The sequence below is a fragment of the Enterobacter sp. KBR-315C3_2022 genome, from assembly GCF_041399425.1.
In the GTDB taxonomy this organism is placed as follows: Bacteria; Pseudomonadota; Gammaproteobacteria; order Enterobacterales; family Enterobacteriaceae; genus Enterobacter.
Genome location: NZ_JBGKEB010000012.1, coordinates 56,484 through 155,446, shown reverse-complemented (window position 1 = coordinate 155,446; position 98,963 = coordinate 56,484). Strand labels below are relative to the sequence as shown.

Annotated in this window: 90 protein-coding genes and 6 pseudogenes; 50 read left to right on the top strand and 46 right to left on the bottom strand. The window is 56.1% G+C overall.

Annotated elements, in window-relative coordinates; genetic code table 11:
- Nucleotides 1-94: 94 nt before the first annotated feature.
- Nucleotides 95-412 (top strand): annotated as a pseudogene (locus AB8804_RS14590) (Hcp family type VI secretion system effector); the annotation flags it as partial.
- A gap of 19 nt (nucleotides 413-431) precedes the next feature.
- Here AB8804_RS14590 and murP read toward each other — a convergent pair.
- Together murP and AB8804_RS14580 are read right to left on the bottom strand one after the other, a co-directional pair.
- A pseudogene (murP, locus tag AB8804_RS14585) lies at nucleotides 432-640 on the bottom strand (PTS N-acetylmuramic acid transporter subunit IIBC); the annotation flags it as partial.
- 31 nt (nucleotides 641-671) lie between these two features.
- Nucleotides 672-2,171 (bottom strand): aldehyde dehydrogenase family protein, encoded by a 1,500-nt coding sequence (locus tag AB8804_RS14580; RefSeq protein ID WP_371187319.1) that lies wholly within the window; start codon nucleotides 2,169-2,171, stop codon nucleotides 672-674.
- 240 nt (nucleotides 2,172-2,411) lie between these two features.
- Between AB8804_RS14580 and feaR the strand changes: the two genes are divergently transcribed.
- A complete protein-coding gene (gene feaR, locus AB8804_RS14575; protein WP_371187317.1) occupies nucleotides 2,412-3,320 on the top strand; it encodes a transcriptional regulator FeaR in 909 nt (302 codons plus the stop codon).
- Here the strand turns inward: feaR and AB8804_RS14570 are convergent, their stop codons facing one another.
- From AB8804_RS14570 to AB8804_RS14560, 3 genes are read right to left on the bottom strand one after another with little or no spacing between them, the layout of a single operon-like run.
- Nucleotides 3,321-3,638, bottom strand: a complete 318-nt coding sequence (locus tag AB8804_RS14570) for a YdbL family protein (RefSeq protein WP_371187315.1) — start codon at nucleotides 3,636-3,638, stop codon at nucleotides 3,321-3,323. It abuts the gene before it with no gap.
- A 7-nt stretch (nucleotides 3,639-3,645) separates the two neighbouring features.
- Nucleotides 3,646-3,837: a YnbE family lipoprotein gene (locus AB8804_RS14565; protein WP_112009913.1), complete on the bottom strand. Its 192-nt coding sequence runs from the start codon at nucleotides 3,835-3,837 to the stop codon at nucleotides 3,646-3,648.
- A complete protein-coding gene (locus AB8804_RS14560) occupies nucleotides 3,837-6,473 on the bottom strand; it encodes a YdbH family protein (RefSeq protein ID WP_371187313.1) in 2,637 nt (878 codons plus the stop codon). Before AB8804_RS14560 ends, AB8804_RS14565 begins: the two co-directional genes overlap by 1 nt.
- 210 nt (nucleotides 6,474-6,683) lie before the next feature.
- Here AB8804_RS14560 and AB8804_RS14555 point away from each other — a divergent pair, with 210 nt between their 5' ends.
- From AB8804_RS14555 to AB8804_RS14515, 9 genes are all read left to right on the top strand, one after another.
- Complete coding sequence (locus tag AB8804_RS14555) at nucleotides 6,684-7,673, top strand: 2-hydroxyacid dehydrogenase (RefSeq protein ID WP_371187311.1); 990 nt, start codon at nucleotides 6,684-6,686, stop codon at nucleotides 7,671-7,673.
- Between the two features lie 836 nt (nucleotides 7,674-8,509).
- Nucleotides 8,510-9,058, top strand: coding sequence for a hypothetical protein (locus AB8804_RS14550; RefSeq protein ID WP_371187309.1), 549 nt, complete (start codon nucleotides 8,510-8,512; stop codon nucleotides 9,056-9,058).
- 185 nt (nucleotides 9,059-9,243) lie between these two features.
- Complete coding sequence (locus AB8804_RS14545; protein ID WP_371187307.1) at nucleotides 9,244-9,801, top strand: fimbrial protein; 558 nt, start codon at nucleotides 9,244-9,246, stop codon at nucleotides 9,799-9,801.
- 81 nt (nucleotides 9,802-9,882) lie between these two features.
- On the top strand, nucleotides 9,883-10,587 hold the full coding sequence (locus tag AB8804_RS14540) for a molecular chaperone (protein WP_371187305.1): 705 nt from the start codon (nucleotides 9,883-9,885) through the stop codon (nucleotides 10,585-10,587).
- 53 nt (nucleotides 10,588-10,640) lie between these two features.
- Nucleotides 10,641-13,178, top strand: a complete 2,538-nt coding sequence (locus AB8804_RS14535; protein WP_371187303.1) for a fimbria/pilus outer membrane usher protein — start codon at nucleotides 10,641-10,643, stop codon at nucleotides 13,176-13,178.
- 28 nt (nucleotides 13,179-13,206) lie between these two features.
- Nucleotides 13,207-14,382: a fimbrial protein gene (locus AB8804_RS14530; RefSeq protein WP_371187301.1), complete on the top strand. Its 1,176-nt coding sequence runs from the start codon at nucleotides 13,207-13,209 to the stop codon at nucleotides 14,380-14,382.
- Between the two features lie 160 nt (nucleotides 14,383-14,542).
- Nucleotides 14,543-14,998 (top strand): DUF3290 domain-containing protein, encoded by a 456-nt coding sequence (locus AB8804_RS14525; RefSeq protein ID WP_371187299.1) that lies wholly within the window; start codon nucleotides 14,543-14,545, stop codon nucleotides 14,996-14,998.
- Complete coding sequence (locus AB8804_RS14520; protein ID WP_112009909.1) at nucleotides 14,998-15,633, top strand: DUF421 domain-containing protein; 636 nt, start codon at nucleotides 14,998-15,000, stop codon at nucleotides 15,631-15,633. Before AB8804_RS14525 ends, AB8804_RS14520 begins: the two co-directional genes overlap by 1 nt.
- Nucleotides 15,634-15,714: 81 nt before the next feature.
- Nucleotides 15,715-15,957, top strand: coding sequence for a DinI family protein (locus AB8804_RS14515; protein WP_371187296.1), 243 nt, complete (start codon nucleotides 15,715-15,717; stop codon nucleotides 15,955-15,957).
- Nucleotides 15,958-16,048: 91 nt separating this feature from the next.
- Here the strand turns inward: AB8804_RS14515 and AB8804_RS14510 are convergent, their stop codons facing one another.
- Entirely contained in the window at nucleotides 16,049-16,495 is a 447-nt protein-coding gene (locus AB8804_RS14510; RefSeq protein WP_371187294.1) for a VOC family protein, read from the bottom strand.
- A gap of 333 nt (nucleotides 16,496-16,828) precedes the next feature.
- A complete protein-coding gene (locus AB8804_RS14505) occupies nucleotides 16,829-17,272 on the bottom strand; it encodes a hypothetical protein (protein WP_371187292.1) in 444 nt (147 codons plus the stop codon).
- Between the two features lie 278 nt (nucleotides 17,273-17,550).
- Here AB8804_RS14505 and AB8804_RS14500 point away from each other — a divergent pair, with 278 nt between their 5' ends.
- Nucleotides 17,551-18,375 carry a hypothetical protein gene (locus tag AB8804_RS14500; protein WP_371187290.1) on the top strand — a complete coding sequence of 275 codons (825 nt, stop codon included), beginning with the start codon at nucleotides 17,551-17,553 and terminating at the stop codon, nucleotides 18,373-18,375.
- On the opposite strand, the gene AB8804_RS14495 is transcribed toward AB8804_RS14500, so the two are convergent.
- The 6 genes and pseudogenes from AB8804_RS14495 to AB8804_RS14470 all read right to left on the bottom strand — a co-directional run bounded on the left by AB8804_RS14495 (nucleotide 18,362) and on the right by AB8804_RS14470 (nucleotide 29,605).
- Complete coding sequence (locus AB8804_RS14495) at nucleotides 18,362-19,630, bottom strand: Y-family DNA polymerase (protein ID WP_371187288.1); 1,269 nt, start codon at nucleotides 19,628-19,630, stop codon at nucleotides 18,362-18,364. The genes AB8804_RS14500 and AB8804_RS14495 overlap by 14 nt on opposite strands.
- 2 nt (nucleotides 19,631-19,632) lie before the next feature.
- Nucleotides 19,633-20,052 (bottom strand): translesion error-prone DNA polymerase V autoproteolytic subunit, encoded by a 420-nt coding sequence (locus AB8804_RS14490; RefSeq protein WP_371187286.1) that lies wholly within the window; start codon nucleotides 20,050-20,052, stop codon nucleotides 19,633-19,635.
- Nucleotides 20,053-20,204: 152 nt separating this feature from the next.
- Nucleotides 20,205-20,774 (bottom strand): annotated as a pseudogene (locus tag AB8804_RS14485) (recombinase family protein).
- A gap of 528 nt (nucleotides 20,775-21,302) precedes the next feature.
- A complete protein-coding gene (locus AB8804_RS14480) occupies nucleotides 21,303-21,875 on the bottom strand; it encodes a helix-turn-helix transcriptional regulator (protein WP_371187284.1) in 573 nt (190 codons plus the stop codon).
- A 55-nt stretch (nucleotides 21,876-21,930) separates the two neighbouring features.
- Nucleotides 21,931-29,016 (bottom strand): autotransporter outer membrane beta-barrel domain-containing protein, encoded by a 7,086-nt coding sequence (locus AB8804_RS14475; RefSeq protein ID WP_371187282.1) that lies wholly within the window; start codon nucleotides 29,014-29,016, stop codon nucleotides 21,931-21,933.
- A 199-nt stretch (nucleotides 29,017-29,215) separates the two neighbouring features.
- Nucleotides 29,216-29,605 carry a hypothetical protein gene (locus tag AB8804_RS14470; protein WP_371187280.1) on the bottom strand — a complete coding sequence of 130 codons (390 nt, stop codon included), beginning with the start codon at nucleotides 29,603-29,605 and terminating at the stop codon, nucleotides 29,216-29,218.
- Nucleotides 29,606-30,158: 553 nt separating this feature from the next.
- Between AB8804_RS14470 and AB8804_RS14465 the strand changes: the two genes are divergently transcribed.
- Nucleotides 30,159-31,061 carry a LysR family transcriptional regulator gene (locus tag AB8804_RS14465; RefSeq protein ID WP_371187278.1) on the top strand — a complete coding sequence of 301 codons (903 nt, stop codon included), beginning with the start codon at nucleotides 30,159-30,161 and terminating at the stop codon, nucleotides 31,059-31,061.
- Between the two features lie 229 nt (nucleotides 31,062-31,290).
- On the opposite strand, the pseudogene AB8804_RS14460 reads toward AB8804_RS14465, so the two are convergent.
- Nucleotides 31,291-31,626, bottom strand: a pseudogene (locus AB8804_RS14460) (replication protein P); the annotation flags it as partial.
- Here AB8804_RS14460 and AB8804_RS14455 point away from each other — a divergent pair.
- The 4 genes and pseudogenes from AB8804_RS14455 to AB8804_RS14440 form a co-directional block, all read left to right on the top strand.
- A pseudogene (locus AB8804_RS14455) lies at nucleotides 31,620-31,766 on the top strand (enterohemolysin); the annotation flags it as partial. The pseudogenes AB8804_RS14460 and AB8804_RS14455 sit on opposite strands and share 7 nt — an antisense overlap.
- A gap of 39 nt (nucleotides 31,767-31,805) precedes the next feature.
- A complete protein-coding gene (locus AB8804_RS14450; RefSeq protein ID WP_371187276.1) occupies nucleotides 31,806-32,048 on the top strand; it encodes a DUF4060 family protein in 243 nt (80 codons plus the stop codon).
- Between the two features lie 59 nt (nucleotides 32,049-32,107).
- Complete coding sequence (locus tag AB8804_RS14445) at nucleotides 32,108-32,365, top strand: excisionase (protein WP_371187274.1); 258 nt, start codon at nucleotides 32,108-32,110, stop codon at nucleotides 32,363-32,365.
- Nucleotides 32,346-33,485 carry a phage integrase Arm DNA-binding domain-containing protein gene (locus AB8804_RS14440; protein ID WP_371187272.1) on the top strand — a complete coding sequence of 380 codons (1,140 nt, stop codon included), beginning with the start codon at nucleotides 32,346-32,348 and terminating at the stop codon, nucleotides 33,483-33,485. The genes AB8804_RS14445 and AB8804_RS14440 overlap by 20 nt, the downstream gene beginning before the upstream one ends.
- Before the next feature lie 150 nt (nucleotides 33,486-33,635).
- Here AB8804_RS14440 and dcp read toward each other — a convergent pair whose 3' ends face one another.
- Nucleotides 33,636-35,669 (bottom strand): peptidyl-dipeptidase Dcp, encoded by a 2,034-nt coding sequence (dcp, locus tag AB8804_RS14435; RefSeq protein ID WP_371187270.1) that lies wholly within the window; start codon nucleotides 35,667-35,669, stop codon nucleotides 33,636-33,638.
- Between the two features lie 143 nt (nucleotides 35,670-35,812).
- On the opposite strand from dcp, the gene ydfG reads away from it, so the two are divergent.
- Complete coding sequence (ydfG, locus tag AB8804_RS14430; protein WP_371187268.1) at nucleotides 35,813-36,559, top strand: bifunctional NADP-dependent 3-hydroxy acid dehydrogenase/3-hydroxypropionate dehydrogenase YdfG; 747 nt, start codon at nucleotides 35,813-35,815, stop codon at nucleotides 36,557-36,559.
- A gap of 100 nt (nucleotides 36,560-36,659) precedes the next feature.
- On the top strand, nucleotides 36,660-37,346 hold the full coding sequence (locus AB8804_RS14425; protein WP_371187266.1) for a GntR family transcriptional regulator: 687 nt from the start codon (nucleotides 36,660-36,662) through the stop codon (nucleotides 37,344-37,346).
- Between the two features lie 33 nt (nucleotides 37,347-37,379).
- Here AB8804_RS14425 and AB8804_RS14420 read toward each other — a convergent pair whose 3' ends face one another.
- Nucleotides 37,380-37,811 carry a universal stress protein gene (locus tag AB8804_RS14420; protein WP_371187264.1) on the bottom strand — a complete coding sequence of 144 codons (432 nt, stop codon included), beginning with the start codon at nucleotides 37,809-37,811 and terminating at the stop codon, nucleotides 37,380-37,382.
- A 286-nt stretch (nucleotides 37,812-38,097) separates the two neighbouring features.
- Here AB8804_RS14420 and ydfZ point away from each other — a divergent pair, with 286 nt between their 5' ends.
- The gene (gene ydfZ, locus AB8804_RS14415; protein WP_371187262.1) at nucleotides 38,098-38,301 is read left to right on the top strand and encodes a putative selenium delivery protein YdfZ; all 204 of its coding nucleotides are present in this window, start codon (nucleotides 38,098-38,100) and stop codon (nucleotides 38,299-38,301) included.
- Nucleotides 38,302-38,344: 43 nt separating this feature from the next.
- Here the strand turns inward: ydfZ and AB8804_RS14410 are convergent, their stop codons facing one another.
- The 5 genes from AB8804_RS14410 to AB8804_RS14390 form a co-directional block, all read right to left on the bottom strand.
- Nucleotides 38,345-39,808: a mannitol dehydrogenase family protein gene (locus AB8804_RS14410; RefSeq protein ID WP_371187260.1), complete on the bottom strand. Its 1,464-nt coding sequence runs from the start codon at nucleotides 39,806-39,808 to the stop codon at nucleotides 38,345-38,347.
- Nucleotides 39,809-40,029: 221 nt separating this feature from the next.
- On the bottom strand, nucleotides 40,030-41,409 hold the full coding sequence (locus AB8804_RS14405; protein WP_371187257.1) for an MFS transporter: 1,380 nt from the start codon (nucleotides 41,407-41,409) through the stop codon (nucleotides 40,030-40,032).
- Between the two features lie 72 nt (nucleotides 41,410-41,481).
- Nucleotides 41,482-42,501 carry a Zn-dependent oxidoreductase gene (locus AB8804_RS14400; protein ID WP_371187255.1) on the bottom strand — a complete coding sequence of 340 codons (1,020 nt, stop codon included), beginning with the start codon at nucleotides 42,499-42,501 and terminating at the stop codon, nucleotides 41,482-41,484.
- A gap of 14 nt (nucleotides 42,502-42,515) precedes the next feature.
- Nucleotides 42,516-43,730 carry a starvation-sensing protein RspA gene (rspA, locus tag AB8804_RS14395; RefSeq protein WP_371187253.1) on the bottom strand — a complete coding sequence of 405 codons (1,215 nt, stop codon included), beginning with the start codon at nucleotides 43,728-43,730 and terminating at the stop codon, nucleotides 42,516-42,518.
- Nucleotides 43,731-43,841: 111 nt separating this feature from the next.
- Nucleotides 43,842-44,168 (bottom strand): YnfA family protein, encoded by a 327-nt coding sequence (locus tag AB8804_RS14390; protein ID WP_371187251.1) that lies wholly within the window; start codon nucleotides 44,166-44,168, stop codon nucleotides 43,842-43,844.
- 152 nt (nucleotides 44,169-44,320) lie between these two features.
- On the opposite strand from AB8804_RS14390, the gene AB8804_RS14385 reads away from it, so the two are divergent.
- Both AB8804_RS14385 and speG read left to right on the top strand, forming a co-directional pair.
- Nucleotides 44,321-44,659, top strand: a complete 339-nt coding sequence (locus tag AB8804_RS14385) for a DUF1283 family protein (protein WP_371187249.1) — start codon at nucleotides 44,321-44,323, stop codon at nucleotides 44,657-44,659.
- 15 nt (nucleotides 44,660-44,674) lie between these two features.
- A complete protein-coding gene (gene speG, locus AB8804_RS14380; RefSeq protein WP_371187246.1) occupies nucleotides 44,675-45,235 on the top strand; it encodes a spermidine N1-acetyltransferase in 561 nt (186 codons plus the stop codon).
- 72 nt (nucleotides 45,236-45,307) lie between these two features.
- Here the strand turns inward: speG and etk are convergent, their stop codons facing one another.
- The 8 genes from etk to AB8804_RS14340 form a co-directional block, all read right to left on the bottom strand.
- Nucleotides 45,308-47,491: a tyrosine-protein kinase gene (etk, locus tag AB8804_RS14375; protein ID WP_371187244.1), complete on the bottom strand. Its 2,184-nt coding sequence runs from the start codon at nucleotides 47,489-47,491 to the stop codon at nucleotides 45,308-45,310.
- Nucleotides 47,492-47,508: 17 nt separating this feature from the next.
- Nucleotides 47,509-47,952: a protein tyrosine phosphatase gene (locus AB8804_RS14370; RefSeq protein ID WP_371187241.1), complete on the bottom strand. Its 444-nt coding sequence runs from the start codon at nucleotides 47,950-47,952 to the stop codon at nucleotides 47,509-47,511.
- A complete protein-coding gene (locus AB8804_RS14365) occupies nucleotides 47,940-49,079 on the bottom strand; it encodes a polysaccharide export protein (protein ID WP_371187239.1) in 1,140 nt (379 codons plus the stop codon). The genes AB8804_RS14370 and AB8804_RS14365 overlap by 13 nt, the downstream gene beginning before the upstream one ends.
- Nucleotides 49,080-49,109: 30 nt before the next feature.
- Nucleotides 49,110-51,203 (bottom strand): YjbH domain-containing protein, encoded by a 2,094-nt coding sequence (locus AB8804_RS14360; RefSeq protein WP_371187237.1) that lies wholly within the window; start codon nucleotides 51,201-51,203, stop codon nucleotides 49,110-49,112.
- Entirely contained in the window at nucleotides 51,203-51,934 is a 732-nt protein-coding gene (locus tag AB8804_RS14355) for a capsule biosynthesis GfcC D2 domain-containing protein (protein ID WP_371187235.1), read from the bottom strand. The genes AB8804_RS14360 and AB8804_RS14355 overlap by 1 nt, the downstream gene beginning before the upstream one ends.
- A complete protein-coding gene (locus tag AB8804_RS14350) occupies nucleotides 51,931-52,575 on the bottom strand; it encodes a YjbF family lipoprotein (protein ID WP_371187233.1) in 645 nt (214 codons plus the stop codon). The genes AB8804_RS14355 and AB8804_RS14350 overlap by 4 nt, the downstream gene beginning before the upstream one ends.
- A gap of 103 nt (nucleotides 52,576-52,678) precedes the next feature.
- Complete coding sequence (locus tag AB8804_RS14345; RefSeq protein WP_371187231.1) at nucleotides 52,679-52,939, bottom strand: hypothetical protein; 261 nt, start codon at nucleotides 52,937-52,939, stop codon at nucleotides 52,679-52,681.
- A 633-nt stretch (nucleotides 52,940-53,572) separates the two neighbouring features.
- Entirely contained in the window at nucleotides 53,573-54,283 is a 711-nt protein-coding gene (locus tag AB8804_RS14340; protein WP_371187229.1) for a YnfC family lipoprotein, read from the bottom strand.
- Between the two features lie 182 nt (nucleotides 54,284-54,465).
- On the opposite strand from AB8804_RS14340, the gene AB8804_RS14335 reads away from it, so the two are divergent.
- The 13 genes from AB8804_RS14335 (at nucleotide 54,466) to clcB (ending at nucleotide 66,660) form a co-directional block, all read left to right on the top strand.
- Complete coding sequence (locus AB8804_RS14335) at nucleotides 54,466-55,092, top strand: YebB family permuted papain-like enzyme (protein WP_371187227.1); 627 nt, start codon at nucleotides 54,466-54,468, stop codon at nucleotides 55,090-55,092.
- A gap of 93 nt (nucleotides 55,093-55,185) precedes the next feature.
- Entirely contained in the window at nucleotides 55,186-55,491 is a 306-nt protein-coding gene (locus AB8804_RS14330) for a DUF1161 domain-containing protein (RefSeq protein WP_371187225.1), read from the top strand.
- Nucleotides 55,492-55,624: 133 nt separating this feature from the next.
- Entirely contained in the window at nucleotides 55,625-58,063 is a 2,439-nt protein-coding gene (gene ynfE / locus AB8804_RS14325; RefSeq protein ID WP_371187223.1) for a selenate/tellurate reductase subunit YnfE, read from the top strand.
- 10 nt (nucleotides 58,064-58,073) lie between these two features.
- Nucleotides 58,074-58,691 carry a DMSO/selenate family reductase complex B subunit gene (locus AB8804_RS14320; protein ID WP_371183737.1) on the top strand — a complete coding sequence of 206 codons (618 nt, stop codon included), beginning with the start codon at nucleotides 58,074-58,076 and terminating at the stop codon, nucleotides 58,689-58,691.
- 1 nt (nucleotide 58,692) lies between these two features.
- Nucleotides 58,693-59,547 carry a dimethyl sulfoxide reductase anchor subunit family protein gene (locus tag AB8804_RS14315; RefSeq protein ID WP_371187221.1) on the top strand — a complete coding sequence of 285 codons (855 nt, stop codon included), beginning with the start codon at nucleotides 58,693-58,695 and terminating at the stop codon, nucleotides 59,545-59,547.
- A 43-nt stretch (nucleotides 59,548-59,590) separates the two neighbouring features.
- Nucleotides 59,591-60,205 (top strand): Tat proofreading chaperone DmsD, encoded by a 615-nt coding sequence (dmsD, locus tag AB8804_RS14310; protein WP_371187219.1) that lies wholly within the window; start codon nucleotides 59,591-59,593, stop codon nucleotides 60,203-60,205.
- Between the two features lie 128 nt (nucleotides 60,206-60,333).
- Complete coding sequence (locus AB8804_RS14305; RefSeq protein WP_371187217.1) at nucleotides 60,334-60,606, top strand: YebG family protein; 273 nt, start codon at nucleotides 60,334-60,336, stop codon at nucleotides 60,604-60,606.
- Between the two features lie 206 nt (nucleotides 60,607-60,812).
- Nucleotides 60,813-61,556, top strand: a complete 744-nt coding sequence (locus AB8804_RS14300; protein WP_371187215.1) for a YoaK family protein — start codon at nucleotides 60,813-60,815, stop codon at nucleotides 61,554-61,556.
- A 256-nt stretch (nucleotides 61,557-61,812) separates the two neighbouring features.
- A complete protein-coding gene (gene osmY / locus AB8804_RS14295; RefSeq protein ID WP_371187213.1) occupies nucleotides 61,813-62,523 on the top strand; it encodes an osmoprotectant ABC transporter permease OsmY in 711 nt (236 codons plus the stop codon).
- A gap of 19 nt (nucleotides 62,524-62,542) precedes the next feature.
- Nucleotides 62,543-63,442, top strand: a complete 900-nt coding sequence (gene osmX / locus AB8804_RS14290) for an osmoprotectant ABC transporter substrate-binding protein OsmX (RefSeq protein WP_371187211.1) — start codon at nucleotides 62,543-62,545, stop codon at nucleotides 63,440-63,442.
- A gap of 8 nt (nucleotides 63,443-63,450) precedes the next feature.
- The gene (osmW, locus tag AB8804_RS14285) at nucleotides 63,451-64,098 is read left to right on the top strand and encodes an osmoprotectant ABC transporter permease OsmW (protein ID WP_371187209.1); all 648 of its coding nucleotides are present in this window, start codon (nucleotides 63,451-63,453) and stop codon (nucleotides 64,096-64,098) included.
- Nucleotides 64,098-65,246, top strand: a complete 1,149-nt coding sequence (gene osmV / locus AB8804_RS14280; RefSeq protein ID WP_371187207.1) for an osmoprotectant ABC transporter ATP-binding protein OsmV — start codon at nucleotides 64,098-64,100, stop codon at nucleotides 65,244-65,246. Before osmW ends, osmV begins: the two co-directional genes overlap by 1 nt.
- Nucleotides 65,247-65,349: 103 nt before the next feature.
- On the top strand, nucleotides 65,350-66,660 hold the full coding sequence (gene clcB, locus AB8804_RS14275; RefSeq protein ID WP_371187205.1) for a voltage-gated ClC-type chloride channel ClcB: 1,311 nt from the start codon (nucleotides 65,350-65,352) through the stop codon (nucleotides 66,658-66,660).
- On the opposite strand, the gene bioD is transcribed toward clcB, so the two are convergent.
- The 3 genes from bioD to AB8804_RS14260 form a co-directional block, all read right to left on the bottom strand.
- Nucleotides 66,595-67,290, bottom strand: coding sequence for a dethiobiotin synthase (bioD, locus tag AB8804_RS14270; RefSeq protein WP_371187203.1), 696 nt, complete (start codon nucleotides 67,288-67,290; stop codon nucleotides 66,595-66,597). The genes clcB and bioD overlap by 66 nt on opposite strands.
- Nucleotides 67,291-67,421: 131 nt before the next feature.
- A complete protein-coding gene (gene mlc / locus AB8804_RS14265; RefSeq protein WP_371187201.1) occupies nucleotides 67,422-68,642 on the bottom strand; it encodes a sugar metabolism global transcriptional regulator Mlc in 1,221 nt (406 codons plus the stop codon).
- Between the two features lie 126 nt (nucleotides 68,643-68,768).
- Nucleotides 68,769-69,668: a LysR family transcriptional regulator gene (locus AB8804_RS14260; protein WP_371187199.1), complete on the bottom strand. Its 900-nt coding sequence runs from the start codon at nucleotides 69,666-69,668 to the stop codon at nucleotides 68,769-68,771.
- Between the two features lie 119 nt (nucleotides 69,669-69,787).
- On the opposite strand from AB8804_RS14260, the gene AB8804_RS14255 reads away from it, so the two are divergent.
- From AB8804_RS14255 to AB8804_RS14240, 4 genes are all read left to right on the top strand, one after another.
- The gene (locus AB8804_RS14255; protein WP_371187197.1) at nucleotides 69,788-71,041 is read left to right on the top strand and encodes an MFS transporter; all 1,254 of its coding nucleotides are present in this window, start codon (nucleotides 69,788-69,790) and stop codon (nucleotides 71,039-71,041) included.
- A 74-nt stretch (nucleotides 71,042-71,115) separates the two neighbouring features.
- Nucleotides 71,116-72,600: a carboxypeptidase M32 gene (locus tag AB8804_RS14250; RefSeq protein WP_371187195.1), complete on the top strand. Its 1,485-nt coding sequence runs from the start codon at nucleotides 71,116-71,118 to the stop codon at nucleotides 72,598-72,600.
- Nucleotides 72,601-72,747: 147 nt separating this feature from the next.
- Nucleotides 72,748-73,110, top strand: coding sequence for an acid resistance repetitive basic protein Asr (gene asr / locus AB8804_RS14245; RefSeq protein ID WP_371187193.1), 363 nt, complete (start codon nucleotides 72,748-72,750; stop codon nucleotides 73,108-73,110).
- A gap of 278 nt (nucleotides 73,111-73,388) precedes the next feature.
- Nucleotides 73,389-74,210 (top strand): serine protease, encoded by an 822-nt coding sequence (locus AB8804_RS14240; protein WP_371187191.1) that lies wholly within the window; start codon nucleotides 73,389-73,391, stop codon nucleotides 74,208-74,210.
- 1 nt (nucleotide 74,211) lies between these two features.
- Here AB8804_RS14240 and AB8804_RS14235 read toward each other — a convergent pair.
- The 3 genes and pseudogenes from AB8804_RS14235 to mdtJ form a co-directional block, all read right to left on the bottom strand.
- Nucleotides 74,212-76,373 (bottom strand): annotated as a pseudogene (locus AB8804_RS14235) (EAL domain-containing protein).
- Nucleotides 76,374-76,457: 84 nt separating this feature from the next.
- A complete protein-coding gene (mdtI, locus tag AB8804_RS14230; protein WP_371187189.1) occupies nucleotides 76,458-76,787 on the bottom strand; it encodes a multidrug/spermidine efflux SMR transporter subunit MdtI in 330 nt (109 codons plus the stop codon).
- Complete coding sequence (gene mdtJ / locus AB8804_RS14225) at nucleotides 76,774-77,136, bottom strand: multidrug/spermidine efflux SMR transporter subunit MdtJ (RefSeq protein ID WP_371187187.1); 363 nt, start codon at nucleotides 77,134-77,136, stop codon at nucleotides 76,774-76,776. The genes mdtI and mdtJ overlap by 14 nt, the downstream gene beginning before the upstream one ends.
- 421 nt (nucleotides 77,137-77,557) lie before the next feature.
- Here mdtJ and AB8804_RS14220 point away from each other — a divergent pair, with 421 nt between their 5' ends.
- Nucleotides 77,558-78,592 carry an AI-2E family transporter gene (locus AB8804_RS14220; protein ID WP_371187185.1) on the top strand — a complete coding sequence of 345 codons (1,035 nt, stop codon included), beginning with the start codon at nucleotides 77,558-77,560 and terminating at the stop codon, nucleotides 78,590-78,592.
- A 9-nt stretch (nucleotides 78,593-78,601) separates the two neighbouring features.
- On the opposite strand, the gene AB8804_RS14215 is transcribed toward AB8804_RS14220, so the two are convergent.
- Nucleotides 78,602-79,549 carry a zinc-dependent alcohol dehydrogenase family protein gene (locus AB8804_RS14215; RefSeq protein WP_371187183.1) on the bottom strand — a complete coding sequence of 316 codons (948 nt, stop codon included), beginning with the start codon at nucleotides 79,547-79,549 and terminating at the stop codon, nucleotides 78,602-78,604.
- Between the two features lie 176 nt (nucleotides 79,550-79,725).
- Between AB8804_RS14215 and yajD the strand changes: the two genes are divergently transcribed.
- Complete coding sequence (yajD, locus tag AB8804_RS14210; protein WP_371187181.1) at nucleotides 79,726-80,070, top strand: HNH nuclease YajD; 345 nt, start codon at nucleotides 79,726-79,728, stop codon at nucleotides 80,068-80,070.
- Between the two features lie 52 nt (nucleotides 80,071-80,122).
- Here the strand turns inward: yajD and umuC are convergent, their stop codons facing one another.
- The 6 genes from umuC to AB8804_RS14180 all read right to left on the bottom strand — a co-directional run bounded on the left by umuC (nucleotide 80,123) and on the right by AB8804_RS14180 (nucleotide 84,861).
- Nucleotides 80,123-81,385 carry a translesion error-prone DNA polymerase V subunit UmuC gene (umuC, locus tag AB8804_RS14205; RefSeq protein ID WP_371187179.1) on the bottom strand — a complete coding sequence of 421 codons (1,263 nt, stop codon included), beginning with the start codon at nucleotides 81,383-81,385 and terminating at the stop codon, nucleotides 80,123-80,125.
- Complete coding sequence (gene umuD, locus AB8804_RS14200; protein WP_371187177.1) at nucleotides 81,369-81,803, bottom strand: translesion error-prone DNA polymerase V autoproteolytic subunit; 435 nt, start codon at nucleotides 81,801-81,803, stop codon at nucleotides 81,369-81,371. Before umuD ends, umuC begins: the two co-directional genes overlap by 17 nt.
- A 140-nt stretch (nucleotides 81,804-81,943) precedes the next feature.
- Nucleotides 81,944-82,087, bottom strand: a complete 144-nt coding sequence (locus tag AB8804_RS14195) for a cyclic diguanylate phosphodiesterase (EAL) domain protein (RefSeq protein WP_371187175.1) — start codon at nucleotides 82,085-82,087, stop codon at nucleotides 81,944-81,946.
- The gene (locus tag AB8804_RS14190) at nucleotides 82,065-82,436 is read right to left on the bottom strand and encodes a hypothetical protein (RefSeq protein ID WP_371187173.1); all 372 of its coding nucleotides are present in this window, start codon (nucleotides 82,434-82,436) and stop codon (nucleotides 82,065-82,067) included. The genes AB8804_RS14195 and AB8804_RS14190 overlap by 23 nt, the downstream gene beginning before the upstream one ends.
- 167 nt (nucleotides 82,437-82,603) lie before the next feature.
- Nucleotides 82,604-83,992, bottom strand: a complete 1,389-nt coding sequence (locus AB8804_RS14185; RefSeq protein WP_371187171.1) for a M24 family metallopeptidase — start codon at nucleotides 83,990-83,992, stop codon at nucleotides 82,604-82,606.
- Between the two features lie 2 nt (nucleotides 83,993-83,994).
- Entirely contained in the window at nucleotides 83,995-84,861 is an 867-nt protein-coding gene (locus AB8804_RS14180) for an aldo/keto reductase family oxidoreductase (RefSeq protein ID WP_371187169.1), read from the bottom strand.
- 142 nt (nucleotides 84,862-85,003) lie between these two features.
- Here AB8804_RS14180 and AB8804_RS14175 point away from each other — a divergent pair, with 142 nt between their 5' ends.
- Nucleotides 85,004-86,668, top strand: coding sequence for a methyl-accepting chemotaxis protein (locus AB8804_RS14175; protein WP_371187167.1), 1,665 nt, complete (start codon nucleotides 85,004-85,006; stop codon nucleotides 86,666-86,668).
- A gap of 43 nt (nucleotides 86,669-86,711) precedes the next feature.
- On the opposite strand, the gene smrA is transcribed toward AB8804_RS14175, so the two are convergent.
- Nucleotides 86,712-87,275 carry a DNA endonuclease SmrA gene (smrA, locus tag AB8804_RS14170; RefSeq protein WP_371187165.1) on the bottom strand — a complete coding sequence of 188 codons (564 nt, stop codon included), beginning with the start codon at nucleotides 87,273-87,275 and terminating at the stop codon, nucleotides 86,712-86,714.
- Between the two features lie 541 nt (nucleotides 87,276-87,816).
- Between smrA and ogt the strand changes: the two genes are divergently transcribed.
- From ogt to uspE, 3 genes are all read left to right on the top strand, one after another.
- Nucleotides 87,817-88,332 (top strand): methylated-DNA--[protein]-cysteine S-methyltransferase, encoded by a 516-nt coding sequence (gene ogt, locus AB8804_RS14165; protein ID WP_371187163.1) that lies wholly within the window; start codon nucleotides 87,817-87,819, stop codon nucleotides 88,330-88,332.
- A 183-nt stretch (nucleotides 88,333-88,515) separates the two neighbouring features.
- Nucleotides 88,516-89,268 carry a fumarate/nitrate reduction transcriptional regulator Fnr gene (gene fnr, locus AB8804_RS14160; protein ID WP_181623341.1) on the top strand — a complete coding sequence of 251 codons (753 nt, stop codon included), beginning with the start codon at nucleotides 88,516-88,518 and terminating at the stop codon, nucleotides 89,266-89,268.
- Between the two features lie 138 nt (nucleotides 89,269-89,406).
- Complete coding sequence (uspE, locus tag AB8804_RS14155) at nucleotides 89,407-90,357, top strand: universal stress protein UspE (protein WP_371187160.1); 951 nt, start codon at nucleotides 89,407-89,409, stop codon at nucleotides 90,355-90,357.
- 123 nt (nucleotides 90,358-90,480) lie between these two features.
- On the opposite strand, the gene pntB is transcribed toward uspE, so the two are convergent.
- Complete coding sequence (pntB, locus tag AB8804_RS14150; RefSeq protein ID WP_371187158.1) at nucleotides 90,481-91,869, bottom strand: Re/Si-specific NAD(P)(+) transhydrogenase subunit beta; 1,389 nt, start codon at nucleotides 91,867-91,869, stop codon at nucleotides 90,481-90,483.
- Nucleotides 91,870-91,879: 10 nt separating this feature from the next.
- A complete protein-coding gene (gene pntA / locus AB8804_RS14145; RefSeq protein WP_371187156.1) occupies nucleotides 91,880-93,409 on the bottom strand; it encodes a Re/Si-specific NAD(P)(+) transhydrogenase subunit alpha in 1,530 nt (509 codons plus the stop codon).
- A gap of 536 nt (nucleotides 93,410-93,945) precedes the next feature.
- On the opposite strand from pntA, the gene ydgH reads away from it, so the two are divergent.
- The 3 genes from ydgH (at nucleotide 93,946) to folM (ending at nucleotide 97,224) form a co-directional block, all read left to right on the top strand.
- Entirely contained in the window at nucleotides 93,946-94,890 is a 945-nt protein-coding gene (gene ydgH, locus AB8804_RS14140; RefSeq protein ID WP_371187154.1) for a DUF1471 family protein YdgH, read from the top strand.
- Between the two features lie 189 nt (nucleotides 94,891-95,079).
- A complete protein-coding gene (locus tag AB8804_RS14135) occupies nucleotides 95,080-96,462 on the top strand; it encodes an amino acid permease (RefSeq protein WP_371187151.1) in 1,383 nt (460 codons plus the stop codon).
- A gap of 39 nt (nucleotides 96,463-96,501) precedes the next feature.
- Nucleotides 96,502-97,224, top strand: coding sequence for a dihydromonapterin reductase (gene folM, locus AB8804_RS14130; RefSeq protein ID WP_371187325.1), 723 nt, complete (start codon nucleotides 96,502-96,504; stop codon nucleotides 97,222-97,224).
- Here folM and AB8804_RS14125 read toward each other — a convergent pair.
- The gene (locus AB8804_RS14125) at nucleotides 97,221-97,556 is read right to left on the bottom strand and encodes a GlpM family protein (RefSeq protein WP_371187323.1); all 336 of its coding nucleotides are present in this window, start codon (nucleotides 97,554-97,556) and stop codon (nucleotides 97,221-97,223) included. The genes folM and AB8804_RS14125 overlap by 4 nt on opposite strands.
- Before the next feature lie 128 nt (nucleotides 97,557-97,684).
- On the opposite strand from AB8804_RS14125, the gene rstA reads away from it, so the two are divergent.
- Nucleotides 97,685-98,401, top strand: coding sequence for a two-component system response regulator RstA (gene rstA, locus AB8804_RS14120; RefSeq protein WP_371187149.1), 717 nt, complete (start codon nucleotides 97,685-97,687; stop codon nucleotides 98,399-98,401).
- Nucleotides 98,402-98,650: 249 nt separating this feature from the next.
- A complete protein-coding gene (locus tag AB8804_RS14115; protein WP_371187147.1) occupies nucleotides 98,651-98,911 on the top strand; it encodes a hypothetical protein in 261 nt (86 codons plus the stop codon).
- Nucleotides 98,912-98,963 lie beyond the last annotated feature (52 nt).

The following is a 98,963-nucleotide window of genomic DNA, read 5'->3' as shown; positions in this document are numbered from 1 at the left end:
GTTCATTGATAGTGCTGTAATTAAAATGATGGTAGTTGGAGTTATTATTGTAATTGTTGTATATTTTTCATTTTTCTATGAGAGAAAAAAATAGATGTCTATACCAGCACATATATGGTTTACAGATGAAAATGGCTCGCAGATGATTGGTGAATGCTTAATGCCATTACGATTAGCCTCTACTGAGCTTAAATCATTTACTCATACTGTATGGTTACCTACAGACTACAATACAGGAAAACTAACTGGTACGCGTTTACATGTACCCATTAAGTTTGAAAAGGAAATAGATCGTCTTACACCGATTTTATTTAGAGCATTGTGCCAGGGGAGAGTATTGAAAGAAGCCTTGATTAAAATGTACAGAATCAATGAGGCTGGAGTAGAAGAAGAATATTTTAATATAAAATTACTTAAGCCCCCATTTTTATTTAACTCAAATTAACGTTTTCCGTTCCAAAAGATATGTCAGTATATAACCCGCGAAATAAGCAATAACCATTCCTCAAGCATATATCCCCATCGCAGCGAATATACCTGAGTTAGAAGTCATCAGTGGCAGCGCTACCAGCCCCGAAGGACCGAAGGCGCTATTGAGTCCGATCGGCAAGCCTGACCAAGCCTTAGTACCAACGCTAAAAAGGCAACCTTAAGGTTGCCTTTTGCATTTATTAATACCTCACGCACACCGACTTCGTTTCGCACCAGCCGTCCAGCCAGTCCGGACCGAAATCGCGCCCGGTGCCGGACTGCTTCATGCCGCCGAACGGCAGGTTGGCGTCTATCAGCGTATGGCTGTTGACCCACACGGTGCCCGCCTGCAGCCGGTCGGTGTACGCCAGCGCGCGGCTGACGTCCTGCGTCCAGACGCTCGCCGTCAGGCCGTATTCGGAGTCATTGGCTAATTTCAGCGCCTCTTCGCCGTCCGCCACGCGGATCAGGTTTACCACCGGGCCGAACACCTCTTCGCGGGTCAGCTTCAGGCTGGCCGACGGATTGACCACCAGCGTAGGCGACACGTAGTAGCCGTCGCCGCCGGGGGCCGCGTTGCCGGTAATCAGCTCTGCGTTCTGTGATTTTGCCTCATCAAGGAACGTCTGAACCTTGTCGCAGTGGGCGCGCGATACCAGCGGGTTGATGAAGGCGTCCGGCGACATGCCCGGCCCGACGCTCAGGGACTTCACCGCCTGCTCGAAGCCGCTCACCAGCGTGTCAAACAGCGGCGCTTCGATGTAGATGCGCGAGCTTGCCGCGCAGACCTGGCCCTGATTGAGGAAGCTGCCCATCATCAGCCCTTCGATAACCCATTCCGGGTTAGCGTCCTTCAGCACGATGGCCGGGTTTTTGCCGCCCAGCTCCAGCGTGACGCCCGTCAGCGTGTCCGCCGCCGCGCGCGCAATCTGCTTGCCCGTCGCCGTCGAGCCGGTGAAGCTGATTTTGGCGATGTGCGGATGCGACGTCAGCGCCGCGCCGCAGACCGCGCCGCTGCCGGTCACCACGTTGAATACACCCTCCGGCACGCCCGCCTCGCAGGCCAGCTCGGCCACGCGCAGCAGGGTCAGCGGCGTGGTTTCGGACGGCTTAATCACGATAGAGCACCCGGCCGCCAGCGCGGGCATCACTTTCCACATGCCGATCAGCAGCGGGAAGTTCCACGGCACGATCCCGGCCACCACGCCAATCGGCTCTTTGCGCGTCCACGCCTGATAGCGCGCGCCCTGCGGCAGCGGGATCGACAGTTCAAGCGTCTTGCCCGCAATTTTGGTGGTTAAGCCCGCGGTGTAGCGCATCCAGTTCAGGGTGCATTCCACCTCAAACATGCGGGAGATATTGATCGATTTCCCCTGCTCCAGGGTCTCAAGCTGCGCCAGCTCTTCGCGATGCTGCTCGACCAGGTCGGCGAAGCGCAGCAAAATGCGCTCGCGCTCGGCGGGCAGCTTTCCGCACCAGCTGCGGGCCACGAAGGCGCGCCAGCCGGACATCACCGCGCGATCGACATCCTCGACGCTGGCGTCGGCGGTGGAGGCAATCACCTCGCCCGTCGCCGGGTTGAACACGCTCAGCCGCTTTTCACCGTTAGACGCGGTCTGCTGGCCTTCAATCCACAGGCCGTGCTGGCGGTCTAAAAACTGCTGCACGACGGGAAGTACGGCAACCTGTGACTCAGACATAAGAAACTCCTTTGTGATTCTTCGCAGGGTATTGATGCAGTCTACGAGGCGTTTCCGATTCCTGCTTTTGTCTGTGTGACATTCGCTTTTCCGCCTGTGACAGGCCCCGCAAAACGTGATAATTCCCGCTTATCACGCTGTTACCGGTAAGCGTTCTTTCCTATAGTCAGCCTCAGGAACCTGACGAAATGCAACATTAATGCAACAATGCAAAAACATTGACGGTGCGGCGAGATAACCATGGCGTGTGCAAGCGAACGGGAAAAGTTGGAGCAGTGGCTGGCGCAGATTAATCAGGCGTGCGGACGCTTTGGCGCGCGCCCGCTAGACGGGGAATTTATCGGCGAGCTGGAGACCAGCTACGCCCGCAGCCTCAAGCTCAGCGCCGTGACCGCGGCGGGCGTAAACCTGTTCCGCACCCGGCAGGAGATTAATCAGGGCAACGATGCCTGGTTCTATACGGTGTTTCAGCTCGCCGGGAGCGCGGACGTTGAGCAGGACGATCGCCGCTCGCGGCTCAACGCGGGCGACATTACGCTTCTCGACGCCTCGCGCCCCTGCTCTATTGCCTGGCAGCAAAAGTCCCGGCAGATCTCTCTTCTCGTTCCCCGCCAGATCGTCGAGCAGCAGTGCCGTTTTCAGGAAATTCGCTGCGCGCTGCCCCTGTCGCGCACCCTGCCTACCGTGCAGCTGAGCCATCGCCTGCTGCAGGAGAGCATGGGCAATACGGACCTCAGCGACAGTGAAAGCGAAGCGGCGCTGGAGGCCATGATCTGCCTGCTGCGCCCGGCGTTTCAACAGCGCGAGCCATCACAGCCGCGCAAGGAGCGCCTGTTTCAGCGCGTGCTGGCGCTGATTGACGACCACATTCAGTCTGAGGCGCTGCGGCCAGAGTGGATTGCCTCGGAAATTGGCGTGTCGGTGCGCAGCCTGTACCGCATGTTTGCGGATAAAGGGCTGGTGGTGGCGCAGTACATTAAGAATCGCCGTCTGGACAGGTGCGCGCAGGTTTTGCGCGCCGCCAGCGATGACGAAAAGCTGGCGGGCATTGGCTACAGCTGGGGGTTCGCCGACCATAGCCATTTTTCTACCGCCTTCAAGCAGCGCTTTGGCGTCTCTCCCGGCGAGTACCGCAGGCGCTTTCGCTGATCACTTTTTCAGCCACCTGCCGTTAATCCCCTTCACGTACTCGCCCGGCTGAGCGCGGTTGACCAGCTTTTGCCCGGCCATTTTCGCCACGTCATCGACCGGTAAATTGTTGCTGTCGGCGAGCTGCTGATAGCTTTCCGTACGCGCGGCGTTGATGCGGTTAACCAGCTCCAGCGTCTGCGCATCCTGGGTTACTGGCGCGATATAGCCGCTCAGGGTTTCCCCCACGCGCCCCTGCGCGCGGGCCTCGTTCAGGGTCAGGGTCGCGGCCTGCGCGTTCATCCCCAGCGCCAGTAAAATCAGAGCGAATCGTTTCATGGCGTCCTCAGAACAGATCGCTACGCGACTTAAGCAGGGATTCCACGTCCTTATCGACCTTGATGTGGATTTCATGCTCAATCTTCACGTTCATGTTGATGGTAATCGGCTCCTTGGGCGCCGCAACCTCAATGCGCGGCGTGCAGCCCGCCAGCAGCGCGACGGCGGCGACGGTGAGACTAGCGGCCATCTTGTTCATTATTGTTCCTCACTTTCCTTGCCGGTCGAACCGCGGGTACCGGGTAACGCCGCGTGTTGCTCAAACCACGTTTGCACATTGTCCCCAAAGCGCAGGCTGCGCCAGAGGGTAAAGACATTCTCTTCATGGGTATAGTTCAAATTCACCGTGCTGCTTTTGCCGTCCACGCGGCTGATGCCGGTAATGGTCGCCGCCAGGGTCAATGCCCCCAGGTTATCGAGATTGATTTTCGTCCACGAGCGGGAGATTTCCATGTAGCGAAGCCAGTTGATCGCCGCCCCTGCCACCATATTATCGTTCACGATGGCGTCGGCGGTGTCTTTATCAAGACGCAGCGTCATCGGGCCGGGGTTGCTGAGCCAGCCGTCTTTAATGATCCACTTTTCATTGTTCAGCCAGAACGGCAGCCCGCCGCTCACCGGGCCGGACATCGTAAACTGCTTGGGATTGACCGCGCTTATCAGCTCGCTGGTGGAGATGTTGTCCACGCGCAGCAGCGCCGCGTCGTGCTGCGGCAGGCGCAATTGCTGCATGGTGATTTTCCCGCCCAGCGTCTCGACCTTCACGTTGGTCAGCAGCAGCGGACGGTCGTCGCTCCATGGATAATCGCCCTGCAAATCGGCCGTAATGTCGTGCGCGGTGACGAGGTTAACCACCTCACCGATGCGCAGCGTGACCGGGCCGCGCGTTCCCAGCGACCAGGTGCCTTCGCCAAAGCGGAACGGCAGCACAAAGTCGACGCCGTTAATCTGGTTATCCGGCATCCAGACGCTGCCGGCTTTCACCACCCCGTGGCCCCCGGCTTCAAAGCCCTGGCCGGGCGCGGCGGAGAACGCCACCTGCGCATAGAGATCGCCGTCGCGCAGGGTCATTTTCCACTCCGGCGGGATCAGCGGCTGGAACACGGTGAGCGACTGTTTTGGCCACCAGGCCTGACCGCGCAGGCGTTCGCCATCCCAGCGGCCGTTGACCTGTACCGGCCCAATCCTGTCGGCATGCAGATCGCCTTTGAACTGGAAGATCGTCGGGTCGGTGCCGTCAACGCTGAAGTTGAGCACCGACGGCGGCAGCACGCTGCCGCCGGAAAAGTGCGTTTCTCCGGCGTTGAGCGACAACGCGCCGCTAAATTTAGGATCCGCCGTATCGCGCAGCCAGCGCACCGGTTGGGTTAAGGCCAGGCGCGGCTTGTCGACGCGCATGGTGCCGTACTGGAGCTTGTCGAAGCCCGTCGAAAGTTCGGTTAGCTCAATGACGTTGTCGCGCCACTCGCCTCTCCCCGCGACGTCCCATCCGGCGTGCATTGGCATGAAGCTGCCTTTGCCCCAGTAGCGCCACTGCCACAGGCCTTTATCCGGCAAAAAGTCGTTGGCCTGTCCGTCCAGATGAAGCACAAAATCGCCCATTTCGTTTTCATGGGCGCGCAGGATCGCCTGCAGGCGACCGTCCACGCCCTTCTGCGTCAGCTTAACGCCCGCCAGCGGCCAGCGGATTTCGTCGATATCCAGCGAATCAATAATCCGCCCGCGCGAGCGCAGCAGCGCGCCCGGCTCAAAGGTCAGCTGCGGATCGGTGAGCGCGCCGGTTAAGGTCGCCGGCAGCCTGGCGTAGAGGATCAGATCGTTTTGCTTGGCCTCGCCGCTCAGGTGGAGCGGCATGCTGCTGTTGTCCATGCTCAGCGTGCCGGGGCCGATATTCAGCACGGCGTTGCCTTTACCGGCGTCGCCCTGGGTCAGCACGTTCAGCCGCCCGGAGATTACCGCCTTCTCCAGCCCCCGCTGCCAGTTGTCAATTTTCAGCCCCATGCGCCCGCTCAGCGGCATGCCCGGCAGCGCCCAGTTCCAGCGGCCGTCGCTTATGTTCAGCTGCTGGGACGTTATCGTCCACGGCAGGTCCAGCAGCGGATCGGGGTTATCGCGCGCCATCACCACCAGCTGCCCCTGATTTTCCCGCCAGTCGAGATCGGCATCGACCAGCGACGCAAGCTGCGGCACGTTAAACGTGGCGGACGCGTGGCCTTGTACCGGCACGCCGTCGGGGATCAGCGGCAGCGTAAAGTCGCCCACCAGCCTGACGGGATCGGGATAATCAGGAAGCCGCACGTCAAATTGGCTCACCGTCAGCTTTTGGCCGTGCAGTTTCGCCTTCAGGCTAACCTGCTCGCCCTGGTAGGTGATGGACTGCGCGTCCGGCGTTAGCGAGGCGCGGAACTCCCCTTCCCACTGCTGCCACGGCGAGAGCGACAGGCGGTGGATGGTTATCCAGGTGTTGGGCAGCACGGCCTGCCACTGCGCCAGCGTTTTCGGCGCGACCTCGGAGGGCGCAGATTGCGGCAGCTTGCTCAGGCAGGCGGAGTTGAGATCGAGCGAGCCAACGTCTAGGCGCCAGCGGCTGGGATGGGATAAGGTGATGTTTTTGACCTTCGCGATCTCGCAGTCTTCAACGAGATAGCGCAGATCGGGTATCACAACGGCATGGCGCGTCAGCCTGGGGCTTTCGTCGAAGGCGATCCGCGTTCCGACGGGCAGCCAGATGCCCGCGAGCGTCGGCACCCACTGCGCGAGCGTCATCAGCAGCGTCAGCGGCACCAGTATCACCAGCAGTAGTAGCGCAATCGCGGCTTTGTATTTACCCTTCATGGGCAGTTAATATCCTGATTTAGCAAAAGAAATAAGCCGACATCGCCGATCATTGTCGCATGTTTAGCCAGTCAGATGAAGAGAATGCCTTTTTTAAGGATAGATGCTCTAAAATAATTCATAGAACTTATTGATTTCAATGATATTTTAAAAATTGTAAGATAATTTTAATCATGCTAACGTGGTTGTAAAATCACTGGAGAAAGCCTTATGAAACTCGCGGTTTATAGCACAAAGCAGTACGACAAAAAGTATCTGCAGCATGTTAACGAGGCTTACGGCTTCGAACTTGAATTTTTTGACTTTCTGCTGACTGAAAAAACGGCCAAAACGGCGCACGGCTGCGAAGGCGTCTGCATCTTCGTCAACGACGACGGCAGCCGACCGGTGCTGGAAGAGCTGAAAAAGCACGGCGTGAAGTACATCGCCCTGCGCTGCGCGGGCTTTAACAACGTCGATCTGGACGCGGCCAAAGAGCTGGGCCTGAAGGTGGTCCGCGTCCCGGCCTATTCGCCGGAAGCGGTAGCGGAACACGCTATCGGCATGATGATGTCGCTTAACCGTCGTATTCACCGTGCCTATCAGCGCACCCGCGATGCCAACTTCTCGCTCGAAGGCCTGACCGGCTTCACCATGTACGGTAAAACCGCGGGCGTGATCGGGACCGGTAAAATCGGCGTCGCCACCCTGCGCATTCTGAAAGGGTTTGGCATGCGCCTGCTGGCGTTCGATCCCTACCCAAGCGCGGCCGCGCTGGAGCTGGGCGTGGAGTATGTCGACCTGACGACGCTGTTCTCCCAGTCTGACGTCATCTCCCTGCACTGCCCGCTGACGCCGGAAAACTACCACCTGCTTAACCAGACGGCGTTCGACCAGATGAAGGACGGCGTGATGATCATCAACACCAGCCGCGGCGGGCTGATTGATTCCCAGGCGGCGATTGAGGCGCTGAAAACCCAGAAAATTGGCGCGCTGGGCATGGACGTGTATGAGAACGAGCGCGATCTGTTCTTCGAAGACAAGTCTAACGACGTGATTCAGGACGACGTGTTCCGCCGCCTGTCCGCCTGCCACAACGTGCTGTTTACCGGCCACCAGGCGTTCCTGACCGCCGAGGCGCTGATCAGCATCTCAGAAACGACGCTGGGCAACCTGCAGCAGCTGGAAAAAGGCGAAGCGTGTCCTAACGCGTTAGTGTAATCCGAACTCCCTCAGCCCTCTCACGCTTTTCAGAGAGGGCTTTTCAAATACCGGCCTCGCGTTTCCCTCTTCTTTATTGCCTGTTCACGCTGAAAACTGTCTCGACGGTCGCGCGCTGCGGAGTTTTTTTCCGTAACGATAGTTTTAATAAGATATAGCTATTACAGTAATCGTTTGAATTTATCAAATACGCCTTTTAGACATTCCTCTTCAATAATAAAGCGCTCATCCGCCTCTTACTCTATGTGATTCAGATCACATATACAGTAAATATTCGCTTTTTTTCTTTGTACCTTTATGTGAATAAAATGTAATGTCTGCACGAAATAATCCTAGCTGATTTTAAATACCTCCTAAATAAAGACAATTCTTAAGATATATTTTCCTAATTATAAAAATCATTGATTGACCGTTTATTTTCATTTCATCAATTTCCCTTTAAGATCTTTACGCCCGCGGCGATGTGTTTAGCAAAATAAAAATCTAACGCCCGGGGTGTTAACAAATATTTCATGCTGGCAGCATGGTATATTTTTCATTAATTTTATCGGTTTTTGCCCATTTTCCTTATAGTTTCTTAGGGTTAGACTTTTCGCGAAAATTCCTGGTGAATAAAAAATCACTATAACCTGCTGAAAATTGACTCATTATCTACGCGCTCACCCCAGCCTCACCGTCAACAATTGATCGATAAAAACTATTAATAAGTAAATTCTCAATCACTTAAAACGATTGCCAAAATCGCATGGCCGATGTTTTAATCTCCCCAACAAATGGAATGGTAGATGAGTATTCCTCTCAATTAATTTGACAGGAATAAGGGAGACTTACACCTTATGAATTATCATCTAATTTCAGATGACAGCTTTTTCATCCTTGGGCTTTGCGAAGAAATTAAAACTAACGATAACCCGTATTTTATTCACAACGTCAATCTGGAGAGCCGCCTTTTTTATCCGCAGCCCGGAGACGTGGTTATTATCGCGGTTAATGATATTAAGCTACGCAGCTCCCTGCTGCGGAACCCAAGACTAAAGCGCTGTCGACTGCTGGTGATGATGGATATTCCCGTTATCCCGGCGAGGCTGACTAACTTTCCCTGGCTACTGCCTAAAAATGTCAGCATGGAAGCCCTAAGCGCCACCCTTAACCGGGCCGTACGGTCGATGATTTATCATGAGAAGGTCGATCGGAAAACCATAACCATATTTGATGAACTTTGTGCGGGCAAATCCACATCGAGCCTTGCAACCTCATCGGAGGAGAATTTAAAGCATATATATAAAATCAAGCGCGGGATTTTCCGCGAATATGGACTGATGAAGTGTAATTCAGCTGGATTGTTATTATGCCGCGATATTCTGGGCATGAAACCCGTTCAGTGAAATCAATAACAGGCCTGCCTGTTAACCAACAGCTCATTCAACAGCATCGGTAAGAATACGACCGATATTTATTCTGACGACCTGGAAACAGGGTGTTAAGGCAGCGCATTCGCCGTTTGCTGAAGGATGATCCGTATCTGCGGGAAAGCCCGCGGGTTATTTATCAAGTGAAAATGGAGTTTACCATGAAAGTCAGTATGCATTCCTTAGCCATTGCTATCGCGGCCACCCTCTGCGCTGCCAGCGTGCAGGCAGCGTCTAACGGCACCGTTAACTTTACGGGAGAAGTGTTGGACAAGACCTGTGACGTCACGATTGACGGGAATGCGAGCCCGGCAACCGTCGTTTTACAAGCCGTTGATAAGAGCCAGCTGGGCGCGGCGGGCGACACCGCCAAGCGCACGGGCTTCAATATTGAGCTGAGCAACTGCGCAGGCTCCGCGTCCGTGACCAGCGCGGCGGCGTTCTTTGAGAACGGTTCAACCGTTGATCCGATCGGCTATCGCCTGAACAACACCATCACCGACGGCACCGGTGCAACGAACGTCCAGCTGCAGCTGGTCGATGCGCCAACCGGTAACGCCATCAAGGTCGGTAGCCCGGATCAGCATACCTCTTCATCCACGTATGACCTCTCTTCCGGCTCCGCCACGCTGCCGTACGCCGTTGAGTACTACGCAACCGGCGCGGCAACCCCGGGCCTCGTTGCCAGCTCGGTCAACTTCACCATCAACTACTTCTAATCGCTTTTGAATTAGACAGTTAGCTGACTTGCGTCACGCGGGGAGCCGAACGAGGCTCCCCGCATTCAAGGAGAACGTTGTATGAATCTTCGTGCCGTTAACCGTGCCACCGCAGCATGCCTGCTTTCTCTCGCCCTGGTCGCCCCTGCCGTCGCAGGGATCGTCATTACCGGTACGCGCGTGGTTTACCCGGCGCAGGAGCGTGAGGTCACGGTCAAAATTGACAACCGCGGTGATAAGCCCGTCCTGGCGCAAAGCTGGGTCGATGACGGTGATGCGGACGCGACGCCGGAAACCGCGCGTGCGCCTTTTACGATTACGCCGCCTGTTAACCGCATCAATCCAGGAAAAGGCCAGACGCTGCGCCTGATGTATACCGGCGAACCGCTGCCGACCGACAGGGAGTCCGTGTTCTGGCTGAACGTGCTTGAAGTCCCGCCGATGAATAAAGAGAAGCAAAACCAGCTACAGATGGCGTTTCGTTCGCGCATCAAGATTTTCTTCCGCCCTTCCGCGCTGGCGGGAGACGCAAACCTGGCCGGGCAATCCGTCACCTGGAAAAAGGTAAGCGGCGGCGTAGAGGGCACGAACCCGACGCCCTACTACGTTTCGCTGGCCAACATTGCTGAAGATAAGGACGGAAAAAAGCCGATCGGCAACGGCGGCATGATTGCCCCCGGCGGGAAAACGTTTTTTGCCCTGAGCAAAAACCTCGCAACCGTTTACCCGTCCTATATCAACGACTTTGGCGGGATTAACCCTCTACCGCAGCCCGTCGCGCCGTAACCACGATCAACCACAGCGTTTGAAATCACTTCGCTGAAGTGAAAGGAACTCACATGTCCTCTTTTCACCCTTTACTGTCTCCGCTGGCCGTCGCCGTCATGCTGGCTATCGCCGCAGAAAGCGCGGCCAACGATGACGTTGAGTTTAACCCCCACTTTATGAGCCCGGGCAGCCAAAGCCGGATAGATTTAACCCGCTACAACCAGGATCTCGCCCCCGCGGGCCGTCACAGCGTAGAGCTTGTCGTGAACGACCGCCGCATCGGGCGCGACGACATTACCGTTCAGGACAGGATCGTCGCCGGGAAAAGCCATCCCGGCGTGGATATCTGCGTGAAGCCCGCGACGCTGGACGCGCTGGACATTGACGTCGAGCGGCTCTCCGCCGAGGCTCAGCGCGCCATTGCCGCGCAAAAAAAGGCCGGGCGCGACGGCTGCCTGGCCCTTAACCGCCTGCTGCCGGACAACAGCGTCGCGTTCGATGCTAACGAACAGACGCTGAACCTGACCCTGCCGGAGGTGTACCTCATCAACCGCCCTCGCGGCTACGTGAACCCCGAACAGTGGGACACCGGCATCACTGCGGCGACGCTGGGCTATAACCTTAACGCCGGTACCACGCGCTATCACGGCAAAGACAACGACACGCTGTACGGTAACTTCACGGGCGGCTTTAACCTCGGCGGCTGGTATTTTCGCCATAACGGCGTGTACACCAAGACGACGGATACCGTCAGCGATTACAACAACATCAATACCTACCTGCAGCGCGATATTCCGCAGATCCAGGGGCGCCTGCTGCTGGGAGACGCCAATACCAAGGGTGAGATCTTTGACACGCTGTCGTTTCGCGGGGCGCAGCTGGCCAACGAAGAGCAGATGCTACCCAACTCCGTGCGGGGATACGCGCCGGTGGTGCGCGGAACGGCCAGGACGGCCGCGCGGGTCGTCATTCGCCAGAACGGCAACGTGATCTACGAGCGTCAGGTGGTGCCGGGTCCCTTCGAAATTACTGATCTCTACCCGACCGGCTACGGCGGCAACCTGGACGTGTCGATTGAGGAAGCGGACGGCGCGCAGCAGAAGTTTCAAATTCCCTACACGGCCACCAGCAACCTGCTGCGCCCCGGCACGCACCACTACAGCCTGACCCTGGGGAAAATTCGCTCAAGCCAGCTGCGCGAGGAGCCAACGCTCGCCGAGGCGACCTACCGCCGCGGCATCAATAACGCGGTAACGCTGTACGGCGGCATGCAGGGTAACGGGTCCTACCAGGCGGTTCAGGGCGGCGCGGCGCTGGGCACGACGTTCGGCACCTTTTCGCTGGACGTAACCCACGCGCGCCCTCGCCTGGGCGCGGGCTGGGACAAAATGTCCGGCGAAAGCTATCAGCTGAAGTACAGCAACGTGATACAGAGCACCGGTAGCAACCTGTCCATTGCCGCCTATCGCTACTCCACCGACGGCTACATGGACTTTATGACCGCCATGTCCACCGCCGAGCTGTATCCGGGCAACCGCAGCGGTAAAACCGCCCGTCGCGCCAAGGACAGGCTGCTCGTCAGCGCCTCGCAGCCGCTGCCCCCGGGCTGGGGACAGTTTTACGTGAGCGCGTGGCAGCAGGCCTACTGGAACGACGCCGCCACCGAACGCCAGTATCAGTTCGGCTACAACAACCGGTTCAAAAGCCTGAGCTACAGCCTGAGCGTTAACCGAACCCAGGACCTGTATGGACGCTTTCAGAACACCTACATGCTGAACCTGACGCTGCCGCTGGACGGCCTGCTGGGCTTTAGCCAGATGGGCTCCACGCTCACGCGCGGGCCGGGCAATACCCTTAACGAGCAGCTGTTTGCCTCCGGCACGTCGGGGGCCGAAAGCGAATACAGCTACAGCGTCACGGCGGGCCATAACCGGCAGAGCGGCGGCAGCGCCAGCAGCAGCCTGGTGATGAACGGCTCCGCGCGCACGCCGTACACCACCGTGAGCGCCCTGGCGGGCGGCGGGCAACATTATGAAACCTGGTCCGCCGGGCTTAGCGGCGCGATGGTGGCCCACTCGGGCGGCCTGACGCTCTCCCCTTACAGCGGGGATACCTATGCGCTGGTCGAGGCGAAGGGGGCAAAAGGCGCAAGCATGGTGAGCTATCCGGGGATCAAGGTGGACCGCTTCGGCTACGCGGTTATTCCGTACCTGACGGCGTACCAGCTTAACGACGTGGAGATCAGTCCTAAGGGGCTGTCGAACAACGTCGAGCTGAACCTGACCAGCCAAAAAGTTGCGCCCTACAGCGGCGCGGTCGTGAAGGTGAAATACGCGACCACCGTCGGCTACCCCGCCCTGATCAGCGCCCCAACCGCCAGCGGGAAGCCGCTGCCGTTCGGTGCCGAGGCCTACGACAGCGAAGGCCGCCACATCGGCGTCGTCGGCCAGGGCGGCAGGCTGTTTGCCCGCGTGCCGTCGACGGAAGGCAAAATCAGGGTGGTCTGGGGCCAGGCGCCTGGCCAGCAGTGCCATGTGCGCTACATGCTGCCCGCCAGCGCCGATCTGGAAAAAAGCAATGCCATTAAATTTAACTCGCGCTGCGAATAGCCAGGATGCGGGCATTAAGGAAAACACGATGAAAATAACGCTGCGTTTATTCAGCCTCAGTACGCACTGGCGTCGAACGTTATGCCGCCTGGCGTGCGGAGCCTTAGCCCTGACGGCACTGCAGGCACAGGCATATACCTGCGGATTCAACACCCTCTTTTACGATAATATCTCCATACCGGTTATCGGACCGGGCATGTCTACCGTGGGTGAAGACGTGCCCGTGGGTCAGGTTCTCTATACCGGGCGGTTTTTAGCCAACTCACGAACGACGTCGTATTCCTGCACCGTTACCGTCGAAGATCTGGAGGCAGGTACGTATCCGATTCCGTTTAACGTCTACAGCAGAATTGAGGCCATCACTACACCTTCGGGTGCGCCAACCCTCTCGGGTGAAAAAGAGATTTACCCAACCAATGTACCGGGCATCGGCGCGATATTTACTATTATAGGTTCAGTCATAACGTCTAAATTTCCAGCAGTCTGGGAGAACGAAATGGAAGTGGGCTATGGCACGCTGACGCAGGGGGTGGGCCAATTCTCAAGGATGGACGTGCAGCTGATCAAAACCGGCCCGATTGCGCCAGGCACCCAGCAGGTGCTGGGATCGTCCTTCCCCACCTTCCAGGTTACCTCTGGTTCGAATAAGCCGGACGTCATCAAGCACGTCTTCGTGACGCTCAGCTTCAGCGGGGCGATCTCGATGTACACCAAAACCTGCCAGCTGGCGACGTCGGTGGTGGATGTCGATCTCGGCGCCCACCAGCGCAGCGACTTCACGGGCGTTGGTAGCGCCACGCCGTGGACCGAGTTTGATATCGTCCTGCGCGATTGCCCGGCGTTTGTCGGCTATGGCAACCACGTATATAGGGAGGCCACCGACACGACCACCGGCACAAGCACGCCAAACCAGGTTGCTATCACCTTCAACAGCGTCCACGGCGCGGTGGATAACAATACGCTGCTGGCGAAGCTGGAGGACGGCCCCACGGCTGCTGCGGGCATCGGCATTGAGCTGTCGGAGAGAAACAGCGCCACGTCGTTAAGTCTTGATGGTTCTGGTGCGTTCAGCCTGCAAAACCTGCCCACGGTGGATGGCTCCAGCTACACCATTCCGCTCAAGGCGCGCTACGTGCAGTATGAATCAGACGTTAAGGCCGGAAAGGCGAACGGCGCAGCGGTATTCACCATCACCTACAACTGACGGACATGCGTTCAGGCTGGCTTCGCGGCCTGAACGCTCCCCTGTCGGCCCCTCAATTAAATCGCCTCGTGTTTTCCTCCGTAAACGTATATATTTAATGCGAATTATCTTATGCAGCCATAAGGATTTTATAAACGGATGATGAATTAAGGTGGACGCAATGAATTTTTATGGGATCAATTATCTTCAGGCGCAGTCCAGCCTGAATGATTATTTGAAATATATCGTCATCTTCAGCACGCTACTGGTGACGATTGTTGTTTTCAGCCTGTATATGCGGCACAGGCTACAAACCAAATACCGGGACCTGACGATCATCGCCTTCTTGTTTTTGCTCTTCATGCTGGGTGTACAGTACTCTGAATACACTAACAGCGAAAGCGCGCACTCCCAGTCATCTCAGATGGTTAACTTCGTTAACGTGCTCTCTAAGCAAAAAAACGTCAGCGTCAATGACATTTACGCCAACTCATTTCAGCTTGTCGACGGCGTGATAATTAAGATTAAAGATAGCTATTATAAGGTCAACCTTAGCGCCGACCAAAACACCTATATCCTGCAAGAAACCTGGCTAACCAACCCCAACATTACCTTACTTAAAAACAAGGATAAGTGATGCTGATTTATACCCCGATAATAATAAAGTTAGGCCTTGGGATATTGTGTCTAATCATACAAATTAACCTGATGGGGAAAGGCAACCTGGCCCCGACTTCGGCAATGGATCAGGTTCAGAACTACGTTTTAGGTGGCATTATTGGCGGGGTCATCTACAACGAATCGATTACCGTTTTGCAGTTCGTTTTGGTGCTCATTATCTGGACCCTGCTGGTGTTTATCCTCAAGTTTTCAAAAGAGCATAATCACCTCGTTAAACGCATTGTCGACGGAAAGCCGATCACCCTGGTTCACAATGGAAGCGTTGACGTGCAGGAATGCTTGCGGAACGGGATTTCAGCGAACGATCTGATGTTCAAGCTCAGAGCAAACGGTGTTTACGAGATTGAAAAACTCAAGCGCGTCATACTTGAGCAAAATGGTCAGTTAACCATCATCGAGGTGGGCGATGAGAACATTCGCTATCCCATTATTGTCGATGGAATGGCAAACTTCGACGTGCTCGAAATCATTGATAAAGACATTGACTGGCTGGAGTCAAAAGTCGTGGAGCAAGGCTACGTAAAAATCAGCGAGGTTTATCTCGGAGAATACCTGTCGGGCAAGCTTAACTTATACGGATACCCGCGCTAAGTCGAACAGCTCCCCTTTCGGGTTGGCACTGTTTAAATACACAGTATATACTAAGCTCCCCCAGCAAAGAGGAGTTAAGACATGTTCGTGGAACTCGTTTATGACAAAAGGAATTTTGACGGTCTGCCCGGCGCCAGAGAGCTCATTCTCGCCGAACTGAGCAAAAGAGTTCACCGTATCTTTCCAGATGCAGAAGTTCGGGTTAAACCGATGATGACATTGCCGGCGATCAATACGGACGCGAGCAAGCATGAGAAGGAGCACATTAGCCGGGCCGTTCAGGAGATGTTTGAAGAAGCCGATATGTGGCTGGTGTCGGAATAACCTCAATCAGCTCAGGCAACACGCCGCTTGTTCGAACGTGAACAACCGGCATTGGCTAACGATTTATAAGGTTTATCGACAGAAACACGCCTTAAGCGGCCGGTACGTTCTCACCGTGCCCCAGGGCCTCAAGCCCGACTTTCTGGCCATAGGAAAGCTCAAGCGTGTTGCCATCGGGATCGGCGATAAAGGCGTAGTAGCCCACGGGTTCCCCGGCCTGCACCGGCTCTTTACGCAGAATGCCTTCCTCGCGCGCCATGGCTATTTTGGCGTCGATCTCTTCGATGCCTGAACACGCGACCCCCAGGTGACCAAAATTGCCAAGGGGGGTGTCAGTCACCACGTCAGCCTGAACGAGTACAAGCGCAAATGGGCGCGTGCGATCGCTTAGCCACGCAACCTTACGCGCGTCCGGAAGATTGGGCTCTCGCTTATGAACCACGTGAATGCCCGCGTAGCGGCTATAGAAATCGATACTCTTTTTCAAATCTCGAACCACGAACGCTACGTGGGTAAATCCAATGTCTATCTCTTTCATAAGGCTATCCCTTCTTGACTGTTCCTGAGACGGACACTGTAAAAGCTCAAGTTAACTTTAGGTCAAGCCCCAAAAACGCTATTTATACCCTGTCGCACGCGGCTAATGCCTCTCTGGATCGCAGCCAATGCTGACTAATTCCAGCAGGATGTAGATAAGGCTGGTCACGGAAAGGAGTAAAGATAAGAGGATCGCGGCTAGAAAAATCATTCGTCATTCCATGTAGTCAGTTTTATCCTAAAGCAATGGTAGACGCTTATCTGGCTTTGTCATTTTTTGGCAGCAAAAGAATGTTGAATGGCGGGAAAAAAGCCATTACATCAGCCACGAGGTTTATAACCTGGTTAAGGTGATGACAAGATTTCTGCCTCTGGCGTCGCAGAACTGATTCAGATTACTGGAGACGCTCCGGGTTGTTTGCAGCGCGCTCCTGCTAATTTCATTCAAAATGATTTCATTTACTGAATAGATATTCAAAAATGCCGACACGAAATACAATCCCTGAATGATTTTCGCCTGTTCTGAACCGATAGCAAACAGCACTAACGCATTCGCAATGCCGCGGGCTTCCTCAAGCGAATTAATTACAATCCCTTCCTCGTCCACTGACCCATCTCCGTTATGTTGTTTTCCTCTAACACTATAGTTCGCTTTTGTGGAAACTCTAGCGTGCTCTGCGTTTTCTCCCTGCCCTATACCTTCAGTCTGAGCGTTTCGCGGATGGTTATTTGAAACGAAGAGGCAAGACATAGGAAAGAGATCGACTTCATTTCGCATGTGATTACGCCATTACACGCTGGAATTGTAGGGTTTTAGTGGTGCGTATGAAATTGCTGAAACTTTACAAAACAAAACGTCAGCACGCTTTTTTAAATTACTTAAGCTGTTCATAGAGGGCATTATGGTTTCGAATGAATACTTCGCTAAGGTTTTATTAAACCCTGGCAATTGACCATCAATAATTTGTGGACTTTAATCATAACATTAATTATTGAAATATAATTGACATTCTACAATTCTAAATTACACTTCATTTCAACACTTATTCCTGGTTAATGATGATGACATACTTAGGGGACATCTCCTTAAAAAAAGAAATTATTAAAAGTGACACAAATTTCAAGTCAAGGGTTAAAAAATTCAGCATTGCAAATGAATTAATCTATTATTCTAATCCGTCTTTTTATAACTATGCGACAAAGCAAAAAAGGCTTGATGTGATTACCTTGTTGTGCCGACGCTTTTTTGTTGACGAACATGAGACATTATCCATCACAAAACAAATTTGCAACAACAACTTTGGAATTAGTGAGAATAGCGTCACCTCGATAATCAACACCTTAGATGCTAAAAAAAGCATTAGCATCTCAAGAAACAATCGTGACAGAAGAGAGTTGATTATTGAACCCACGGATAAAGGCCTTGCAGAAATGTTTCTGTTTTTTATAAGAGCATCTCACTCAGAATCCAACGTCTGCGTGAGCAGAGAGGACATCAGTCACCATAATGAACTTTATAAGTTTATCATTAATTTTTCATCTCACCTGATTCTTGGCTACTCGATAACCGCCTTTGTACCATTATCAAAAACTTTCCTGGATAACGCGGGCGGCCGAATAATAATGTTCCATCTATACAATGAGATCCGGGATTATAATTTTGGGATGTATAAAACACATTGTACTCATGCATCTTTGTGGTCCACGCTTAAAATATCAAGGACGCAAATCAACCGGATTTTAGTTTCTGCTAAGAAAAACAAACTTCTATCAATTGATCACGTTGGTCACATCTCACTGAGCAATACTTTCATTCATCTTATTGAAGATTATTATGCGGTTCTCATAACGCTCTACAAGGATAAAATCATCGAATCCTAAGGAGATCTGAATACCTTGTGGTATACCGCGGAGATAGCATTTCACGCTTCATCTGCCATTGCTGCTGTATGCCCTGCCCGGCAAAGTATAGCGTCCCCTTTCCATCCTTCGCGTTCAAGCGATCGAGGACCTCCATTAATCGATCGCTTCCGGCGCGCGGCGCGTTCTCGTCGAACAGGTTGAGCTGTGCAACGCCAAGGCTGAAAAAGTCACCCAGCATGATCCCTGCCTTCTGGTACCGGTGCCCCTCCTTCCAGATTTTATCCAGGCACTTTACCGCGGCGTTGATGATGTCGCGGCTATCCTGCGTTGGCGTGAATAACTTCATTGACGCGCTATTGCCGTAATACGGCTCGTTAAGCGAAAAGGGAGAGGTCTTTACGAACGTTGAGATAAAGCGACAATACTGGTGCTCACCCCGCAGCTTTTCAGCGCCGCGTGCGGCATAGGAGCAAATAGCCTGGCGCATTTGCTCATAGTCGGTAACGCGTTCGCCGAACGATCGGCTGCAGACGATTTCCTGTTTTGCTGGCGCGAACTCCTCCAGATCGAGACAGGGTTCGCCGCGTAACTCCCGGACCGTTCGCTCGAGTACCACGTTAAAGTGTTTACGGATAATCCAGGTGCTTTGTTCTGAGAGGTCCAGAGCGGTTTTAATGCCCATGGCGTTCAGCCTCTTACTAATGCGCCTGCCAACGCCCCAAATATCCTCTACGGGCACGATAGCCAACAATCGACGCTGACGGTCGATGTTAGACAAATCAACCACGCCGCCAGTCTGGCGCTGCCACTTCTTGGCGGCGTGGTTTGCCAGCTTAGCGAGTGTTTTTGTCTGCGCGATGCCAACCCCGACAGTCAGATGCGTGCGCTTTAGAACGGTAGCGCGGATCTCTTTGCCAAACTCCGTCAGATCCCGGCAGTTTCTAACCCCCGTCAGGTCACAAAAAGCTTCATCGATGCTGTAAATTTCGACGCGAGGGCTCATTTCCTCAAGCGTTGTCATCACCCGGTTGGACATGTCAGCATAGAGTTCGTAGTTGCTGCTGAAGCAAACCACTCCAGCGCGCCGGAATAAGTCCTTTTGCTTGAAGAAAGGCTCCCCCATGGTAATTCCAGCCGCCTTGGCCTCTGCGCTGCGAGCGATTACACAGCCATCGTTATTGGAGAGAACGACCACCGGCCGCCCCCTCAAATCAGGACGAAATACCGTCTCGCATGATGCGTAGAACGAATTCACATCACAGAGCGCAAACATATTCAGCTCGCTGACTTCACGATGTAAGTCACGACGCCGAACACATCCAGCGTGTCCTCGCTGCCAACGATGATCGGCGAATAGGCGCTGTTCATCGGATTAAGCTGAACGGTCGGGCGGAGCTGCAGACGTTTGACTGTGAATTCCCCTTCTACCGCGGCAATAACGATATCCCCATGCTCCGCAGTCCGGGAGCTATCTACCACCAGCAGATCGCCAGCGCTAATCCCGCCCTCAATCATCGAGTCACCCGCGGCTTTAACGAAATACGTCGAGCTGGGATGTGAAACTAAAAGCTCATTGAGATCGATGCGCTGTTCGACGTAGTCCGCCGCCGGGCTGGGAAAGCCGCATTGCACTACGTCGCTGAAAAGCGGGATAGCAATGACTTCACGTAACTCTGCTGGTCTGTACAACTTCATAATGCACGCCTCGATACTGTTTTTATATACAGTAGTTGAATGAAAAATTCTGATCAAGGTGCGCTATGAAGCTGGCTGATTAAGGCTTAAGCGGTTTGCCCGTAACCTTCTCTTGCATCGACAGATATGTTTTTGTAAATTTTCCCGCCCGCCTACAGTTCGGCGCCATCCGGCTTTCCTACTGGGAATTTTTTATACAATGTGCAGACCGCTACATCGTAAATTAAAGCGACTTGCTTACGGTCGATGCCGTTCGCAACGAGTCGTCCGGCTTGTGCCCATTGCTAGAAAGTCAATTTTGGGCGCCGACCACCAATCCTTCCCTTTTCTCTCGCAGCGGCAAGCCCAGCACGCGTTCTCTCGACGATCAGTTCCCTTTCCATCTCGGCAAGAGCGGACATGATATGGAAGATGAATCGCCCCATCGGGCTGGAAGTGTCTATGCTGTCCGTGAGGCTACGAAAATGAATACCGCGCTGCCGTAATTCGTTTACCAGAAGGACAAGATTCCGCATACTTCGGCCCAGTCTATCCAGCTTCCAGACCACCAGCGTATCGCCTTCGTTTAATGTCCGAAGCAGCCTTTTTAGTGCCGGACGATTAGCCACGGTTCCGCTCATTTTTTCTTCAAAAATCTGCTCACATCCTGCGCGCTCGAGTGCCTGCCGCTGGAGATCAGTATTTTGGTCATTTGTTGACACCCGGACATAGCGAATCTGCATATTTTTTACCCAATATTTTTTGCCAAAAAATCAGGTGAAGTTATCGGCCACGCACTTGAGAGGCAATCTATAAAACGTCGGTTTGGGAGACAGCGCCACCCGGGACGTTGGAACAGTTGCCGGATCGGTGGCCGCCGGAGACGACTCACGGCTGCAGACAGTGAATGGAAAGACTGGCGGCTCTCTTTCCATCGGCCTCTCTGTTCCCGGTGCGGGAGGTTTTACAGTCAAAGCGGGCGTTTACAACGGCGACACAATCAATAATGCAATCGTTGTCATCAACGTAAGGATTTCCTCGTCCTTATGTATTGGACGCAATCAAGCCCATCCATTTACTTGATAAAACAAGTATCTCCGAAAAATTTTCGTCCCGTGTAACATATACCTGTGTTGTAGCCACAAACCCGAAATCGATGCAAGTGGCCTACAAGCTACAGTCTGATGTTATAAAAGAATTGCTGTGCTTATCAATATCGTTAGTCAATTCACTACCAACGGGAATGATACGAAACACAAAACTCCAAACTTTTAAGATGCCAGCATGAACTCTTGATTCATCATTAAAAACACGCGCCCTTTTTGCATTAATTCTACATTACTTGAGATACCCATTTTTTTCATCGCGCTTCGCTTGTGATGACTTATTGTTTTATAGCTTTTATTCATTGACTCAGCAATATTTTCAACCGATATCCCTTGAACGTATAACAACGTAATTTCTAGTTCAGCTGGGCTTAGTTTGTTTCTCGGGGGATTGATGCCTCGACGAGTAGCTAACAAATCATTTATGGGTTGGTGTATTAATCGCGACAACACGCTTCGCAATTTATGCAAGGGAATATCAAACCGTCCAAAATATATGTTATAAGGCAGAATCAGTGTAGAGAGAAAGCCAATCAGGGATGGCCTAGCCAGAATAACAACCCTTTCAGATTTGTTATTAAGTATCAAGGAGAGTTCAGCTTCACTCAACCATGTTTTTTCGAATAAAAAAACAGACAGTCCGCCACCGATTATAGAATCCCTATTAATGTCTTTAAGAATTAAAGGGATTACTTCTCTGATATAACTATTATCAGAAAAAGAATAGATATTATCCATATTATCACTCTGTTAAAAACAAAGGGGATGACATCCCCTTTGTTATATTTCATCGTTACTTGAAATTAATTTTTACACCAATCATTGCTGAGGCATCACTGTACCCTTTGTCACCAACTTGGTTTGCGACATTACCCCAAAGGTTCAGATTCTTGTTAATTTGCCCTTCAACACCAACTTTCACTTCCGCAATGTTTTTCGCTCCATCCATAGAAGATGAAACACCGTTCATCGTGGCACCAAAGTTTCTAGTGTTATGAATCCAGTTAGTCTCAATGAATGGCTGGAACTCACGATCTTTACCATCATCAATTTTGTTGTGGCTGTTTATGTAGGTTCTGATGCCCAGACGAGTCATCAGGTTACCGTCACCCTGCGAGGCCACGTGTGTACCATTGTTTTCGATATGATCGTCGGCCTTAACGCCCATCCAGATAGCCTGTGCCTGTGGCTGAACATACACATCATTTCGGGTGCCTTTGCTGCCTTTAAACTCACCGGTTTTGAAGGAATATCCTGTCTCAACCGACGCAGTTAAGCCTTTCGACTTGTAAGACTCAGCAGCGAGCTCTTCCCCATGAACGCTGTTGTTGAACCAGCCGTATTGTGCCCAGGTATCTACGTAAGCCCCCGTATGGTCAACTTCATCTTGCAGCCAGGTTCCGTAAATACCCACGCTGTAACCATTAACGGAGCCGTCTGCGCTGTATTTGGTGACAGAAGATCGCGTGTTGCTGTGGTTGTTACCATAGCCCGCCATCACACCAAGATGCGTTCTCTGAGCGTTTTCATCCCCCCACTGAGCAATGTCTCCACCCATTTGCAGCACATAGCGATTGCTTTGGGTTTTCAGCTGCCCGCTGTTGTCGCGGAATGCCGAATGCCCACCTATATTACGCATCCACATGCTAGTAACTTTTTCTTCACCCGTGAGCATGTCTACATAGTTTGTCTCACCCAGACGATCGTGCAAGGTGGTATTAAACATGGTGTTAGCCGCCGCAATGTTAGCGGTATAAGCCCCGGCTTCTGGACGCACAATCGGATCTGTCGGTTTCACCGGATCGACTGGGTTGACCGGATCAACCGGGTTTATAGGGTTAACCGGGTCGACAGGTGTTGGCAGTTGCGACTGCAGATACCAGTTACCATCTTGTGCGGCTCCTTTGTTAAGGAAGTATTCATTCGCACCGGCAACAGCACGGCCTTTAAGTGCAAATTTACCGTCTGACTTAGCGCCAACCTGAACGACTTCGATGCCTTTACGGGTGATATCACCCTTTCCGCCAAGGTTTTTCACCTGTACCTGCGTGGAACCCGAGGTATTACCTTCTACGATGAGCTTATCCGTGAGCGAGTTGTCATTACCAAGCGCAGTATTCAGGGTTAGCAGGCCATTGTTGCCCACATAATCTCCCTTTACTGTCAGGGCGTTACCGACGGAAGAACCGCCCAATTTAATCTCGCCGCTATTGTTAAGACTGCCCACGGTTAAATTATTAACAGGCTGTTTTTCATAACCACTGAGGGCATTCAGGGCTGAAATTATCCCGAGGTTATTCACCGCACCGCTGATTACACCATTACCACCCAGAATTGCGCCTGATGCGATATTGACCGGGCCGTTACCCGAAAGCTTGCCGCTTGCCACAGCGCTATCACCCACAATCAGACGTCCTGAACGCAGATCGGTCTCACCGGTGTACGCAAGGTCACGATTGACAACCAACGTCGCATTGCCGAGTTTTTCCAGCGCACCGCTGCCAGTAATCTCGTTTGTTAGCTCCCAGTCTTTATCTGCCGTTAAATGCACGGCGCCATTGTTCACGATACTCGCCTCGCCCAGATTCTGAGCCGCAGAGGCGCGTAAATCACTGCCCGTTTCTACCTGCACTTCACCACGATAATTGCTGTTGTCGGCAATCAGGTTGATATCGGAAGCATCATTCACGTCGACAGCACCGGCTCCGGCAAGGCGTTTACCGAAATCACCCGTTGCTGCCGCATCGGTAGCCAGATGCTTCGCGAAGCTTAAGCGACTCTCTTTATCTGCAAGGGTCACCAGCCCCCTGTCACCCAGACCAGAAACGCTATTCAGCCGCGCCTGTGATTCGCCATTAAGCGTGACATCACCGGTGTAATCATGGTTTGCGCCTTTAACTTTCAGCTGGCCCGGCTCAAGAACCAACTTACCGCTGCCTGCCAGCGTATTGGCATTGATCGTGCCCGCATCCGCGTTCCCCGCTTCGCGCTGCGTATCAGTGAGCGTCAGTTCGCTACCTTTAGCAAGATTAATCCGGCTGCCATCTGCCGTATTCAGAGCGCCAACGTGCTGGCTGTGGCCCTGCATATTCACGGTAGCCAGTTTGTCCACCGCCAGATTACGGGTTTTACCCAGCACGTTGTCGTTTGCCATCGCCAGAGTGCCGCTTTTCACTGCCGTTTCGCCGGTGTAGTCGTTATCCAGATTCGACAAGGAAACCGTGCTGCTGCCGGTATCGATATGCAAATCGCCGCTTCCCTTCACTTTCGCGCTCAGGTCGCTGGCAGCGCCAGTCGCGCCATTGCTGTTTAGCACCAGAGCATTTGCCCCGCTGGCGATGAGGTCGACCTCTTTCAGACCGTAGTTAATGTACAAGCCATCAGAATTATCCCCGCTCGTCAGACGATAATCCCAGGTCCCTTTAGCGACAGTTTCACCGGATTGGGTAATGTCCAGCGTGGCGGCGTCAGTGATCAGCTTGCCGCTTTTATCTTCGAGCGTCAGATTGCCGCCGCTACCGATAACCGCATTCTCGCTGTCGGCCATTTTCACCAGCACCTGCGCATCATCCTGCTCCATCAGAGATAGGTGATTCGCAGGCAGCGGGTTATCATTAATGACTCCGTTAAGCTGGACCTGAACCGTGCCCTTTCCGCTGATATCCAGCGTGTTACGCGCATGAACCTGATTGCTGGCCTCTTTAACTCCCGGATTGAGTTCACCAAAATCAGCAGTACCGCCATTGAAGGTCAGGCTGCCGATGTTTTGCACCCCGGCACCTATTGTGGTTTCACTTCCGTTGCTCAACTTCAGGTTTGCAGCGCTGAGCGCCTGCGTGTTGATACCTTCCAGTTCAAACGTGCTATTCGACAGATCTACCGTTCCGGCGAACGCATCGGCCTTATTGTTATCGGTAAAGCTAAACGCTTTCCCTGACAGATCAGTTTTGACAGTTCCTGAGCCTTTCAGGTGAGTCTTTAACAACACATCTTCGGTATTGTTTAACGCAAGCGTACTTGTCGCATCGATGTTGAAGGCTGAGCCTGCTGCATCGTTAGCCAACTCACCCAATACGAGGAGCGTTTTATCCTCTGTAAATGTCGAACCATTGGTAAGGTTAACCGTGTCAAAACCCGTCAACGCATTCACATTTTTCAAAATGTATGCGGAGTTATCTAGGTTAAGGGTGTTTTCACCTTCACCACTATTTAAGGAGGCGAAGATAGCGGTTTCATCAGCTTTAATATCTTTCAGATTGAAAACATCATTACCGGTACCGGTATAAAAATCGGTCCCTGTGCTGCCGCTTTGCAGATTTACGGTGTTATCACCAGTTAAGAGATTGACCTTACCGACAATGCTTGCGCCTTCGCGATTGGTAAATGTCATTCCCTTACCAGAATGGCTTTCAACCGCAACCTGCTCTGCGCTATTTGCAGTAATCGCGCCGTTATTCGAGAAGATAGAGATCTTACCGTTGTTCGCGTTGACCACTGCGTCAGTCAACGAAGTGGACGTCAACGTTCCTGACTGAATAACGTTAGCCGTTGAGCCACCGACAGCCAACGCCGATCCGCCATCCGCCGCCGTAACGTTGATTCTGGTGCCGTTTTTCACATCTCCGCTGGTGTTTGTGATAATACCCGAGCCTTTCGCCCCGGTTACATTGATCGTCAGGCCATCAGAATCGAGTAAATTCAGTGCGGCTGACGTTTCAGAACCATCGGCGTGCTGCAGGAGAATACCTTCACCTGAACCACTTACTGTCATCACACCGCTGTTTGACGTCCCAAGTTCCGCTCCGGTACGAATACCTGCACCCTGCTCAACATTGAGTTTGGCGTTAACCAGACGAATACCAGCAATTTCCGCGCCGTTTTCAATCGCGTTACCCGTACCGGTTACGCTGATCGTGGCATCGGTTACGGTCAATTCAGATGCAGCCGTTGCCTTAAGCAGTGGCGAAGCGGTTGGCGCTTCAATCAGCACACCGTGCGCACCGTTCTGGGCGATAGTGGTCCCTTGCCCACTCAGAGCCAGTGAAGCACCATCTTTCAGGCGATATGCCGCCGTTCCACCTGTCGCTTTGACGGTGCCGGTGTTGGTGACTTTTGAGTCGCCGCCCACGATATCGACCGCGATTCCATTCACGCTAATGTTGCTGCTGTTCTCCAGGTTACCGCCGTCAACTAGTACGCCGGTGCTGTTATTGGCAGTAAAGTTAATGGTGCCTTTATGAATAAGCGTGCCTTTGTTGCGTGCTATATAGCCCATTGCATCGCTCGCCGCGTTGGTGTTATCCAGAGTGGCGAAGGTGGTAAGCTGTGACGCCCCTGCTGTACCGGTACTGCCTGTAATCGTTGTCGAGTTCCCATCAACAATACCAGCAGTAGCGTTTTTCGCGCTTAATGCAAGGAGTACACCCTGGTCGAGGACACCTTGTGCGCCACCCTCTACTTTGACAGCGGTTGCGCCAGCGGCATCGACGTTAAGGACCATTTTTCCGGTATTCAGTTTACTGATGGTTTTGCCATCATCGCTTTTCCCGGTCACCAGAAGAATCGTGCTGTTCTCACCAGTGGCTCTCATCACCGATGTGCTGTCAGCATCGCCAGCAAAGGCGGCGCCACCGTCAATTCGATACAAGGTCGAGTCTTTCGTGGCAACGTTTTGTAAACCGGAACTTTTATCTTCGATGGAGGACCCTGCGCCGTAAACGTAATAACCGATCTGGTTCTCTCCATTTTCAAAGGCGACTTTCCCACTGCCCTGCAGAGTCACAATCCCTTGATTACGGGCATGAATTCCGATCGCACGATCACCTTTTAACTCGACGGTGCCTGACTGAATGGCTTTGGCGCCAGCGCCTTCAGACCAGATACCGTAATTAGCCGTCTTAGTCGCGGGATCAACACCCTCATTCACAACAATATTGCCGCTATTGGTTGCTGAACTTCCTTTCAGCACCTGCAGGGCAACGGAGTTAATCCCGTTCAGATTGATGGTGCCGCTGTTAGTAATATTTTTTGCACCTGACGCCGCATTAATACCAATGTTCTTGCTACTGGCATTAGATGCAGTACCGTTGCGTCCGTTAATATTCACAGTACCTTTTTGATTAACGGTTGATGCCGACCCAACGGCAGAAATAGCCGTGGCACCCTGTGTCAAAGAACCAATGGTAATAACGCCGTCAGCGTTGTTGTTTAAAGCTCCACCATTTAATAGACTGACTCCAATAGTCCCCAGCGAGCTAACAGCAACATCGGTGGTTGCGTCATTCACCGAGCGTTGCGCCAGGCGACCAATATACAGTTGACCATTATTATCAAAGCTTGACGATTTCTGAACAACAACTCCCGTCGCGTTGTAGGTACCGTTGACGGATGTTGGCTGCGCTAATGCCGCAAGGTTAATAGAACCATTGTTTATTAAAGCAGTAATATCATTAGTAATTACGCCGGAAGAGCCTGCGTTATCCTGACGTGGGGCAACGTTTATCACACCATTGTTTAAAATCGTACTTGAACCAGATGCGTTAATGGCAACTTGCTCACCATTGCCCGTGTTAAATCCTGTTTTGATATATTTATCGAAGGCCGACATATCGGTAAATGTACCGGCATCAATAACCCCTTGGTTAATAACCTGACTGTCTTTTGCAAAAACGACGTAGGCCCCACGAAGCGTATTATAAACAGTCCCGATTGTACCGAGATTGGTCAATGTCGCGCCGTTGAGCAAACGAACCAATGATGCATCGGATCTAAACTGCTGAATATTAGCATCCTTACTAATATTAACGTTTGCACTATTGCCATCGGCCTTAATAAATGCAACGCGTCCGCGATCTGCATTCATATTCGTGGCATCATTTTCTGGAATCGAAGTATTGACATACACTTGTTTTAACGTTTTATCATAGGCCAACTCAAGTTGAGCATCATAATCGGTGCTCGCCATCGCTCCGCTACTAATGGCCACCTGCAGGGCAGTATTATATTTCTGAAAACTTGCCAAATCATTTACAACGAAGTTACCGATTTTACTGGCGACTGCGCCCTTAAAACCACCAATAAAGGATGCGGCATATTTAGAGTTTGAGTTGTTATTGCTCTCGTATCCTAGTTCAGCGACGGTTTTGGCGTTGTAATTGAGCGTACCGGTGTCAGCAACGTTAAAGACCGCGGATGTGGTGACATCAGCTTGGCTGCCTTTCATAATGACAGACAGGCGGTTAGCCGCGTTGTTCATCCAGCTTCCGCTCGTGCTACCCACGTTGACATCTACAACTGCGTTCGGTTGAACAGAATACAAACTGGTATCAACATACTGACCATGCTCACCAACACCATATGACAGAGGAAATACAAAATCTGCCGCGCGGGTAACGGACATTTGCGCATTATCATAAACGGATAAAGAAGTTTGATTATGCGTAATAGGATCTTCAAAAGTTATAGTAGAGCCTTTGTTTCCTAATTTAAAAATATCACCAGAGATAAAATCTGCGCCCGAAACCACGTAGCCATTATCTAGCGCCTGTTTCAGCGTAGAGTTAGTAAAGCCAGCCGTGCCTGTTGATATATTGGCAAAACCATTACTCCCACCTGTGATAAGATTTATGTCACCAGAAAGAAATGCATAGGAAGAATCCTGTGGCGTAAAAAAATCTATCTCCCGGTCAACCGCGAATGTTTTTTCTGTAGCTAGCGCGGATAAAATACAAGTTAATAACACTTTCCTCGAAAATAAAGCATCACAGAACCTAGCACCATTCGATGAAGATTTACTTTTATTTCGGCCTTGCGAAAGCTCAGAGGTGACTACATATCTACCAAGTGTAGCATTCCAAATCACTTTATAAAACTTATTCATATAACACCCACTCATGATTAAATATAATTTATTTTGCTAGGCAAATATATTATTTGCTCGTTAATTTGAGAAATCAGTAAATTAAATGTATAGTTAAGCCTCCACTATTTTCATGGATATACATAAATACACACACCTAATTTTTCAATTCGAAACCAAATAGTTTGCTCTTACTTAAACAATATTGGACACTTTAATTTTATACGGCCATGTAAAGTGCTTGTACCTTTAAAGCATTTATACTGTACTTGGAGCCTTTATCACTTACGATGAAATCTTCCCCTAGTCCTATCCGTGAAAGATTGGATTTAAGATCTTTTAAAGTAGCCCACAATATCTGGCTGGAGGATTTTAGTGCTCTGTTATCCCACACATCTTTTAAGATATCATCTCGTTTAACCGGATGGCCTATTCCATTAGCAAGTAAATAGGCCAACAGAATCATTTGCAGATCTTTGATCGAAATTACACTGACGTTAAGAACGTAAGGCTTACGATCCTCTTCAATATCGAGTTTTATAATCCTTCGGTTATGTATATCAATTTGAATGTTGTCATTGATCAAGAATCCGTAAGTAGTCCTGAACATAGTTTTGCCCTGCTTGTGTAAACGTCTTTATGAAGTGTCCGTACAATTTCAGGCATTTTATATAAACGCCATGTAACAGTAATCCACTAAGCTTGCGAGATGAAAAATGTAACCATAATGTAAAAAACAATCATTAGTGCCACAAAACCGATTTTTTTAGAATTAAATCCTATAAAAATAAATTTTGCAGCATTGTAGATTATCACTGTTAAATGTAATGACTTAACGGATAATATTGTTTTTTACCTGCATGTCAGTGTAAAAAACCACCAATGTATAAACATCATGATTTATCAGCAAAAAGCCTCGCTACTGTAAATCGTCATTTGTCCTTGAACTCTGATATGTCATTGACGAATGGTTTATGTTATCGAAGATACAACAACATTGTTAATGCAGCGTTAACAGCAAGACTTCGTCATTTCGGAATAGCGCCATTCAATCACAAATGCACTCATCATAAAAATGAATGAACAGAATTCCACTCTTGCAAAAATCAAATGAACTATAATCTGATTAATCTACCCCTGTAACGATGAGAATATAAATAGAAATGGACAAGAAAAAATTTGATTACAACTTGATACGTTACCTAGTGGTTATCGTTGAGACAGGGAGCATGGTGAGCGCGGCCGAGGTGCTGAACGTTGCTCCCTCAGCAATAAGCTACGCGGTAAAAAAATTGAGAGCACATTATCATGACCCATTATTTACGCGAAGGCTCAATGGCATTATACCTACGGCGCTTGCGATGAATCTTTACGGCAAATTCAAAGCAATCGATTCAGATATCATAGGTGCTCTTAATGTGGAGAATGTGTTGCACAAATTTACAAGAAAAATTTACATACGTTGCGACCCATTTATCGAACTCTGGCTAACTGAACAACTTCTTCAAAGACAGCTGATTCCTAATGATTTTGGTATCGAATTTCGCTATTTTAATCTCGATAACGAGCTACGCGCTAGTAAGCTTCGTAATAAAGAGGTCGATATTGATATTGGTTTGCCGCTTCCAGGAGACCGGAATTTAGTTGCTCGCCCACTTTTCGATCTGGATTTCACGCTAATTTGCCGAGATAGTCATAAAAGTATCGGTGAATTCATTTCCAGAGAACAACTTGCCAATGAGAAATACGTCGCCTATGGACTATCCACATATTCTACCCTTTTACGAACTGATACATTTGATGCTATTGAATCGCGCAATGTCGACCCGGTCATTGTAAGTGATTCATTTTTAAACCTAATCTTAGCTGTTACGTTTGAAGACATGCTCATTTTTTGTCCCGCGCGTTATGTGCAGTTTTTGAAAAAAATTATTCCAGTAAGAGAAGTTAAGTGCGAATATATTAAAAAAGGCAATGTGAAATTCGTAGCTCACGTGCACAAACAAAACATTGGAAATTCCGCCATAGAAAAAATAATTGATATACTTAAAGAGAAGATTCAATAATCATTTAGTCGTCGAAGCGATGTCCTGTGATTAGCGCTTTATTTTTCGGTGAATCACTCATCATAATATTCCTTGGTGCCTATAATCCTTCATACAAAAATTAGCGCGCTGGCTGCAGAAAATATTACTACGACATTTTTTATCGTCGCATAATTCTATTTGATACCAGCGCGATGATATAATAGATGATCAACTTACTTTCTCGCCGCGTTTAAGGTCTCGACATCAGCTATAAACTCCCACCAGCCTTAATGCTCTCATATTTGGCTTTCAAAAGCTCTGCAGGGGTCGGCCCCTTAGAAGCAACTGGAGCCGCTAGCGCCCGTCGAACAGACGGAATCGGCTCCCCGGCCAGCAGGCGCTTCTCCCAAGTATCCAAAATATCTGCCCCCTCACACTCAAGCTCTTTGCGGCTCAGCTGACCATCCGTTCCGCGGCGACGCAGCTCGAGGCAGATGTGGTAATAAACCGGCTTAGGCCAAGGATATTGCTCGCTGCTCGGATACCGAAACACAAGTTTGCGCCATTTCCAATATTCGGCCATGACGTCAGCTGTGGTTACCCCAGCCTGACGAGCCGGATGCCGCCGAGCGGTTCGCGGAAGCTGAGCGTGTGCTGGCATCGTCAAAGCGGCACTTGGGGGATGAGCTGCACGATCAGTTCAGCATCACACTGGCGGATATGAAACCGGAATACGTGGCCTAAGGATATTGGGAGGGGCAACCCTCCCCTTAAGGAGACTAAATGCGACTGATCAATCGAGGCAGTAAGCAATCCCCTTTAGCTCGGCAGGCATGTGACATCGCGCTCACCGCCCACCAGCAACGTTACGGCGACTACGGGCGAAGCAAAATAAAAGAGACCTACACCGTAAGAGATGAGGGTGTGAAAGTTTGGGTTGAAGTAGTGAATCGTAAGGCGAGCTATGTGGCTACAGCAATGACGGGCATGCGACGACTGCGGTCCTTACCTGGGCATATGACCTGATATTGAAATATCACACTACATGACTTTGATAGCTCATATTTATCAAACTGGAGGTTTTCATGGGGCAACTCGTTAGCTTGGAGGATTGGGCTTCCGGTCCAAACGGCTTCAAGCAACCACCATCCAGAGCGGCGCTGCACAAAATTGCAAAAACAGGACAAACAATCCCAAGGGCGCTGAAACAAGGTCGGCGGTGGGTTATCGATGAAGAGGCCAAATTTATTGGTATGCTCGCATCGCTGGCTGTACCACCTCGCATGCCGAAAGCGGTTAAGACGCTTATGGAGAGAGTAATTAATGGCAGCCAGACCACGTAATCACAGGGTTGATATACCAAATCTCTACTGCAAGCTTGATAAGCGTAACAGCAAAACCTACTGGCAATATAGGCACCCCTTAACCGGTCAGTTTATCGGTTTTGGTACCGATCAAGAGGCGGCCAAACTGGCCGCCTCTGAATTGAATCGTCTGCTGGCGCAGCAGGAAGCTGCCCAGTCGTTTGCCCTGATAGATATGGTCACCCATAAGAAGATCAATTCCAAGAAATCGATACGGATGCGCGTATGGATTGAACGGTATCTGAAAATTCAGGAGGAGCGACTCAGCAATAAAGAGATAAAAATTAATACGCTTAAATCAAGAAGGACATGCACAAACGTACTGGTTGAAAGGATGCCTGATGTTGGCATTCAGGAAGTCACCACCAAAATGCTGGCAGCCATCACTGACGAATATAAAGCCAGATGTAAGGCGCGGATGGCACAAACACTTCGAAGCGTCTGGATTGATCTGTTCAGGGAAGCGCAACACGCTGGAGAAGTTGAGCCCGGATATAACCCGGCTTTGGCCACACGCAAAGTCGTTGTTCGGGTGAGTCGTTCTCGACTGAACTTTGAGATGTGGAAGGCGATATTTGAAGCGGCGGGCAATATGGCGCCCTACGTCCAAAACTCAATGCTTCTGGCTGTGGTCACCGGGCAACGGCGCGGCGATATCGCCAAAATGAAGTTCTCTGATATCTGGGACGGCCATCTCCATGTTGAGCAGCAAAAGACCGGGGCGAAACTGGCTATACCGCTCTCGCTACGCTGCGAGATGTTGGATATTACACTGGCGCAGGTGATCAAGAGATGCAGAGACCGGGTCGTAAGCCCCTGGCTTCTCCATCACGTGACCTCAAGCGGTAATGTGAAAGCAGGCGATCAGGTTGGCGAGAACAGCCTTAGCGTCTCCTTCAAACTCGCGGTCGATAGTGCTGGCATTTCCGTAGAGGATGGAAAAACAATGCCGACTTTTCACGAGCAGCGTTCTCTATCTGAGCGTCTGTATGAGGGGCAAGGCATCAACACCCAGCAGCTACTAGGTCACTCATCAAACAGGATGACAGCGCAGTATCATAACGATCGCGGACTCGATTGGGTGAAAGTGAAGGTGTAGCTACGTGAATAACTGTTCAATATCCTCCTGCAAATTTCTCAGAATTTAAGGATTCATTTTGGGGAGGAATTTTGGAGGAGTTTTGGGGAAGAAAAAATCGTACAAAAAACCGGGCATCGCGCCCGGTTCTGCTTCCAAACTAAAAAGCCCTTAAACGCTCAACCCGCGATTCTCCAGCATCGGTTCAATCCTCGGATCGTGCCCGCGCCACTGGCGATAAAGTTCAGCTAAATCAGCGCTGTTCCCGCGCGATAAAATCGCCTCGCGGAATTTCTGTCCGTTTTCACGCGTTAACCCGCCCTGCTCGACAAACCACTGATAGCCATCGTCCGCCAGCATTTGCGTCCACAGGTAGGCGTAATACCCCGCCGCGTAGCCGCCGCCGAAGATGTGGGCGAAATAGCTGCTGCGGTAGCGCGGCGGCACGGCAGGGATATCCAGCCCCTCTTTTTTCAGCGCGGCCGCTTCAAACGTTTCCACGTCATCCACCGCCCCGGCAATGCCGTGCCAGTTCATGTCCAGCAGCGCGGCGCTCAGCAGCTCCGTCATGTCGTAGCCCTTGTTGAACTGCGTGGCGTTGAGCATATTGTCGCGCAGCGCCTCCGACATCGGCTCGTTGGTCTGGTAATGGCGCGCATAGTGGGCAAATACCTGCGGATGGCTGGCCCAGTGCTCGTTGATTTGCGACGGGAACTCGACGAAATCGCGCGGCGTGTTGGTGCCCGACAGCGTGGCGTAGCGCTGGCTGGCGAACAGCCCGTGAAGCGTATGGCCGAACTCGTGGAACAGCGTGATCACGTCGTCCCAGGAGAGTAAGGCGACCTGGCCGCTGGCGGGCTTTTGATAGTTACAGACGTTGTAAATCACCGGACGCGCGGCAAGCTCGCTGGACTGCTCAACGAAGTTCCCCATCCACGCCCCGCCGCCCTTCGAGTCGCGGGCAAAGTAGTCGCCGTAGAACAGCGCCATGCCTTCACCGTTCTGGTCGAAAATTTCCCACACGCGCACGTCGGGATGGTAAACGGGAATGTCGAACCGCTCGACGAAGCGGATGCCAAACAGCTGCGTGGCGGCCCAGAATACGCCGTCGTCCAGCACGGTGTTCAGCGCAAAGTAGGGCCTGATCTGCGACTCGTCCAGGGCATATTTCGCCAGCCGCACCTGCTCGGCATAAAAGGACCAGTCCCAGGCCTGCGCCGTAAAACCGCCCTGCTTGCCGTCAATCATCTTCTGAATGTCGGCCTGCTCGCGCGCGGCGCGATTGCGCGCGGCGGGGACGATCCCGCGCATAAAGCTCAGCGCCGCGTCGGGCGTTTTCGCCATCTGATCGGCCATGCTCCAGCTGGCGTAGTTATCGAACCCCAGAAGCTGAGCCTGACGCGCGCGCAGCGCGGTAAGGCGCAGGATCAGCTGGCGCGTGTCGTTAGTGTCGCCCTTTTGCGTGCGCAGCCACGCCGCGCTAAACAGCGCTTCGCGGGTCTGGCGGTTGCGCAAGGAGGCGAGCGCAGGCTGCTGCGTGGTGTTCAGCAGCGGGATCAGCCAGCGGCCCTGAAGACCTTTTTCCTCCGCGGCCCGCGCGGCGGCGTCGATCTCATCGTCGCTCAGCCCGTCAAGCTGGCGCACGTCATCAACCACCAGCCCGCCCGCCTTGTCCGCCGCCAGCAGGCGCTGGTTGAACTGGCTGGTCAGCGCGGCGGCCTCGGTGTTCAGCGCCTTCAGCTCGGCCTTTTCCTCGTCGCTCAGGCGCGCGCCCGCCAGCACGAAATGCTGCCAGGTCTCTTCCACCAGCCGCCGGGATTCGGCATCCAGCGCGTCGCGATCCTGCCAGACGGCCTCCACGCGGGAAAACAGCGCGTCGTTCAGCCAGATATCGTTAGCCAGCCCGGCCAGCTCTGTTGAAATGGCCTCGTCCAGCGCCTGAAGATAATCATTGGTGTGCGCCGAGGTCATGGCGAAGAAAACGCTGCTCACGCGCGACAGCATCGCGCCGCTTTTCTCCAGAGCCAGCACGGTATTGTCAAAATTTGGCGCCGCGGTTTGGGCGACGATCGCGTCAACGTCGGCGCGCTTCTGGCGCAGGGCTTCATCAAAGGCCGGGCGATAGTGGCTATCGTTGATTTCATTAAAGCGCGGGGCCTGATACGGCAGCAGGCTAATTTCAAAGAAAGGATTATTGACCGACATCTTTCACTCCTGGGAACGGTATATTCCCCCAGAGTAGGCCACGCCGCCCGCGCCTGCAATGCCGGCATACAAATGCGACCTTAACGCCGCGCCCGCGGGCGTGCTATGGTAGTACAACACAAAAAGCGTTGAGGAACAGTGAGATGATTATATTAGTAACCGGGGCTACGGCGGGTTTTGGCGAATGCATCACGCGTCGCTTCGTCGCTAACGGACATAAGGTGATTGCGACGGGCCGTCGTCAGGAACGTCTGCAGGAGCTGAAGGATGAGCTCGGCGACAGCATCCTGACCGCGCAGCTGGACGTGCGCAACCGTGCCGCCATTGAAGAGATGATTGCCAACCTGCCCGCAGAATGGCGCGCGATTGACGTGCTGGTCAATAACGCCGGTCTGGCGCTGGGCATGGAGCCCGCCCACAAGGCCAGCGTCGAAGACTGGGAAAACATGATCGACACCAACAACAAAGGCCTGGTGTACATGACCCGCGCCGTGCTGCCCGGGATGGTAGAGCGTAACAGCGGCCACATCATCAACATTGGCTCCACCGCGGGAAGCTGGCCTTACGCGGGCGGCAACGTCTACGGCGCAACCAAAGCCTTCGTTCGCCAGTTCAGCCTGAACCTGCGCACCGACCTGCACGGCACCGCGATCCGCGTGACCGACGTTGAGCCGGGCCTGGTGGGCGGCACCGAGTTTTCAAACGTGCGCTTCAAGGGCGACGACGCGAAGGTGGGCAAGACGTACGAAAACGCCAACGCCCTGACGCCGGAAGACGTCACCGAAACGGTATGGTGGGTGGCGACGCTGCCAAAACACGTCAACATCAACACCGTCGAAATGATGCCTGTCAGCCAGAGCTTTGCCGGATTAAGCGTTCATCGCGGTTAACCGCGGCGCCTGTCTTCCCTTCCCGGCCCCGCGCCGGGTATGGGATGCCCGCTAAAAGAATGGTAGTATGTTCAGGTTAACTCTCTGAGAAATCATATCCATGGCCGCCGAATCGCAACTCAATCCTACCCAGCCCGTCAACCAGCAGATCTACCGCATTTTGCGCCGTGACATCGTTCACTGCCTGATCGCGCCGGGCACGCCGCTTTCGGAAAAAGAGGTGTCGGTTCGGTTTGACGTTTCCCGCCAGCCCGTGCGCGAGGCGTTTATCAAGCTTGCGGAAAATGGCCTGATTCAGATCCGCCCGCAGCGCGGCAGCTACGTGAATAAAATTTCGCTTTCTCAGGTGCGAAACGGCTGCTTCGTCCGCCAGGCCATCGAGTGCGCGGTGGTTCGTCGCGCCGCCGCGATGATCGACGACAACCAGTGCTATCTGCTGGAGCAAAACCTGCACCAGCAGCGCGTGGCGATCGAGCGCAAGCAATTGAACGACTTTTTCCTGCTCGACGACGAGTTTCACCAGAAGCTGGCGCAGATCGCGGACTGCCAGCTCGCGTGGGATACCGTTGAGAACATCAAGGCCACCATTGACCGGGTGCGCTATATGAGCCTCGATCACGTCTCGCCGCCGGAAATGCTGCTCCGCCAGCACCATGATATTTTCAGCGCGCTGGAAAAGCGCGATACCGATGCGGTAGAAAACGCGATGACGCTGCACCTGCAGGAAATAAGCGAATCCGTGCAGCTTATTCGTCAGGAAAATAGCGAGTGGTTTAGCGAGGATTAATAACACCGCATCCCTTCGGATGCGGTGTTATAATTAGCGAACAACCAGCACCGGAATACTTGCGTAGCGCAGAATAGATTCGGCATTCGAGCCCAGCAGGTGCGTCGTGATGCTCGGGTTTTTCGAACCAATGACGATGACGTCATATTCCCCTTCTTTGCTCAGGGCGATAATTTCATCCCGCACGCTGCCAAAGCGCACCAGGCAGTGAATATCCTCCGGCGCGATATCAAATAGCCTTTTTAGCGCCGTCATCTTTTTCTCTGACTCGGCAATCATATACGCTTCAAACTTCTTAATATCGGCGTTAAAGCCGCGCAGCAAAGAGCGACTGCTGGCCGGCAGAATGTTTACCAGCGTGATTGACGCGCCCTCCACTTTGGCCAGGTTGGCCGCGTGGCGCACCGCTTTATCGCTCAAGTCCATTTCAAACACATCAACAGGCATCAAAATCTTTTTGTACATAAGCCTGGCTCCTTATTAAGTTTAAAGGGGTTTCCTGTATCCAGAGTGCCATTCACTCTATAAACAAACCCTCAACGCTAACGCGGGTAAACTATCAGTTCATGAAAACATTTGTCCGTTTTGTAAATAGCCGTCCCGAAGCGTCAACGCCGACCGAAATAAAGAAAAAAGTGTGAGTTTGATCAAAAACAAAAACATTCACCGAAGAGAGGCGTATTTATAGTGGCCGTGAACGGCGTAGCCCAAAATAGCGCCGCAGCGAATACGTTAGAGAGGAGAAATGACCATGATGACATACGACCGTAACCGAAATGCAATTACCACCGGAAGCCGCGTAATGATCAACGGCACGGGCCGCACGGGCATTATTAAGGCGATCCACAGCACCGGGCTGGACGCCGCACAAGTGCGTCGCGGTAAAACGGTGGAAGTCGAAGGTTGTGAAGGGAAATTTGAGCCGATTGAGCTAATTCGCCTGGGAATGCACTAACCGGCGAGAAGACATGCCGCCGCGAACGGCGGCATGTGAAGCATTAAACCTGCGCGGCGTAGTGCGCCACCGTGGCTTTCGCACCCTTCTCAAGCAGCATCCGATACGCTTTCAATACCGCATCGACAAACGTCGCCTCCTGCGGCAGCTCCGTTCCGAAGATCGCCTCAATGCCCAGCAGCGCTTTCACACGGCTTTCACCTTCTGCGCTACCGTTTACCGCCGCCTGAATTACCGCCAGCTGCGGGTCGCTCACCTCAATGGCGTTGCCCTGCTCGTCCACGCCGCCGACGTAGCGCATCCAACCCGCCACGCCCAGCGCCAGCAGCGGGAAGCTTTTCTGATTCACGAGATGCCAGCGCACGGAGTCCAGCATGCGCTGCGGAAGCTTCTGGCTGCCGTCCATCGCAATTTGCCAGGTGCGGTGGCGCAGCGCCGGGTTGCTGTAGCGGGCAATCAGCAGGTCCGCATAGTGCGCCAGATCAACGCCCTTCACCTTCAGCGTCGGCGCCTGCTCTTTCAGCATCAGCGCGCGCGCGGCAGCGCGGTAATGTTCATCTTCCATGCAGTCGTTAATGTGCGCATATCCCGCCAGGTAGCCCAGATACGCGAGGAACGAGTGGCTGCCGTTCAGCATGCGCAGCTTCATCTCTTCAAACGGGATCACGTCGGCAACCAGCTCGGCGCCGGCTTTTTCCCACTGCGGACGGCCCGCGACAAAATTATCCTCAACCACCCACTGGCGGAACGGCTCGCACGCCACGCCTGCCGGATCCCGCACGCCCGTGAGCTGCGTGATTTTATCCAGCGTCTCCGGGGTTACCGCCGGAACGATGCGATCAACCATGGTTGACGGGAAGGTAACGTTCGCCTCAATCCAGTCCGCCAGCTCGCCGTCCAGCGCGCGGGCGTAGGCGCAGGTGACGTTGCGCATGACGTGGCCGTTTTCCGGCATGTTGTCACAGGACATCACGCTAAACGCAGGCAGCCCCGCGGCCCTGCGCCGCGCCAGCGCCTCCACCACCACGCCCGGCGCGGATTTAGGCTGGTGCGGATTCTGCAGGTCGGCTGCAATCAAGGGGTGATCGAGCATCAGCTTCCCGGTCGCCGGAGAGTGGCAGTAGCCCTTTTCGGTGATCGTCAGGGAGACGATCGCCACCTGCGGCTCGCACATCGCCGCCAGCACGCTTTCCAGCCCGTCGACCTGGGCGTGAAGCGCCTTTTTCACTACGCCCACCACGCGGGACGTCCACGCGTCGGCGGACATCTCCGCCACGGTGTAGAGATTATCCTGCGCCTTGAGATCGGCAATCTGCTGCTCGCCGCCAATCAGGTTAACTTCGCAATATCCCCAGTCGCTGGCGTGCTCGGCCGCGAGGATGTCGGCATACACCGCCTGGTGCGCGCGGTGGAACGCGCCGAAACCCAAATGCACAATGCGTGTTTTAAGGCCGTTGCGATCGTACTGAGGCAGCGTCGCCTTCGCCTGTAATAAACGATTTTCCATGATGGTGACTCATAAATAGTGAAGCGGAGATCCGCTGCCGCTCCAGTGATGAAGCGGCAGCGACTGCTGACTACATCAACTAGAATGGCAGTTGAGGTACACAAGAACTGCCATTAACCATACCGATGCGTCGTTTTCAGATATTGATTTATATTAACTTTTGTCCATGTGGTGTGACATCAGACATAAGTTGTGTGACATGTTTAGCAAGATATAAACCATCAGCGCCGCGTTGAAAGCGCGCCGTAGGCAACGGAGCCTTTATGCTGAACCTCGGCGGCATCTTCCGCCTCGCTCAGGTCGCGGTCGCGCACTTCTGGCATCAAAATGGCGGAAATCAGGCCAATAACGGAGTAGGCGACCAGCATGGCGACGATCGGCCACCAGGAACCGGTCATGTTGCAGAAAATCCCCGCCAGCACCGGACCAAACCCGACCGCCACCAGCCCACCGGCCTCTTTTGAGATCGCCATGCGGGTAAAGCGGTTACGCGAGCCAAACATTTCCGCCATCGTGATGTTTTCCAGCGCGAACAGCCCCAGCACCGCGACGTTATGGATAACGATGATCGAGAGCATAATCACGCCCGGCGCATAGCTTTTATCAACGATGATCGACAGCATCGGGTACGCCAGAATGATGGCCGAAACGTTGACGATAATGTACGGCACCCGACGCCCTACCTTGTCGGACAGCCAGCCCAGCAGCGGAATGGTGATAAACCCGAGAATGGAGCTGATCATCAGCGCATCGGTAGGAATGGCCTTATCGAACAGCAGCGTTTGTACCAGATAACCCGCGAGGAACGTCTGGATCAGGCCGGAGTTGCCCGCCTGGCCGAAGCGCAGGCCGGTTGCCAGCCAGAACGATTTGCTCTTAAACATTGCGCCCAGGGAAGCCTCCTGCGCCGCAGCGGGTGCGGCGGTTTCGCCTTCGCTCACCTTCTCAAATACCGGGCTTTCCTTAAGGTTCATTCGCAGCCAGATGGCGAAAATCATCACCACCACGCTTGCGAGGAACGGCACGCGCCAGCCCCAGGCGACCAGCTCTTCGCGCTCGAGCGCAAAGAACATCACCGCCCAGATAGCCGTGGCGCTCAGCGTGCCGCAGTTGGTGCCCATAGCCACCAGCGAGGAGATAATGCCGCGCTTCCCTTTCGGCGCGTACTCGGCAAGCATGGTCCCCGCGCCGGAAATTTCCGCCCCGGCCCCCAGCCCCTGAATGATGCGCAGCGTCACCAGCAGCACCGGCGCAAAAATGCCGATCTGCGCGTAGGTCGGCAGCACGCCGATAAGCGTGGTACAGATCCCCATCATGGTGATGGTGATAAACAGCACTTTTTTACGCCCGATGCTGTCGCCCATTCGGCCGAAAATAAACGCGCCCACAATGCGCGCGATATAGCCCGCGCCGTAGGTGCCCATTGCCAGGATCAGCGCCATCGCCGCCGACTGCTCCGGGAAGAAGATTTCGTGGAACACCAGCGCCGCGCCCAGCGAATAGAGCTGGAAGTCCATAAACTCCAGCGCCGTGCCGAGCCAGCCGGACACGGCGGCTTTCACCAGATCTGAAGTCGTTCTTTGAGGTTGTGCTTGAGTCATAATGGCTATCTCTAAAAAGGTAAGATGCGTACCACTCGAAGCCCGCGCGCGGGCCCCTAACCGCGTGAATTATTATTGGTCGAACGTGAGCAAGACTTTGCAGCACTGCCGCTGGTCTTTTTCAAACAGTTCGATTGCGTCCGTTACGTGGTGATAGTCAAAAGTATGGGTAACCAGTTTTTCCGGGTCGATAAGCCCCTTTTCCAGCCAGTCGATCACGACCGGGAATTTGTTGGCGTTCAGGCGCGAGGAGAAAATTGACAGCTCTTTGCCGGTGATCCCCTGCTGGACAATCTGGCTCGGATCGCTAGAGAAGCCCATCAGCACGATGCGCGCCGCCGGAGAGGCCAGCGCGATCGCCTCCTGCAGGATCGACGGGTGGCAGGCGGCATCGACGATCAGCGTCGGCCTGATGCCTTTTTCTTCCAGCATCGCCGCAACGCCAGCCTCGCCGTTGTTGAACACCACGTCCGCCCCGCTGCGCTGCGCCATCGCCAGCCGCTCGTCGATGCGGTCAACCACGATGACCTGCCTGACCTTGTACACGCCCTTCAGCGCCTGCACGGTAACCAGCCCCATCGGGCCCGCGCCGTAAATCAGCGCAACGTCCTGCTCCGTCGGCGATGCCTGTCCCGTGACGTTGGCGGCAATGGTGAATGGCTCAACCATCACGGCGTGCTTATCGGGGATGGCGTCAGGAATGTGCCACGCGTTTTTCGCGGGGACGACGGCGTATTCGCTGAAGCCGCCGTCGCGATGGACGCCCAGCACCACCAGCGACGTGCAGACGTTCGGCTTGCCGACGGAGCACGGGTAGCAGTGGCCGCAGCTGATCACCGGATCAACGGAGACGCGCTGGCCCAGGCGGGCTTCATCAACGCCTTCACCCACCGCGTCGACGATGCCGAAGAACTCGTGGCCAATCACGCGCGGATATTTGGCAAACGGGTTGTGCCCGCGGTAGATATGGCTGTCTGAGCCGCAGATGCCGGCAAGCTTGATTTTGACGCGCACCTCGCCCGCGGACGGCACTGGGATCGGGCGTTCTTCAATGACCAGCTCGTTCGGCTGTTGAATCACTACGCTTTTCATCGGTTGCTCCTCGTTTACCAGTTCCACAGCGTGCCGTCTTCGAGACGGGCGACCGGCAGATAGGCCGGGTCGTACGGGTATTTCGCCGCCAGCTTTTCGTCAAACTCAATGCCCAGCCCCGGCCTGTCGCCCGGATGCATATAGCCGTTGTCGAAGCGCCAGCTGTGCGGGAAGACCTCCAGCATCTGTTCGGAATAGCCCATGTACTCCTGCACGCCGAAGTTCGGCACCCACAGGTCAAAATGCAGCGCGGCGGCGTGGCAAATTGGCGAAAGATCAGACGGGCCGTGCGAGCCGGTGCGCACCTGATAGAGTGACGCGAAATCGGCGATGCGGCGCATTCCGGTGATCCCGCCCGCGTGGGTTATGGTGGTGCGGATATAGTCGATCAGCTGCTCTTCAATAAGCTGCTTGCAGTCCCAAATGCTGTTAAACACTTCGCCCACGGCAATCGGCGTGACGGTGTGCTGGCGAATCAGGCGGAAGCACTCCTGGTTTTCCGCAGGCGTTGGATCCTCCATCCAGAACATGCGGAACTCCTCGATGCTTTTACCAAAGCGCGCTGCTTCGATCGGCGTCAGGCGGTGATGCATGTCGTGCAGCAGATGCTCGTTGAAGCCAAACTTACTGCGCACCGCGTCGAACAGTTTGGGCGTGAAGTCGAGATATTTTTCGGTGGACCAGAGCTGCTCTTCCGGCCAGTCGCCCTTGGTGGCAGGCTCGTACGCCAGCCCTTTTCCCTTCGACATGCCGTAGGTGGTTTTCATTCCCGGCACGCCGCACTGTACGCGGATCGCCTTGAAGCCCATCTCCTTATGGCGGGCGTAATCCTCAAGCACGTCGTCAATGGTATGCCCGGTGGTATGGCAATAGACCATCACCCCTTCGCGGGACGCGCCGCCCAGCAGCTGGTAAAGCGGCATGTTGGCGGCTTTCGCTTTGATATCCCACAGCGCCATGTCCACGGCGGAAATCGCCGACATGGTCACCGGGCCGCGGCGCCAGTAGGCGCCTTTATAGAAGAACTGCCAGATATCCTCGATGCGATGCGCGTCGCGGCCAATCAGCTGCGGGCAAAGGTGATCCTTCAGATACGAGGCAACGGACAGCTCGCGGCCGTTGAGCGTGGCGTCGCCCAGGCCGACGATCCCCTCGTCGGTGGTGATTTTCAGGGTGACAAAATTACGTCCCGGGCAGGTAACAAAGACTTCGGCCCCGACAATTTTCATAATCCATTTCCTTACATCGCGTGTTGTGATGCGGGAAATTTACCCAACTACACTACTACCATACAAGTATAATGATCGTGAAATCAGCGAGCGATCACAAAACCGGGGCGCCTACGCGCGGCCCCATCCTGCGACCACGATCAGCATGCCGCACAGCGCAATCAGCGCCCCCGCCCAGTCGAAAACGGTTAGCCTGACGCCGTCCACCACGCGCAGCCACACCAGCGCCGTACACACGTAAACGCCGCCGTAGGCCGCATAAACCCGCCCGCTGGCCGCCGGGTGCAGCGTCAGCAGCCAGACGAAAAGCGCGAGTGCGACGCTCGCCGGAATTAACAGCAGGATCGAACCGTTCTTTTTGAGCCAAAGACAGGGCAAGAAGCAGCCGATGATTTCACACAGCGCGGTGGCGAAAAAAAGCAGCGTGGTTTTAATCATTTTTAACGTTACGTGAGGATTGATTTAACCATCATACCCGATAATCACACGATATATTCCATACCCGCCGGGTGGATATCGTGCCATTTCGGTTTGGTATAAAATTCGAACGGGTTATACTGCTCGTCTGCACCATTTTTAAGGATCACGTTATGACTACTATACGCAAACGCCTTTGTCTGACCGCCCTGCTGGCGCTGTCATCGTTCGCCTTCGCCAATACGGTATCCGCCGAAACCAGCAAGCTCATCATTGAGTCTGGCGACAGCGCGCAGAGCCGTCAGAATGCCGCCATGGACAAAGAACAATGGAATGACACCCGCAACCTTCGCCAGAAGGTGAACAAACGCGCGGAAAAAGAGTGGGATAAAGAGGATGTGGCCTTTGACGCGCGCGATAAGTGCCAGCAGAGCGCGAACGTGAACGCCTACTGGGAGCCAAACACCCTGCGCTGCCTCGATCGCCGCACCGGCCGCACGGTTGCCCCTTAATTTTACGGAGTGAAGATGACCACGAAAGTTGACGTCAAGCTTCGTCCGCTGGAGCGCGAGGACCTGCGCTTCGTCCACCAGCTCGACAACAATGCCAGCGTGATGCGCTACTGGTTCGAAGAGCCTTACGAGGCGTTCGTCGAGCTGTCGGATCTCTACGACAAACACATTCACGACCAGAGCGAACGCCGCTTCGTGGTGGAGTGTAACGGCGAGAAAGCCGGGCTGGTGGAGCTGGTTGAGATTAACCACGTTCACCGCCGGGCAGAGTTCCAGATCATCATTTCCCCGGAGTATCAGGGAAAAGGCCTCGCCTCGCGGGCGGCGCGCCTGGCAATGGACTACGGGTTCAACGTCCTGAACCTGTACAAGCTGTATCTCATCGTCGATAAAGAAAACGAAAAAGCGATCCACATTTACCGCAAGCTGGGCTTCCAGGTTGAAGGCGAGCTGATTCATGAGTTCTTTATCAACGGCGAGTACCGTAACACCATCCGCATGTGCATTTTCCAGCACCAGCACCTGGCCGAGCACAAGCCTGCCGGTTCTACCCTGCTGAAACCTACCGCGCAGTAAGCTGCGCGGTTTTCACTCTCTCGCTATTTCCCGACGACAGCATCAGGACGGCATTCAGCGCCCGGGCGTGGTTTACTCTTTTTCCGCGTAGCTGTAGCCGTAGTGGTGATATCCGTAGCCGTACTGGCTGCTGGCGCGTTTGACCACCCCGTTGAGGATCGCGCCCTTGATGTTCACGCCGCCCTGCTCAAGGCGCTGCACGCAGACGGTCATCTCCTTCACGCTGTTCATGCCAAAACGCGCGACGACCAGGCTGGTACCGGCGATGCGGCCAATCACCGCAGCGTCGGTCACTGCCAGAATCGGCGGCGTATCGATAATCACCATGTCGTACCGCTCGCTGGCCCACTGCATCAGGGCGCTAAAACGCGCGTGCATCAGCAGCTCGGCCGGGTTGGGCGGCACCTGCCCGCGGGTTAGCACGTCAAACCCGCCCTTATCGAAGGTGCGGATCGCGCGCTCGGCGTCCGCGGTGCCCGCCAGCACGTCCGACAGCCCGGTCCTGTTTTCCAGGTTAAACAGCTCGTGCGAGTAGCCCCGGCGCATATCCGCGTCGATGAACAACACCTTCTGCCCGGACTGCGCCACGATCGCCGCCAGCGTGCTGCTGACGAACGTTTTCCCGCTGTCCGGCGTCGCGCCGGAAATCATCAGCAGATTATTCGACGACTCCATCATCGCGAAGTGCAGGCTGGTGCGCAGCCCGCGAACCGCCTCCACCGCCAGATCGATCGGGTTATCCACCGCGAGGAAAGGCACGTTTTTGATGCGGTGGCGGAAGGTGGTGGAGAAAATGTTTTTGCTGCGCAGCCGCGTTTTTTTCTCCAGCCATTCGGACACGGGCACGGTGGCATACACGCTGATCCCCTGCTCCTCCAGCTGTTCCGGAGACTCAATGCCCCGGCGCAGCATCGCGCGCGCCAGCACCAGGCCGATGGAAACAAACAGGCCAAGCACCAGCCCCAGCACCACGATCAGCGCCTTCTTCGGCCTGATCGGCTGAGGCTGAGTCACCGCGGAATCGATGATGCGCACGTTGCCGATCGCGCTCGACTGCGCAATGCTCAGCTCCTGCTGGCGGTTAAGCAGCTGTAAGTAGACCGCGCGTCCGGACTCCACGTCGCGGCTCAGGCGCAGCACCTCCTGCTGGGTCGCGGGCATCGCCGAAACACGCTTGTTGAGACGCTTTTTTTCCTGCTCCAGCGTTTGACGCTTGTCCATCAGCGCCTTGTAGGTCGGGTGATCTTTCTTATACAGCTGTGAAATTTCTGCTTCCCGGAAGGTCAGCTCGTTCAGCTGATTATCGGTGTTCACAATCTGCTCCAGCACCGATTTGGCTTCCAGGTTAAGGTCAACCGAATCGCGTTCCTGACGATAGCTGTTGAGCTTATTTTCCGCCTCGTCCAGCTCGCCGCGCACTTTCGGCAGCTGGCTTTGCAGGAACTCCAGGCTGCGCGAATCCTGCGCGGCCTGGCGGGCAATATTTTGCTGCAGGTAGTTATCCGCAATGCTGTTGAGAACCCGGGCGATCCGCTGCGGATCGTCACCGGTCATGGTCAGCCCCAGCATGCCGCTATCCTTGCCGCGCTCGCTGACGCTGAAGCTGAGCTGAAGGTCGTTAATCGCGTCCAGCTCGGACTGCTGGCTAAGCGTAAACTGCGTGCCCGGAAGGGCCTGAATATCGGAAATTTTCAGCGAAATCCCGTTCACATCCAGCAGCTGCCCCAGCGCGCCGTTCGCGCTGACGTTTTCCCCTTCAAGGCGATAGCGCCCCGCCTCTTCTACCGTCAGCGTCAGGCGCTGCGGCTGCCCGTTAAGGAGAGGAATATTCATCCAGCTAATGGCCAGCTCGCCCGGCCGCTCGCCGGTTAAGCGCGCCCAGCCGCGGCCAAATATCGGGGCGTAGTGTTGCTGAACCACGTTGCGCAGGCTGAGATCGGCAATGGTTTTACCGAGGATCATCCTGGACTGCAGCAGCTGCATTTCGGGTGCCGCCTCCGGCGACGCGTTCGGCATTATCTGGCTCAGGCTGCTGAGCAGCGCGTTGCCCTGCTTTTGCTCCACCTGAATCATGGCGTCCGCCTGGTAAACGGGCGTGGAGAACAGCGCATAGGTTACCGCGGCAGCGGTAAAAAGCGCGGTGATAGCGGCAATTGGCTTTACGTGATCGATGAGTTCGCCAAGCAGACGCCCAAGATCGATCTCGTTCTCCGCCGCGGCTGCGCCCTGCGGCGCGCTAAGGTTTTTGGTCGACATAAAACTGCTTCCGTGAATTAGCTGAGCCTTTTCGCCCATTCCTGACTGGCCTGAAGCATCAGGCCGTAAACGTGGTCGAACGCCTCGTGGCTTTTTCGATAGGGATCGGGGATCTCTTTTTCCCGCAGCCACTGCCCGAAGAACAGCGTCTTGCCGCGCACTTCCGGCGCCATGGACGTCACCTGAGCAATGTGCCCGGTCTCCATCACCAGAATCAGGTCATACTCGCGCAGCATTGCAGGGGTGATTTTGCGGGCAACGTGGCCCTCCAGAAAGACGCCGTTTTTCGCCGCAGTCTGGCAGGCAACCGCGTCCGCGGGTTCCCCGGTTAAGCCCGCGGTACCCGCGGAGTCGACCCGGACGTGCGGCAGCATCTGGCGCAGCAGGCGCTCGCCGGTCGGTGAGCGGCAAATATTTCCGGTGCAGACCACCAGAATCGAGTGGAAGCTTAGTTTGGCCATGATTTGATATACCGCGCGGTTTCCGTGATGTCGCGAATGCCGGTGATGGTTGGCACCAGCTGAGAAATAACCCGGTTCCAGCGCACCAGCGGCGCGGTGGTGACATATACGATGTCATACGGCTCAAGCGGGAACTCGGTGCCCAGCACCATCGCCGAGGCGTCTTTCGCGTTGAGCTGGTAGACGTTGGCAATCTTGCCGCCCGGCTTGCCCTTCAGCGAGCGGATCACGAACACGCCGCTGGCGTCGGACATGTCCTGCTTCACGCCTTCGGCATGGCCGAGGGCTTCTGCCAGCGTCATGCCGCTGCGATCCATTTTGAGCGTACTCTGGCGGCCCACTTCGCCCATCACAAAGACCTTTAGATCGTCATTGCGCGGTACGAAAAGGATGTCGCCGGGGTGCAGCAGCTTGTTCTGCGTCAGGTCGCCGCGCTGCATCAGGGCATACAGCGAAATTTTGGTGTCCTGCCCCTGATGGGTAAGCACCACGTTGCGCCAGTCGGCATCGGCGGTCAGGCCGCCCGCGGCGTTAATCGCGTCCATCACCGTCAGGGGGATGTTGGTGATCGGCTGCTGGCCGGACTTCGCCACTTCGCCCGTCACGTAGGTTTTCTGCGAGCGGAACGCGGCGATGCTGACGTCCACCTGCGGGCTTTCGATCACCTTGTCCAGACGCGAGGTAATCTCGGCGCGAACCTGCGTCAGCGTTTTACCCGCCACCTTCAGTCGGCCGATGTACGGGTAAAAAATCGTCCCGTCGGCGTTCACCCAGTTGCCGGTATCGCTGGCGCTGCGGTACTGGCCCGCGGGGGTCGTCAGCTCCGGGTGATCCCAGACGGTCACCATCAGCACGTCGCCAACGCCGATGCGGTACTCATACTGCGTCAGCTGTTCATCCAGCAGCGGATTGGCGCGCGAGGTGACCTGCTGCGGGCGCAGCCTGTCGATAAGCCCCGGCGTCAGCGGAAAAACGTTAACCATTTTATTGAGGTCGTCGCTGCTGTCCGGCAGTTCGATAACGTCTTTACCGCGCGTGCTCAGCCCCTGACCCGGTACGACCGCACAGCCGCTTAGCGTCACGAGCGCCAGCCCCAGCAGGGAAAATTTACACATTCTCTTTTTCATTTCTCACTATCATTCATCAGGTGTTCAGGGTTATTGCCCCACGGGCATTTCGCGTTCAGCGGTCATGCCGTAGAGCGAGTATTTGCGGTTAAGCATCTGCCCCCCGTCGCGGGTGAGCGGCGTCCAGGAGACCACCGCCCGGCTGCGGTTCGGCGAAATGGTCATCAGGTCCAGCGGCACGGAGACGTAGAAGCCTTTGCTGAATCCGCCCTCGCCGTAATCGTCCTTCGAGACGTTGCTTTTCGCCGCCCACGCGCCCACGGTGATGCCGCTGTCAAAGCGCCTTGCGACGTCCAGCGTCGCGCCTTTGTCCTTCGCCAGGTACTGGCCGACGCTGAGCGTGATCAGCACCGTATTCACCTGCGGCGGGTTCCAGTACGCGGTGATAAAACCGGTCGGCGCGGCGTAGTCGGTAAAGCGCATCATGTTGTTCCAGTCGCGCTGTTTGACGTAGTTGACGTCCATCCCCAGCGCCCAGCTGGCGTCCAGCGGGCGGTACAGGACTTCCCCGCCCACGCCGCCGTACATCGTCTCGAGGTAGCCGCCGTAGAGCTGGCCGTAGAAGCCCGAGCCGAGGCGGCGAATGACGTTGCTTTGCAGGTTATTGACGTATACGTCGTTGGCGACATAGTCGCGGATGTGGGTTCTCACCCGCGGCAGCGTGGAGTCCGCGGGTAGCAGCGAGGAGTTAAATTTGTCGTAGTTGTTGTAGAGATTGGCGAACACCCCGCCGTCGATAAGCCAGCCGTCCGTCAGCCAGTAGCTGGCGCTTGCCAGCATCCCTGCCTGGAACATATAGAAATCTTCCGGGCCGCCGAGCGACTGCGCCAGCGTTGGCGACAGGGAATAATTGAAGCGGCTCTCCCGGATGCGGTAGCCGCGGCCCCACGCGGAGAAATCAACCGGCTCCATGCGCCGCTGCACCAGCGGCTTTTCCTGCCCGATCGGGTATCCCTCAAGCTGCTGGCGCAGGCTGGCGACCTGCGTTTCGGTGGTCACCATCGGCAGATGGCTGCGCATCTGCGTTACGCTCAGGGTTTCAACCCCCTGCGGAAGGGCGTTCATCAGAATGCGGTTGGCGCGGTCGACGGCCTCTCGCGGATCGCGGTAGCGGTATTGCTCTCCGCTCAGGTAAAGCGTGCTGCCGCTCTGGCGTATTTCCGGGGCGTCAAACCCGGCGCTGTATTTCAGCGCCGTCAGCTGGCTGGCAACGGCGGTATACTGCAGCCCGGCCGTTTCCGGCGCAGGCTGGTATTCCGGCTTCGGGCTGTCGCGCAGCGCCGGACGCAGATCGTTAAAGTTGGTGCGAAGCGTAAAGCCAAACGTTAGCGTGTTGCCGCGTTCGACGTTCAGCGTCAGGTCCACCCACTCGGCGGCGCGGTACACCGCCCCCACGTTAAAGGGGCTGGACTGCTTAATTACGCCAGCAAAATCGTGCTTATAGTCGTTGCCGTCGTACTCCAGCTTCAGGCGCAGCGGATGCAACGGCGTCTGGTATTCCACACCCGCGAAAAGTGCCGCCGGGCCGCGGAACATTTCGCTGAAGCTCACATCGCCCGCGTCGTGCAGCTCTGGTCGAGTGCAGTATTTATCGCTAACGCGGCAGAACGGGTTACTGACGCTGCCGCGGTTGCCCGGATATCCCCACGCCATGCCGACGGTCAGATCCAGCGGCCCGGTCATTTTGCTCGCCGCGAGATATTCGCCGTCAAACAGCCCGGTTCCGGCAATATCGCGCTTGCCCAGCGCCAGCTGCGGCAGCCGCGTTGACTCTTCCCACAGCCGAACCTTGAAATCGAAGGATTTATCCTTGTAGCTCTGATCGCCGCTGAAGTCCGGGTTGCCGCTGTACTTACGGGTGCGGACGTCGGTATAGCGAACGGTGCCCTCGAGCCACGGGAACAGCGCGATCGACGCCGAGTAAAAGCGATACTGGTCGTTATCGCGATAGCCGAGGCTGAACTCCCCCTCGCGCGCAACGCGGGCGTTGGGCATTTGCATCAGGCCGGTGCCGCCAAAATCTGACTGCGACGAACCAACGGGGTCCGGGAAGGTTTCCGGTTGCGCATAGCACGCGCCGGAGACCGCTGCCGCCAGGCAGCTCAAAAGCATCTGTTTTTTCATTATTTGATCTCCCGCTGTGCCAGCAGGCGAATAATTTGCGCATTCAGGCCGCGGTCGTCGTCGGCAAGACTGACCCAAATCAGGCTGCCGGGCTCCGCTTCACGGTGGCGCGCGTTCCAGCGCGCGACAGGCGCAACGGTCTCTTTTCCGGCGGGCGAGATAATTGTGACGCTGTGGGTGTTGGCCCCGGCCAAAAAAGCGCGACCTTTCAGGTAATCGCCTACGCTCGCGCCCGGCTGCCAGGGCTGCGCGCCCGGTAAGTCAACCGCGCCGAGCAGCGTAACCGCGTCGGGTCGCGGCGTAAGGTAAAGCCGGTACTGCCCCTGAAGGCGGCCGTTGGCTTCGGGCCGGGTGCGCACGGCGTCAGGGTCGAGATCGACAAAGAGACGGCCAACCACCGCGATGCGGGCCAGCTGTTCACGCACGCTGCGCAGCGTGGCGGCCAGCGGCGCGTCTGCCCGCCGCTCCCGGCGCGAGAGCTCGCCTAAAACGCGCAGCCGCTGGGCGTTAGCCTCCCGGTTTGCCCGTTCGGTTGTGAGGATCGCGCCGGGCCACCATGCGCTGGCGCTCACTTCCGGCGACGTAACCAGCTCGGCGAGGCGCTGCTTGCCCTCTATCGCGATAGGCCGCTCGTCGCCCGGGCCGTAAAGCATCACCACGTTCTGCTCTGCCGCACTGGCGCAGGCGGCGAAAAGTAAAATGCCGATCGGCAGCGTGAGTCGCATTTTCATGGAATAGGTTTCAGGAGCGTCGTTTCTGCGGGCAATACGCCTGCGCCAATCATCTGCTGGCTCTGACGAACCAGCCCGGTCGTTTTCTCAATCCAGAAGGTGTTTTGCCACGCGCGCTGCGGCACGGACGCACGCACGTTTTCCCGCCAGACCTGCGCGTCCACGCGCTGCCCGGCGATCGTCAGCGCGGCGTCGCCTGCGGGCGTAAACGTCGAGATCAGCCTGGCGGAGCGCGGTTTACCCTCTTCGCTCCAGCGCACGTCGCGCTGCCACCGCGCGCCGTTGCGTAGCCGCGCGCCGTTCATCAGCGGATCGCCGCTAAGGTTTGTCACTTCCAGAAGGTTGCTGCGCAGGCCAACGGTTTTCACCAGCCGTCCGCTGCGGGTCACGATGGCTGCGCGATCCTGAGTCAGCCACTTGTCGAGGCCATTTTCCCGGTAGCCGAGCACCACAAAAATGCGCTGGCCGCCGTTCAGGCGCAGGTACATCGTTGAGTACGGCAGGGACCGTATTTCGTCATCTGCCACGGTGACGTCCGGCGCGCCGCGCAGCGAGGCAGAAAAGGTCTCCACCATGCTTTGCTGGCTGGGTGTACACCCCTGCAGGAGCAGCCCCGCGAGGGAAAAAATGAGTATTCGCACCGTCAGTTCTTCCTGGATGATCCGATAAATCGAGTGAAAATTACCCGGCGCTAGCTGCGCGCCGGGTAACAGGCGCTGGGTGAATCACTCAGCGCAGGCCGCCTTAGCGCGTGGCGGTCGTGGTGGTGGTGTTTGGCGAACCGTTGCTGCTGTCGGTGGCCGCGACGACGGCCAGCGCCGCGAGGCCCACAGCGGCCGTTACGCCCGCAACGGTTGCGGCGCCGACCGCGCCGGCGGCGACGCCTCCGGTGGTCCCTGCGGTTGCGGTCGTGGCGCCCGCAGCCGTTTCAACAGCGGCGAAGGATGATGGCGCTGCTGCTGTTAAAACCAGCGCAGCCAAAACTGCACAAAGCGTTTTGTTCATTTATGTTCCTCATTTAATGAATGACTGATTGAACCTGATATTCAGGTTTATTAACCGGGCATATGCCCGAGGCTGACTTCCGTCCCGGTAAGGCACGGAATATCATCCATGCCGATGCCCTGGCTCAAATAGCCAGCGGGCAAAATAGGTCGCAACGTTTTTTCGCAAAGAGAAATACGGGTAAATTTAAGGCTAGAATAATGGCTACGTCAGGGAATAACAACCGCACGTAAATTTGCACGGTGCAGACTGAATTAATTTACTGCGTTGCACCACGCAGGTCAGAACGCGCGTGCCGTAACAAAATTGCGACAAACAGCGCTCATGAAAAACCTTCAAGCTGCTGTTTTTAATGTGAAATTCTCGTGTGGTTAAAAATAAAATTAACGCTAATGTAAAACATAGCCCTGGTGCGCTGTTCACGCTTTCGGCTGGAATATAAGAACCACGGACAATTTAAAGCGAAATAAACCCGTAGAATATTGCGCTTATATCCAGTTTATTTCATACGACTAAAAATACGACTCCCCGCAGGCGCTGAAAGCAATAATATTAATAGCGTTCATGATTGAACGCTATTTTCCGCTTTGCGCGACCGTTATTCACCTTCAGCTATTTTCTGCGCGGTAGTCATCAATAATATTCGATACTGTTTTTAATGGTGTACTTACGCTCAACGGCGGGCTTAACGCTGTCATCGACGATCAGCAGGTCGCAGCTTACCGGGTTATCGTGGCGATCGTAGTCGCAGCTCTGCTTCACGTTGCCCAGCGGCTTCTCGTTCAGCATGCTGATGGCGGTGTAATCCATTCGCTTGCGTAGGTCTTTGGACGGGACGGCCTGCACGGATAAGTGCTGCTCGCCGGAGACGGTGGTTTTGCCCAGCGGGTAGCCGTCGGCGTCGTAGCGATATTTCACTTCCATCTCTTTACCGTGCGCGGCAACCACAAAGCCGTTATCGTCGGTGTCCCACGTCACCCCTGCCGACGGCAGTTCGGCCAGCTGGCATTTCCCCTGAAGCTTCACCTTCCGCTCCTGGGTTTCCGCATCCACGTAGAAGTTAGCGTCCAGCACCAGCGCAACGCCGGTATTGGCCTCCAGATCGTGAAGCTCGAGGGTATCAAAGCACCCTTCCGTCGACAGCGAGCCCGTCACGCGCTTCGAGACTTCGCCCTTATCGTTAAGCAGCGTCTGGGAAAAATCCTTAACCGGCCCGCGCAGGGGATCAAAATCAAACTCATTCGAGAAACTCGCCATCTCCGGCGTAAACGACTGCGGTGCGGAGCTGTTATCACAGCCGGCCAGCCCACTCGCCAGCAAAACTATCGTTGCTAATTTCTTCACGTTTTAACCCGTCTGAGAAAGATGATGAATATACAGCGTAGCAAATTTTTGGTTAATTCTGAATAACATAAGGAGTGTCTTAACAGCATGTAAAGATTTTTTGAAACCGTTGCTAAACGCGGTGTGACCTTCTAATGTCGTGCGAAACGTGTACATCGCTCGCAGCGTGAAGGAGCCACAATATGCCAGCAAACTATCCCGTCAATTTCGACATTGGTGACGTTGTTTTTACCTGTATCGGTACGTCGCTGTTTCGCCACATCTCCGCAGCCTCACTCTGCTGGAGTAACCACGTCGGCATCATTGTGGGTCACGACGGGCGTGATTATATCGTGGCGGAAAGCCGCGTTCCCCTGTCCTGCACCACAACGCTCAGCCGCTTTATCAACCGCTCGGTTGAGGGTCGCTATAGCGTATGTCGCCTTGGCGGCGGCCTTTCTGGCGATCAAAAACGCGCTATCGTTGAACAGGTTCCCTCTCGATTAAACAAACTTTACCACACGGGTTTTAATTACGACTCGTCGCGCCAGTTCTGTTCAAAATTCGTCTTCGATATTTATCAGAATGCGCTCTCGGTCGACGTCGGACAGGTTGAAACATTTGAACGGTTGCTCACCAGTAATCCGGATGCAAAACTTAAATTCTGGACGCTGTGGTTCCTCGGTTCCATTCCATGGCACCGTAAAACCGTGACCCCGGCCAGCTTGTGGAACTCCCCGGCGCTGCTGCCCATCTTCCATAGCCACCCCGACGCCAGCGAAACAGCGCCAGACTGGTATTACCGCGAAAGCGCCATGCAGGATGCATAAACGTAGGATTAATCATAAATTTACCTCTGAATACAATGTGTTAATTTCAGTCTGCTAGACTGTATTATGCCCATCAGAGATAAGGAGATATCCATGAAAAAATTCAACTGGCTTACCGCACTGTTACTCATCAGCGCGGCACCCGCGGCGCTGGCCGCCCCGGATTCCTGCGAACGCGTTAAGAGCGATATTCAGCAGAAAATCATCAATAACGGCGTGCCGGAATCCGGCTTCACGCTGAACATCGTGCCGAACGATCAGGCGGATCGTCCTGACGCGCAGGTTGTTGGGCATTGCGCCAACGACACCTTCAAGATTTTGTACACCCGCACAGGCGGCGGCAACGAGACGGCAGGCGGCGCGGGTACGCAGGAGAACGCGCCCGCAGAACCGCAATAAAATTGCCGATCAATCCCCTTGAATTGACGAGGATTAATATTTAATACCTCCAAATAAGTACCATTCACCCCACCATTAGCCCGGTTATCATCACGGGCGAAAATAATACGTATTATCAATGATGGGGTGAGTCATGTCTGATGTTGAACATCACGGCGGCATTAGCCGCCGTTCTCTGGTTAAATCCACTGCGATAGGATCGTTCGCGCTTGTTGCGGGCGGAATTTCATTACCTTTTGGTTTGCGAAGCGCCGCCGCCGCGGTTCAACACGCCGTGCAGCCGCCTGAAGATAAGGTTGTCTGGGGAGCCTGCTCCGTAAACTGCGGCAGCCGCTGCGCGCTGCGCCTGCACGTGCGTGACGACGAGGTCTACTGGGTCGAAACGGACAATACCGGCGATGACGTTTACGGCAATCATCAGGTTCGCGCCTGCCTGCGCGGACGCTCCATTCGTCGCCGTATCAATCATCCTGACCGCCTCAACTACCCGATGAAGCGCGTGGGCAAGCGCGGCGAAGGCAAGTTTGAGCGCATCAGCTGGGATGAAGCGCTGAACACGCTCACCGCCAGCCTGAAGGGCGTGGTGGAGAAGTACGGTAACGAAGCGGTCTACATTAACTACTCCTCCGGCATCGTCGGCGGCAATATCACCCGCTCCTCGCCTTACGCCTCGCTGGTCGCGCGCCTCATGAACTGCTACGGCGGCTTCCTGAGCCATTACGGCACCTACAGCACCGCGCAAATTGCCTGCGCCATGCCCTACACCTATGGCAGCAATGACGGCAACAGCACCTCGGACATCGAAAACACGAAGCTGGTGGTGATGTTCGGCAACAACCCGGCCGAAACGCGCATGAGCGGCGGCGGGATCACCTACTACCTTGAACAGGCACGCGAGCGCTCCAATGCCCGGATGATCGTTATCGATCCGCGCTATACCGATACCGCCGCCGGGCGCGAAGACGAGTGGATCCCAATTCGCCCGGGCACCGACGCGGCGCTGGTGGCGGGTATCGCGTGGGTGCTGATCGACGAAAACCTCGTCGACCAGCCTTTCCTCGACAGGTACTGCGTCGGCTATGACGAAAAAACGCTGCCGGAAGGCGCGCCGGCCAACGGCCATTACAAAGCCTACATCCTCGGCCAGGGCGAAGACGGCACGGCGAAAACGCCGGAGTGGGCCTCGCGCATCACCGGCATTCCCGCCGACCGCATTATCAAGCTGGCGCGCGAAATCGGCACCGCGAAACCGGCTTACATCTGCCAGGGCTGGGGACCGCAGCGCCAGGCGAACGGGGAACTCACCTCTCGCGCCATCGCCATGCTGCCGATCCTGACGGGCAACGTCGGGATCAACGGCGGCAACAGCGGCGCGCGCGAATCCACCTACACCATCACCATTGAGCGCATGCCGCTGCCCGATAATCCGGTGAAAACCCAGATCTCCTGCTTTAGCTGGACCGACGCCATTGCCCGCGGGCCGGAAATGACCGCCCTGCGCGACGGCGTGCGCGGCAAAGACAAGCTCGACGTGCCGATCAAATTTATCTGGAACTACGCGGGCAACACCATCATCAACCAGCACTCGGATATCAACAAAACCCACGATATTCTGCAGGACGAAAGCAAGTGCGAGATGATTGTGGTCATCGACAACTTTATGACCTCTTCGGCGAAGTATGCCGACATCTTGCTGCCGGACCTGATGACCGTTGAACAGGAAGACATTATTCCTAACGACTACGCCGGGAACATGGGCTATTTGATTTTCCTGCAGCCGGTCACCGCGCCGAAGTTTGAGCGCAGGCCTATCTACTGGATCATGAGCGAAGTGGCAAAACGCCTTGGCCCGGACGTGCATCAGCAGTTTACGGAAGGCCGCACGCAGGCGCAGTGGCTACAGTATCTGTACGCCAAAATGCTCGAGAAAGATCCGCTGCTGCCGTCCTACGACGAGCTAAAAAAAATGGGGATCTACAAGCGCAAAGATCCTAACGGGCACTTCGTCGCCTATAAGAAGTTCCGCGAGGATCCGCAGGCCAACCCGCTGAAAACGCCGTCGGGCAAAATCGAGATCTACTCCAGCAAGCTGGCGACCATCGCCAACACCTGGGAGCTGGAAAAAGACGAAACCATCAGCCCGCTGCCGGTGTATGCGTCGACCTTCGACGGCTGGGATGCCCCTGAACGCCGCACCTTCCCGCTACAGCTGTTCGGCTTCCACTTCAAGGCCCGCACCCACTCCAGCTACGGCAATATCGACGTGCTGCAGGCGGCCTGCCGTCAGGAGGTGTGGCTGAACCCCGTCGACGCCGAGAAACGCGGCATTAAGAACGGCGATATGGTTCGCGTCTTCAACGACCGCGGCGAGCTGCGCATTCCGGCAAAAGTGACGCCGCGCATCATGCCGGGCGTCAGCGCCATGGGCCAGGGCGCCTGGCACGATGCCAACATGAACGGGGACCGCGTTGACCACGGCTCGTGCATCAACACCTTAACCACGCATCGCCCGTCGCCGCTGGCAAAAGGCAACCCGCAGCACACCAACCTGGTGCAGATCGAGAAGGCGTGAGGAATAACGAATGACTACCCAGTATGGATTTTTTATTGATTCCAGCCGCTGCACCGGGTGCAAAACCTGCGAGCTGGCCTGCAAGGATTACAAAGACCTCACCCCGGACGTCAGCTTCCGCCGTATCTACGAATACGCGGGCGGCGACTGGCAGGAGGACAACGGCGTCTGGCAGCAGAACGTGTTTGCCTATTACCTGTCGATTGCCTGCAACCACTGCGAAGACCCGGCCTGCACCAAGGTCTGTCCGAGCGGTGCGATGCACAAGCGTGAAGATGGCTTCGTGGTGGTAAACGAGGACGTCTGCATCGGCTGCCGCTACTGCCACATGGCCTGCCCGTACGGCGCGCCGCAGTACAACGCCGCCAAAGGCCATATGACCAAATGCGACGGCTGCCATACCCGCGTCGCCGACGGCAAAAAGCCGATATGCGTCGAGTCCTGCCCGCTGCGCGCGCTGGACTTCGGCCCGATCGAAGAGCTGCGTCAAAAGCACGGCCAGCTGGCGGCGGTTGCGCCGCTGCCGTCCGCGCACTTCACGAAGCCGAGCATTGTGATTAAACCTAACGCCAATAGCCGCCCGACGGGTGACACCACCGGCTACCTGGCTAACCCGAAGGAGGTGTGAGATGGGAAGTGGATGGCATGAATGGCCGCTGGTGATCTTCACCGTTTTTGGGCAGTGCGTGGCCGGGGCGTTAATCGTCACCGGGTTCGCGTGGCTTAATGAAAAAGACGCGGCGGCAAAAGCGCGGATCGTTCGCAGCATGTTCTTTCTCTGGGTGGTGATGGGCGTCGGCTTTCTGGCTTCCGTGCTGCACCTCGGCTCGCCGCTGCGCGCGTTTAACTCCCTGAACCGCGTCGGCGACTCGGCGCTCAGCAACGAAATCGCCGCGGGCTCGATCTTTTTCGCCATTGGGGGATTCTGGTGGCTGCTGTCGGTTGTCGGTAAAATGCCGTCGGCGCTCGGCAAGATTTGGCTGCTGATGAGCCAGATCCTCGGGATTGTTTTTGTCTGGGCCATGACGCGCGTGTATCAGATCGATACCGTGCCAACGTGGTATACGGGTTACACTACCGCCGCCTTTTTCCTCACCGCGGCGCTGAGCGGGCCACCGCTTGCGGCGCTGCTGCTTCGCGCGGCGAACGCAACGTTTAAAGGAACGCTGGCAGCAACCGTCAGCGCGCTGGCGCTGCTGGCGAGCTGTGCGATTATTGTGCTGCAAAGTCACGATCTGTCCACGATCCACAGCGCCATCCAGCAGGCCAGCGCCCTGCTCCCGGACTATGGCACGCTCCAGGTCTGGCGTATCGTGCTGGTTGCTGCCGGTTTAGGCTGCTGGCTCTGTCCGCTGATTCGTCGCCGGGAGCCAAAAGCGTTTGGTCTCGCTCTCGGCGTTGTTCTGGTCGTACTGGGCGAGCTGATTGGCCGCGGCCTGTTCTACGGCCTGCATATGACCGTTGGAACGGCCATCGCGGGTTAACATAAGCGCGCGGGTGACCCCCGCGCGAGTAAGGAATGCAGTAATGAGTGAAGTTGAAGACCGTAAAGCCTTTGCCTTTAGCGCCCGCGTGCTGGGCGCGCTGTTTTATTTTGCGCCCGATAGCGAGCAGGCGGCCCCGCTGGTGAATGCGCTCACCGCCGGGGAGTGGGTTCAGGACTGGCCGCTGTCGGAGGAGGTGCTCCAGCCGATAGCGGAGGCGTTCAGTGCGCCCTGCGATGAAACCCTGCCAGAAGCCTGGCAGCGCCTGTTTATTGGCCCGTACGCGCTGCCCTCGCCGCCGTGGGGATCCGTCTGGCTGGACCGCGAGTCCGTGCTGTTTGGCGACTCAACGCTGGCCCTGCGCCAGTGGATGCGCGAAAACAATATCGCCTTCGAGGTGCAGCAGAATGAGCCGGAAGACCATTTTGGCACACTGCTGCTGCTGGCCGCCTGGCTTGCAGAAAACGGGCGCGACGCCGAGCGGGACCAGCTCCTCGCCTGGCACCTGCTGCCGTGGAGCACGCGTTTCCTTTCCGAATTTGTCGACCACGCCGGGCATCCGTTCTATGCCGCGCTGGGCAGGCTCGCGCAGCTGACGCTTGCGGACTGGCAGTCCACCCTGCTGATCCCCGTTGCGGAAAAAACGCTGTACCGTTGATAGACGCTGGCTTACGCATCCTGATGTGTAAGCCAGCTCACTCTCCGCATGTCTTATAATTACATTTATGCTGCAACGGATACATTAAGCTGATATACTGTATATAATTACAGTATAAGGGGTTCATCATGGCTGTTGAAATCAAATATGTTGTCGTAAGAAAAGGTGAAGAGAAAATGACATTTGCCACGAAGAAAGAGGCCGACGCTCACGACAAACTGCTCGACATGGCAGACGCCTTCACCGAATGGCTGTTGCAAAGCGGAATACAAATGGACGAAACGCAGGCGGAGGATCTCGGGCTCTATTTCGCCGAGCACAAAGAGGCCGTGCAGCATATTTTGCGCACCAGCAAACTCCCCGATCTCAATGCCGAAACGGTTACAGACCAGACGGAGTAAGATGCGTACGTTAAGGGTCGGCCCTTCTGTGTTCAGTTTTGCTTACCCTTTAGCATCCGGTCACACATATTCGCCGTATGCGTTTAATTAATTACAAAACCTCGAATGCCCTCCGATGAAATAATAATTAAGCAATATCCTGGTTAGCCAGCAGCATCGTTTTGCTAGCGTGAGAAATCAGGCAAAGCTTAATCCGGAGGTATTCTTTGCTGGTTAAACTCAAGAAAGAACGAACGCATGGGGAAGATCGCCGACTCGCGCTCTGGCTGGCAACCTCAGCGGGCGTATTGAATGCTATCGCGCTGGGGGCTTTTGGCTTTTTCCCTTCCCATATGACGGGCAATACCTCACAGTTATCCAGCGAAGTCTCCTCTACCGATCTTAGCGATATTCTTTTCTTTAGCGCCATTATCCTGTCGTTTGTCACGGGCGCAATTATTGCGCGAATCATTGTCCTTTGGGGAATAATCCACAACGTTCGGCTGATATTCAGTCAGGTTCTGCTTGCTGAAGGTCTATTGCTGGCGGGCGTTTCGCTGTACGAAATCTATTTTCATTCATTCGCCACGAACCGTGAAATTATTATTTCCCTGTGCGGGCTGATGGGGGTCCATAATTCCACCTCGACTCAGCTTTCTGGGGGTCGGGTACGCTCGACGCATATTACCGGCACGCTGACCGATGCGGGCATCTCTCTGGCCTCCGTTGCGGTTGCCATGCTCCGTCGGGATTACTCTAAAGATACGGCGGCCCAAAAGAGCCAGCTCAAAACCCATTTGACCACCCTTTTTTCGTTTATTACCGGCGGTATTGCGGGTCTGCTCCTTTTCAGATGGTTGGGATTTAACGCCATGCTTGCGCTGGGAGTGATGCTGGTCCTCGTTGCCGCATTCTCGATTGCCCGCATCTCATGGCGCGTCCGAAAGGTGCGCGCTGCGGTCGGCCGATAATCGCCTCCGGCACGCCTAAGGTGACAACGTCACCTTAGGCGGCTCTCTTTAAGACTATTCTGCTCAACCCCTGACAGCCCTTATCCCATAAGGCTTAAACTAAGATCTCCTTACTATCATAGGGTTACTCTTTTTGCCCCTTCGCTGGAACCCTTCCCATTCCCTTGCTATAGCTGAATGACCCCTGCCGAATCATGGCATAAAAACAGGCAGCCGCTGGTTGCTATAACGCATGCGCACAGGGAGACACACCGCAATGCACCCATTACTTAAACGTTCGCTGCTTTTCGTCGGCGCGATTATCGTGGTCCTCGCCCTCCTCGTCTGGGGAATTGGGCTGGAAACGATTAAAGCGCGTCAGGTTGATTTGCTCTACCTCGGGCAACAGCACCTGATCCTCGTATTCTCATCCATGTTCTTCGCGCTGCTGGTCGGTATTCCGAGCGGCATCCTGCTGAGCCGCCCGGCGGCGCGCGGCGTTGCGGAATATGTGATGCAGATCTTTAACGTCGGCAACACCCTGCCGCCGCTGGCGGTACTCGCCCTGGCGATGGTGGTGATTGGGATCGGCGATAAGCCGGCCATCATCGCCCTGTTCCTCGCCTCGCTGCTGCCCATCGTGCGTAACACCTACGCCGGGCTGTGCTCCGTGCCCGCGTCGCTGCTCGAAGCGGCTAACGGCATCGGCATGACCAAATGGCAGCGCCTGCGTCAGGTTGAAATTCCTAACGCGTGGCCGGTGATGCTGTCCGGCATCCGCATCGCCACGGCAATTAACGTGGGGACCGCGCCGCTGGCCTTCCTGATCGGCGCCAGCAGCTACGGCGAGCTGATTTTCCCGGGCATCTACCTCAACGATTTCCCGACGCTGATCCTCGGCGCGGCGGCCACCGCCCTGTTCGCTCTGATTCTGGATACGCTGCTGGCCGCGCTGGGCCGCGTGATGAGCCCGCACCTGGCCCGATAACAATAACAAGGAGCTGTGTATGAGACTGTTTTCCAGCCTGACGGCGCTGTGCGCCGCCGCGCTCTTCTCCAGCCAGGCGCTCGCCGCCCCGCTGATCCTGGCCACCAAAAGCTTTACCGAGCAGCACATCCTCTCGGCGATGACCGTGCAATATCTGCAGAAAAAGGGATTTCAGGTACAGCCGCAGACCAACATCGCTACCGTGATTTCCCGTAACGCGATGATCAACAAGCAGATTGACATGACGTGGGAATACACCGGCACGTCGCTGATCATCTTCAACCACATCAACAAACGCATGTCGCCAGAAGAATCCTACGAGACCGTAAAACGCCTCGACGCGAAGCACGGCCTGGTGTGGCTCAAGCCCGCGGACATGAACAACACCTACGCCTTCGCGATGCAGCGCAAGCGCGCCGAAGCCGAGCACATCAACACCATGTCGGAGATGGTGGCGAAGATTGAACAGGTTCGTAAAACGGACCCGGACAACAACTGGCTGCTCGGGCTGGACCTTGAGTTTGCCGGGCGCAGCGACGGCATGAAGCCGCTGCAGGCGACCTATAACATGGCGCTGGATCGCCCGCAGATCCGCCAGATGGACCCGGGCCTGGTCTATAACGCCGTGCGCGACGGCTTCGTTGACGCTGGCCTCATCTACACCACCGACGGCCGCGTGAAGGGCTTCGACCTGAAGGTGCTGGAAGATGATAAAGGCTTTTTCCCGAGCTACGCGGTTACGCCGGTGGTGCGCAAAGATACGCTGGAGGCCAATCCGGGGCTCGAAGAGGCGCTTAACACCCTCTCCGCCCAGCTCAATAACGACGTCATCACCGAACTGAACAAGAAGGTGGATATTGACCATCAGTCACCGCAGCAGGTCGCCCGTGATTTCCTGCGTAGCAAACAGCTGCTGTAGGAGGCGCTATGGAGACGATTCACTACATTGTTGACAACTGGGACTATCTCTTAACGCTGACGCTGCAGCATCTGTGGCTAGTGGCGCTGGCAGTGGGGCTGGCGATTATCATCGGCGTTCCGCTGGGGATTTTAATTGTCCGTCACAAATGGCTGGCCACGCCGGTGCTGGGGATTGCGACCATCGTACTCACCATCCCGTCCATCGCCCTGTTTGGCCTGATGATCCCGCTGTTCTCGCTGGTCGGTCAGGGCATTGGCGCCCTGCCCGCCGTGACGGCGGTGTTTCTCTACTCGCTGCTGCCGATTGTGCGCAACACCCACACGGCGCTGGACAGCCTGCCGCCGGGCCTGCGCGAGGCGGGGCGCGGCATCGGGATGACCTTCTGGCAGCGTCTGCGCTGGGTTGAAATCCCGATGGCGCTGCCGGTGATTTTCGGCGGGATCCGCACCGCCGTGGTGATGAATATCGGCGTCATGGCGATCGCCGCCGTGATCGGCGCGGGCGGCCTTGGCCTGCTGCTGCTTAACGGCATCGGCGGGAGCGATATTCGTATGTTGATTGCGGGCGCGCTGATGATCTGTCTTTTAGCCATCGTGCTCGACTGGCTGCTGCACCGTCTGCAGGTGGCTCTGACTCCAAAGGGGATTCGATAATGATAAAACTGGAAAACCTCACCAAGCAATTTTCACAGAAGCACGGCCAGACCTTTAAGGCCGTCGACAACGTCAATCTGAACGTGCCGGAAGGTGAAATGTGCGTTCTGCTCGGCCCGTCCGGCTGCGGCAAAACCACCACGCTTAAGATGATTAATCGCCTGATTGCGCCAAGCAGCGGTAAGATCCTGATCAACGGCGAAGACACCAGCGCAATGGACACCGTGACCCTGCGCCGCAACATTGGCTACGTGATCCAGCAGATTGGCCTGTTCCCGAATATGACCATTGAAGAGAACATTACCGTGGTGCCGCGCATGCTGGGCTGGGACAAGGCCCGCTGCAAATCCCGCGCCGAGGAGCTCATGGACATGGTGGCGATGGATCCGCACAAGTTCCTCAACCGCTATCCGCGCGAAATGTCCGGCGGCCAGCAGCAGCGTATCGGCGTGATCCGCGCCCTGGCGGCGGATCCGCCGGTGCTGCTGATGGACGAACCGTTCGGCGCGGTCGACCCGATCAACCGCGAGGTGATCCAGAACCAGTTCCTGGAGATGCAGCGCAAGCTGAAGAAAACGGTGATGCTGGTCAGCCACGACATTGACGAGGCGCTCAAACTGGGCGACCGCATCGCGGTCTTCCGCCAGGGCCGCATCGTGCAGTGCGCCAGCCCGGACGAGCTGCTGGCGAAGCCGGCCAACGAGTTTGTCGGCTCCTTCGTCGGGCAGGATCGCACCCTGAAGCGCCTGCTGCTGGTCTCCGCGGGCGACGTCACGGACCAGCAGCCGACCATTACGGTTCGCCACTCGACTCCGCTGGCCGAGGCGTTTGCGCTGATGGATGATAACGACATCCGCGCCATCACCGTGGTCGATGAACACGGCAAGCCGCTGGGGTTTGTGAAGCGCCGCGAAGCGCGCCACGCCAGCGGATCGTGCGCGGATCTGCTGCACCCGTTCCGCATGACCGGCAAGGCGGAAGACAACCTGCGCGTGGTGCTCTCCCGCCTGTATGAGAGCAACACCAGCTGGATGCCGATCGTGGACGAAGACGGCCGCTACAACGGCGAAATCTCGCAGGACTACATTGCGGAATACCTGAGCTCGGGCCGCACCCGCCGGGCGCTCAATATTCACAGCGACAGCTAACCTCCACACCGGGCTCTGCCCGGTTTTTTTTCGCACGCATAACTTTTGCTAACCCCGCGATTTGCCGCCACAATATTGTATCTTTTCCGTTGATGCGTAACCCATGCAGCGCCTTCACGCTTACCCTGACATCCGGGCGATGTTTCGCCGACTTCTGATAGCCACCGTCACCGGCGTTCTGGCCGCGCTCGCCGTGGCGCTGTTTCGCCATTCCATGTACCGGCTGGAATGGCTGTTTCTCAGTAACGAAAGCGGCAGCCTGGTCAACGCGGCGGCGGCCCTGTCGCCCTGGCGACGCGCGCTGACGCCTGCCCTGGGCGGGCTGGCGGCGGGATTGCTCCTGTGGGGATGGCAGCGGCTGACGGCGCAGCGACCGCACGCGCCGACGGATTATATGGAAGCGCTGGAGACGGGCGATGGGCAGTTTGACTACGCGGCCAGCCTGGTGAAATCCCTCGCATCGCTGCTGGTGGTGTCCAGCGGAAGCGCCATCGGCCGGGAGGGCGCGATGATCCTGCTCGCCGCTCTCGCCGCCTCGCTGTTTGCCCAACGCTTCACGCCTAAATCGGAGTGGAAGCTGTGGATCGCCTGCGGAGCCGCCGCGGGCATGGCAAGCGCCTACCACGCGCCGCTCGCCGGAAGCCTGTTCATCGCCGAGATCTTATTTGGCACCCTAATGCTCGCCTCGCTCGGCCCGGTGGTGATTGCCGCCGTGGTGGCGCTGCTGACCACTCGGCTGCTCAGCCCCGGAGCCAACACGCTGTATGACGTTCACCTCAGCGAAACCCTGAGTGCGATGGACTATTCCCTGATCGTCGGGATGGGGCTGATCGCCGGGCTGTGCGGCCCGCTGCTGATGTGGCTGATGGACGCCAGCCACGCGCTGTTCCTGCGCCTTCGGCTTTCGCCCCCGTGGCAGCTGGCGCTGGGCGGGCTGATCGTCGGGCTGCTATCGCTGCTGACGCCGAAGGTCTGGGGCAACGGCTACAGCGTGGTGCAGGCGTTTTTGATCTCGCCGCCGCTGCTGTCGGTGATTGCGGGCGTATTCATCTGCAAATTGCTGGCGGTGCTCGCCAGCAGCGGCTCGGGCGCGCCGGGCGGGGTCTTTACGCCAACGCTGTTCGTCGGCTTGGCGACGGGCATGCTGTTCGCGCAGCTTTTTGCGTGGGGAGCGCCAGGCTCGGAGACGGCTATTCTGCTGGGATTAACGGGGATGGCGACGCTGCTTGCCGCAACGACCCATGCGCCAATCATGTCGGCGCTGATGGTCTGTGAAATGACCGGGCAGTACTTTTTACTGCCCGGCCTGCTGGTCGCCTGCGTGGTGGCGTCCGTGCTGTCGCGAACGTTACGCCACGACTCGATCTACGGGCAACACGCCGCCGAAAGCCGCGAGGTCGATGTACTGCGCTAGCTCGCGCTGTTCGGCGCGCGGCAGGTAAGGCAGTTCCCCCACCAGCGGTCCAGGCAGCTTCTTGCTCAGGACGTCAATAATTTCAGCGTAGTGCGCCAGCCCGGGGTTGATGCGGTTTGCCACCCAGCCGATGAAAGGCAGGCCGTCATTGGCAATGGCCTGCGCCGTCAGCAGCGCGTGGTTAATGCACCCTTCCTGAATGCCTACCACCATCAGGACCGGGAGCTGTTCCTGCACCACCCACTCCGACAGCGGACGCAAATCGTTCATCAGGCTGCGCCAGCCGCCGGTGCCTTCAACGACCACGTGGTCTGCCTGGCCGCTCAGGTTCGCCAGGCCGTCAGACAGCAGGCCGTAGTTGATCAGGCCGCTGTGCGCAACGCTGCTTTCATCTTCGGTTAAGGCGATGGGGTTCACCGCGGGGTACGGCAGCTCAAGGGATGAGACGCTTTGCAGGACCAGGGCGTCCTTATTGCGCAGCCCCTCAGGCGTCTCTTTACTGCCTTTTGCGACGGGCTTGTACCCGGCAACGCATTTACCGCTCGCCGCCAGGGCCTGCAGTAGCGCGCGGGAGACGACGGTCTTCCCGACGGAGGTATCTGTACCCGTAACAAAGAAACGCTTAAGCATGACTCACTCCACCTCTTGGGTATGCTTCGGAAATATAAACCAGGTAAATAATTCAGAGGGGGGAAGTCTACGGGATGTGTGCGCTACCCGGCTTGAGATAGCGCAATTTTTCTTGCATCTGCGGCAAAGAGTTAGCCCTGCAATAGCCGAATCAGCAGCGATCCGTTGTACATGGCGTCTTTCACCAGCGCCGCACCGGCCATCGTCCCCTGGTTCGAGAACTGCGTGCTTTCCACCACGATCTTCTGGCTGTACGCCGGGAGCGACTGCTGGTGAATGCAGGCTGATATTGCCGGGAACAATATATCCGCCGCTTGGCCAAGCGGCGAGCCGATGAGGATTTTTTGCGGATTAAATAAATTCACCATAATGGCGAGAATGCGCCCGACGTTGTTACCCACGCCGGTAATAATGTCCTTCGCCAGCAGATCGCCTTCGCGCGCCGCGGCGCACAGGGATTCGACCGTTAAGGGCTGGCCGTGCAGCGAGGAGCTCATCGACTGGCTCAGCCGAACCTGCGCCAGCTCCAGCACGCTTTCCACGCTGGCAATGGTTTCCAGGCACCCGTGGTTGCCGCAGTAGCAGCGCTTGCCGTAGGGATCGACCTGCGTGTGGCCGATTTCGACCAGGCTGCTGCTTCCCGCATGGAGCAAGCGTCCGTCGGTAATTACGCCAGCGCCCACGTTGTGATCGATAACGACCTGAATCACGTCCCGCGCGCCGCGCGAGGCGCCAAACAGCGCTTCGGCCATGGTCCAGGCGCTGATGTCGTGCTGAATATAGACCGGCACGCCGGTATGGTTTCTCAGCGCCTCGCCCAGCGGCATCTCCTTGACGCCCTCATAAAACGGCATGCGGTGCACAATGCCGTTTTCGGTATCAATGATGCCCGGCAGGGTGATCGCAATGGCGGTTAAACGTTCGAGGCGCTGCTGGTGGCGAATAAAGAACTGGTCGATGTGGGTGATGATTGCGTCGAGAAGAGAGTGGCCGACGTCGAGCGGCAGGTCGAGCTGGTCTTCCACCACCAGCTTGCTGCTCAGATCGCGCAGGGCGAGGAAAATCTCTCCCCGGCTGATGCGCATCGACAGGTAGTGCCACGCCTCGGTCTCAACCACCAGCCCCACCGCCGGACGGCCGCGGCTGCCGGGCTCCTGAATTTCCGTTTCCTGCACCAGGTGCGCTTCCAGCATTTCGCGAACAATCTTGGTGATACTGGCGGGCGCCAGCTGCGCAAGACGCGAAAGATCGATACGCGAAACCGGGCCAAGCTGATCAATCAGGCGATACACCGCGCCCGCGTTGGTTTGCTTGATCTGATCGATATGCCCTGGCTGACTATCAGCAACCACCTCGTACTCCCTTATTTTCGAGCTTCGAAATAAACTGTGGGCTATGGTGAAGCACTTCACCAGGCGTCGTCAAATTTTTACTTAGCCATGTGATTTGACGCACATTTTTGCCCACTTTTCCCTGAATTAACCGCCCTGCGACGCGCTAATTAGCTGCTTTCGGAAACGCTGCGCGGCGTGGCTCTGTTCGCGGTGCGTTGACCACACCAGCCACATTTCCGATACGGCATCGCCTTCGGCAAGCGGGACCCAGCGCATCTCCTGCAATTGTACCCGCTTAAACGAGGCGGGAAGAATAGAAACGCCAAGCCCTGCCGAGACCAGGCCAATGATCGTCATCGCCTCACCCACCTCCTGGGCAATGGAGGGCGCAAGGCCGTAGCGCCGCATCAGGCCAAGAATATCATCGTACAGGCCCGTGCCCACCTGCGGATCGAAAAAGACAAACGGCTCCTTCGCCAGCTCCGCCAGCGTGACGACTGGCCGCGCGGCGAGCGGATGATCGCGCGGGATCATCGCCATCAGCGGTTCGCGCAGGATGACCTGCCGCGCCAGCGAGTCCGGCAGCGGGGTATTGCGCATCAGCCCCAGGTCGAGCGCGCCGTCGTTCAGGGGGGCGATCTGCTCGCGGGTGTTTATCTCTCGCGTCTGGATATGCACGTCCGGGTAATGGCGGCGAAACGACGAAAGGGTGTGCGACACGGCGCTGATAAACGGCGCAGACGAGGTAAAGCCGATGCGCAGCTCGCCTGCTTCGCCGAGGTACAGGCGCTCGGCTCTGGCGGCGGCGTCCTCCACCATGCTGAGGATCTGGCGGCTGTCGGCAAGAAACTGCGCGCCCGCCGCCGTCAGGCTGACGCTGCGGTTGGTTCGCGCCAGCAGCCGCGCCCCGACCTGCTGCTCGAGGATCTGAATTTGCTGGCTGAGCGGAGGCTGAGAGATGTTAAGCCGGGCGGCGGCCCGGCCAAAATGCAGCTCTTCCGCCACGGCGACGAAGTAGCGTAAATGACGCAGCTCGATATTCATATTTTAAAAGTATCATTTGAGATTATTAATATATTAGACAGAATATTTACATTTTCATACCCTTAGTGGGTGGTCTTACCCGTCACCTGAATCACGGGGATGTTAAGCAAGGAAATTGTGTGAGTCGTACAACCTCCATTGATATCGCCCCGGCAAGCGACGTCGATGATTTACCCGCCCCACCGCAGCCGGTTCAGTTTATAAAGCGCGGCACCCCTCTGTTTATGCGCGTGACGCTGGCGCTCTTCTCGGCGGGGCTGGCCACCTTTGCCCTGCTCTACTGCGTCCAGCCGATTTTGCCCGTGCTCTCCCACGAGTTCGGCGTATCGCCCGCCAGCAGCAGTATTTCGCTCTCGATTTCGACCGGCATGCTGGCCGTCGGCCTGCTGTTTACCGGGCCGCTGTCCGATGCCATTGGCCGCAAGCCGGTGATGGTCACCGCCCTGATGCTGGCGTCCGTGTGTACGCTGCTTTCGACGATGATGACCAGCTGGCACGGCATTCTGCTGATGCGCGCGCTGATTGGGCTGTCGCTCAGCGGCGTGGCCGCCGTCGGCATGACCTACCTTAGCGAAGAGATCCACCCGAGCTTCGTGGCGTTTTCAATGGGGCTGTACATCAGCGGGAACTCGATCGGCGGCATGAGCGGACGCCTGCTGAGCGGGGTATTTACCGACTTCTTCACCTGGCGCATCGCGCTAGCGGTGATCGGCTGCTTCGCCCTCGCCTCGGCGCTGATGTTCTGGAAAATCCTGCCGGAGTCGCGGCATTTTCGCCCGACCTCCCTGCGCCCGAAAACGCTGTTTATCAACTTCCGCCTGCACTGGCGCGACAAAGGCCTGCCGCGGCTGTTCCTGATGGGCTTCCTGCTGATGGGCGCGTTCGTGACGCTCTTCAACTATATCGGCTACCGGCTGATGCTCTCGCCGTGGCACTTAAACCAGGCGGTGGTGGGCCTGCTCTCCGTGGCCTACCTCACCGGCACCTGGAGCTCGCCAAAGGCCGGGGCGATGACCGCGCGCTTTGGCCGCGGCCCGGTGATGCTGGTCTCCACGGCGGTGATGCTGCTGGGCCTGCTGCTGACGCTCTTTTCCTCCCTGTGGCTGATTTTCGCGGGCATGCTGCTTTTCTCCGCCGGGTTCTTCGCCGCGCACTCCGTCGCCAGCAGCTGGATCGGTCCGCGCGCGCGCCGCGCGAAAGGCCAGGCCTCTTCCCTGTATCTGTTTAGCTACTATCTCGGCTCCAGCATTGCCGGGACGCTGGGCGGGGTATTCTGGCACCACTACGGCTGGAACGGCGTCGGCGGGTTTATTGCCCTGATGCTGTGTGCGGCGCTGCTGGTCGGTGCCAGCCTGCACAAACGTCTACATTAACTTTCAGCCCTCTTCGTGTTTAAATCGAGCCGATGCTAATTTTTGTCATCGGATGATTCAGACACGAGGACTTCATGAAAAACAACAGCTACCAGCAACTCACCCGCACCTTCCAGCGCCTCTCCCGCTTTTCGCATCTCTCCTCCATCGCCAGCTGGGATATGTTCACCATGATGCCACCGGGCGGCAGCGCCGCGCGCGGCGAAGCGCTGGCCGAAATGAGCGTGCTTCAGCATCAAATTCTGACCGATAAACGGGTCGGCGAATGGCTGGAGGCGGCTGCACAGGAAGATCTGAACGATATTGAGCAGGCCAACCTGCGCGAGATGACGCGCCATTATCAGCAGGCCTCGCTGCTGCCGGAAGCGCTGGTGGAGGCCAAATCGCTGGCGGGCAGCCGGTGCGAACACGCCTGGCGCACCCAGCGTCCGGCGAACGACTGGCAGGGCTTTTCAGCCAATCTGAAAGAGGTCGTCAAGCTGAGCCGCGAAGAGGCCCGCCTGCGCGCCGAGGCCAAAGGCGGCTCGCCTTACGATGCGCTGCTGGATATTTTTGAGCCGGACATGACCAGCGCGCGCCTCGACGCGCTGTTTGCCGACATGAAAAGCTGGCTGCCGGACCTGCTGGCAAACGTGGTCGAAAAGCAGGCCCAGCGGTCGTTCGTCCCCCCGCAGGGGCCTTTCCCGACCGCCACCCAGCGCGAGCTGGGGCTGGAAGCCATGACGATGCTCGGCTTTGATTTCAACGGCGGGCGCCTGGACGTGAGCGCGCATCCCTTCTGCGGCGGCGTGCCGGAAGATGTACGCATCACCACCCGCTATGATGAAAACGAGCTGCTCAGCGCGCTGTTTGGCGTGATACACGAAACGGGGCACGCCCGCTACGAGCAGAACCTGCCGCGCACCTGGTCCGGCCAGCCCGTCGCGCTGGCGCGCTCAACGGCAATTCATGAATCACAAAGCCTGTTTTTTGAGATGCAGCTCGGCCGCAGCGAAGCGTTTCTGAAGCATCTTCTCCCTGCCGTTCACGCGCGTTTCGGCAGCCAGGCGGCCTTCAGCGAGGAAAACTTCATCGCCTGGAACCAGCGCGTCAAGCCGGGCTATATCCGCGTGGATGCCGACGAGGTGAGCTATCCGGCGCACGTGGTGCTGCGTTATGAAATTGAGCGCTCGCTCATCAACGGTGACATTGAGGTGGATGACATTCCGGCGCTCTGGGATGAGAAAATGCAGGCCTGGCTTGGGCTGTCGACCAAAGACAACTACCGCAACGGCTGCATGCAGGATATCCACTGGACCGACGGCGGCTTTGGCTACTTCCCGTCTTACACGCTGGGCGCAATGTACGCCGCACAGCTGTTCAGCGCCGCCAAAAATGCTCTTCCCGGCCTGCAGGACGCCATCGCGCAGGGTGATTTCTCCGCCCTGTTCGACTGGCTGCGCCAGAACATCTGGCAGCACGGCAGCCGCTTCAGCACCTCGCAGCTCATAACCCAGGCCACGGGAGAGGATCTCAACATCCGCTATTTCCGCGAGCATCTGACCGCTCGTTATCTGTAAGACCGCGCGCCGGGTTTTGCCCGGCGCTGTACATTCCGTTACACGCCGATACCAATCACTCACGGAAACCTCGAGTTTACAGGGATATAGTTATTTCAACGGCCCCGCAGTGGGGTTACATGAAAAACCAAATTCGAGGGTATGAACATGAAAAAAGTATTAGCTCTGGTTGTTGCCGCTGCTATGGGTCTGTCTTCTGCTGCGTTCGCTGCTGAAACCACCGCTACGCCAGCACCGGCGGCCACCACCGCCGCGCCAGCAAAAACCGTGCACCATAAGAAACACCACAAAGCGGCTAAACCTGCTGCAGAGCAGAAAGCGCAGGCGGCCAAAAAGCACCATAAAAAAGCCGCTAAGCCTGCTGTAGAGCAGAAAGCTCAGGCTGCTAAAAAGCACCACAAAGCAGCCGCTAAGCCTGCTGCAGAGCAGAAAGCCCAGGCCGCTAAAAAGCATCACAAAAAAGCAGTAAAACACGAAGCTGCTAAACCAGCTGCACAGCCAGCTGCGTAAGCGTACAAGCTGAACCGTGCCCTTCGGGGCACGTTGGTAAACCGGCGCTGAACCGGAAAAGGATCGGCGCCGTTTTTTTATCCGGAGGGCGTATGCTGCGACGCTATCGGTTTGAGTTCATTCTTATCGTGCTAATTTTATGCGCGATCATCGCCAGCCATTTTTATCTTTCATGAATGTAGCACGCTGATTTTACTCCCACTTTCGCGTCGTCCCGTCTATAGTATTTTCATAGGGTTCACTTTTAATAATCATAATTACCCCCACCAGAGTGTGATATGCGTAAATCTGTAGTGTTGTTGCTGGGAACGTTTACTCTTTTTGCGGGCTTTTCACATGCGGATGACGGCGATGATGACGGCATCAGCGCGAAGGACGTAAAAACGCTTTTTTTCGGTCATGACGACCGCACGCGCGTTGCCGATCCGACCCAGGCTCCCTGGGATGCGATTGGCCAGCTGGAAACCGCCAGCGGCAACCTCTGTACGGCCACGCTTATCACCCCTCAGCTTGCGCTGACCGCAGGCCACTGTCTGCTCACGCCGCCAAACGGCAGGCCGGACAAGGCCGTTGCCCTGCGCTTCGTCTCGCAAAAAGGGATGTGGCGCTATGAGATCCACGGTATTGAAGGCCGGGTCGACCCTTCCCTGGGTAAACGCCTAAAGCCCGACGGCGACGGCTGGATTGTGCCCCCGGGCGCGGCCTCGTGGGATTTTGGCCTGATCGTGCTGCGCTACCCGCCGTCCGGCATTACCCCGCTGCCGCTCTTCGACGGCGATAAGGCCGCGCTAACCGCCGCGCTAAAGGCCGCCGGTCGTAAAGTCACGCAGTCGGGCTATCCGGTCGATCATCTGGATACGCTTTACACGCATACGGACTGTGTGGTCACCGGCTGGGCGCAAAACAGCGTACTGTCGCACCAGTGCGATACGCTGCCGGGCGATAGCGGCTCGCCGCTGATGTTGCAAACGGATAACGGCTGGCAGCTGATTGGCGTTCAAAGCTCTGCCCCGGCGGCCAAAGACAGATGGCGCGCCGATAACCGCGCGCTCTCCGTGACCGGTTTTCGCGACAAGCTGGAAGCGCTGGCGCAGCAGTAGCTTAAGCCCGTCTGGCCTGGCGCCCGGCGCTAATCGCCTCAATCGGCATCGGCTGGCTAAACCAAAACCCCTGCAGCCTGTCGCAGCCGGCCAGCCGCAGCAGCTGCATCTGCTTTTCGTTTTCAACCCCTTCGGCCACCACCGCCATTCCCAGCGCCTTGGCGATGCGCACCGTGCCGCTCACCAGCGCCGCGGCCTGCTCGTCGTTATCCACCAGCCCGGCCAGCGATTTATCTATCTTGATGGTGTCGAAATTAAAGCGCCGCAGGTAGCCAATGCTCGAATACCCCGTGCCAAAATCATCCAGCGCCACGGCCGTGCCCAGCGCCTTCAGGTTTGCGATGGCGGCTCGCGCGCGTTCCGGGTTTTCCAGCACGTAGGTTTCCGTTACCTCCAGCTGTAGGCGACCGGCAGGAAAACGGGTCGCCTCCAGCGCGGCCGCCACTTTGTCTTCAAATTCAGGATCGCGAAACTGCGCCGGGGAGATATTGACCGACAGCGTCAGGTCGCTGAAAGGCTCCAGATCCTGACAGGCGCGCCGCAGGACAAACTGGCCGAGCCTGTAGATAAGGCCGCTGGTCTCCGCAATGGTGATAAACGTATCCGGGCCAAGCTCGCCGCCCGGCCTGCGCGGCCACCGCACCAGCGCCTCCACGCCAACCATTTTCAGGCTGTCCGCATCCATAATCGGCTGATACCAGACGTCAAATTCCTGTCGCTCCAGACCGCTGCGGATCTGATTTTCAATCGCCAGCTGCTGTTCGCGCGCGCTGTTCAGCTCGGCATCGTAGTAGGTGATGCGCCCTTTTCCGGTAATTTTTGAATGATACATAGCGATATCCGCCCGGCGAAACAGCTCCGAGCTGCTGCATTCGATCAGCGTTCCGCTGGCAATGCCGATGCTTGCGCCAATGTGGATGGTGCGCTCGCCCAGGCGAACCGGCGCGCTAAGCACGTCCAGCACCTCTGCGGCAAACCCGGCGGCAAGCGCTTCAGAGTGGTCCCCGCCCACCGTCATCGCAAATTCGTCCCCGCCCAGGCGCGCCAGCATTCCGCCCGCGGGCACGCGCTCGTTCAGCACCTTCGCCAGCATGACGATCAGATCGTCCCCCACGCCGTGGCCGTAAATGTCGTTTACGTCCTTAAACCCGTCGAGATCGATAAATACCACGCTTTTTACGTCGATATCGCCCCGCAGGCTTACCTGCTCCAGCGTTTCAATCAGCGCTCGCCGGTTCGGCAAATGGCTTAGCCAGTCCGTTCTCGCCACCCGCCGCGCCTGGCTCTCCCCTCTGGCGAGCTTGTACAGCCCCACGCTGCTGACCAGGATAAACAGCAGGATCATGGCCGCGGCCAGGACGACGATTTGCGTAATATCCGACGAGGCAGCGCGCGCGGCCTGAGCCCCCGGCAGGCGCGCCTGCCAGTTAAGGTAGCCCAGCAGTTCGCCCGCCGAGCTTTTCAGCGGCATGCTCGTCTCGTTGCTTTTGTCAGGGGTAAAATTGAGGTTATCGATCTGAAACGTTGCCCCCAGATCGGATAAGATTTGTGGGTTGAGGTGGCGCGTGATGACCAGGTAGCGGCGCGTGTTGCCCTCCGCCTTCAGAGGCCCAATCATGGGCCGTATCAGGCCAATCCCGACAAACGCAACGCCGTCGCGGGTTTGAGTGATCCCCGCAAAGATATTCTTTCCCCGGCGAGCGCCTGCCGGTGCTGGTCAATCAGGGCCTTCAGGCCATTGCCAAAAAAGTCGAGCCCTTTTTCCGTAAACGGCCGGCTCCGAAACGATCCCCAAAGCACCCTAAACTGTTCATCAAGTACGAACGTACCGTCATACAGGTTATTGATTTTAAAGCCCGCGCCCCAGGTATTGAACAGCCATTCGGTATTGAGCCTCGGCGCGTAGACCTCACTGACGGCATCGTCCCAGACGGCGTTATCAATGACCAGCGACGAGACGCGGTTGACCGAGGTCTGGATCGCCCCCTGTACGGAGAGCGCCGTCCGGTGTTCATCAATTTCGTTGGTTTTGGCGCTAATAAGATGAAGGGAAAGATAGAGCAGCGCGACGATAGACACAATTAAGCCGATCCCGGCCATGAAGATCATGGCAAACAGCGTTCTTGCGGTGGGAATATTGCGCCAGCTTAACGTGCGGTACATTCGCCATCCTCGGGTAATGTTCTTCTTTTTTAAGCGTAATACAGGCAGCGAATTTCGCTGCCTGTATATGATGGCGAACGCTTATCAGGCGAGTTTAATCATTATCATGCCCGCCAGCAGTAGCACCAGGCCGATCCAGCCCTTGTTATTCAAACGCTGGCCGAACAGTACCCAGCCTGCGGCCAGGGTTGCGGCGATACCAAATCCGCCCCACAGGGCGTACGCCACGGAAAGATCGATACCTTTAACCGCCTGCGACAGGGCGCTGAACGCGCCCAGCACCGCCGCAATCGACATCAGGCCATAAAACTTGCGGCGAAAGCCGTCTGAAAACTTCAAAAAGATGTTCGCGACAATTTCCAGCACGATGGCCAGGGCCAGCCAGGCGGCGTGGATCCATTCAAACTGCTGCATGTGCGCCCCCCTTCTGCTTTTTCGTCGGTTTACGCGTACCCGATTTAATCAGCACGATGCCCGCGACCAGCGTGGTCAAGCCAGCAATTTTCATTGGCGTTAGCACTTCATCAAATATCATGACGCTAAAGAGGGTAATCAATAAAATACCGATACCTTCCCACAGGGCGTACGCCACGCCCAGCGCGATCTTCTTCACCGCGAAGGAGAGGAAAATATATGAGAGTGAAATCATTACCAGCATTAAAATAAAGCCGGTGTTGCCGTCGCTGACGCTAGCCCATTTCATAGACAGCGTGCCTGTAATTTCAGCGACGATCGCCAGAGCTAATAAAATCCAGTAAAACATGGTTTTCTCCTGCTTGAGAATATAGTCCATCGTGGCTCGCTGTGGACAGCAAACCTAAAAAATTGAAATACGATTGGTCAGCTAAGCGCGTAGCGCCAGCTCAGGCAGAAGACGTGACTATAGCGCGTTGCGCCAGTGTTGCTCGGCAGAAAGGAGGCAAATAGAAGTAGAAAAGACTGCGGTATTGTTTGAAAAATAGGTCCTGAACAAATTGTCCATAAAATTACAATTATCCGCGTTGTTGCTTCTCGTCTGTGCGGATGAAAATTGTCCTCAGTAGTTGAACACGCGTAATTTGTACCACAAGCTAAGATTTTACTCAAAGCCTTTTCAATTCTTTACCCAGTTCGTTTGATTTTGGTTAGTTTATTGCGAGGCGGTTAGGCTCTATTATAAATAAAAAGATTAATCAGGAATTTCCATGGCCAAACCCATCATTACGCTGAACGGGCTTAAGATCGTTATTATGCTGGGCATGCTGGTGATCGTTCTCACCGGCGTTCGCTTTGCCGCCGACATCATCGTGCCCTTCATTCTGGCGCTGTTCATTGCCGTGATCCTGAACCCGCTGGTGCAGCGCATGGTTCGCCTGCGCATTCCGCGCGTGCTGGCGATTACGCTGCTGATCGGCATTATCATTTGCGCCATGGTGCTGCTGGTGGCGTATCTTGGCACCTCGCTGAACGAGCTGGCGCGCACCCTGCCGAAATACCGCTCCTCGCTGGCGGTGCCGCTATTGCAGCTCGAGCCCTGGCTGCAGCGCGCGGGGATTGAGATCTCCGTTGAAGAGCTGCTGAAGTATGTCGATCCGAATGCCGCCATGACGCTCGTCACCGGCCTGCTGGCGCAGCTTTCCAACGCGATGACGTCGATATTTCTGCTGTTTCTGACGGTGGTGTTTATGCTGCTGGAGGTACCGCAATTGCCCGCCAAGCTGCAGCAGATCATGGTCCGTCCGGTGGAAGGAATGGGGGCCATTCAGCGGGCGCTGGACAGCGTCTCTCGCTACCTGGTGTTGAAAACGGCCATCAGCCTGGTGACGGGGCTTGTCGTCTGGGCGATGCTGGGCGCGCTGGACGTGCGCTTTGCGTTTGTCTGGGGGCTGCTGGCCTTCGCGCTCAACTATATTCCCAACATCGGTTCCGTGCTGGCGGCCATACCGCCGATCCTCCAGGTGCTGGTGTTCAGCGGGCTGTATGATGCGCTTGTCCTGTTGGCGGGCTATCTGGCGATTAACCTCGTTTTCGGCAACATACTGGAACCGCGGATGATGGGGCGCGGCCTCGGGCTCTCCACGCTGGTGGTGTTCCTGTCGCTGATTTTCTGGGGCTGGCTGCTCGGCCCCGTCGGCATGCTGCTCTCCGTTCCGCTGACCATTATCGTGAAGATTGGCCTGGAGCAAACGGAAGGCGGGCAAAGCATCGCCATCCTGCTGAGCGACATGAGCCACAAATAGCGCGCGGGCTCAGTCCTCCATCGACAGCATGGGCTTGCTGAGCCTTCCGGCCTCGCGGTACGCGCCCAGCGCCGCCCGCCATTCCGCCAGCGGGAACAGCGTCGCGTCGCTGTACCGGCTGGCGCGAAGCTTAGGCCAGATCGCCGTGAACTGCGCCTGCCAGGCCGTTGCGTCTAACACCTCCAGGTAGTTGCGAATATGAAACCATTCCACGCGCGGCAGCGCCTGGCGCTGGCGGAACGTCTGCCCGGAAAGCAGCCCGTAGCAGACAAAAATCCCCTGCTCCGGCATGAGGCTCAGAATGGTTTCGGCCAGGCCGCCGCCGGTGGCGTCATACGTCACCTCCGCGCGCGCGGCGGCTTCGCAAACGGCAGAAACATCATCCTGTGCGATCGGGATAATCCCCATCGCGGCCAGCCTGTCGGCATGAATCGGGGAACGATGAACACCGTAGACCGCCTGCGCCCCCGCGTTCAGCGCCCACTGGCCGAGCAGGATGGCGCAGTCCGATCCGGCAGCGGTTAAGAGCACCGTTTTACCCCGCGGCGAATAGCGCGTGAGCATCATCTGCGCGGCGAGCGGATTGATATACGCCCGCGCGGCGCGCAGCGAATCCATCTCTTCGGGAACGGGGATCGCATACTCAGCCGGGCAGTCGACCACGCGCTGCCACGTCCCCTGCCCGCGCAGCGGCAGCACGCGCCTGCCCAGCAGATGCGCGTAATCCCCGGGCGCGTCTGTCACTACGCCAATGCCTTCGTATCCGGCGACGGCGGGCAGCGTCGTCCGGTGGCGATACGCGCCGGTAATGGGGATCAGATCGGAGGCGTTCACGGGAGAAAACAGCATGCGCACCCGAAGATGCCCTGCCAGCCGCGCCGCGGGCACAGCGGTTTCAGCCTCCAGAACGACGTCAGGCTCGCCGTAACGGCGATACGTAAGAGCAATATTTTCCATGGCGGTCACGCGGTACATCTCACTTTATGGATTCGATAGCCTGCGCATTGTAATCCACGCGCCGGAGATTTGGCACGGCCAGCGCGCGGCGGCGATCGCTTCATCCCGCCCTCGCTTTGCGCTATTCTTACGCTTTCGTCCCCCGAAGGGACCCTTCGTCACAGGTAACATCGGCCATGGCCCTAATCCCAAGAAACTACGCGCAGCTCGAAAGCGGCTACCGTGAAAAAGCCCTGAAAATTTATCCGTGGGTATGCGGACGCTGCTCGCGCGAATTTGTTTACTCAAACCTTCGTGAACTCACGGTTCACCATATCGATCACGATCATACCAATAACCCGCCCGACGGCAGCAACTGGGAGCTGCTGTGCCTGTTCTGCCACGATCACGAGCACTCCAAGTACACCGAAGCCGACCAGTACGGCACCACCGTCGTAGCGGGTGAAGATGCGCAGAAGGACGTGGGCGCGGCCACGTACAATCCGTTTGCCGATTTAAAGTCGATGCTCAATAAAAAGTAAGGCTGTACGCGAGCTGCCTGTACCGCGGGTGCAGGCAGAGCCCGGCGCAGCGTTATTTCGCTATCGGCAAATCCGCATACCGCGTCGTATACGCCGGAGAGAGCATTTCACGCTTCATTTTCCAGGCTTTCTCAATGCCCTGCCCGGCAAACCACACCTTGCCTTTTCCGGAATGATTCAGGCAGTCAATCACGTCCATTAATGCCGCGCTGTTGGCCTGCGGCTGCTGGGCATCGAACAAATTCAGCTGCGCAACGCCGCTGCTGAAAAAATCGGCCAGCATCACGCCCGCCTTCATGTAGCGATATCCCTCGAGCCATATGCGATCCAGCGCCGTCGTCGCAGCGCGGATGATATCGCGCGTGTCATTCGACGGGGTCATGAGTATCGTTGACGCCTGGTTGCCGTAATAGACCTCATTGTCCGCATGCGGGCTGGTGCGTAAGAAGACGCTGATGAGGCGGCAGTGCTGGCGTTCCCCGCGCAGCTTTTCCGCCGCGCGCTCCGCGTACGCGCAGATGGCCTGGTGCATCTCAACGTATTCCGTAATGCGGTGCCCAAACGAGCGGCTGCAGACGATCTGCTGTTTGGTGGGGGCAAACTCCTCCAGCCCTAGGCAGCACTCGCCGCGCAGCTCGCGCGCCGTGCGTTCCAGGACAACGTTGAAATGCTTTCTAAGCACCCATAGCGAGCTTGCCGCCAGATCCTGCGCCGTCGCGATCCCCATGGCGTTAAGCTTTTTGGTGATGCGCCGCCCTACGCCCCACACCTCGTCAACGGGGACGACCGCCAGCAGCTTGCGCTGCCGTTCGGGGCAGGATAAGTCGACAACGCCGCCCGTCGAAGGCCATTTTTTGGCCGCGAAGTTCGCCAGCTTTGCCAGGGTTTTCGTCGGGGCAATGCCCACGCCCACCGTCAAACCGGTGTTTTTATAGACGCTATCGCGCATTTGACGCCCAAATGCCTCCAGCGACATACAGTTGCCGACGCCCGATACGCTGACGAAGGCCTCATCGATGGAGTAAATCTCAATCGCCGGAGCCATATCGGCCAGCGTCTGCATCACGCGGCTGCTGAGATCGGCATACAGCGCGTAGTTCGAGCTAAACACGTAAACCTGCAGCGGATAGCCCTTCTCTTTGAACTTGAAGTAGGGTTCTCCCATTTTGATGCCGAGCCGTTTCGCTTCCCGCGAAAGCGAGATGATGCAGCCGTCGTTATTGGAAACCACCACCACCGGCTTTCCCTGCAGATCCGGTCGAAACACCGTCTCGCAGGACGCGTAAAAGCTATTGACGTCAACCAGCGCGAACATGTTTATACGTTTTCAGCGTGTGGGTGACGACGCCGAAGATCTGCAGCTCATCTTCGGACTGAAAGAGTATGGGCTTATAGCCGGGATTGTGCGGCACCAGGCGAAGCGCGGGGCGCGTCTGCAGCTCCTTTACCGTGAACTCTCCGCCAACCGACGCCACGATGATGTCGCCATGCCCGGCGGTCAGCGATCGGTCGACCACCAGCAGATCGCCGTCGCCGATCCCCGCCCCAATCATCGAGTCTCCGCTCACCTTCACAAAATAGGTCGCGCTGGGGTGTCTGACCACCAGCCGGTTAAGGTCGAGACGCTCTTCCACATAGTCCTGCGCGGGGCTCGGAAAGCCGCAGGCAACGCGCTCGACGAACAGCGGGAGCTCCACGTTTTGCTCTGGCTGATAAGAAATGAGAGTGCTCATAAATGTCCTTTTCACTGCATACTGTATTTATATACAGTATTACGGATATCGGCCAGCGATCAAGCCGCTTTCAGGGGGATGAAGCCAAACGCATTGAAGTGTGGGGGATTTAATTTCGACAGGGCAAATCGTTTGGTCAGTTATTCAACAATCACCTTCACCCTGGGCTTCGACAGCAAAATGTGTATCAAACCGGCAAAAGGGACTGCCTTAAAGAAATAGTATCCCTGCTGGAAGGTAATGTTGTTCCGGTTGAGGTAGTCAAGCTGGGCGCGGGTTTCCACGCCTTCGGCGACGATGCTGATAGAGAGCTTTCGCGCCAGGCTGATAAAACGGAACGATTTCCCCTTTTGCAATCGCGCGGCGAAGCGACTCCTCGGGAAGCGTTTTTTTGTTCAGGTATTTGTAGACGACATAGGCAGAGAGGCAGGCGATGAGCAGCAGAAAGAGCAGGATGCCGCCCCCCTGCCTGACCAGCCTCTGCACGCTCAGCATCGGAGGGTGATTGTATTCAATGCTGTACGGGTCGCCCGCAGCCGCGACGCGACCCACGCCCGCCGCTGGCGCAGGCTCCGTCGACACCTTGCCCGACGCGTCCATAACGCTGTGGCCCACCCGTAGCGTATAGGCCACGCCTTTGAAGGGAATATCCAGCGCCTCCTGAAGCGACGGCGGCGGCGAGCGGGATCAGGACATTGCGCATGGATGGCGCTTCCGTGTTTTACCGTGCGAATACAGAGAGCATGGCCGACAACGTTAAAAATAACCATGCTCTCTATTACAGATTTGCCGACGGGCATTTAGCAGGTAAACGCGTTTTCCTTTGCGAGGAAGAAAGGCCGTAAATACGCCACCGTATTAGAGAGCGGAATAACGTCTTCGCTCAGGTGAATCTTAAGCACGTCGCGGATATAGCGCCTGCGGGCTTCGATGCGCGCCCAGAGTTCGGGATAATCACGCTGGATCTCCGCCTGAAGCTCACGATCCGCCAGGGCGATGCTCTCTTCCGCGCTGGTCCCGGTATAGCCCTTCACGGAAGGAATGATATCGATTTGCAGGATCATGCCGCTTTTCAGCGTTTGCACGGAGCGGTCAAAAATGGGGGATGACATCCACTCTTCGTCCGCGCTCAGGTGGCCCGGATTAAGGTGCCAGCCGTATTTTTCTTTCGGCAGCACGGCCTCAACCAGCGAATATATCTCGCCGCCCGTCATGCCGATGCGGATATTTTCAAGCCAGGCGACGACGGCCGCAAAATAGGGCCTGGCGACGCGGTCGAGATAATCTTTCTGGGTATCCGGCAGCTCGCTTTCATCGGCAATCACGAACCCGGTGCGGCTGGATAGTCCGCCCTTAAAGCCGGTCGTCATCGAAAGCGGCTCGCCGCGCCGTATCGGCCTGTGCGTCGGGTACAGGTTGGCTTTTTCAAAGCGCGGCCCGCCGGCGGCAATGGTCACGACCGAATGATATTGCCCTTCCGCCGCAAGCGCCGCGCCGAGGTCAGCCTCGCGAACGCCCGGCTCCACCGCGTTCATGGCGTTAAGCATGCAGGTCGAGGCAAGATTCGCGCCGTATTCGTAGTGGGCTATTTCGTTGGCATTATTCGTTACGCGCGCGCCGATATCGCCGTCAATAAAAAGATGCGTCGCGTTTTCAAGGACGGCGATCTCTGAAACGCTGCGGCGAATAGCGTCGACAATAAAATAAGGCAGGTCGAAAAGCTGCTTATTATCCGCGTGCGCGGAGGTAAACATTTTCCAGCCCACTAGCCCAACGCGCTGCATTGCCCCTAAATCCGTTTCCCGCAGCAGCGTTTCGAGCGGAATATCATTTTCCATGGGCTGGTTAGGCAGCGAAAAATAAGGGCTGTGCTTTAGCGTAACCGGAATACGGCAGTGTGCGGCCATCTTCAGATTTTCATTGCCGAGAATAACGGTCGCCTCTCCGCTATTTTTGATAATTAACAGCCCCTCTTCAAAGCGGGGAATAAAACCGGTCAGATATTCAAAGTTCGCGCCGTGCTCCTTGTCGGCATAAATAATTAGCGCGTCAAACTCTTCGGCTGCCATTCGGGCAAGAATAGCGTCCTTTCGCGCCTGAAGGGTCGCGTCCGTGAGCGGAACGGGCGCCACGTCGGAGGATCCGCGCGGCGCGGTCGTTGCCTGAAGCTTTACTGCCTTAAAATCCATATTTACTCCACAAGTGCGTTCAGCGTGTCGAGGGCTTCCTGAGGTAACACCAGATCCGCCGCCGCCAGGTTTTGCCGCAGATGCGCCACGGAAGAGGTGCCTGGAATGAGCAGAATATTCGGCGAGCGCTGGAGCAGCCAGGCCAGCGCGACCTGCATCGCCGTCGCGCCCAGCGAATCGGCCACGGCCTGCAGCCCGGACGATTGCAGCGGCGTGAAGCCGCCCAGCGGGAAGAACGGCACGTACGCAATGCCCTGCTGCGCCAGGGCGTCGATGAGCGCATCGTCGCCGCGGTTCACGATGTTGTACATGTTCTGCACGCAGACGACGGACACCGTCTTCTGCGCTTCGGCCACCTGCGCGGCGGTCACGTTGCTCAGGCCGATATGGCGGACCAGCCCCTGCTGCTGTAGCTCCGCCAGCGCGGCGAGCGGCTCGGCAATCGATCCCTCCGCCGGGCCGTGCGCGCTAAACATGATCCGCAGGTTAACCACGTCCAGAACGTCGAGCTGCAGATTGCGCAGGTTGTCGTGCACGGCCTGCGTCAGCTCCTGCGCGGAAAACGCCGGCAGCCAGGCAGCATCGGCGCCGCGCCGCGCGCCGATTTTCGTCACGATCGTCAGGTCGTCACGGTAAGGATGGAGCGCCTCGCGGATAAGCTGGTTGGTCACGTGCGGGCCGTAAAAATCACTGGTATCGATATGGTTTACGCCCAGCGCCACCGCTTCGCGCAGCACTTCCAGCGCCGCGTTTTTATCCTTCGGGGGACCATAAACGCCGGGGCCTGCAAGCTGCATTGCGCCATAGCCGAGTCGCTTAACGGTGCGCGAGCCTAACGTCCAGGTACCGCTTTTCTCTGTGCTGCTCATGGTGACCTTCCTCATTAAAAAAATTTGGGTTTACAAGAGGTTCCGCTGCGGAACCATTAGTTAAGCAATAGTTAAATTAAAGTTTAATTTCGCTACGACGATAGTAGTTGTGTAACCCCTGCCAATATGACGGACGACCGCTATGCTGAAAAATCTGCACGTGATTACCGGTATTATTTTTGCTCTCACCATATTCTGTCTGCTGCAAGTTGTCACGGGCGGCTTGTTCTATTCCGCCGTCAACAACGACCGACTTAACTTCCAGAACTCCGGGGTGCTAAACGCCCAGCAGGAGAGCCTGAGCGACAGCGTTAACACGCTGGTGAAAACGCGCGTGACCGTCACCCGCGTGGCGATTCGCTATCTGAAAAACCAGCGCGATCCGGCGTCTCTGGAGGCCATCAATACGCTGCTGGGCACGGCCAGCGACTCCCTGACCAAAGCGGAAGCCTATTACGGCGCCTGGCAAAAAATACCGCAGGTGAACGGCCAGAACGCGGCGCTCACGCAGGAGATGCAGAAATCCTGGAGCCAGATGCATGAGGTGATGCGCCTGTCGATTCAGTACCTGCGTGCGGATAACTATCAGGCCTACGGTGACCTGGACGCCCAGCAGGCTCAGGATGATATGGAGGCGGTCTACACCCGCTGGCGCGCGGAAAACAACACCCTGCTTAAGGCCGCCGCCGAGGAGAATCAGAGCAGCTTTAATCAGATGCAGTGGACGCTCGCGGGCATTTTCCTTGCCGTTATCGCCGTGCTGGTCGTGATCTGGCAGGGCCTGCAGCACCTGCTGTTAAAGCCGCTGAAAACCATTATGGACCACATTCGCACCATCGCGGGCGGCGATTTGACGCACACCATTCCCCTCTCCGGCCATAACGAAATGGGCCAGCTGGCCGCCGGGCTGGACGAGATGCAGCAGTCGCTGGTGAGCACGGTGAGCGCGGTGCGCGGCAGCACCGACGCAATCTATACCGGTGCCGGCGAAATTGCGGCGGGAAGCAACGATCTCTCCGCCCGTACCGAACAGCAGGCCGCGTCGCTCGAGGAGACCGCCGCCAGCATGGAAGAGCTGACCGCCACGGTCAAACAGAACTCCGACAACGCGCGCCAGGCGACGCTGCTGGCCAAAAACGCCTCCGATACCGCCGCCCGCGGCGGCCGCGTGGTGGATAACGTGGTGCGCACGATGACCGAAATCGCCGACAGTTCGCAGCAAATCGCCCACATCACCGGGGTGATCGACAGCATCGCCTTCCAGACCAATATCCTGGCGCTTAACGCCGCGGTAGAAGCCGCCCGCGCCGGAGAACAGGGCCGCGGATTCGCCGTGGTGGCGGGTGAAGTGCGCACGCTGGCAAGCCGCAGCGCGCAGGCGGCAAAAGAGATCAAAGGGCTGATTGAGAACTCCGTAAACCGGGTCAATACCGGTTCCGAGCAGGTCAGCGAGGCGGGCGATACGATGAAGGAGATCGTCGCGGCCGTCACCCGCGTGACCGATATTATGGGTGAAATTTCATCCGCGTCCGACGAGCAGAGTCGCGGAATTGAGCAGGTGAGCCTGGCGGTATCGCAGATGGACAGCGTCACCCAGCAGAACGCCGCGCTGGTGCAGGAGTCCGCAACGGCCGCCGCAGCGCTGGAAGATCAGTCCGAGCAGCTGCGCCAGGCCGTCGCGGCGTTTCGCCTGAACGTCAAGGAAAACGCCGCCACGCCGCGTGCAGCAGCCATTAAAACGCCGCAGCTCCTGCGACCGGCAGCCGCCAGCGCGGGCACCGGCGATAGCCACTGGGAAACGTTCTGAGTGAATGCGCGGGCGAGGAGCATCGCCCGCGTGTATCGGGAGCCTAGCGGCTGCGCTTGGCGTGCCGCTCCCAGTTCTCGTGCTTAGCTTCATCTGATTTACGCAGCGATACGTAGCACGCCCCGCTGCCGCCGTGATGCGGCAGCGCCACGCAGAACGCCTGCACATCGTCAAACTCCGCGAGCCAGCGCGCCAGATAGCTGCGCACCACGTTAGGATGGGCGTTTTGCTCGCGCCCTTTACCGTGAACGACAATCAGATTGCGTAACCCGTCGCGGCCTGCCTGGCGAATAAAGGAAAACAGCATCTGTCGGCACTGCTCAACGGGCTGGCGTAGCAGGTTCAGACTGGCCTGGCGGGAGTATTTACCTGCACGGAGCTTATCAATTACCCCCTGCTGAACGCCCTCGCGCTGAAACGCCAGCGGCTCATCCAGCGGCAGCAGTTCCAGAAAACCGAGGGTCAGGAAGTTATCCAGCTGCTCGGTGTCGATCTCCTGGCGAGGACGCGCGTTGCGGCCCGGCTGCCAGTGAATATCCGCGCAGCGCTTCAGGGGCTGGACATCCTCCATGGCGTCAAGAAAAAGGGATTTGTCGTCAGGGTTCATGGAAATCCTCCGGCTACATCTGAGCCTGTACTATACCCGCGCCGGGAGCGCGCCTCAACGGCCTACAGCTTTTATTATATAAGCAATATTTCTCAATCAGGGATAAAGAATATATCAAATAAATTCGTGAATACATTAAACAGAACTTAACTTAAATTTCAGCGGCAATAAAATATATAATTTAAGTTAAAAATACGTGAAATCAGTCACTCAATCTCCTTTCATTTTGGCAATAAGCTGTTATAACTAAATACACCTGCCTGACGGACAAAACTCGCGGGATATGCGAAAGGATATACTGCTGTGTGTACTGTAGGGTCTGTTTGATGTCGACAGACTCTATTTTTTTATTTTCTTATTTAATTTCGCCGTTATTTATTGCCCTCCTCTTTATAATGCTCCCGGATATATCGCTCAATTATCATAAAGTAAATGAAACTTACCATTTCAGAGTATGGCTGATAGCGCCGCTGGCGTGATATTGTGGCGTTCTGCCAACGGGATCGCGGAAAGATCCGGGGCCGTATAAAAGGATAAGAGGATGCTGAGATTACTCGAAGATAAAATCACCACCCCGCTCGGGCCGCTGTGGATTCTCGCGGACGAGCAGTTCAGCCTGCGCGCCGTCGAATGGGAAGAGCATAGCGACCGCATGGTGGAGTTACTCAACATTCACTATCGCGCCGAGGGCTATGAGCGAATTAGCGCGACTAACCCCGGCGGGCTGAGCGATAAGCTTGCGGCCTACTTCGAAGGCGATCTTGGCATTATCAACGAACTTCCCACCGCAACGGGAGGAACGCCGTTCCAGCGCGAAGTCTGGAGGGCTCTGCGTGCGATCCCCTGCGGGCACGTCATGCACTACGGCCAGCTCGCGGAGCAGCTTGGACGCGCAGGCGCAGCGCGCGCGGTGGGCGCCGCAAATGGCTCTAACCCCGTCAGCATTGTCGTCCCCTGCCACCGCGTGATTGGCCGCAACGGCACCATGACGGGCTATGCCGGCGGCGTGCAGCGGAAGGAGTGGTTATTGCGTCATGAAGGGTATCTTTTGCTCTAGACGCCAGGCTTTTAGTGCTTAATTTTCTTCCGCTTAGGCTAAAAATCCTTAATCAATCTGTGGAATATCAAAGAGATGGCAACGCGTTGCACTCTCTTGTTCTTATTGGCGGTTTGCCAGGCTTACGTACTTACCAAAAAGATGTTAAAATTGACCAATATCAATTAAGGCTTGAGCAAACCTATGATCCCGGAAAAGCGAATTATACGACGCATTCAGTCTGGCGGTTGTGCTATCCATTGCCAGGATTGCAGCATCAGCCAGCTCTGTATCCCGTTTACCCTGAATGAGCATGAGCTTGATCAGCTTGATAATATTATCGAGCGCAAGAAACCGATTCAGAAAGGGCAGACGCTGTTTAAGGCGGGAGACGAACTGAAATCGCTCTATGCTATCCGTTCTGGCACCATTAAAAGCTACACCATCACCGAACAGGGTGATGAGCAGATCACCGGCTTCCACCTGGCGGGCGATCTGGTTGGCTTTGACGCTATCGGTACGGGGCACCACCCGAGCTTCGCTCAGGCGCTGGAAACCTCAATGGTCTGCGAAATCCCGTTCGAAACGCTGGACGATCTGTCCGGTAAAATGCCTAACCTGCGCCAGCAGATGATGCGTTTGATGAGCGGCGAGATCAAAGGCGATCAGGACATGATCCTGCTGCTATCCAAAAAGAATGCGGAAGAGCGTCTGGCTGCCTTTATCTATAACCTCTCCCGCCGTTTCGCGGAGCGTGGTTTCTCCCCGCGCGAGTTCCGTCTGACCATGACGCGTGGCGATATCGGTAACTACCTGGGCCTGACCGTTGAAACCATCAGCCGCCTGCTGGGACGTTTCCAGAAAAGCGGTATGCTGGCCGTGAAAGGCAAATACATCACCATCGAAAACGGTGAAGCGCTGGCGATCCTCGCCGGTCACTCTCGCAACGTGGCATAACGCTCCCCGCTCCGTTGATGCCAGATCGATAAATTTTCGTAATTATTGATCTGGCAAAACCTCTCCCCCTGTTTCATTCAACATATATAGGTTACTCTTTGAATTACAGACTGTGGTGACAGTTGTAAGGAGACCTGTATGACAAAGTATCAAAACATGCTGGTGGCCATCGATCCTAACCAGGACGATCAACCCGCATTACGGCGTGCTGTGTATTTACATCAACGGATTGGTGGCAAAATCAAAGCGTTTTTGCCGATCTATGACTTCTCATACGAGATGACCACCCTTCTGTCGCCAGACGAACGTACCGCGATGCGTCAGGGCGTGATCGGTCAACGCACCGCGTGGATCCGCGAGCAGGCGAAGTATTACCTGGAAGCGGGCGTCCCTATCGAGATCAAAATTGTCTGGCACAACAGACCTTTCGAAGCCATTATTCAGGAAGTTATCTCCGGCGAACACGACCTGCTGCTGAAAATGGCGCACCAGCACGACAAGCTGGAGTCCGTTATCTTCACCCCAACCGACTGGCACCTGCTGCGCAAATGCCCTTGCCCGGTGTGGATGGTTAAAGACCAGCCGTGGCCGGAAGGCGGCAAAGCGGTCGTTGCCGTCAACCTGGCAAGCGAAGAGGATTATCACAATTCGCTGAACGAGAAGCTGGTGAAAGAGACAATCCAGCTTGCCGATCAGGTGAACCACACCGAAGTCCATCTTGTCGGGGCGTATCCGGTAACGCCTATCAACATCGCTATCGAACTTCCGGAGTTTGACCCGAGCGTCTACAACGACGCCATTCGCGGCCAGCACCTGCTGGCGATGAAAGCGCTGCGCCAGAAATTCAGTATCGACGAGAAAATGACCCACGTAGAGAAAGGCTTACCTGAAGAGGTGATCCCGGATCTGGCAGAGCATCTGCAGGCGGGGATTGTGGTGCTGGGCACCGTGGGGCGCACCGGCATTTCTGCCGCGTTCCTCGGCAACACCGCAGAACAGGTAATCGACCACCTGCGCTGTGACCTGCTGGTCATTAAGCCGGATCAGTACCAGACGCCGGTTGAGCTGGACGACGACGAAGACGATTAACCCGTTAGATGAAAAAAAACCGTCGGGGTACCGGCGGTTTTTTTTTGCCGGGTGGCGGCTTCGCCTGACCCGGCCTGCGTTTTTGGTAGGCCCGGTTAGCTTGCGCCACCGGGCCTTACCCTGTCAGAGTGATTTCAAAATTGCATCCACGCTGGCCTTGGCATCGCCAAACAGCATGTGGGTGTTCTCCTTGAAGAACAGCGGGTTTTGAACGCCAGCGTAGCCGGTGTTCATCGAGCGTTTGAAGACGATCACGTTCTGCGCCTTCCACACTTCCAGAACCGGCATTCCGGCGATTGGGCTGCGCGGATCGTCCTGCGCCGCCGGGTTCACGGTGTCGTTGGCCCCGATAACCAGCACGGTGTCGGTATCGGAGAAATCATCGTTGATTTCGTCCATCTCCAGCACGATGTCGTAAGGCACTTTCGCTTCCGCCAGCAGCACGTTCATGTGTCCCGGCAGGCGACCCGCTACGGGGTGAATACCAAAGCGCACCTTGATGCCGCGGGCGCGCAGCTTCTCGGTGATTTCCGCCACCGGATATTGCGCCTGCGCCACCGCCATGCCGTAGCCTGGGGTAATGATGACCGTGTGCGAGTTTTTCAGCATGTCCGCCGTCTCTTCCGCGCTGATTTCGCGGTGTTCGCCCGCTTCCTCATCGGAGCCGGTAGAAGAGCCGTCGGTACCAAAGCCGCCCGCAATGACGCTGATAAACGAGCGGTTCATCGCCTTACACATGATGTAGGACAGAATCGCACCGGAAGAACCGACCAGCGCACCGGTCACGATCAGCAGGTCGTTGCTCAGCATAAAGCCTGCCGCCGCTGCCGCCCAGCCGGAGTAGGAGTTCAGCATGGATACCACAACCGGCATATCCGCCCCGCCGATCGAGGCGACCAGATGCCAGCCAAACGCCAGCGCGATGATGGTCATCACCAGCAGGGCAAGAACCTGCAGGCCCACGCTTTCGGTGCGTACGAAGATCACCATTAGCAGGAAAGAGACCACCAGCGCCGCCAGGTTCAGCTTGTGGCGGTTAGGCAGCATCAGCGGTTTAGACGAAATCTTCCCGCGCAGCTTGCCGAACGCCACAATCGACCCGGTGAAGGTCACCGCACCGATGAAGATGCCGAGGAACACTTCGGTGAGGTGGATGTTGACCAGAATCGGCTCCAGGCCCGGTTCGTGATACAGGTAGCTGTTAAAGCCCACCAGCACCGCCGCCAGACCCACGAAGCTGTGCAGAATGGCTACCAGCTCCGGCATCTCGGTCATCTCGACGCGCTTTGCCAGACGAATACCAATCGCACCGCCGATGATCATCGCCACCAGGATCCACGCCACGTTGCCGGTGTCCGGCCCGAAGATGGTGGCAACCAGCGCAATCGCCATCCCGGCGATACCAAAGTTATTTCCCTGCTGAGACGTTTCGTGTTTGGAAAGTCCCGCCAGACTGAAAATAAACAGGATTGCAGCAACAATGTATGCGGCTGTAACTAATCCTCCAGACATATGCTACCCCTTAGCCTTTACGAAACATTTTCAGCATGCGCTGAGTCACGGTGAAACCACCGAAAATATTGATACTGGCGATCAGCACGGCAATAAAGCTCAGGAAGCTGATCCAGCCGCCGTGGCCAATTTGCAGCAGCGCCCCTACCACGATAATCCCGGAGATAGCGTTGGTAACCGACATCAGCGGCGTATGCAGCGCATGGGAAACGTTCCACACCACGTAGTAGCCCACCACGCAGGAGAGCGCGAAGACGGTAAAGTGGCCGAGGAACTCTTTCGGCGCCACGTCTGCCAGCCAGCCGAACAGGATGATGACCAGCGCCATGATGGCGTATTTGCGCCACGGCGAAGCCGGTTTTGCCGGTTCTTTAGGCTCTGGCGCGGCTTTCGGTGCGGCCTGAGGCTGCGCCGAAACCTGAATCGGCGGCGCAGGCCAGGTGATTTCACCTTCGCGCACCACCGTCACGCCGCGCACCACCACGTCGTCAAAATCAACGGTGATGTTGCCGTCTTTCTCTTTGCACAGCAGCTTCAGCAGGTTGACGAGGTTGGTGCCGTACAGCTGGGAGGATTGCGTAGGCAGACGGCCCGGCAGATCGGTATAGCCGATGACCTTCACGCCGTTGGCGGTGGTGGTCACCTGGTTTGGCACGGTGTACTCACAGTTGCCGCCGTTCTGCGCGGCCAGATCGACAATCACGCTGCCCGGCTGCATGGAATCCACCATTTCGCGGGTGATCAGCTTCGGTGCCGGTTTGCCAGGGATCAGCGCCGTGGTGACGATAATATCGACCTCTTTCGCCTGCGCGGCGAAAAGCGCCATTTCCGCTTTGATGAATGCCTCAGACATCACCTTCGCGTAACCGTCGCCGCTGCCCGCCTCTTCCTTGAAGTCCAGCTCAAGGAACTCGGCGCCCATACTTTGTACCTGCTCCTTCACTTCAGGGCGGGTATCAAAGGCGCGCACGATAGCGCCCAGGCTGTTCGCCGCGCCGATAGCGGCGAGACCGGCTACGCCTGCGCCAATCACCATCACTTTCGCCGGAGGAACTTTGCCCGCCGCGGTGATCTGACCGGTAAAGAAGCGGCCAAACTCGTGTGCCGCCTCAACGATCGCGCGGTACCCGGCGATGTTGGCCATAGAGCTCAACGCATCCAGAGACTGCGCGCGCGAGATGCGCGGCACGGAGTCCATCGCCATTACGGTCACGCCGCGTGCCGCCAGCTTTTCCATCAGTTCCGGATTCTGAGCAGGCCAGACGAAGCTCACCAGCGTGGTGCCCGCGTTCAGCAGCGCAATCTCACTCTCTTCCGGCGCGTTCACCTTCAATACGACCGGTGATTGCCACACCTCAGCACCGTCCACTATTTCCGCGCCAGCCTGAATAAAGGCTTCGTCGTCGAAGCTCGCCAGCTTGCCCGCGCCGCTTTCAATCGCGACGGTAAAACCCAGTTTACGCAGCTGCTCCACCGTTTTCGGCGTGGCCGCTACGCGGGTTTCATTGGCTAACCGTTCTTTTGGTACCCCAATACGCATAGTTTTCCCTTCCATCGGTTTTTGATGATGGTTTGTCGATAAATGCCCGCGGTCCGCGTCAGTTTTCACGCGAGTGATAACGGCGAAGGATGATGAACCCCGGAAAATTAAACAGTAACAAACTTTCTATAACCTACTGAAAATAGCGCCCGCGATCTACCGCCTGAAAACACTATTTCTTACTTTATCTGTGAAAAATAGGCGTTCGGCGTCGCTGACAGCGATATTAACCTTTAAATCATTGCCAGAACCGATAGATCGCGCAAGCGAGGCGGTAAAAACATGATATAGCGCCATAAGAGAACAACTCATTAACATTAAATTAACTTGTAAAAGTCATATGCTTTATCAGTTTTGCTTGTCAAACGTCTGTTTTTTCAATATATGAGCAAATGTTATCGAATCGCGTCCGGTCATGGGCACAGGGTGTGAAAAATGGCGCAGACAGCGACGGGAGATAAATGCCATAATCGAGACCGTTTTCAAATTAACAACAATACCAGTACATGGTTTGCGCAAGGCGAAGGACTATTTTTATGAAGCTTAAGAACACACTCCTGGCGTCCGCTCTTCTATCTGCGACCGCCCTGTCTGCGAATGCCGCGACAGAGTTAACGCCGGAGCAAGCGGCAGCGTTAAAGCCGTTTGACCAGACGGTCATTGTGGGTCGTTTCAACTCCATCGGCGACGCGGTTAACGCGGCATCAAAAGCCGCTGACAAAAACGGCGCCGCCTCATTCTACGTGCTCGATCAATCCGATCAGGGCAACAGCGGCAACCAGCGCGTGACAATCGCGCTGTATAAAGAGAACGCGCCGTCGGCCGATGAGCCGAAAAATCGCGTGATTAACGGTATCGTTGAGCTGCCGAAAGATCAGGCCATTGCGCTGGAGCCGTACGATACCGTGACCGTGCAGGGCTTCTACCGCAGCCAGCCGGAAGTTAACGACGTTATCACTAAGGCCGCGAAGGCGAAGGATGCTTACGCGTTCTACATCGTGCGCCAGGTTGATGCGAACCAGGGCGGCAACCAGCGTATTACCGCGTTCATCTACAAAAAAGATGCGAAAAAACGCGTGCTGCAGAGCCCGGACGCTATCCCTGCTGACTCCGACGCGGGCCGCGCGGCGTTAGCGAAAGGCGGAGAAGAAGCGAAGAAGGTTGAAATCCCTGGCGTCGCGACCACGGCGTCACCGAGCGCTGAAGTGGGCCGTTTCTTTGAAACGCAAACCACCAAAGGCGGCCGTTACACCGTCACGCTGCCGGACGGCACTAAAGTTGAAGAGCTGAACAACGCCACCGCTGCGCAGATGGTGCCGTTCGACAGCATCAAGTTCACCGGCAACTACGGCAACGGTACGGAAGTCTCTTACCAGGTTGCCAAGCGTGCGGCGAAGAAAGGCGCGAAGTTTTACCACATTACCCGCCAGTGGCAGGAACGCGGTAACAACATGACCATCAGCGCCGACCTGTACAAATAACGAAGCGGTTTCATCAGGGGCAGCGCCATGCTGCCCCTTTTTTTGTCCCTTTTATATGAATTTCTGTTGCATATCATTGCATGCCTCCACGACTCTCCGTAAAATTCCGCGCCTTAGTGTGATCCACCATTTTTATGCGCCTGTGCGAAATAATTATTCTGGATTTGGACCTTTCATAACAGGAAGCCAATGGAAAAGAAACTTGGCCTGAGTGCTTTAACTGCACTCGTTTTAAGCTCAATGCTGGGCGCGGGCGTATTCAGTTTGCCGCAGAATATGGCAGCAGTCGCCAGCCCTGCCGCGCTGCTGATTGGCTGGGGCATTACCGGCGTGGGGATCCTGCTGCTGGCCTTTGCGATGCTGCTGCTAACGCGCATTCGCCCCGATCTTGACGGCGGTATTTTCACCTACGCGCGCGCAGGCTTCGGCGAGCTGATTGGCTTCTGCTCCGCCTGGGGCTACTGGCTGTGCGCGGTGATCGCCAACGTATCCTATCTGGTGATCGTCTTCTCGGCGCTCAGCTTCTTTACCGATACGCCCGAGCTGCGTATTTTCGGCGACGGCAATACCTGGCAGTCCATCGTGGGCGCATCGGTGCTGCTGTGGATTGTCCATCTGCTTATCCTGCGCGGCGTTCAGACCGCAGCCAGCATCAACCTCGTGGCGACGCTCGCCAAGCTGGTGCCGCTGGGCCTGTTTATCGTGCTGGCGTTTATCGCCTTTCGCCTGGACGTCTTTAACCTTGACTTCACCGGCCTCGCGCTTGGCGTTCCCGTCTGGGAACAGGTGAAAAACACCATGCTGATCACCCTGTGGGTGTTTATCGGCGTGGAGGGCGCGGTGGTGGTTTCCGCCCGCGCGCGCAACAAGCGCGACGTGGGCCGCGCCACGCTGCTGGCCGTGCTGGCGGCGCTGGGCGTTTACCTGCTGGTCACGCTGCTCTCGCTCGGCGTGGTGGCGCGTCCTGAGCTTGCCGAAATGCGCAATCCGTCAATGGCCGGGCTGATGGTGAAAATGCTCGGCCCGTGGGGCGACGTGGTGATTGCCGCGGGGCTGATTGTCTCCGTGTGCGGCGCCTATCTGAGCTGGACGATCATGGCGGCGGAAGTGCCGTTCCTGGCCGCGACGCACAAGGCGTTTCCACGCCTGTTCGCGCGCCAGAATAAAAACAATGCGCCGTCGGCGTCGCTGTGGCTGACCAACATCAGCGTGCAGGTCTGCCTGGTGCTGATCTGGCTCACAGGTTCGGACTATAACACCCTGCTGACCATCGCCTCCGAGATGATTCTGGTACCCTATTTCCTCGTCGGCGCGTATCTGCTAAAAATCGCGACCCGACCGGCGCACTATATCGTCGGTGTCGGTGCCTGCGTTTACGGGCTATGGTTGTTATATGCTTCCGGCCCGATGCACCTGCTGCTGTCAGTGGTGCTGTACGCGCCGGGCCTGCTGGTGTTTATCTACGCTCGTCGTACCCACCAGCTGGAAAACGCGCTCAAGCGCCGCGAGATGGCGTTGATTGGATTGTTACTGGTTGCCGCCGTGCCGGCAACGTGGATGCTAATGGGATAGCGAAGCCTTTCCCATTGTTGAACTGAAATGGAGAAAATGATGGGAAACGCACAGCAACGCCCAATTTTGATTACCGGTGGAGGCCGACGCATCGGCCTCGCCCTCGCCCATCACTTCCTCAACCTCCGCCATCCGGTCATCGTCAGCTACCGCAGCGAATACCCTTCCATTGAGGGGCTGCGAAAAGCGGGTGCTATCTGCATTCAGGCCGATTTTTCCACGGACGACGGCATTCTCCGCTTTGCCGAGCAGGTAAAATCGAAAACCGGCGGGCTGCGGGCGATAATTCATAACGCCAGCGCGTGGCAGGCAGAAACGCCCGGCACCCCGGTCGGTGAAACGCTCGCCTGCATGCTGCAAGTCCACGTCAACGCGCCCTACCTGCTCAACCATGCTCTGCAGGATCTGCTGCGCGGCCACGGGCACGCGGCCGGGGATATTATTCACTTTACGGATTACGTCGTGGAGCGCGGGAGCGACAAGCATATTGCCTATGCGGCCAGCAAGGCCGCGCTGGATAATATGACCCGCTCGTTTGCCCGCAAGCTGGCGCCGGAGGTCAAGGTGAACGCCATTGCTCCGGCGATGATCCTGTTTAACGAAGGCGATGACGCGGAGTACCGCCAGCAGGCGCTCAATAAGTCGCTGATGAAAATCGCGCCCGGAGAAAAAGAGGTGATCGACCTGGTCGACTACCTGCTCACCAGCTGCTACGTCACCGGCAGAACCTTTGCGGTAGACGGCGGGCGCCCGCTGCGCTAGTGGAAGCGGCTCCAGAAGAAGATTAAGACCCAGGCGCTGAGGCTCCAGCAGACCACCGCACCGCACAGCGCCACGGGCAGGCGCATAAAGCCGGTGAAGTACCACAGCGACAGAAGATACAAAAAATAGGGAATAATCGACCACATGCCGAACACGATGGTGGCGCGCAGGGCCTCGATGCCGCGCTCTGACGCCACGATATAATGCGCAATCAGCGCAAAGGTCGGGAACAGCGGAATCAGCCCGGCAATGTAGTAATTTTTCGTTTTCGCCAGCACGCCAATCAGCAACACCACCAGCGCCCCCAGCGCGGCTTTGAGCAGCAGTCCCATCATTTTTCCTATAACTTTCAAGTAACAATATGACGCAGCATAGCGGAACCGGGGTTAATTTTGAAAGATTAATGGCAGGTTAAGGTTTCGCGGTGTATGTTGGCATTTTTCGCGATAACAGACGCTGTATGAATAAGATTGTTTATGTGGAAGACGAGCCAGAGGTTGGGCAGCTGATTGCTGCCTATCTTGGCAAACATGATATGGACGTTATCGTGGAGCCTCGCGGCGATCGCGCCGAAGAGGTCGTTTCCCGCGAAAATCCGGATCTGGTGCTGCTGGATATCATGCTGCCGGGTAAAGACGGGATGACGCTCTGCCGCGATCTCCGCGCCCGGTGGGACGGTCCTATCGTGTTGCTGACCTCGCTGGACAGCGACATGAACCATATTCTGTCGCTGGAAATGGGTGCCAACGACTACATACTGAAAACCACCCCGCCGGCCGTGCTGCTTGCCCGCCTGCGCCTTCATCTGCGCCAGCGTGCCAGCAGCGAGCGCGAAGCCCCCGCGTCGTCACTCACGCCGCATAAAGCGATGCGCTTTGGCACCCTCTCCATCGATCCGGTGAACCGCCAGGTGCTGCTGTCCGGCGAGCTTATCGCGCTTTCAACGGCAGATTTCGACCTGCTGTGGGAGCTGGCTACCCATGCGGGACAGATTATGGACCGCGATGCGCTGCTGAAAAACCTGCGCGGCGTCAGCTACGACGGGATGGACAGAAGCGTTGACGTGGCGATTTCGCGCCTGCGCAAAAAGCTGCTGGATAACGCTACCGAGCCTTACCGCATCAAAACCGTGCGTAACAAAGGCTATCTCTTTGCGCCGCACGCCTGGGAAACATGATTGCGCAAATGGCTCCTTGCTAATATGGCTAGATGTTGCATAATTGTATCGTACACCTCCTACCACTTTGAGGGTCATGCAAGCAGGCGCGCCATATACAAGGAGCCGCTTCTGCCGCTCCCCCCATCACAGCTTCACGATTATCACGATAGCGTGAAATATCCTCTCCACGTCAAGCATGACGTCATCGGAGAGGCCCAGTTCTTTTTTTCACAAAAATCTTGAAATGAGGATTTAAGCCCATGACATATGTATAGCTACGAACAGGTAGAAGCCATCAAAACCAACCTCGAATGGATTGTTAACCAGTCCTCCGTTAACCATCCGTTCCCCTCTAATGCCGACAAAAGAACCCTTTTGAGCCTGCTGGAGCTCATTCAGGCGTACGAAATACTTCTTGAACTCATCAAAGAATTTGGAATTTCCGTGATTGATAGTGACGTCGCGGAAGGCTTATCGTTCACGGAAACGTTCATCACCAAAATTAAAAGCAGGACACATGCAATGTAGGTATGATCGGCCGTGCCTGGACGAAGGGTTCGTCCGGCAAGGTCGTAAATAC

What these genes read in the sequence shown, in the direction of transcription:
- clcB (WP_371187205.1), top strand. Translation starts at nt 65,350, where the DNA reads ATGCAGCGCCTTCACGCTTACCCTGACATCCGGGCGATGTTTCGCCGA.
- osmW (WP_371187209.1), top strand. Translation starts at nt 63,451, where the DNA reads ATGGAGACGATTCACTACATTGTTGACAACTGGGACTATCTCTTAACG.
- AB8804_RS14475 (WP_371187282.1), bottom strand. Translation starts at nt 29,016, where the DNA reads ATGAATAAGTTTTATAAAGTGATTTGGAATGCTACACTTGGTAGATAT.
- AB8804_RS14500 (WP_371187290.1), top strand. Translation starts at nt 17,551, where the DNA reads ATGATGATGACATACTTAGGGGACATCTCCTTAAAAAAAGAAATTATT.
- AB8804_RS14305 (WP_371187217.1), top strand. Translation starts at nt 60,334, where the DNA reads ATGGCTGTTGAAATCAAATATGTTGTCGTAAGAAAAGGTGAAGAGAAA.
- osmV (WP_371187207.1), top strand. Translation starts at nt 64,098, where the DNA reads ATGATAAAACTGGAAAACCTCACCAAGCAATTTTCACAGAAGCACGGC.
- mdtJ (WP_371187187.1), bottom strand. Translation starts at nt 77,136, where the DNA reads ATGTTTTACTGGATTTTATTAGCTCTGGCGATCGTCGCTGAAATTACA.
- AB8804_RS14440 (WP_371187272.1), top strand. Translation starts at nt 32,346, where the DNA reads ATGGCAGCCAGACCACGTAATCACAGGGTTGATATACCAAATCTCTAC.
- AB8804_RS14390 (WP_371187251.1), bottom strand. Translation starts at nt 44,168, where the DNA reads ATGATTAAAACCACGCTGCTTTTTTTCGCCACCGCGCTGTGTGAAATC.
- AB8804_RS14175 (WP_371187167.1), top strand. Translation starts at nt 85,004, where the DNA reads ATGCTGAAAAATCTGCACGTGATTACCGGTATTATTTTTGCTCTCACC.
- AB8804_RS14550 (WP_371187309.1), top strand. Translation starts at nt 8,510, where the DNA reads ATGAATTATCATCTAATTTCAGATGACAGCTTTTTCATCCTTGGGCTT.
- ynfE (WP_371187223.1), top strand. Translation starts at nt 55,625, where the DNA reads ATGTCTGATGTTGAACATCACGGCGGCATTAGCCGCCGTTCTCTGGTT.
- AB8804_RS14220 (WP_371187185.1), top strand. Translation starts at nt 77,558, where the DNA reads ATGGCCAAACCCATCATTACGCTGAACGGGCTTAAGATCGTTATTATG.
- AB8804_RS14370 (WP_371187241.1), bottom strand. Translation starts at nt 47,952, where the DNA reads ATGGCCAAACTAAGCTTCCACTCGATTCTGGTGGTCTGCACCGGAAAT.
- AB8804_RS14180 (WP_371187169.1), bottom strand. Translation starts at nt 84,861, where the DNA reads ATGAGCAGCACAGAGAAAAGCGGTACCTGGACGTTAGGCTCGCGCACC.
- speG (WP_371187246.1), top strand. Translation starts at nt 44,675, where the DNA reads ATGACCACGAAAGTTGACGTCAAGCTTCGTCCGCTGGAGCGCGAGGAC.
- feaR (WP_371187317.1), top strand. Translation starts at nt 2,412, where the DNA reads ATGGCGTGTGCAAGCGAACGGGAAAAGTTGGAGCAGTGGCTGGCGCAG.
- mdtI (WP_371187189.1), bottom strand. Translation starts at nt 76,787, where the DNA reads ATGCAGCAGTTTGAATGGATCCACGCCGCCTGGCTGGCCCTGGCCATC.
- AB8804_RS14250 (WP_371187195.1), top strand. Translation starts at nt 71,116, where the DNA reads ATGAAAAACAACAGCTACCAGCAACTCACCCGCACCTTCCAGCGCCTC.
- AB8804_RS14425 (WP_371187266.1), top strand. Translation starts at nt 36,660, where the DNA reads ATGGCCGCCGAATCGCAACTCAATCCTACCCAGCCCGTCAACCAGCAG.
- folM (WP_371187325.1), top strand. Translation starts at nt 96,502, where the DNA reads ATGGGAAACGCACAGCAACGCCCAATTTTGATTACCGGTGGAGGCCGA.
- AB8804_RS14540 (WP_371187305.1), top strand. Translation starts at nt 9,883, where the DNA reads ATGAATCTTCGTGCCGTTAACCGTGCCACCGCAGCATGCCTGCTTTCT.
- AB8804_RS14570 (WP_371187315.1), bottom strand. Translation starts at nt 3,638, where the DNA reads ATGAAACGATTCGCTCTGATTTTACTGGCGCTGGGGATGAACGCGCAG.
- AB8804_RS14450 (WP_371187276.1), top strand. Translation starts at nt 31,806, where the DNA reads ATGCGACTGATCAATCGAGGCAGTAAGCAATCCCCTTTAGCTCGGCAG.
- pntA (WP_371187156.1), bottom strand. Translation starts at nt 93,409, where the DNA reads ATGCGTATTGGGGTACCAAAAGAACGGTTAGCCAATGAAACCCGCGTA.
- AB8804_RS14125 (WP_371187323.1), bottom strand. Translation starts at nt 97,556, where the DNA reads ATGGGACTGCTGCTCAAAGCCGCGCTGGGGGCGCTGGTGGTGTTGCTG.
- AB8804_RS14115 (WP_371187147.1), top strand. Translation starts at nt 98,651, where the DNA reads ATGTATAGCTACGAACAGGTAGAAGCCATCAAAACCAACCTCGAATGG.
- AB8804_RS14345 (WP_371187231.1), bottom strand. Translation starts at nt 52,939, where the DNA reads ATGAACAAAACGCTTTGTGCAGTTTTGGCTGCGCTGGTTTTAACAGCA.
- AB8804_RS14185 (WP_371187171.1), bottom strand. Translation starts at nt 83,992, where the DNA reads ATGGATTTTAAGGCAGTAAAGCTTCAGGCAACGACCGCGCCGCGCGGA.
- AB8804_RS14525 (WP_371187299.1), top strand. Translation starts at nt 14,543, where the DNA reads ATGAATTTTTATGGGATCAATTATCTTCAGGCGCAGTCCAGCCTGAAT.
- AB8804_RS14365 (WP_371187239.1), bottom strand. Translation starts at nt 49,079, where the DNA reads ATGAAAAAGAGAATGTGTAAATTTTCCCTGCTGGGGCTGGCGCTCGTG.
- uspE (WP_371187160.1), top strand. Translation starts at nt 89,407, where the DNA reads ATGACAAAGTATCAAAACATGCTGGTGGCCATCGATCCTAACCAGGAC.
- AB8804_RS14420 (WP_371187264.1), bottom strand. Translation starts at nt 37,811, where the DNA reads ATGTACAAAAAGATTTTGATGCCTGTTGATGTGTTTGAAATGGACTTG.
- umuC (WP_371187179.1), bottom strand. Translation starts at nt 81,385, where the DNA reads ATGTTCGCGCTGGTTGACGTCAATAGCTTTTACGCGTCCTGCGAGACG.
- ydfG (WP_371187268.1), top strand. Translation starts at nt 35,813, where the DNA reads ATGATTATATTAGTAACCGGGGCTACGGCGGGTTTTGGCGAATGCATC.
- AB8804_RS14135 (WP_371187151.1), top strand. Translation starts at nt 95,080, where the DNA reads ATGGAAAAGAAACTTGGCCTGAGTGCTTTAACTGCACTCGTTTTAAGC.
- AB8804_RS14565 (WP_112009913.1), bottom strand. Translation starts at nt 3,837, where the DNA reads ATGAACAAGATGGCCGCTAGTCTCACCGTCGCCGCCGTCGCGCTGCTG.
- AB8804_RS14490 (WP_371187286.1), bottom strand. Translation starts at nt 20,052, where the DNA reads ATGAAGTTGTACAGACCAGCAGAGTTACGTGAAGTCATTGCTATCCCG.
- yajD (WP_371187181.1), top strand. Translation starts at nt 79,726, where the DNA reads ATGGCCCTAATCCCAAGAAACTACGCGCAGCTCGAAAGCGGCTACCGT.
- AB8804_RS14315 (WP_371187221.1), top strand. Translation starts at nt 58,693, where the DNA reads ATGGGAAGTGGATGGCATGAATGGCCGCTGGTGATCTTCACCGTTTTT.
- AB8804_RS14520 (WP_112009909.1), top strand. Translation starts at nt 14,998, where the DNA reads ATGCTGATTTATACCCCGATAATAATAAAGTTAGGCCTTGGGATATTG.
- AB8804_RS14260 (WP_371187199.1), bottom strand. Translation starts at nt 69,668, where the DNA reads ATGAATATCGAGCTGCGTCATTTACGCTACTTCGTCGCCGTGGCGGAA.
- fnr (WP_181623341.1), top strand. Translation starts at nt 88,516, where the DNA reads ATGATCCCGGAAAAGCGAATTATACGACGCATTCAGTCTGGCGGTTGT.
- AB8804_RS14515 (WP_371187296.1), top strand. Translation starts at nt 15,715, where the DNA reads ATGTTCGTGGAACTCGTTTATGACAAAAGGAATTTTGACGGTCTGCCC.
- AB8804_RS14320 (WP_371183737.1), top strand. Translation starts at nt 58,074, where the DNA reads ATGACTACCCAGTATGGATTTTTTATTGATTCCAGCCGCTGCACCGGG.
- AB8804_RS14385 (WP_371187249.1), top strand. Translation starts at nt 44,321, where the DNA reads ATGACTACTATACGCAAACGCCTTTGTCTGACCGCCCTGCTGGCGCTG.
- AB8804_RS14215 (WP_371187183.1), bottom strand. Translation starts at nt 79,549, where the DNA reads ATGGAAAATATTGCTCTTACGTATCGCCGTTACGGCGAGCCTGACGTC.
- AB8804_RS14445 (WP_371187274.1), top strand. Translation starts at nt 32,108, where the DNA reads ATGGGGCAACTCGTTAGCTTGGAGGATTGGGCTTCCGGTCCAAACGGC.
- AB8804_RS14560 (WP_371187313.1), bottom strand. Translation starts at nt 6,473, where the DNA reads ATGAAGGGTAAATACAAAGCCGCGATTGCGCTACTACTGCTGGTGATA.
- dmsD (WP_371187219.1), top strand. Translation starts at nt 59,591, where the DNA reads ATGAGTGAAGTTGAAGACCGTAAAGCCTTTGCCTTTAGCGCCCGCGTG.
- AB8804_RS14240 (WP_371187191.1), top strand. Translation starts at nt 73,389, where the DNA reads ATGCGTAAATCTGTAGTGTTGTTGCTGGGAACGTTTACTCTTTTTGCG.
- rspA (WP_371187253.1), bottom strand. Translation starts at nt 43,730, where the DNA reads ATGAAAATTGTCGGGGCCGAAGTCTTTGTTACCTGCCCGGGACGTAAT.
- AB8804_RS14465 (WP_371187278.1), top strand. Translation starts at nt 30,159, where the DNA reads ATGGACAAGAAAAAATTTGATTACAACTTGATACGTTACCTAGTGGTT.
- ydgH (WP_371187154.1), top strand. Translation starts at nt 93,946, where the DNA reads ATGAAGCTTAAGAACACACTCCTGGCGTCCGCTCTTCTATCTGCGACC.
- AB8804_RS14495 (WP_371187288.1), bottom strand. Translation starts at nt 19,630, where the DNA reads ATGTTTGCGCTCTGTGATGTGAATTCGTTCTACGCATCATGCGAGACG.
- osmX (WP_371187211.1), top strand. Translation starts at nt 62,543, where the DNA reads ATGAGACTGTTTTCCAGCCTGACGGCGCTGTGCGCCGCCGCGCTCTTC.
- umuD (WP_371187177.1), bottom strand. Translation starts at nt 81,803, where the DNA reads ATGAGCACTCTCATTTCTTATCAGCCAGAGCAAAACGTGGAGCTCCCG.
- AB8804_RS14555 (WP_371187311.1), top strand. Translation starts at nt 6,684, where the DNA reads ATGAAACTCGCGGTTTATAGCACAAAGCAGTACGACAAAAAGTATCTG.
- rstA (WP_371187149.1), top strand. Translation starts at nt 97,685, where the DNA reads ATGAATAAGATTGTTTATGTGGAAGACGAGCCAGAGGTTGGGCAGCTG.
- AB8804_RS14480 (WP_371187284.1), bottom strand. Translation starts at nt 21,875, where the DNA reads ATGGATAATATCTATTCTTTTTCTGATAATAGTTATATCAGAGAAGTA.
- etk (WP_371187244.1), bottom strand. Translation starts at nt 47,491, where the DNA reads ATGTCGACCAAAAACCTTAGCGCGCCGCAGGGCGCAGCCGCGGCGGAG.
- smrA (WP_371187165.1), bottom strand. Translation starts at nt 87,275, where the DNA reads ATGAACCCTGACGACAAATCCCTTTTTCTTGACGCCATGGAGGATGTC.
- pntB (WP_371187158.1), bottom strand. Translation starts at nt 91,869, where the DNA reads ATGTCTGGAGGATTAGTTACAGCCGCATACATTGTTGCTGCAATCCTG.
- AB8804_RS14505 (WP_371187292.1), bottom strand. Translation starts at nt 17,272, where the DNA reads ATGCGAAATGAAGTCGATCTCTTTCCTATGTCTTGCCTCTTCGTTTCA.
- AB8804_RS14510 (WP_371187294.1), bottom strand. Translation starts at nt 16,495, where the DNA reads ATGAAAGAGATAGACATTGGATTTACCCACGTAGCGTTCGTGGTTCGA.
- asr (WP_371187193.1), top strand. Translation starts at nt 72,748, where the DNA reads ATGAAAAAAGTATTAGCTCTGGTTGTTGCCGCTGCTATGGGTCTGTCT.
- AB8804_RS14470 (WP_371187280.1), bottom strand. Translation starts at nt 29,605, where the DNA reads ATGTTCAGGACTACTTACGGATTCTTGATCAATGACAACATTCAAATT.
- bioD (WP_371187203.1), bottom strand. Translation starts at nt 67,290, where the DNA reads ATGCTTAAGCGTTTCTTTGTTACGGGTACAGATACCTCCGTCGGGAAG.
- AB8804_RS14530 (WP_371187301.1), top strand. Translation starts at nt 13,207, where the DNA reads ATGAAAATAACGCTGCGTTTATTCAGCCTCAGTACGCACTGGCGTCGA.
- AB8804_RS14535 (WP_371187303.1), top strand. Translation starts at nt 10,641, where the DNA reads ATGTCCTCTTTTCACCCTTTACTGTCTCCGCTGGCCGTCGCCGTCATG.
- AB8804_RS14580 (WP_371187319.1), bottom strand. Translation starts at nt 2,171, where the DNA reads ATGTCTGAGTCACAGGTTGCCGTACTTCCCGTCGTGCAGCAGTTTTTA.
- AB8804_RS14335 (WP_371187227.1), top strand. Translation starts at nt 54,466, where the DNA reads ATGCCAGCAAACTATCCCGTCAATTTCGACATTGGTGACGTTGTTTTT.
- AB8804_RS14545 (WP_371187307.1), top strand. Translation starts at nt 9,244, where the DNA reads ATGAAAGTCAGTATGCATTCCTTAGCCATTGCTATCGCGGCCACCCTC.
- ogt (WP_371187163.1), top strand. Translation starts at nt 87,817, where the DNA reads ATGCTGAGATTACTCGAAGATAAAATCACCACCCCGCTCGGGCCGCTG.
- osmY (WP_371187213.1), top strand. Translation starts at nt 61,813, where the DNA reads ATGCACCCATTACTTAAACGTTCGCTGCTTTTCGTCGGCGCGATTATC.
- ydfZ (WP_371187262.1), top strand. Translation starts at nt 38,098, where the DNA reads ATGATGACATACGACCGTAACCGAAATGCAATTACCACCGGAAGCCGC.
- AB8804_RS14405 (WP_371187257.1), bottom strand. Translation starts at nt 41,409, where the DNA reads ATGACTCAAGCACAACCTCAAAGAACGACTTCAGATCTGGTGAAAGCC.
- AB8804_RS14400 (WP_371187255.1), bottom strand. Translation starts at nt 42,501, where the DNA reads ATGAAAAGCGTAGTGATTCAACAGCCGAACGAGCTGGTCATTGAAGAA.
- AB8804_RS14355 (WP_371187235.1), bottom strand. Translation starts at nt 51,934, where the DNA reads ATGAAAATGCGACTCACGCTGCCGATCGGCATTTTACTTTTCGCCGCC.
- AB8804_RS14330 (WP_371187225.1), top strand. Translation starts at nt 55,186, where the DNA reads ATGAAAAAATTCAACTGGCTTACCGCACTGTTACTCATCAGCGCGGCA.
- AB8804_RS14360 (WP_371187237.1), bottom strand. Translation starts at nt 51,203, where the DNA reads ATGAAAAAACAGATGCTTTTGAGCTGCCTGGCGGCAGCGGTCTCCGGC.
- dcp (WP_371187270.1), bottom strand. Translation starts at nt 35,669, where the DNA reads ATGTCGGTCAATAATCCTTTCTTTGAAATTAGCCTGCTGCCGTATCAG.
- AB8804_RS14410 (WP_371187260.1), bottom strand. Translation starts at nt 39,808, where the DNA reads ATGGAAAATCGTTTATTACAGGCGAAGGCGACGCTGCCTCAGTACGAT.